Below are 112,796 nucleotides of genomic sequence, written 5' to 3' on the forward strand. Positions count from 1 at the left end.
ACCGGACAGCAGCAGCTTGTCCTTCACCGGGCGGCCATTGACGAAAAAGAACTGGTGCTGGGCATTGCCACGATGGTGTGTCGGCAGGCCTGCAAAGCCGGTGAGGCGGACCCCTTCCCGGCCGGCGTCGATTTCCATGGCATTGTCGACAAAGTCCTGGCCAAGGATTTGCGCAATCCGCGCCAGATGCGGTTCGCCGCCGCGCGCGGCAGGCCAGCTCTGGGACTGCCGGTCGGCACCGCCGAGGGAAAAGCCGATTTCCGGATAGGCAAGCGCGATCCGCTTGACGATTTCCGTGATGGCGGCCGCTTCGGCGCGGTCGGATTTCAGGAATTTCAATCGGGCGGGTGTCGCGAAGAAGAGATCGCGCACCTCGACCTGCGTACCTTTGGTACGGGCCGCCGGCACAAGCGGCTGTTCCCGCCCGCCTTCGACGGCGATGGCCCAGGCATGGTCCTCGTCCTTGTGGCGGGTCTGGATCGCCAGTCGGGCGACGGAGCCGATGGACGGCAGCGCTTCACCGCGAAACCCGAGCGTACGGATATCGAACAGGTCGTCATCGGAAATCTTGGAAGTGCAGTGACGACGGATGGCAAGCTGCAGATCTTCCCGGCGCATGCCGTCGCCGTCATCGGCGACACGCATGAGGGTCTTGCCACCGGCCGCCGTGACGATCTCCACCTGTTTCGCCCCGGCATCGACAGCGTTTTCAACCAACTCCTTGATGACGCTGGCGGGTCGTTCGATCACCTCGCCGGCTGCAATCTGGTTGATCACCTGTTCGCCAAGTTGCCTGACCTTCATGAAACTCCCTCTACTCGGTTTCGCACTGTGTCATGTTCCTATATGGTCCGCGCCGAGTTTGCGTCGATTCTTGAGCAAAGCTTATCAGACCTACCCAGATCCGAGTGACCCGCCATGACAGTTTCTGCACCGCTTCTTGTTGAGGGGCTCCGCACCCTCGCCCCGTCCTACAAGGGCATCCTGTGCGATGTCTGGGGCGTGCTGCACAATGGTGTATCGGCTTTTGAAGAAGCGCACAAAGCCCTGAGGGCCTTCCGCGAGGAAGCGGGCGGCAAGGTGGTGCTGATCACCAATGCGCCACGCCCGGCCAAACAGGTCGGCGAGATGCTGGCAGGCCTCGGCGTGCCGGACGGCACCTATGACGACATCGTCACCTCCGGCGACGTGACCCGGGACGTTCTGGTGGCTCAGGGAACGAAGACCCTTCTGCACATCGGCCCGAACCGGGACCAGCCGCTGTATCACGGACTTGAAGCCACCTTCACGATGAATGACGCGGAAGCGGAAGGCATCAGCTGCACCGGTCTGGAAAACGATGAGGTCGAAACCCCGGACGATTATCGCGAGCGTCTGCAGAAGCTGGCCGACCGTGGCCTGCCGATGATCTGCGCCAACCCCGACATCGTGGTGGAACGCGGCGATCGCCTGATCTGGTGCGCAGGTGCCCTCGCTCGCCTTTATGAAGATCTGGGTGGCGAAGTGTCGATTCTCGGCAAGCCGCATGCGCCGATCTACGATGCGGCGATGCAGCGTCTTGCAAAGCTTGCCGGTGAAGAGGTTGCCAAGGAAGATGTTCTGGCCATTGGCGACGGTCTGCCGACCGACATCCGTGGCGCAGTGTCACAGGATCTCGACGTGCTGTTCATCACCGCCGGCATTCATGCCTCCGACTTCGGCCCCAGCGATGCCCCGGACGAACACCTGATTCGTCGCCGCCTTGCTGAAGAAGGCCTGCGCGCACGCGCTGCCTTGCCGCGCCTCTGGTGGTGATCCGCCGACCATCTTCCCGGACTGGACACGCCTGACAGCCTGCAAGCATTCGGACGTTTTGGCCAATCGGGCCAAGAGCCAAGGTGAGCGCTCGGGTGAGCGAGAAACCGGGTAGGTGAGAAATCGCATGCCGCTCGGCACCAAACGAAAAGCGCTTCAGATAGCAAAAAGGCTCCCGAAACGGGAGCCTTTCAAAGCTTGAGCTGCGATGTCTGATCAGTCGAACAGCTTGTCGATATCCGCCTGGGCGCCGCCCAGCAGGGCATCGATGTCGTCCTGCGACACGCCTTCGCCGGAATGCTGCGGACCGTGAAGGATCAGTTCGCGCTTGCGACGCTCCGCCTCGGATTCGACCACGTTCGCATCCAGATCTTCCGGAATGCGCAGTTGCTCGATGAAGGAGGTGACGCGCTCGTCGATGTATCGCAGCGTTTCAACCACCTTGGAAATTCTCTGGCCGGTAATGTCCTGGAAGGTGCAGGCCTCGAAGATGCTGATCATCTTGTTGCTGACCAGTTCCTGGTAGGCATCGTGGTCGCTGGCATCAGCCCCCATGATGTCTTCAGCCGCTTCCATGATTGTGTTGGTGGCTTTTTCAGTCGCCTCCACAATGGCATCCAGTTCCCGTCCGGCGTCCGGGATCTTGCTGCCTGTCATGTCATTGGCACGCAATTGGGATATTTCATCCTTCATGCGCCTGATTTCTCTGGCAATCGTAGTCAGTTCCTCGGTGATGGCCGGTTGGACCGTCGACAGGAAATCATGCATCGAACCTGACATGACCTCTGCAAGATGCATTACGTCTGTCAGAGAAACTTCGCCTTCCCTGTTCTTGTTTTCCTCAAGGAAGTCTATGACTCGGGCAATGTTTTCTTGTTTCATGCTAGCCACTAGGTCGAGCCTTTCCAATTGGGAGCATCCTCCGAAGCGCAGAACCGAAGTACTAAGGAACCGCTATTACTTCTCGGGTGCGCCAGAACAAACCCGGCCTGCCTGCCCAGCAAGACCGCGCCGATCATGTGCATCCGTCCGGCACTGGCGGGGGAGCGCCCCAGGGCTTGTCCCCCGCCATGTGCAAGAAATTAGTCGGAGAAGACTGCCTCGATCTTGCCTTTCAATGTCTGAGCATTGAAGGGCTTCACGATGTAGTTGTTCACGCCGGCCTTTTTGGCGGCGATCACGTTTTCCGTCTTGGATTCAGCAGTCACCATGATGAACGGTGTTTTGCTGAGGCTGCCGTCGGCACGAACCTGCTTGAGCAGTTCGTAACCAGTCATCGGCTCCATATTCCAGTCGGAAATCACCAGGCCATAGCGGCGCTGTTTCATTTTTTCCAAAGCTTCGGTGCCGTCCGCAGCATCGTCGATGTCTTCGAAACCAAGTTGCTTGAGCAGGTTCCGAATGATGCGAATCATCGTTTTGTAGTCATCGACCACGAGGACCGGCATCTGAAGATCAAGGGCCATTGTCTACTCCATACTGTCAATTTGCGCGGCCCCTGGCCGTGGGCCGGTGGAAACGCGTTATGACTTCGAAGGAGAGCGACACATTATTGTGTCCTCACCTCCCCACACTCAACACAATCTACGGGCCGCCCCTGAAAAGACCGTTAATAGCGGACGTTTTTTTTCTTCGCCCAAAGCACAATTGCCAGAAAACCTTGCACCGCCTAGCGTCCGCCTACTCTCAATCAAGCAAAAAAAGGGCGGAAACCGTGATGTTGGAACTGCAAAAACTCTGCTTCGAAGATCTTTCGGTGGGTATGAGTGAACAACTTGTAAAGCACGTCAGTTCTTCGGACGTAGTGGGCTTTGCGGAAGTATCCGGCGACCGAAACCCTATTCATCTGTCCGAACATTTTGCGGCCCGTACGCCTTTCAAGACGAGAATCGCCCATGGCCTCTATACGGCCAGCCTGATTTCGGCCGTGCTCGGAACCCGGCTGCCCGGCCCCGGCGCGATCTATCTTTCGCAGACGCTCAACTTCAAGGCCCCGGTCAGGATCGGCGACGACGTCAAGGTGACGGTTACCGTCGAGGAACTGATGGAGCGAGGTAATCGGGCCCGGTTGTCGTGTATCTGCAGTGTCGAAGGCAACGTCGTCCTTGAGGGGGAAGCGCTGGTGAAGGTTCCAAGCCGTGACGAGGACCAATCAGGTCTTTAACGGACAGCGTCCACAAAGGCGTGGGTGTGAACCAATGAACGAAGGTTGACTGGTTTGAGGTGGATTGGTCGTCCTCAAGGGGGACGCACAGGAAATGCGACTCATTTTCAAGCTTTCGCACCCCTGAAGAGGGCCAATCCGGTCAACTCCGAAGGACATGGGAAATGCCATTTCGTCTTCATGCGAAGGTCAACTCCCAGGTCTTCAGCACATACCCATCTTGACCTTTGCTTTGCTTGACGGCAGGTTCCACGCCAAAGTCGGCAGGACCTTCTCCGGGGTTTGCTGGCATGTTCCTGCAAAACTGGCCGGCACCACGGTCCGTTCTGCCGTCATCCTTGCGCGAAAGTTTGCCGCATGAGCTCCAAAGATCCTTCCAGCTTTCCGATTATCGAAAATCTGGATGCCTTTCCGGCGGCCCTGAAAGGCGGCATCGTGGCCATTGGCAACTTCGATGGCGTTCACAGGGGGCACCGGGCTGTTCTGGAGGCCGCTCTCGGCCTCGGTCACGGGACACATCATCCTGTCTATGCCATGAGCTTCGAGCCGCACCCGCGGACGGTCTTCAATCCGTCCAAACCCGTCTTTCGTCTGACACCGCCGCAGCAGAAACTTGACTTGCTGCGCCTGTGCGGGCTCGACGGCGCGCTTATCCTGCCGTTCACCAAGGAATTTGCGGGCATCGAGGCCAACGCCTTCGTTCAGGATATCCTGATCGATACGCTCGGGATCTCCCATGCGGTCACCGGATATGACTTCCACTTCGGCCGAGCCCGACAGGGCACGCCTGACTATCTGCGCTCTGCCGGTGCCAATCACGGTTTCGGCGTGACAATCGTGCAGCAGCAGGACGACGAAGGCGCCGAGATCATTTCCTCCACCCGGATCCGCGAAAGCCTGTCGCGGGGGGATGTTGCGCAGGCGAACGGCCTTTTGGGCTACCGCTGGTTCTTCGACGCGGACGTGCGCCATGGGGACAAGCGGGGCCGCGACCTCGGCTACCCGACAGCCAATATGAGCCTGGTCGAGGATTGCCCGTTGAAACAGGGCATCTACGCGGTCAAGGTCCGTGTCGATGGCGCCTGGCATGACGGTGTTGCCAGTTACGGCCGCCGCCCGACCTTCGACAACGGCGCTGCTCTGTTTGAAGTGTTCCTGTTCGATTTTACCGGCGATCTCTACGGCAAGACGCTGCGTGTTCACCTGGTATCCTATCTGCGCGGCGAGGAAAAGTTCGATACGGTCGAGGCCTTGGTCGCCCAGATGGACAGGGACAGCGAAGAAGCCCGCGCCGCACTGGGATCGCTGCAGCCGCTGTCCGAACTCGACATGAAGCTGCTCGACCTTTCCGCCTGAACCGCCGCCAATTATTTTCTCGATTCTGACGGTTCAGCCTTTTCCCGGCTTGCCCCGAGCGGTGTTCGACTTCACAAGGAAGTCGGACCGGAGATTGATGCTGCGGCACTCAACACGAGGGTCCATACCCTTGGGTCTTTGTCCGGCCCTTTCCTTGTTGCCAGCCGATGTCCAATGCGGTCGTCTGATCGTCGGATAGGCGGCGATATCCCAGTTTGTGCGGTTTTCTTTGGTGAAGACGCTCCGGAGGTTGCAGCACGATGAAGCGTCAATCCAGTTCTTCACAGACAGAGGGCGTCGAGCAGAACCCGCTAACGGCGATTTTTCTGATGACGTCGGCCATGCTGCTGCTGCCGGTCATGGATATTACCGCCAAATATCTGTCAGCGGACCTGCCGCCGCTTGAAATCACCTTCGGCCGCTTCTTCTTCCAGTTTCTGTTCAGCCTCGCAATCGCACTGTTGACCGGCCAGCTCCTTCAGCTCAGGGGCAAACAGCCGGTGGTGAACTATTTGCGCGGTATCTTTCTGGGCACCGCGTCCCTGTGTTTCTTTACCGCCGTCAAATACATGTCGGTAGCGACCGCGATCTCAATCTTCTTCATCGAGCCGATGGTGCTCACCATCCTTGCGGCTGTGCTCTTGAAGGAACAGGTTGGCCCGCGCCGGATTGGCGCCATTCTCGTTGGTCTGTTGGGCGCCATCATCGTGCTGCGGCCGACACTGGCCGAAGTCGGTCTTTTCAGCCTGCTGCCGGTGGTGACCGCCGTTCTGTTTTCCTTCTACCTGCTGCTTAACAGGCTCTACCCCGTTCGCGACGATCTCTTGACCATCCAGTTCAGCGCCGGTCTGTCCGGCTCGGTGCTGCTCGGCATCGGGCTTCTGATCGGAAATCTGACGGGCATCGAAGGTACGGAATTCGTGATGCCGGATGTGCCCCAGTCCAGCCTGCTGGCGTTGATCGGTCTGATTTCCTTTGCCGGCCACGGCCTCGTCGTTTCCGCGTTTCAACGCGGCAACGCCAGCCTGCTGGCACCGCTGCAATATATCGAGATCGTCAGTGCGACCCTGTTAGGCTATCTGGTTTTTGCCAATTTCCCGGACGGGCCGACCTGGCTCGGGATTGCTCTCATCATCATGAGCGGGCTCTACATCACCCACCGGGAGCGAAAGCTGAGACAGATGGCGTCAAAGTGACTGGGCAACCGCACCTTTGGGTGCGCCTTGTTCGGCACCGGCGGCAACCGATTGCAGCCTGCGCAGGCCCAGCCAGACAAGAATTACCGGCAGGACGGGCGCAATCGGCAGGCCAAGCCAGATCGCAAACGGGCTGGTGGAAGCCGACAGGCCGATGACGATGAACAGCGCGATTTTCTCGTAGGGCAGAAAACCGTTTCTGAGCCCCTCGCGGATCAGGAAAGCGCAGGGAATGATGATCAGCGTCAGGTCATAGGAAAGGGCGAAGGGCGTTACCAGCAAGGTGCCGCCGACCAGGACCGGGGCCCGCACGGCCATAGCCTCCGTCCGGCGCCAGACGCGCCACACGCAGAGGGCAGCAGCAAGGGCAAAGGCGGCCTGAAGCATCATGGCCGGAAGGTGGGCAAGCCCGAGTACCCTGCCCGCGCCATAGACCGAAATCATCTTGACCCATTCCACGCCGCCCAGCTCCATCATGGCCGAGGCAACCGGTGCCTGCACCCAGAAGGCCTGCCAGACGCCAAAGCCAAGCACCGCGACGCTGAGAGCCGCAAACACCAGCGTTGTGACCGAGGCACTGAGGAACGTGCGCCAATTGAAACTGGCAACCAGGGCCAGCGGGATCAGGATGCCGAGTTGCGGCTTGATGGTCAGCAGCCCCAGCGCAACACCTGCCCAGAGCATCTGCCGCCGTTCGATCCCGACAAGAAAGAAACCGTAAAGCGCTGCTGTGAGAGCCGCGTTCTGCCCATGAAAGGCATTGTTGGCGCAGGCGGGAACGAGGATCAGACAGGCAGCCAGCAACCAGTTGCCCGCAATCAGGCGGCAAGCCAGGCACAGAAGCCCGGTGGTGATCCCGATAAAGGCCGCAAACGCAATCTTGTAGGGCAGAAGCGCGAGTGGCATCTGCAGCATCTGGAAAGTGGGCGGATAGAAGAAACCGAAGACGGTATCCGATCCGGTGAACTGCTGCTGGAGCGCGGAAAACGCGGCGGGACTGTAAGCCACCTCCGGCGTACCGTTGAGGGCCTGCCCCCCCGCGAGCCAGAAGCTCAGGTAATCCATCAGCAATGTGCCATTGGGCGCACCGAAACTGTTGGGCACGACCAGCATCCAAAGGAGACCGAGCGTAAAACCGATGGCCGAACACAGACAGGCAAAGCCGATCCTGTCCCAGCTCAGCCAGTCGCCGGTCACGACCCCGCGGGACCAGAGGCTCGCCTGTTCCACCGCTTCCGGCGATCCCATCGCCATCTGTTTCGCTTCATTGGCCATCTTGCCGGTCTGTCCGTCGCTCACCCGTCCCAATCCGGGCCTATCCATGCCGCAAAGACATTCATATTCGGTTACCTGAAGCCAATTTCAGACAGTCCTGCCGGTAGAGCGCAGACAAACAACACAGGATTTGCCGGAACATCTTTATTCATCGCCGAAGTGCTGCTATGTCCCTTGCCATGCAACACACGGCTCTCATAGTCGTCGCCAGACCGACGACCGCGATTACGCGAATTACTTGCCCGGCCTTCGGCTGACGCGGCAATGCGGCGCCAGGGACCGGGACTTCCTGATTTCATGTTGCTGCCCGAAAACGGGACGGCAATCATCCTGACAAATGACGCGGGCCCAGGGCCCGAACGACCGGATCGACGTGACGATGACCGAGACAGATAAACGCGACTATTCCGAAACGCTGAACCTGCCGCAGACCGAATTCCCGATGCGTGCAGGACTTCCCAAGAAGGAGCCGGAAATCCTGGCCCGCTGGGAACAGATGGACGTCTACAAAAAGCTGCGCGAACAGGGCAAGGGCCGCAAGAAGTTCGTGCTGCATGACGGGCCTCCCTATGCCAATGGCAACATCCACATCGGCCACGCGCTCAACAAGACGCTGAAAGACATCGTCACCCGGTCCATGCAGATGACCGGATACGAGAGCAACTACGTGCCGGGCTGGGACTGCCACGGCCTGCCGATCGAATGGAAGATCGAGGAACAGTACCGCGCCAAGGGCAAGAACAAGGACGAGGTGCCGATCAACGAATTCCGCCGTGAGTGCCGGGAATTCGCCGAGCACTGGATCGACGTGCAGCGCAAGGAATTCAAGCGCCTCGGCATCGAGGGCGACTGGGACAATCCTTACCTGACGATGCGCTTCGAGAGTGAAGCCATCATCGCACGGGAACTGATGAAGTTCGCCACGTCCGGCCAGCTTTATCGCGGTTCCAAACCGGTGATGTGGTCGGTTGTTGAAAAGACCGCACTTGCCGAAGCCGAGATTGAGTATCAGGACTACCAGTCCGACATGATCTGGGTGAAATTCCCGATTGAAAGCGCTGGTGGACGCGATGAGGCCGCTGTCGAGGAACTGCTCGACGCAGCCGTCGTCATCTGGACGACCACCCCCTGGACCATCCCGGGCAACCGCGCCATAAGCTATTCCTCCCGTATCGACTACAGCCTTTACGAGGTCACGCAGGACGGGCTGCCGGACGACAACTGGGTCCAGAAGGGCGACAAGCTGCTCCTGGCCGATGCGCTTGCCGGCGAAGTGTTCAAGAATGCCCGCATCACCGATTTCACACGGGTACGGGCCGTCAGCAATGACGAGCTGGAAACGCTGACCTGCGCCCATCCGCTGGCCGGTCTCGACCTCGGCGGATATGATTTCGACGTGCCGCTGCTGGACGGAGACCATGTCACCGACGATGCGGGTACGGGCTTTGTCCATACCGCTCCGGGCCACGGCACGGACGACTTTGAAATCTGGATGACCAAGCGGGCCGATCTGGAAGCGCGCGGCATCAACACCGCCATCCCGTTCACCGTTGCCGATGACGGCTTCTACACCAAGGAAGCCCCGGGCTTCGAAGGTTGCGAGGTCATCACGCACAAGGGCGAAAAGGGCAAGGCCAACAAGGCCGTTATCGAGAAGCTGAAGGAAAGCGGCAACCTGATCGGTCTCGGCCGGTTGAAGCATTCCTATCCGCATTCCTGGCGCTCCAAGAAACCGGTGATCTTCCGCAACACGCCGCAATGGTTCGTCTATATGGACAAGCAGCTTTCCGGCGAAGGCGACACGCTGCGCACGCGCGCGCTCACCGCCATCGACGAGACGCGCTTCGTGCCGGGTGCCGGTCAGAAGCGTCTGCGGTCGATGATCGAAAACCGGCCGGACTGGGTGCTCTCGCGCCAACGCGCCTGGGGTGTTCCGATCACCGTCTTCATCCACAAGGACAGCGCGGAAGTGCTGAAGGACGAAACCGTCAACAAACGCATCTACGATGCCTTTGTATCGGAAGGTGCCGACGCCTGGTTCGCGGACGACGCCAAGCAGCGTTTCCTGGGCAACGATTACAAGGCCGACGAGTGGGACATGGTCACGGACATTCTGGATGTCTGGTTCGACAGTGGTTCCACCCATGCCTTCGTGCTGGAACAGCGTGAAGACCTTGCGCCCAAGCGCAAGACCGATGGCGGCCAGGATTACGTCCTTTATCTGGAAGGCTCCGACCAGCATCGCGGCTGGTTTCATTCCTCGCTGCTGGAAAGCTGCGGCACACGCGGCCATGCGCCCTATGACGCCGTTCTGACCCACGGCTTCACCATGGCCGAAGACGGCCGCAAGATGTCGAAGTCCCTCGGCAACCAGGTGTTCCCGCAGGACGTCATCAAGCAGTATGGCGCCGACATCCTGCGCCTGTGGGTGGCTTCCACCGATTATTGGGAAGACCAGCGCCTGGGGCCGGAGATCATCAAGACCAGCGTCGACAGCTACCGCAAGCTGCGCAACACGCTGCGCTGGATGCTGGGGTCCCTTGCCCATGCCACCGGCGAAGAAGTTGCCGCGTCCGATATGCCGGAGCTGGAGCGGCTGATGCTGCACAGGCTGTACGAACTCGACAAGATGATCCGCGAAGCTTACTGGGAGTTCGACTACAAGAAGGTCTTCCACCAGTTGTTCACGTTCATGACGGTGGAACTTTCGGCCTTCTATTTCGACATCCGCAAGGATGCGCTTTATTGCGACGCGGCCTCCTCCGTGCGCCGCAAGGCCTCTCTCTTCGTGATCGACAAGCTGTTCGATTGCCTGGTCACCTGGCTGGCACCGATGATGCCTTTCACCATGGACGAGAGCTGGACGTCCCGGCACGGCGAGGACACTTGCGTTCACCTGCAGCAGTTTCCCGACATTCCGGCCGAGTGGCGCGACGATGCGTTGGCAGCCAAATGGGCGAAGATCAAGACGGTGCGCCGCGTGATCACCGGCGCGCTGGAAATCGAGCGCCGCGAGAAGCGGATCGGTTCGTCGCTGGAAGCTCACCCGGTCGTGCATGTAACCGACCCGGAGCTGATGGACGCGATCCAGGGCAAGGACATGGCAGACATCGCCATCACCAGCCAGTTGACGCTCAGCAGCGAGCCGGCACCGGAAGGCGCTTTCACGCTGAGCGACACCAAGGGTGTTGCCGTTGTGCCCGGTCTTGCCGATGGCACAAAATGCGCCCGTTCCTGGAAGGTGCTGCCGGAAGTCGGCTCCGATCCGGACTATCCGGACGTGACCCTGCGCGATGCAGCTGCCCTGCGTGAATGGGACGCCGCCCATGCCGCGGGCTGAGCAGCAGGGTTTCCGGTCACGATGACACCTCAGGAAACATCTTCCAAAGATACGAAACGGCCCCTCCTCTGGGGCCGTTTCAGCAGCTTCGTGCTGCTGATCGTGCTGATGGGCGTTGCCATCGACCAGATCAGCAAGCTCTGGCTTCTCTACGGCTTCGATCTTCGCCACAACGGACCGGTTGATCTTCTGCCGTTTCTGGAATTCGTGCTGGTCTGGAACCGCGGCATTTCCTATGGCCTGTTCCAGCAGAACACCGAACTGGGGCGCTGGCTTCTGGCCGGCTTGACGGTTGCGGTCACCATTGGACTGTGGATCTGGTCGGCGCGTTGCCAGTCGCGCCTGTTGGCGCTCGCTCTGGCGCTTGTCATCAGCGGAGCGATCGGCAACGGCATCGACAGACTGGCCTTTGGCGCCGTGGTCGATTTCGTCCATTTCCATGTTGGCACGTTCTCCTGGTACGTGTTCAACATGGCGGATGTGTGGATCGTTGCGGGCGTCGTCGCTCTCCTGTATGACAGTTTTCGAATTGGTCCTAATTCAGCCGTAAAATAGTGGTTTAGGCTGGGCTAAGACTGATCGCGGGCGGAGTGCTGCCGGCTGTTTTTTATGAGAAATCGAGGGGTCTGCGCAGTGCGGACGTTAGTTGGGTTTGTAAAGAATTCTGCAGTGCTGGTGCTTCTGGCCGGCTTGGCCGCGTGCCAGGCGGCAGATGGCACGAGCCAGGCACCGGATGTCGCCCTTGTCAATTCGGTCATGAAAGGCCTTGGCGCTGTCGATCCGAACGAAAAGCCGATCGAATACAAACCCCGTGCGCCCCTTGCCATGCCCGCGGAGCCGACAAGCCTGCCTGAGCCGGAGACCAATGTCGCCGGCGTGAACGATAAGAACTGGCCTGATCAGCGCGAGAACGAAGAGCTGACCAAGCTGAAGGAAATTTATGCCAGTTCCGGCAAGGCCGGTAGCATGAACAGCGATAAACTGACGCCGGAACAGGCGCGCGGGTTCAAGATTACCGGTGCGACCGGCCAGACCCGCGACCTGGAAGCAGAGCGGCGTTTCAACGAAGTTACCGAAGGTGGCAAGCTGACCCGTGCGGAGCAGAAAGCCGAATGGGAGCGCTTGCAGAAATTGCGGTCCCAGCAGGCCGGTATCGAACAGAACGGCCTGTCTTCGCGTCGCTATCTGACCGACCCGCCCACCGGCTACAGCACGCCGTCGCCAGATGCACCATTGCCCGAAGTCGTGAAGAAAAAGGGCAAGCCGACCAATTACGACGAATACAGTGCCAAGCCGCTCGATCCGCGTTGCCTGGAAGGCGATCAGGCTTTCTGTAAATGATCGATCGTTGAGCGGACCTTCGCTCACGCGTCAAATGACAAAAATGTAACGGGACCTCCGGACCACACCTCCTATATGGAGGTAGATCCGGAGGTCTTTTTTGTTGGCCACCTTGAAATTGTCCGGCCTTGCGCTTTTCCCTGCCCTTGTTGAAGCGCATGCTGACTGAAAGACAAAGAACGGGAGTTGCATGTGAACCCATCCCCCTCAAAACTCGCCGCGACCTCCCCCGTGCGGCGGTTGAAGCGTTCCATCGGCCTGGTGCTTATGCCTGCGCTCCTGCTTGCCGGTGGCACGGCTCTGGTTCCGGCAACCGCCTTTTCCGCCCCGGCAGCCACTGGAAATCTGACGATTGCCCCGAACCTTGAAAGCTTCACGCTGGCCAACGGCTTACAGGTGGTGGTTATCCCGGATCGCCGTGCACCGGTGGTCACCCACATGATCTGGTACAAGGCCGGCTCCGCCGATGAACCGGAAGGCCAGTCCGGCGTCGCGCATTTTCTCGAACATTTGATGTTCAAGGGCACGCATGACCATCCCGATGGCGAATTCTCCAAAATGGTTGCCGATCGCGGCGGCCAGGAAAACGCCTTCACCAGCACGGATTACACTGCCTATTTCCAGAAGGTTGCCAAGCAGCACCTGCCGCTGATGATGGCGCTGGAAGCGGACCGGATGGAAAACCTTGTGCTGACCGACGACGTGGTGACGCCGGAACGGGACGTGGTTCTGGAAGAACGGCGCATGCGGGTCGATAGCGAACCTGGTTCCCGTCTGCAGGAAGCCCTCAATTCCATCACGTTCGTCAACCACCCTTACGGTTCTCCCGTCATCGGCTGGCAGAGCGAAATCGAAGCGCTCAACAAGGAAGCTGCGATTGCCTTCTACAATCGCTTCTACACGCCCAACAACGCAGTGGTGGTGATCGCCGGCGATGTGGATGTGGATGCGGTTCACAAACTGGCTGAGGAAACCTACGGGAAGGTTGCCCGGCGCGCCGAACCTGGTGAACGCATTCGCCCGGCCGAACCGCCGCTTTCGGGCGAAAGACGCATAGCCGTTTCCGACCCGCGCGTGCGTCAGGAATCCCTGTCACAGACCTGGATTGTGCCGAGCCAGACCACCGGCGAAGGCCGTACTCCCGAGGCGCTCGACATCCTGTCGTATATTCTCGGCGAGGGTCCCTCCAGTCGTCTGCATAAAGCGCTGGTCCTCGATCAGGAAGCCGCCCTGAGCGCCGGGGCCTACTATCAGGGCAACAGCCTCGACAATGGCCGCTTCGGCGTCTACGCCGTGCCGCGTCCGGGCTACACGCTGGAGGACATGGAACGCCTCATCGAGGTCGAACTGAAAAAGCTGATTGAAACGGGCGTCACTGAAGATGAAGTCGCACGGGCCCGCAACAGTATGATCGCCAGCGCGATCTATGCCCAGGACAGCCAGTCCGGTCTGGCACGCCTGTTTGGCGGCGCCCTGACCACCGGGCAAACGCTCGAGGATGTTCAGACCTGGCCGTCTCAGGTGCAGGCCGTCACGCCTGAAGACGTTGTTGATGCGGCACGCACCTATCTCGCCAGCATGCCGGTGACCGGCGAATTGCGTATGGAACCGCCGGTCGTGCCTGACGCCGCCCTAACCGATGCGCCCCAGATGAAGGACAAGTCCTGATCATGGCACACTCTTTCCTCGCAATGCGCGGTCCCGTTTCCGCATTCGCCCTGTCGCTCGTAGCCCTGCTTGGCATGATGAAGCTGGCGGAGGCCGTCGAAATCCAGGAAGTCACCAGCCCGAAAGGCGTCACGGCCTGGCTGGTGGAAGACCACACCGTGCCCATTATTGCGCTCAACTTTTCATTTGATGGCGGCTCTGCACAGGACCCGGCCGGCAAGGAAGGCCTGACACGCCTGCTTGCCGCCACGCTTGACGAAGGTGCGGGCGACATGGATTCCGAGACCTTTCAGTCCAAACTGGAAGAGCTGGCCGTCAGCATCAGCTTCAACACCGGCAAAGACCGGTTCTACGGCAGCTTGCGCACTCTGACGCCTACCCTAGAAGAAGCAAGCGACCTTCTGGCGCTGGCCGTCAACCAGCCCCGTTTCGACGATACGCCGGTTGAACGAATGAAAGACCAGCTTTCGCAAAGCGCAAGACGCAATGAAAGCGATCCTAGCGCGATAGCCGGCAGGTCCCTCGCCGAAACGATGTTCGGCGATCATCCCTACGCCCGGCCGACACTCGGCACCGCCGAGACATTGGGCGGCCTGACTTCGGATGATCTTGAAAGCCAGCAGAACAAGCTTCTTGCCCGCAAGGGACTGATCATCGGCGTTGTCGGCGCAATCGATGCTGAAACCCTTTCCCGCGTTCTGGACAAGGTTTTCGCCCCACTGCCGGAGGAAGGTCAACTCACCGAGATTGCCGATATCGAACCGGAATTCGGGACAGAGGTGAACCAGCAACTGGCCGTTCCGCAAACCACGATCCTGCTCGGTCTGCCGGGTCTGACCCGAGACGATCCGGATTATCAGGCTGCCTATGTGATGAACCATATCCTGGGCGGCGGGACTTTCACCTCGTGGATGTACGAGGAAGTGCGTGAAAAACGCGGACTTTCCTACGGCGCGGGAACCTCACTCTCACCCTATGCGCACACGGGTCTTCTGATCGGCAACGCCGCAACCAAGGCGGACAGGGCGGATGAGACGGTGAAGATCATGCTGGAACAGATCCAGCGGATGGCCGACACCGGGCCCAGTGAAGACGAACTGCAGTCTGCCAAACAATATCTGACCGGCTCTTATCCCTTGCGCTTCGACAGCTCCGGAAAGATCGCCCGTCAGTTGGTCGCGCTGCAGGACGCCGGGCTGGGGATCGACTATTTCGACCGCCGCAACAGCGAGATCGACGCGGTAACGCTGGATGACGTCAAAAGGGTTGCCAAACGCCTTCTGGCGGACAAGTCCCCCACCGTGGTGACGGTTGGCCCCAAGCAGGGATAACACCGCGTCTCCTGCAACATGCTTCAATGACAAACGCCCCGGCTCAGACCGGGGCGTTTTCGGTTTCAAGGCTGCGGGTCGCAAATCGGGCACGAGATCCGTTGCCGGGCAAGGCCTGCGGCGGTGTTCACGGCATCAGGCACAATTCCGAGGGACCATTGCGATCCCCTATTCCAGAGGCAATACCGAACCCTGTGAGGATGGCGCGGAAAGGCTGACGGGAAAGCCCTGGGCAGCCTGCTCTTTTCCCTGAAGCGACTGCTCACGATAGAATGCAGCGGCCTCGGAGCGCAGGCGTTGTCATCTATTGGATAGGTTTGGGTTCAGCTAACGCGAGCCGCGAGTGGTTCAGCCAGCAGCGGACCGTCTCGGGCCGGGCGCTGGTGCGCCCTGGAGCACTTCAGCCCGCACCGGGCGCGGCGGTGAGAACAGGTTGCCCTGGGCAAGCTTGACGTCATAGTCCAGCAGTTCCAGCACCTGGGACTCTGTTTCAACGTGATCGGTGATCAACTGCATGCCATAGCGGTGCAAGAGGTCACCAAAGTCGGACGGATGGATGTGGCCATGCTTGGCCTCACGGCGGCCGATGAGATAGTCGGCGTGCAGCTTGCCGTATTTGAACCCGCGGCCGGCCAGCGAATTGAAATCCATCTTCATGTCGACAATCTGATCGACAGAGAAGCGGAACCCGGCTTCAAACAGCGAACTCAGGCTCTCCAGTTCCATTGCGCCCATCTGAGCGACATCGTTCTGGGAGAATTCGAACACCAGGACATCCGCCAGATCCTGATTGGCCTTCACGAATTCCAGGAAGCCCGGGAAGAAGGTTTCGTCGACAAGCGACTGCGACGAGATATTGCAGAACAGGATGGCGTTGCGATTACGCGAGGTCAGCCTGCGAACCACCTGTATGGAACGGAACAGCAGCAGATTGTCGATCCGCGCGATCTGGCCGGAGAGCACCGCTTCCGGAACAAAGGCTGAAGCTTCAATCAGATTGCCGCCATTGTCCCGCAAGCGGGTGAAGGCTTCATAGAATTTCACCTGGCGCTGCGGCAATGACACAATCGGCTGCAGGTGCAGTTCCACACGATTGGCGTTGAGCGCCGACGTGATCAGTTCGCGCATGGCCATGTTCGGCCTTGGCTTTTCTACCGGCGCGGTGCGCTCTGGAAGACGCTGTTCAGGTTGCTCGGGGGGATCGAACGAAAAATCCTGCTCGTGATGAACCGGCTGCTCATCGGCGTAAACATGACCAAGTTTGTCGCCAAGGCGCGGTGTTTGAACGCCATAGCGACGCTCGAAATCGTTCATGTCCCGCCCGGGCGCGGCACTAGAAGCATAAGGGTCCTGCATGCCCGCGTCAGGCGTCTGAGCATAGGATGGTGCCGCGGCCGGACCCGGAGCCCGCTGCTGGCGCTGCGGTGCAGGGGCCGGGGCCGGCTGCTGCACAGGCGGCCAGTTTTGCGGCCCCTGATAGGAAGAAGGCCGGCTTTCGTCCTGATAAGGTTGCTGTGGCTGCTGGTAGCGCGGCAGGCTGGGCATCTGTGGCGGCGGGGCGATGGCCTGCTGGTCCTCTACCCTCGCCTCCAGATCCGACATGGCCTCGGCCATTTGCTTGACCAGGGTTCCCAGAACCTCGACTTCGGCAAACAGCGGATCGATTTCGGCGCGGGTCCGGCGCGGCATGGTGTGCTCCATACCCGTGAGCCTGCCTTCGATATTGCCGACATCCTCGTCCAGATCCGCCATGCGTTCTTCAAGACGGTCCACCGCCTCGCTGACGGCGCCACGGTCGCGCGCGCGCCCGATCAGCAGATGGATCAGGATCATGGTGCACATGAGCGCAAGCGACAGGGAAACAGCTTCGCCGAACGGCCGTCCGAACTGGAAGATCAGGACTGTCGCAGAGGACAGCGCGATCACGGCCATGCAAATAGCTACAAATATGGTCCCTGTCCGCCCCATGGTATTCGAAAGTTCCAACGCGAATCAAAAGTTACTGGTTAATCATGCCTTAAGAAGCATACATGGCCGAATCTACAACCGCCTTGCGGTCTGGAATCGGTGACTTGTCCCCGACTATGGTTGATGCATCACGTAATTTTGGTGATTTCGGACCTGCCGCAGCGTTCGGTGTATCGGAGACGGCTTACAACCAACAGCCCTCTGCGGCAACGCTACTTTCACTCTTTGTCCTTTGCAATCAGGAACACTTCGTCTAACCTTACGTAAGGGCACTTTTCGCAACCGATCACCAATACGTCTTGCAGGGGGCTGATATGCATGCAGCCGAACAAACGGCATTCCGGGCACCGCGCGGTACTTCGCCGGATGCGAAGACCGACCAGCCTGCAAAGGAACACTCCGCGCCGGACGCGCCTCTTTCCGTTGCGACCGGAGAAGCCGCTGCCCGCACTGCTGCCCCGGTCCGGATTACGTGCGAAGAACAAATACAAGCTGCCCTCATCGACACCCTGAATAGCCCTGAATTCCAGTCAGCGCCCCAACTGCGGGCCTTCTTGGGCTTTGTCGTGCATGCCACGCTGAACAGGCAACAGGAAAAGATCAAGGGTTATACCATCGCGGTCGAAGCGCTTGGACGACCGGAAGACTTCAATCCGGTGACCGACCCGATTGTTCGTGTCGAGGCTGCCCGGCTGCGGCGCCGCCTTGAAAAATACTATGCCGGTTCCGGCGCCGACGTTGCTGTGCGCATAACCATTCCGAAAGGCAGCTACGCACCTGAGTTCCATTCGGCGAAAGGCCGAGAGCTGCCGGATTGTTCTGCAGACCTCGCCGCCAAAGACAAGGCTGATAGTGATCCTGCGGAAAGACACCCCGCTTTGGAAGCGATGGCTCAACAGCACCTTGCAACAGGTGACGCTCCAGGTGCCCGTGAGGGCTATTACGCCTCCCAGCCAACGGTGCCCCCTCTCCAGGCCGGAGCACATGCGCGAAACCGGATGTCCGCGTCGGAACTCTACCGCAAGCTGCAGGGTGGATTGGCCAATCCCGTTGCTCCACGGCTCGTGTTCGCCCTCTGTCTGGCGAGTTTTCTGGCAGGATACCTTGCAGGCAAGCTTTGATTTCTAAGGGATGAACGTTCTCCCGCCCTCGCAAACGACCACCTTCAGTGGATTATTTTACTGATTTCGGCCCTTTTCTGTGCCGAAGCCGAAGATCGACTGCAAATTGCACCATCTGACAACGCTTTGTTTACCCTGTTCGGAGAATTATCAAATTGACGAATCTTTCGATACTCGATTGACACGTATCCAGCGATGGGAGTTACCCAGCAATGGGGAGTAATGAGGGCAAAGAACTGCCTGTAGTAGTACGCGTACTTGACGCAACGGCCTCCGAGGCCGCCCGCACATCTGCGGTTTGCGCCAAGCTGTCTCATGCCTGTACGGACCCCATCCTGTACACGGAATCCTCTTCCTGTCTGCAAGACCTTGCAGACAAGACCACCGACATCCTGATCATCGATCTGGAAACCATCGGCGGTGACGAAGCTCTGGAAGCCTATGCGGTCCGCTGCCCCAAGGCAGTGATCATCGCGGTGTCGGCCAAGGGGTCGGTCTCCAGGGCCGTCAGTGCCATGCGCGCCGGTGCGCATGATTTCCTGACCAAGCCTTTCTCGCTTGATGCACTTGCCTCCAAGATCTCCTTCCAGTTGAAACAGCGCAGGCCCGTTCAGCCGGCTGCTCCCGCAGCGCCGCAGTCCGTGCAGCCTGCCGTTTCATTGGCAGAGTTTTCCGCGCCTCCGGCCCGGACAGCTCCTGCCAGACCGGAAACGTCCGGAACGAACCGGCTTGTGGGCGCCTCCTCCAAGATGCGCGACATTCACGATCAGATCGCGCGCATGGCGCCGTCCCAGGCCCCGGTTTTCATTACCGGTGAATCCGGGACCGGCAAGGAGCTGTGTGCCGCTGCAGTGCATGACCTGTCCGAACGGCGCTCAAACCGGTTCGTGACCTTGAACTGCGCCGCGATTCCGCGGGACCTCATCGAAAGTGAAATTTTCGGGTATGTACGCGGCGCCTTTACCGGAGCAACGGACAACCGCGAAGGTGCGGCCGAGCAGGCCCATGGCGGAACGCTGTTCCTGGACGAGATCGGCGAAATGGACCTTCTCCTGCAGAGCAAGCTGTTGCGCTTCCTGCAGACGGGAACTTTCCAGCGCCTTGGCGACACACACACCCGCAAGGTAGACGCGCGCATCATCTGCGCCACCAATCGTAACCCGGTTCAGGAGATTTCCGCCGGGCGTTTCCGAGAAGATCTCTACTACCGCCTGCACGTCCTGCCGATCCATCTGCCGCCTCTCAGGGAACGCCGCGACGATATCCTGCCACTCGCGGAAACGTTCCTGGAGCGCTATTCAGCCGAAGAACGGCGCGGTTTCAGAGGGTTCGACGCGGACGCGGAAGCGCGGATCGTCTCCTACCCCTGGCCAGGCAACGTGCGCCAGCTCGAGAACACGGTCCGGCAGATCGTGGTCATGAACGATGGAGCCGCGGTCACCTACGACATGCTGCCGATGGTCATTCGCGACCAGAGCAGCCGGCCGGGCACGCTGATAGACCTGTCCCGCGAACGTTCGCGCGCGGCGCCGCCGCCAGCCCGTCCCTTCGGAGCCATCGAGCCGCTGTGGGCACAGGAGAGGCGCATTATCGAAGACGCCCTCGACGCCTTCGACGGCAACATTGCGATGGCCGCCGCAGCCCTCGAAATCAGCCCTTCCACGATCTACCGCAAGCGCCAGTCCTGGACGGCGCGCAGCATGTAAGGCCCGGCATCGGCGAGGCCTTGACCGCAATCGGGTTTTCTTGTTTCGCGGATAACGTGTTGCGCGTCTTGAAATCCGGCGTTTACCGCGCCGCACACATTGCCTTGTTTAATCGGACAAGTCGGTTTATATCGGCAAAAATCGCTGAAAAGACAAGATTTAAAGGCGTGCGGGGAAACGGATGATGCTGGTGGGAAGTCGTGTTTTGAGGCGGATGCTGTCCGCTGCAGTGATCGCAACAGGCGTATCTGCGGGGCTGGTGTCCGCGCAGGCCCAGTCCCCCGCCCCCCCTTCAGAAGCTTTCAAGAATGCGCTGGCCGCCTACGACCAGGCATGGTCGGATGCCGATCTCGCTTTTATGGTCGCAGTTTTCTCTGACGGTCCGAGCAGCGGGTACGGACACTATACGCCACGCGGTGATGCCGTCTTTTCCGACGGAGACGCGCTTAACGTCTATGCGGAACCGGTGGGTTACGGCTTTCGGGAAACCGAAGGCGGATTTGCCTACGAGCTGACAGCTGACTACAGGCTTTTGACCAAAACCGGCCAGGTGCTTGCGGAACAGGAAAACTTCGCGACCTTCTCCGGTAGCGGCCGCTCCAAGCAGCGCGAACTCTCTGCCGCCCTCACATTCCAGTTCAGCGGCCTGCCGGCTGGCGACTACCAGCTCGAAACGCGTTTCACCGATGAAATCGGTGGGACGACGAGCGCCGTTACCCTCCCCTTCAGCGTTTCCGCTTCGAATTGAACGACGTTCAGGAAGCAACGCAGGTTTCGTCATAATTTCGCCGGGCATATCTGTTGAGTAGACCTCGGGCGCATCGAGACCGATTGCGATAAATTCTCGTCACAAAGCATTGACAATCTGACCTCAGCTACATAAATCCATGGCGCTGTTAGCACTCGCTGTTAAGGAGTGCTAATTGGTGGCGGGAGGCAACGTCCTTCCGTGCAACGCAACCCAATTGTTCATGTCTCGCGCGCTGCCTATTGCGTGGGGCGCGCTCATGAGAGGAAACAGTGTTATGGCATTTCGTCCACTGCACGACCGTGTCGTCGTACGCCGCGTAGATTCTGAAGAAAAGACTGCTGGCGGCATCATCATTCCGGACTCCGCCAAGGAAAAGCCGCAGGAAGGCGAAATCATCGCAGTCGGCTCCGGTGCCCGCAAGGACAACGGCGAAATCGTCGCTCTCGATGTCAAGGCAGGCGACCGCGTTCTCTTCGGCAAGTGGTCCGGCACCGAAGTCAAGATCGACGGTGAAGACCTCCTGATCATGAAGGAATCCGACATCATGGGCGTGATCGCGTAACCACTCGCGAACCGCTTCTGATCTCAATTCACATTCCAGAATAAGTGAGACGATCACATGTCTTCTAAAGAAGTAAAATTTGGTTCCGACGCTCGCGAACGCATGCTGCGCGGCGTGGACACACTCGCAAATGCCGTCAAGGTAACCCTCGGCCCGAAAGGCCGTAACGTCGTTCTCGACAAATCCTTCGGCGCACCACGCATCACCAAAGACGGTGTCTCGGTTGCCAAGGAAATCGAACTGGAAGACAAGTTCGAAAACATGGGCGCCCAGATGGTGCGTGAAGTGGCTTCCAAAACCAACGACATCGCTGGCGACGGTACCACCACGGCAACCGTTCTGGCTCAGTCCATCGTCAAGGAAGGCGCCAAGGCTGTTGCAGCCGGCATGAACCCGATGGACCTGAAGCGCGGCGTTGATCTCGCTGCTGCAGAAGCCGTCAAGGCTCTGACTGCCGCTTCCAAGCCGATCACCACCTCCAGCGAAGTTGCACAGGTCGGCACTATCTCCGCAAACGGCGACGAGCAGGTCGGCAAGGACATTGCCGAAGCCATGCAGAAAGTCGGCAACGAAGGCGTGATCACGGTCGAGGAAGCAAAGTCCCTCGAAACCGAACTCGAAGTCGTTGAAGGCATGCAGTTCGACCGCGGCTACCTGTCCCCGTACTTCGTCACCAATGCCGACAAGATGCTGGCTGACCTGGAAAAGCCGTACATCCTGCTGCACGAGAAGAAACTCTCCAACCTGCAGGCCATGCTGCCGATCCTGGAAGCTGTTGTTCAGTCTTCCCGTCCGCTGCTCATCATCGCTGAAGACGTCGAAGGCGAAGCTCTTGCTACGCTCGTCGTCAACAAGCTGCGTGGCGGCCTGAAAATCGCTGCTGTGAAGGCTCCGGGCTTCGGTGATCGCCGCAAGGCAATGCTCGAAGACATCGCGATCCTGACCGGTGGTACCGTGATCTCCGAAGATCTCGGCATCAAGCTTGAAAACGTTACGCTGGACATGCTCGGCACCGCCGAGAAGGTCTCCATCACCAAGGAAACCACCACCATCGTTGACGGTGCAGGTTCCAAGGACGACATCAGCGGCCGCGTTTCCCAGATCAAGGCTCAGATCGAAGAAACCACTTCCGATTACGACCGTGAGAAGCTCCAGGAGCGTCTTGCAAAGCTCGCAGGCGGCGTTGCCGTGATCCGCGTTGGCGGTGCGACCGAAATCGAAGTGAAGGAAAAGAAAGACCGCGTCGACGATGCGCTGAACGCAACCCGCGCTGCGGTTGAAGAAGGCATCGTTGCAGGTGGTGGTACCGCTCTGCTGCGCGCCAAGAAGGCTGTCGAAGGCCTTGCTTCCGACAACTCCGACATTATGGCCGGTATCAAGATCGTCCTGCGCGCTCTGGAAGCTCCGATCCGTCAGATCGCTGAAAACGCTGGTGTCGAAGGCTCCATCGTTGTTGGCAAGATCCAGGAAAACGACGATCCGACCTTCGGTTTCAACGCTCAGACCGAAAAGTTCGTCAACATGATCGAAGCTGGCATCATCGACCCGACCAAGGTTGTCCGTACTGCTCTGCAGGACGCAGCTTCCGTCGCTGGTCTGCTGATCACCACCGAAGCCATGGTTGCTGAACTGCCGAAGAAAGACTCTGCACCGGCAATGCCGGGCGGCGACATGGGCGGTATGGGCGGCATGGGCTTCTAAGAAGCCCAAAGCTCAAAAGCTTTACGAAAGGGCGGTCTCCGGACCGCCCTTTTTGTTTGCCGCCCATCATCTCGCGTTTGTGCCGCATTGCGGCACGGGGTACGGCATGGGCTTCCAAGAAGCCCAAAGCTCAACAGCTTTACGAGAGGGCGGTTTCGGGACCGCCCTTTTTTCTTGGCCGCACCTTCCGTCCGCGACCGCGTGTTACTCATTTCGGAACCTAAGCTCTCTCAGCCGGTTTTCCTTATGAACGGAAACACGGAGAGACCTATGGCACAGGATGCGAGACAGGCAGCTTCAGAACGTTTTGAAAACGTCGACGAGCTGAACAGGACAATCGCTCAGGAGGCTCAGACCGACCAGGACCTTGAGTCCCAGGTTCCGCCGCGTTCTAAATATGGCACGATCTGGCGGCTCTTAGCGGTCATCATTCTGCTAATTGCACTGCTGACATCGGTCTTCTTCCTGGGCTGACGCGTCACCACCGGTTCCCGGCGTCAGGAAGGAATGTCGACTGCCTTCTGGCTCGCCGGGCGTTTCATGCAAATGTCGACCCAGCGAACGACATTCTCAAAGGATGCGAAGTCCGTCACTTCGCCGGCCTCATAAAACCCATTGATGTTGCGCGCCCAGGGCCAGCAGGCCATGTCGGCGATCGTGTATTCGCTTCCTACAATGAACTCACGTCCCTCAAGCTGCCGGTTCAGGATGCCGAGCAGACGTTTTGTTTCGTCGCGGTACCGTTCGAACGGGCGGCGGTCCTCGTACTCACGGCCGGCGAACTTGTGAAAGAAGCCGAGTTGCCCCGCCATCGGTCCAAGACCGCCCATCTGCCACATCAGCCATTGAAGCGTTTCAGCGCGCCTTGCCGGATCCTGCGGCAGGAACTTGCCGGACTTTTCCGCCAGATAAATCAGGATCGCTCCGGATTCCCATAATGGAAGCGGCTTGCCGCCAGGGCCGATCGGATCGATGATAGCGGGGATCTTGTTGTTCGGATTGAGCGACAGAAACTCCGGGCTCAGCTGATCCTTGCTGCTGAAATCGACCAGATGCGGTTCATATGGCAGGCCCGTCTCTTCCAGCATGGCAGACACCTTGATGCCGTTGGGCGTCGGCAATGAATAGAGCTGAATGCGGTCAGCATGTTTTGCAGGCCATTTGCGGGAGATCTCGAAGTCGTTCAGGTCACTCATATAGCCCTCTTGAGTCATGTTCAGGTACCAGCCCTTTTCGGGAGTACGCCTCGATATAGGGCAGCTCCACCCGTTTAAAACAGACAGTCAACTGATGATGACAGTTGGTGTTTTGCCGTTACCGCAATATATCTGCCTCAACAGACACCGGGCGCGCGACAGAAGACTGGCTGCCCCAAAAAGACGCAGGAGACGCCCATGGCGGACGACAAGGAAGCCCGGATCGAGAAGCTTGAAATCGATCTCACCCATGCGCTCAATACCATCGATGAGCTCAACACCGTCGTCTTCGATCAGGGACGACAACTCGACCGTCTCAACCGGCTCGTCACCAATATGACGGATCAGGTCACGGAACTGATGGACAACGTTCTGCCCGGCCATCAGATCGAAAAGCCGCCTCATTACTGACCCCTACAGGCCCCCTCCCTGAAGAACTGACATTCGACGGCCCCTCCGGCAAGTCTAGCCGCGCGCGCATCCAGATTTGATCCAGGCCATGGCATCCCCCGACCCAGGCGGTAATGTGGCGGTAGATCCGCCAAGGGTGTGCCATGCGCTTTTTGAAACTATTGATATTCGTCCTGCTGATCGCAGGTATCGCCGCCGGTGCGTTTTGGTGGCTCAAGAAACCGGCTGAAGTCCACACGGTCATGCCGGCGACCGGACGGGCGGCGGAAGTGGTCTATGCCACAGCCGTCGTTGAGCCTGTGCGATGGGCGAAGGTCACCAGCATCATCCGGGAGCGCATCGTATCGCTGTGCGGCTGCGAGGGCGATCAGGTCAAGAAGGGCGACCAGCTAGCGGAACTCGACAGCGGCGACGCCCGTGCGACACTCGCCGAGCTGGAGGCACGCCAGGAGCTGGCGCAATCCGACAAGGAACGTGCCCTGCAACTGCTCGAGCGGCGGGTCGTCAGCCAGCAGGTTTACGACAAGGCCCAGAACGAGCTGATCCGCATCAACGCCACGACGGCAGCCCAGAAAGAGCGCCTGCGCGACTACGTCATCGTTGCCCCCATGGACGGCATGGTGCTGCGGGCCGACGGGTCGGTGGGAGAAGTTGCGGAGCCCGGTGAAATCCTGTTCTGGATCGGTCAGCCGTCTCCGCTTCAACTGGTGGCGGACGTCAACGAAGAGGACATTCCCAAAGTCGCCAAGGGTCACAAGGCGCTCATCCGCGCCGATGCCTTTCCCGACAAGGAACTGACAGCGGAAGTTGCCAGCATCACGCCAAAGGGCGATCCGGTGCTGAAGAATTACCGGGTCTATCTCGACCTGCCGGAAGATACACCGCTGCGCATCGGCATGACTGCCGAAATCAATATCATTACGACCGAAAAAGAAGATGCCCTGCTGCTGCCTGCTGCTGCCTTTGACGGCTCGAAACTGCTGACGCTGGACGTGGAAAACAAGGTTGTTCCGCTGACGGTCGAAACCGGGATCACGGGCACACGCGCCACGGAAGTGCTGAGTGGCGTCACGGCAGACACAAGGGTCGTTTTTCCCTATGACCCCGATCTGCTGGAAGGACAGAAGGTCAGACCGGTGCCCGGGGACGGTCAATAATGCTTCTCCTGCGCATCGCATCCACCCACATTCGAAACCGCTTGCGCCAAACCATCGTCTCGACGCTTGGTGTTGCCCTCGGCGTCGGATTTTCGGTGGCGATGGCCAGCCTCATGGAAGGGTCCCAGCGGGATTTCACGGCAACGCTGATCGATGCCATTCCCCATGTGGAGATCCTTGACGAGCAGCGCGCGCCTGCGCAGCAACCGGCCAGCGCCGTCTACGATGCCGTCGCCTATCATGGCCTCAGACCGAAGGAAGACCTTCGCGGCATCCGCAACCCGACCGAAGCGCTTGCCTCGCTGCGCGACTGGGTCAACGGCGCGATGGCGCAGCGCCTGAGCGGACAGGCGGTGCTGCGGTATGCCGGACAGGACATCGGCATGACGCTGATCGGCGTTGAACCCAGGCGCGAACTGACCGTCTCCAAAATCGGCGAAGACATGCGCGAGGGGGCCTTCGAGGATCTGGACACGACATCCAACGGGCTCGTTATCGGCGACAAGGCCGCTGAACGGCTGGGGGCGGAGCTGGGCGATACGGTGACGCTGACATCGGCCAACGGTGTCGCCAAGCGTTTCAAGATCGTCGGCCTGTTCCACAGCGGCATCACCACGAGCGACGAAGGCCTTGCCTATGCACCGTTGAAGGCGGTGCAGATCCTTCTGGAAAAGCCCGATGTCATCAATTCGATTGCCATTCATCTCAATGCCATCGGCGAAGCCAACGAGGTCGCCGCCCGGGCGGAACGGCAGCTCGGCTACAAGGCAGTTTCCTGGGAGGAGGCCAACGAGGGGCTGATGGAGGCCTTCTTCGTGCGCAATGTGATCATGTATACGGTCGTCGGGGCCATTCTGGTCGTTGCCGGCTTCGGAATTTTCAACATTGTTTCGACGATCGTGCACGAAAAGGCGCGCGACATCGCGATCCTGAAGTCGCTCGGATTTCCGGAGGGCGACATTCAGCAGATCTTCGTGCTCGAGGGGCTGGTGATCGGGATATTGGGCGCGCTCGCAGGTTCGGCGCTTGGGTTCGGCCTGTCGAGTTATCTGGCCTCGGTCAAGTTCGAGTTTTCCCAGGACGTGGAAATGACCCACCTGCCGATCTATTTCTCCGCCCTGCACTATGTCATCGCCTGCCTGCTGGCGCTGTTTTCTTCCGGGATCGCCGGATATATCCCCGCCCGGAAAGCCGCCCGGCTCAACCCTGTCGACATCATTCGCGGGGCGACATGACCCCTGCCCCGGAACAACTGGCGACTTCAGGCCGCGTTCTGCTGGAGGCCAGCAACCTCACCCGCATTTTGCCTGCCATCGTGCCGGTGACCCTGGTGCAGGATGTCAGCTTTCAGGTGGGGGAAGCGGAGTTTGTGGCGATAACCGGCCCGTCCGGGTCCGGCAAATCCTCGCTTTTATACCTGCTTGGCCTTCTGGACCGGCCCACTTCAGGCGAAGTCCGGATAGACGGCTTGCCCACCCATGCGCTGACGTCTGCCGAGATGGCGCATCTCCGCCTGGAAAAGCTTGGTTTTGTTTTCCAGTTTCACTTTCTGTTGCCCGAGTTCACCGCGCTGGAAAACGTGATGATCCCGATGCAGCGGCTCGGCAAACGCAGCCCGAGGGCACAGCTTGATCATGCAACGGAGCTTCTGGCGGCGCTTGGTCTGGCAGACTTTCTGCACCGCCGCCCGGAACAGCTTTCCGGTGGGCAGCGCCAGCGCGTGGCCGTTGCCCGTGCGCTTGCCAATTCGCCAGCACTGATCCTGGCGGATGAGCCGACCGGAAGTCTCGACAGCGCATCAACCGAACAGGTGTTTGAAAGCCTGCAGAACATCGTGAAGAGCGAACGGACAACCGTTGTTGCCGTCACCCACGACCTTGAGCTTGCAGACCGGATGGACCGGCGGATCCATCTCGTTGATGGCCGCGTCGATTACGACAGGCTTCGCCAGGGGTAAGCAACACCGGACAGAGACAGATGGACGGCTGAAGCCCTGCTGCGGGCGGCGCTCCAGAATCAGGCAGCCTGCGCCTCATGTGGCGGCTGAACGACCGCCAGCAGCATCAGCAGGGCAACGGGTATTGCGAGCGCCCAGAAACTCAGGATCGTCATCAGAAAGCTCGCCAGCAGACCTCCAACCGCAAAAGCGGACAGCACCAGCGTCTGATGACGGATCAGCGACCGGCTGCCGGAGCGGGTTTCGGGGTGCGTAAAATAGTCGGCAATGCCAAGCACCAGCTTGAGTGTGTTGCCGGTCATGACCGTTGTCGGAACATGCCTGTTGAGCAGCGTCAGCATAATCACGTTCTGCAGCGACATGGCCACGGTCGAAAAGCCGACTGCTGTCAGGGTAACGGCGGATAACGGACCGCTGGCGGCCGGATCACCAAGACCTGCGACAAGCATGAAGAGAGCGACGAGGATCGCTTCAAGAGCGAACAGATGCCGGACGGCGATCCTGTTTTTCTGAACAAGTCTTGTGACAGAAGCGAACCAGAAGAGGGTTGAGCCAAAGAAGACCACGAGCACGAACACTTTCAGCGCCGCGTTGTCTGCCTGATGAAACATCTCCGTACACAAAACGACAAGCGTGCCGGTGATGAAGGCCGTGAACGTGTGAAACAGTCCAAGAATGCAAACCACATCAATGAAGCAGGCGCAAAAGGCGAGCAGAACCGGCACTATCGGCCGGCTGTGATGCAAAATGGATCGGTCCAACGACCTGCTCCCGAGCTAGTCTTTCCAGGAAGATGTGCCATGCACTGACGGTCTTGCCAAGCCGGAATGGACGTGGCATAAGCCCGCCATCATCAAGAGAAGGGCTGGCGCCCTCGCCAACCTGCCGTCCGGGCAAGGTGGTTTCCGCAACAGGGATGCGGCCGGTCAGATCCTCAATAGAGGTATTCCGGCAACGAAGCGGTTAATTTGCATGCGCCAGTCCTCCTCGGGCAACCGATGGAGGATTTATTGTCTCAGGACCATTTTGCCGGACGAGCGGCAGATCTGATCGAGAACCATGTGGTGGCGAGTTCCAAACTCGCTGCAACGGATACCTGGTGCCAGGCCGCTGAAGATTGCGTGCTGGCGCGGATCAAATCCCTGCGCATTCTGGGCGGCCTGCCCAGGCACAAGGCGCCGCTAACGCCGACAGCCCGTACCGAGCGTCTGAAAACGCTGCTCCAGCTGTGGGCGAACGGCTGCACGCGTGCTGTCGACGAAGACCTTTTTGCCGATATCCTCAACCGGCACGGCATGGTCAGACACTGACGGGGCTGTCCCGTGTGGTGCACAATGTCTGCACTGTGCCTATTTCGTTGATACAGGTGTGCTGCAACAACTCGCCTCATCCTGAGGAAGGCCGAAGGCCTGTCTCGAAGGATGGGCCGCTTGCTCATCAGTATGCCGCCCATCCTTCGAGACAGCGCTGACGCGCTTCCTCAGGATGAGGTTTTTTGGAGAACCAGGCCGGGGGAGATCGCGACGCTCAGTCCCTCTTGGGGACCGGGCGCGGCTTGCCGTCGTCATCGACAGCCACCATGGTGAAAATCGCTTCGGTCACCTTTTCGCGGTGGCCGTAGCGCTGGCGCAGGGCCCAGGATTCCAGCTTGATTTCCATTGACGAATTGCCGACGTGAACAACCTGGGCATAGACGCACAGCACGTCGCCCACATGGACAGGCCGGATGAATTTCATCTTGTCGACCGCGATGGTCACGACGCGCCCTTCGGCCCGCTGACCGGCAGAAATACCGCCTGCCAGATCCATCTGCGACAACACCCAGCCCCCGAAGATATCTCCCGAGGCATTGGTATCGGCCGGCATTGCCATGGTACGTAATGTCAGATCGCCTGTCGGCTTGTCGTCGTCCACGCCTGAGCCCCTCTGTTGATTCCTACAAAAAGACTAGGTCATAGTTTGCAAGAATAGAAGTGTTTGAACAGCACCCTATCCTGTTGAACCAAGAAAAACGCCGGTTATCGCAGAACAAACATCAGGATTGCCATGATCCAGAGCGGCATGGGGGCCGCGACCCAGATCAGGAAAATCGGCAGGCCGCGCTGCAGCAGATTGGACGCATTCATTGCTGTAACTTTCTAGTTGAAGGCCTGGATTTCGATGACCGTCATCGCCGCAAGGGCGACGATGCCCGTGATGAAGGCCAGTTTCGCGCTGCCGATGAGTGTGCGCCCGGCGACATCCAGCTTCGGCAGAGGCATGGCGCGCGACTCCAGGTACATGGACACAAGCATCAGCAAGAAGACGGTGAACCAGACAACCACCAGCGCTTCCGCTATCAGGACAATCGCTACCAGCATGATCCGCTCCATTCAGAAGGTTGCGACGTCAGCTCGGCAGGCGGATTGCCTCCGGGGGTCGCGAAAGTCGCCAGCCACAGGCTCTGCGCAATGCGTTCGGCAATGGCGACAATCTCGTCCGCAAGGTCCGGCACGAACAATTCGCGGATCACGGGCCGGAAGACACTGAGCCATTCGCCATAGTCCGAACTGACCAGTTCTTTCTGCTTCAGGTGGGCCGGAACGGGCTTGCCCTTGTAGGCGCCGTTTTTCAGCAGGACGGATTGCCAGAAGGCTTCCATTTTCGGCAGATGCTCTTCCCAGCGGCCAGCCAGGCGGCGCTCGAAAATACCTCCCAATCGCGGATGCTGGCGAATGCAGCCATAGAAGGTGTGCACCATCACGTGGATAGCCTGTTCGTCGACCTGCTCATACCGTTGGAGGCGGTCGCCGTTGTTCGGCCGTTCGCGTCTCTTCAGCTTGTACCTGTTGGAACTGGTGTCAGGGGCTTCCATAGCCGCCTCCATAACATTCATTTTATATGCATCTTTCAAATGACACAGCAACACGCTAAAATCAACATCTAAGATGAATGTTTAAAGAGACCCAGTCATGCGCCTCAGTCAGGCCAGCGATTTTGCCTTGAGAATCCTGATGGCCACCGGCCAGTCGGAGGATCCGCAGACCGTCGACAAGCTTTCAAAGCAGCTTGGGCTCGCCAAATCGCACGTGATGAAAATCGTCGCCCATCTCGCCAAGGGCGGTTACCTGGAGACGACACGAGGACGTGGCGGCGGCATCCGGCTGGCCAAGTCGCCAGACACGATCCGGCTGGGGGACGTTGTGCGGCTGATCGAACCGGACCTGGGTGTCGTTGCCTGCCTGAAGCCCGAATCCACAATCTGCGCCTTCCTGCCGCGTTGTGCCCTGAAAGGTGCGATGGCACGGGCTTCGGAAGCCTTTCTCGCCAGCCTCAACACCGAGACGCTGGCCTCTATCCTTGCTGGAACGCAGATGGCACTGCCTGTAGACCCAGGCGCATGATTTCACCTGCACCGGGAAAGAGATCCCGCGCTCCCTCCCGCAAGGCACATATGGTTCAAGTGACAGCGTGAAGCGTCCTGAAGGCGGCACGGCCTTCAATCACTTGCCTCGGTAAGTCCTGTTCTGCCGAAGGCCGCGGCGCTTTACCTAAAGCGTCGAGGCTTTCTCCAGGAAGTCCATCTGTTCCAGGCAGTAGTAACCGGAAATCCGGCTGATGGTGCCAGCCCGCTTCCAGTCGTTGAGGACGCGGCTGACATTTTCACGCGCCGCACCTGCCATGTTGGCGATATCAGCCTGGCTGAGCTTGTAGTGGATCAGCAAACGGCCATCGTCGAGCGGCTTGCCGAAGGTTTCCGCCAATTGCAGCAGGGTCTGCGCGACCCGTCCCGGCAAGGGCAGGAACGACCGTGCGGCCAGCACGTCATTGGCATGGCGCAGCCGCTTTCCGACAATCGACAACATGTGCCGGTAGACGGCCGGGTTTTCGTCGGCAAAGCGCTGGAAGGCGGCCTTGTCGATAAAGGCGAGCTGAGCTTCTTTCAAAGCAATCACCGTGGCCGATCGCGGCCGCCCGTCAAGCAGGGCCAGTTCGCCGACAAGATCGCCCGGGCCGAGAACCGCAAGCAATTGCTCATCGCCCTCCACGGACAGAAGCGCCACCTTCAGCGACCCCTCCAGGACCGCATAACAGCCGTTTCCGGGATCGCCATTTTCGAAGAGAATGGTGCCAGCCGATATTTTCATCGGCCTTGCAAGGCGCGAAAGACCAACTGCCAATTCCGGATCAAGCCCTTCGAGTGAAAAGCTATTTTTTAAAAAATCCTTGATTTCCGCCACACCTTCCCCCTGCCAAACGCGCTGATGCCCGCGAATTTCCAAAATTTAATGTAAACCTGTGATGCCCATCACGTGCATTCCAGCAAAATAACCCTATATCTAAGGACATGGAAGCGGGGTCGCCCCTCCCCTCTTCCCGACCTCCACGAAAAACGGCCCTGTTCCCCGCAGGGCCGTTTTTTCGTTGCAGTTTTTTCCTGGCGTGCCCCAGCCAAACCAAATGTAACAAGCTTCGGCCGCCTGTGCCTGAGCAAACCTTCGATTTCAGTTCAGAAAAACATCTTTTTTCTCCAGCGTGTGAAAGAATCTCTGGCTGGACAGAACCTCATACTGACATTCGCGTATCGCAATCTTCCGGCGCGACTCGTCCCGCCGCAGACGGTCATCCGAGCGGCCCGGAATAGCTGCTACAAAGCTTAGATCGCTCATGCCGTCAAAGTGATTGTGCAAAAGAGTGTGCAGCTTTTCCTGGTCGTCTGTTTCCGGCAGGGGATCGGCCTTCGGCAGAAGCTTGAGCCCATGCGCCTTTGCAAGACGGGCCAACCGGATCGCCTTGAGGCCTGACTGCACCGGCGAAATCAACAAAGGCGGCTCGCCGTAACCTGCGTGCTCGATCGCCTTCACTACGATCCGCGCCAGGGACGTGCGTTCCAGAAGTCCCTCGCGCACCGCCACGAAATCCGGCGGGCGTTTCATCAACACGCTGTAACGGGCAAGCTGCGCCTGGGCTTCCTCCTGCAGAAGCTGGTCGGGCAGAAGTCGCAGCAAGGCGCGACGCTGCAGCTGCTCGCGGGTGAACATGCGGTCGCCGTAGATTTCCTGCATGCGGGCGCTGACGGGCGACACACGGTCGCCGCTGAAGGCCAGCGTCACGCCGAACAGGGCGCGCTTGCCAACCTTTTCGGCGGTTTCCTGAAGCGGACGGAATTCACGCGGCCACAATTCGGTGGCAACCATGGCCCCGAGTGCGCTGAGACGCCCGCGCTCCACAAGGTCACGCAAGGCGCGGTCGACCCCGAAGGCCAGGCCATAGTCCAACGCTCCAAGTGTAATTCGCTTCATGAAATTCCGCAGGCGGACCGGATACCGTGAATATTACGCCACATCCCTGCGGCATTCGGCCAAGCAAATCAAGTCGGTTGTTGAGTTGTGGCGGATCAATTGGTGTCAACAGGCTCGAACACCGGGCCGATACGGCCATCGACCTTGTAGACGACAAGCTTTTCCAGCGGCACGTCTTTGACCTTGCGCGTCAGCTCTCCGACTTCCTCGACGGTGGCGAAGGACTGTCGCAGATCGCTTTCCCGGTTGCGGCGTTTTTCAGCAACATACAGCCCCGGGCCATCGAACAGCGACATGTCAGGTTCGTCCTGCATGACATAGCGGATACGCTCGGTGAGCTGAAACACCGGCAGATCGTTCTTCAGCAGGAAGTCGAGCTGGCTGTTGAGGCCGTAGCTGGTGGTTACCACGAAACCGGCCCCTTCCCGTTCGGCCAAGGTCTTCACGTCCCTTCCGATCTCGGGCCAGCCGCGCAACTGGAAGGTCGGGTCCTTGCGGGCGAAAGCGCCTGTTATCGGCCAGACCGCATGCAGTTGAACCACCAGGGCAACGGCAAGCCCCAGGGCGACCCCGGCTTGCGCCAGACGCCGCCAGAAAGCCGAACCGGCAGGCCTGTTCGTGACGAACACAGCCGCCATCATGGCAAAGGCCGGGAACAGCGGTGCCGGCCAGTTGGCCTGCACCCGCGCATGCAGCGAATGATAGACGAGGTAGAAGAGGAACGGCAAAACGGTCAGGAGCAGGAGGGACGCGGCATTTTCCCGTGCCCGCAGCCCCTTGAATAGCCTGACGGAACCGGCGACCGCCAGGATGGCAATCAGCGGATTCATGAGGCCGATCAGGCCCCCCAGGAATTCCGGAACATATCTTGCCGTGTAGCCCCCGGTGCCAGCCCGGCCGAACTGCTTGTAGAAGCTGACCCACTCATGGGCATGGTTCCAGTAGAGCACGGGCGAAAAGCAGAGCAGCGCAAGCAGACCGCCGGCCCAGAGCTGCCAGCAACGCCACCAGCGCCGTGCATCGGGCACCCAGACCAGCCAGAGCACGATGCCCGCACCCAGAAAAAGAACCGAATATTTGGCAAGCAGCCCGCAGCCGGCCATCAGCCCGACCATGAACCACCAGTTGGCGTTTTTGGATGCCGACAGCTCCGTCAGTGCCCACAGGGTAAGTCCCCAGAACAGAACCGAAGGTGCGTCAGGCGTTGCCAGAATGCCGCCGATGCCAACCAGCAGGCTGGCGTTCAGGAACAGCACGGACCAGGCAGCAGCCGTGCGACCGAATAGCAGCGACGCCGTGCGCCACAATGCCAGGGATCCGATCACTCCGGATGCGATGACAAGTGCGCGCACTGCAAAGACGGAGTCGCCGAACAGCGCCTGACCGATGCCGATCCACCAGCCGATCATCGGCGGATGGTCATAGTAGCTCAGGGCCGGAGACAGCCCCCAAAGCCGGTAATAGGCTTCGTCCTCGACAAAATGGGAATTGGCGGCGGCAAAGATCTTCAGCGCCGTCAGCAGCCCGACGATCAGGATCAACCCTGCGGGACGCAGGTAAAAAGGCAGCGGTCCGGTCTGGGGTTCAGCGGTCAAGGCAGGCCCTTACGACTTGCGCCATGTCAGGGCGGAGCTTGCTGCGTAGTTCCAGACAGCGCCCATGATTGCCCCCGCCGTTCCGGCAAACCACCAGTAGGACGGATCGGCATACATCAGGTTGGCGACCCCCACGTTGGCGAGAACGCCGACCGAACAGACCGCGTAGAAGGTCAAAAGACCGATCAGAACCTTCATGCCGGTCAGGCGCCTGTCCCGATAGGTAAGCTGATTGTTGAGAAAGAAGTTCGATGTCATGGCGACAAATGAGGCTGCCGTCTGGGCAAGGTTGAATTCCACGTCGCTCAGCAGCAAAACGCGCAGCGCCGCCAGATGCACAAACAGGCCGCTGGCCCCCACGAGGCCGAACATCAGGAAGCGAACCGAGACGACATTGCCGAAATACTTGGCAAGCAGCAGCCCGAAATAGTCGAGCGTTACCAGCGTATCCAGCTTGCTTTCGCCGTGCTGGCGTTCGCGAAAGGTGAAAGGCATTTCCTTGATCTTCAAGGTGCCGCCTGCACTGGAAACCAGGTCGAGCAGGATCTTGAACCCCTGCGCCGAGAGCTTCGGCGCGAGCGCTTCAGCCTTGTCCCGGCGGATCATGAAGAACCCGCTCATCGGGTCTTTCAGGGTGACGTGCAAGAGCTTCTGCGCAAGCTCGTTGGCCAGGTTGGAGCCCCAGGCGCGAAAAGACGACAGGCCTTCGCCAATGGTACCGCCATCGACCTTGCGGCTTGCGACCACCAGGTCCGTGTCGTCGGCCTTCAGGGCGGCCAGCATCTTGGGCAGCATGGTCTCGTCGTGCTGCAGGTCTGCATCCATGACGGCCACAAAAGGGGCCGAAGACGCCAGAATACCCTCGATGCAGGCCCCGGACAGGCCCCGACGGCCAATGCGGCGGATGACTCGGACGCGGCCGTCGGTCAGCGCAATCTTGCGGGCAACCTCGGTGGTTCCATCAGGCGAATTGTCGTCGACGACGATGGCTTCCCAGGCGATTCCGGCAAGCGCCTCGTTCAGAAGGCCGATCAGGATGGGGATATTTTCAGCTTCGTTGAAACTCGGCAGGATGACACTGAGTTCGGCAGCCTTCAGCCCCTGTTCTGTCAGGGCCTCTGTTCCACCTTCGCCGGCATTTCCGTCCGCCATGCGCACCGCACTGTCCATACTGAACCCCGTCCGCCGCTCCCGCGCCTTCCTTTGGCACCGGGACGGCCCTTTTCACCCGATCCGCGCGGACCATAGCCCGGCGAAAATTAAATACAAGAAAAGACAATGAAACGACTGCACCTTCCGGCCGGTTTGCCGGAGCACTGTGCTTTACCGGCCATTCGCAACCGCACTTTCACTGTTCCTGAGGCGCCCTTTTACCGCGAACTGTGATGCAAACAAGGCACGGACTGAAGAATTGACAAAGTGTCCTTCGGTCCGCGAGGCGTTGACCTGCCGATGTTCGGCATCGACCACCTGCGTCCCGTCTATCGAACGAACCGGCAGAATGTTGCACCGCCTTGCCCTTGCGCCGTGTTTCGTCTACGACAGCCGCAACATCAGACAGCCGGATGCAAGGGGTTTCCTTGGGCGCGTCCGGCCGGGAACTCGCCAGGATTCAAGACCCTTATGGCCAAAAAACCGAACAAGTTGAAAGCCCGCCTGCCGCGCGGCTTCGTTGACCGCTCTGCCGAGGACATCCGCGCCACGGACGAGATGCTGGCGAAGATCCGCGCCGTTTATGAGCGTTACGGGTTCGATCCCATCGAAACCCCGGCCTTCGAATTCACCGACTGCCTCGGCAAGTTCCTGCCCGATACCGACCGGCCCAACGCCGGCGTCTTTTCCGTGCAGGACGAAGACGAGCAGTGGATGAGCCTGCGCTACGACCTGACCGCACCGCTTGCCCGCCACGTGTCGGAAAACATCAACGAGATCCAGCTGCCCTACCGCACCTACCGGGCCGGCTGGGTATTCCGCAACGAAAAGCCCGGGCCGGGCCGCTTCCGCCAGTTCATGCAGTTCGACGCCGATACGGTCGGCGCACCGGGTGTCCAGGCGGATGCCGAAATGTGCATGATGATGTCCGACACGATGGAAGCCCTCGGCATCCCGCGCGGTCAATATGTCATCCGGGTCAACAACCGCAAGGTTCTGGACGGCGTGCTGGAAAGCATCGGCCTTGGCGGTGAAGAGCACGAAGGGCGCCGGCTGACGGTTCTCAGAGCCATCGACAAGCTCGACAAGTTCGGAACGGAAGGTGTTCGGCTGCTGCTGGGCGACGGCCGCAAGGACGAGAGCGGCGACTTCACCAAGGGAGCGGAGCTCACCCCGGACGGCATCGACAGCATCATTGCCTTTGTCTCGGGAACCGGCACCCTGGACAATGAAGGCATTACAGAGCTCAACACCATGGCGGAGATCTTCTCGGCCTGTGGCTATGGCGAGGACCGTATCAAGATCGATCCGTCCGTCGTGCGCGGTCTGGAATATTACACCGGCACAGTGTTCGAAGCTGAGCTTCTCTTCGACGTGACCAACGAGAAGGGCGACGTCGTCCAGTTCGGTTCCGTCGGCGGTGGCGGTCGCTATGACGGGCTGGTCAAGCGCTTCACCGGTCGCGATGTGCCCGCAACGGGCTTTTCCATCGGCGTTTCGCGCTTGATGACGGCGCTTAAGAACCTTGGCAAGCTCGGCACGTCCGACGTGGTCGCGCCGGTGCTGGTCACCGTGATGGACGGCGATGTGGCGGCGCTCGGGCGTTATCAGAAGATGGTGCAGGACTTGCGCGAGGCCGGTATCCGCGCCGAAATGTACCAGGGCAACTGGAAGAAGTTCGGCAACCAGCTGAAATACGCCGACCGGCGCAACTGCCCGATCGCCATCATCCAGGGCTCGGACGAGCGCGAGGCGGGCGAAATCCAGGTCAAGGATCTGATCGAGGGCAAGCGCCTTTCCGAAGAGATCAGCGACAACATTACCTGGCGCGAAAGCCGCCCGGCACAGGTGACCGTCAAGGAAACGGCCCTCATCGAGACCGTGCGCAGTATCCTGGACGGACAGGCGGACGACCGCCGCCGTCAGAACGAGGGTTGAACATGAGCGGGGCGGCACAGGTGACCGGACTGGACCCGGAAAAGATCGAGACGGTACTCGGCCTGTTCAAGGCTGCGGGCCATGACGAAGTCAGCCCGCCGATCCTCCAGCCGGCGGACGTCTTTCTGGACCTGACCGGCGAGGACATCCGTCGCCGGCTCTATCTGACCAGCGGTACCGACGGGCTCGACCTGTGCCTGCGCCCCGACTTCACCATTCCGGTTTGCCGTCACCATCTGGCGCAGGACACCGTCAAGCTTCCGACCGCCTATTGTTACAACGGCCCGGTGTTCCGCCAGCGCCCGGACGGCCTGGGGGAAATCCCGCAGCTCGGCGCGGAAAGCCTCGGCCGCACGGACACAGCAGAAGCGGATGCAGACCTTCTTGCTCTCTCCGTCAAGGCTCTGGAAGAATTCGGCCTGTCGGACATCGTGATCCGCATTGGTGATGAAACCCTGTTTGCCGCCGTGCTGGAAGGTCTTGACCTGCCGACCGTCTGGCGCCGCCGCCTGCGCGATCTCTTCGGGGAGACAGACCGGCTGACCGCAGCCATCTCCCGGATGGCCGGAGGGTCTGCCTCCGACGACGACAGCCGCGATGTCCGTCTCGGCTTCCTGTCAGCGCTGGAAGGGGCTGACCCTGAAGCGGCTCATGCCGTGGTTGAGGATCTGCTGTCGATTGCCGGAATTTCAGCTGTCGGCGGACGTACCCCCAGCGAAATCGCCGACCGGTTTCTGGAACAGGCGGCCCTTGCGAGCGGTGCACGCGGCCACGACAAGGCAGCGGAAATACTGTCGGCCTATCTGGCCCTGAAGGCGGATGGCGCCAGCGCGGCCGATGTGCTGCGCGGTTTTTCCAGCGACTTCGGCCTTGGCCTGGACACACCGATTGCCGCCTTCGAACAACGCCTTACGGCGCTTGATGCCAAGGGCATTGATCCTGCGCGGCTCACTTTCGCGGCCGAGTTCGGCCGCCGCCTCGATTATTATTCCGGCTTTGTCTTCGAAATTCACGCGGTCAATCCGCCGGTGAGAGGTCCGCTGGTTGGCGGCGGGCGCTATGACAAGCTGGTGACGCTTCTGGGGGCTGAAGACGACGTACCGGCCATCGGCTTTTCCATGTGGCTGGACCGGATTGCAGCGAGTGTTAAGTCATGAGCAAACTGATTATCGCCATCCCCTCCAAGGGCCGTCTGCAGGAAAACACGCACGAGTTCTTTGGCCGCGCGGGCCTGAAGGTGGTGCAGCCCGGCGGCGCGCGGAACTATCGCGGCGCCATCAAGGGTCTGCCGAATGTGGAAATCGCGTTCCTGTCGGCTTCCGAAATCGCTCGCGAACTATCCGACGGCACGGTTCATTTCGGCATCACTGGCCTGGACCTGGTGCATGAGAACATTGCCAATCCGGACAGCACGGTTCACATCGTCACCCCGCTCGGCTTCGGCCCGGCGGATGTGGTGGTTGCCGTCCCGAAGGCGTGGATCGACGTTGAGACGATGGCGGATCTTTCCGATGTCGCTTCGGATTTCCGCAACCGTCATGGCCGTCGCCTGCGTGTTGCGACCAAATACGTCAATCTCACCCGCTCGTTCTTCGCCGGTCACGGCATTGCCGATTACCGCATTGTGGAAAGCGCAGGCGCGACCGAAGGCGCACCGGCAACGGGGTCCGCTGAACTGATTGTCGACATCACCACCACTGGCTCGACACTGCAGGCCAACAACCTGAAGATCCTGACCGATGGGGTGATGCTGAAAAGCCAGGCCAATCTCGTGGCATCGCTCAACGCGGACTGGTCCACTGAGGCTCTTGGCGCTGCGCGGGCAATCCTCGACCGTGTGGCTGCGGAAGATGCTGCGCGCAACGTCAAGCTGGTGAAAGCCGTCGTCGCCGACCGCACACAGGCGCTTCGGAGTGTCAGCAATGTGGGAGCTCAGCAGCGCTTTTCCGAGGTCGACGACCTGCATCATGTCAGCGTTCTGTGCCCCAAGGATGCCGTTGCCGATTGTGCCCAGCTGTTGATCGAGGAAGGCGCGGAGACGGTTACCGTCGAAACGCTCGACTACATCTTTTCCAAGGAGAACCGGCTGTTTTCTCCGTTGAAGGCAAAGGTGGGCGCGTAAGCACGCCGCAGCGTTTGCGAGCCGCGTGATTTCATTGCGGGCGTTGCTAGAGTCTGGAGTTTTTTCGGCTTCGCCGAATACCCCCTTCCCTAACCCTTCCCCACAGGGGGGAAGGGAACCCTGCGGCGCCAGTTCACAGCCCTGCGTCTCCTGCCGAGGGTCGCGAGTGTGTGGCCTCGTAAATGAAGACGAAATGGCAAGAATCACAGTCGGCTGAACCGCCTGAGCCCCTGCTTCTCACGGGAGAACGAACCGAAGCGTTCGTGGATAGGGGTTGGAAATTAGGCCTTTCAACTCTTCAAGACCTGAGGGCCTTCAGCGCGGTATCGGACGCTTGAACGCCGTGCGTGCCGCTTCGACGCTTTCCCGGCAGCAGCAGCCTTCCAGGTGGTCGTTGACCATGCCCATGGATTGCATGAAGGCATAAACAGTTGTCGGACCGACAAAACTCCAGCCACGTTTTTTCAGGTCCTTGGAAAGCGCCGTGCTTTCGGCTGTCTTGCCGAGGGTTTTGGCTGTAGCGAAATCCAGTTTTTGCGGACGATCCGCCGGTTTTGGTTCGAACGACCAGAAATAGGCTGCGAGAGACCCGAATTCCTGGCGCAGTTCCAGGGCCCGCTGCGCGTTGTTGATGGTGGATTCGATCTTGCGGCGATGGCGAACGATACCGCTGTCCTGCAGACAGCGTTCGACATCCGCCTCGGTAAACTCTGCCACCCGTTCAAACTCGAAATTGGCGAAAGCTGCCCGGAAGGCGTCGCGCTTGCGCAGGATGGTCAGCCAGGACAGGCCTGACTGGAACCCTTCCAGGCAGATTTTCTCAAAAAGACGCCTGTCCTCGTCAACCGGCCAGCCCCATTCCGTATCGTGATACTGCTGGTAGTCCGCCAGCCCGCCGTGCCACCAGCAACGGTTCCTGCCGTCCTCACCCAACAGCAGGCCTGTGACCGGGTCGCGTTCCGGTTTGGTCGTTTCTGCTGGTTTCCGATCTGCCATGCGCCACCTTGATATTCACCATTTGTTCCCATCTTGGTATCCTCCCCATTACCTTGAGGCAACCCGAAATGTGAGCTGTCCCTTGAAAAACAAAAACCCGGCCAGAGAGGCCGGGTTTCGTAACTGGAGGCAGGAGAATTGGGTCAGGCGAACAGGGCGTCGATATCGTCCTGCGTCGCCACATCGACATCGCTTTCGAGCGCCGGACCGTTGAGCAATGCAGCATCGCCCTCCTTCCGTTCCCGCTCTTCAACTTCAATATCCTTGAAGGTTTCGATGCCGCCCCAGATATCCATCATCTGCGTGATACGGTCTTCGACGAACCGCAGCGTCGAGACCACTTTGGTGATCCGCTGACCGGTCAGATCCTGGAAGTTACAGGCTTCGAAGATATGGATCACCTTGTCCCGGATATCGTTGGCAAGTTCGGAATCTTCCTTGCCGAGACGCGCCGACAACGTATTGGCCGTTTCATCGATAAATTCGGCAGACGAGAGAATTGTTTCGGTCGCCCCTTCCGTTCCGAGCACAACGGCATCAAGCTCGTTGGTGACCCGGGTCATCTCTTCACCTTTGGCACCGGTGGTTTGATGCAGGGTGGCAATCTCACGCTTCGTCTGCGCGATTGCCTCATAGATGGCGTCCAGCTCGACCTTCAGCTTGGCGGCCTCTGACAGCTCCTTGCGGAACTCGGCCATGAACTTCGCACTCATCTCTTCCGGATCAAGCTGCGCCGACGTGTCCGGGCCATTCCTCATCATGGATTTGAGGCTGGCTATTTCCGCGAGAACTTCCTGGTGACGACGTTCTTCTGCATAGGCGGGGTTTTCATTCGCCCCGGAATTCATGCGTATCAAGCTTTCCGCTCGAAAGGATCTTTTCACCGCGGCCATGCCTACTCCCGTTTCCCGCCCCTGCAGGCTTTCGTAAATCGCAATATCGTCCTTATAGCGCGGGAAGTTTAAAGAATTGTTTTTCCAAAGCTTGGCAGCCTTAATGACATCATTTGGTGTTTGGTAACGGTTTCTTGGCTTTCCTCACGGAGACGCTTTGGGTATCCTGCCCTCGTTAACAACGAACTGAGCGCGCATGAACAGGCATGACCCTCAGGCCAGTGTGGCTGCCAACGGTGCTTTGACCTAGATGAATTTCGTGCGCTTCCTCGTCATCTGTCTGCTGCTTCTTACAGGTCCCGTCACTTTCAGTTCCGCTTCGTCTGCGAACGATTCCTTTTCTACGGAAGAGCTTCTCGCGGGTTTTGAAAAGACGGTGTTCGGGCTTGAGTACCGTAGCTGGAGCTGGCGTCCCTATCTGGTCAAGAAATTCACCAAACCGGTCCTGTTCTATGTCCATAACCTGTCCGCCCGCGACAGGACGCAGACCGTTCACAGGTTCATCCGGGAAATCGGCAAGCGCGTCGGTGGTATCACCACAAAAGTCACCAACGATCCCGCGGCCGCGAATTTCGAGGTCTATGTGGTCGACCGGGCCCAGTATGAGCCTGTGGTGAAGAAGGACATATACAAGAACGATCGTGCCCGGGTTCCGGGCCGTTGCCTTGTGCGTGTCGTTTCCGGCCGCAACGGCATCAAGCGCTCGGCGGCCGTCATTGTTTCCGACGAAGGCGAGTTCCTGTTCAAGCGCTGTCTTGTCGAGGAACTTCTGCAGGGGCTGGGCCCGATGAACGACGACGAGCAGCTCACCCATTCGGTCTTTAACGATTCGTCGCGCCACAGCCGTTTTACCGTGTTCGACCAGATCATTTTGAACATGCTTTACGATCCGCGCATCAAGCCGGGCATGTCGATGCAGCAGACCCGGCCCATCCTGCCGCTGGTGGCACGCGATGCCCGGCGGCGCGTGCGTTAACCAAGGAATCGTGGAAAGCACTGTCTTTTCAAACGGCGTGCAAAGGCTGTTCCAGCGACGGCTGGCGCGGTTGTGTTTTCATTAAGCCTGTTCCTCAACCAACGACTAACCATAAGAAAAGATTACCTGATTTCCGTGCATCGGATTCATCTTTGCAATAGCCTGAGCTGCTTATCATCGTTGCCAATCCGTTAACCGGCGGCTGTAAAAGGCCGCTGAACGTGGTCGATAACAAGTTGATGAGTGCTGCCATGTTCCGCTTGCGCAATATGCTTCCCAAGGCTCTCGGTTTTGCCGGTGTCCTTGTTCTTTCAACCGGTCTTGCCGGTTTTTCCGGCTCTCCGGCAACCGCGGGTCAGGTCTCGCCGCCCCCGCTCGTGCTCAGCCCGAACCTGACCGAACCCTGGATGCTGCAGCTCCAGCCAAAGGTGCAGCGGCGCGCGACGACGCAGCGTTACCAGCAACGCGTTCAACAGCCACGGGTGCGCCGTGCCAACTGGTGGTCTCCCCGTCAGCAACCGGTGCGCCAGCAGCAGCAACGTCAGGCGAAAGCACCGCAGTCCCGCCAGATCGCGCCGCAGTTCCTGCCGACCATCGTTGACTACGACGGTCCGTACAAGGCCGGCACGATCGTGATCGACACCAATGCGAAGTACCTCTATCTGGTGCAGCGCGATGGCACCGCGCGGCGCTATGGCGTCGGCGTCGGCAAGCCCGGCTTCGAATGGGCGGGCACCCACAAGGTTTCGCGCAAGGCGGAATGGCCGGACTGGCGCCCGCCTGCGGAAATGCGCAAGCGCCGTCCCGACCTGCCCACATTCATGGCCGGCGGACCGCAAAACCCGCTTGGCGCCCGCGCCATGTATCTGGGATCCACCCTCTACCGTATCCACGGTTCCAACCAGCCCTGGACCATTGGCCACGCGGTCTCCTCCGGGTGCATCCGCATGCGCAACGAGGATGTCATGGATCTTTACGAACGGGTGAAGGTCGGCACAACGGTGCATGTCATCTGACGGCCTTGATCGCCCTCCGGTGAACGAAACACTGACGCGCGGCTTGCCGCGCGTTTTTGTTGCGAGTCGCGGCTTTTCTTTGCAGTGTGACGGCACGAAGGGTCGAATCGCCGGCCTGCCCCCCGTTTCTTCGAATTCTCCTTCAGGACCGCGGCATGAAAGACCCATTCTCCTCCTTTTCGGTTCGTTCGGATGCCGCCTATTTTGTGAAGGCCACCCTTGTCGGAATTCTGGTCGGCAGCCTGGCGACCGGATTTCATACCGGGCTAGACTTCCTCTTTGCCCACTATACGGCGCTTCGGAAGGCTCTTGGTCCGGGGTACCTGCCGTATGTCGTGTCCATGGCCATCTCGGCCGCCTGTGTCACGGGGGCCTATGTGCTGGTCAAGCGCATCGCCCCGGAAGCTGCCGGCAGCGGCATCCAGGAAATTGAAGGCGCAATGGAAGACAAGCGGCCGCTTCACTGGCCGCGCGTTCTCATTGCCAAGTTCTTTGGTGGCCTGCTGGCACTCGGAGCCGGGCTTGTGCTCGGGCGGGAGGGCCCGACCATCCACATGGGGGCGATGACCGCCGAGGCCCTGTCGCGCTCGCAGGACCTGTCGGGAGATGACCACAAGGGGCTGCTGGCCGCCGGTGCGGCAGCCGGACTTGCAGCCGCCTTCAACGCCCCGCTTGCGGCAATCCTGTTTATCGTCGAGGAAACCCGCCGCCAGTTTCCGTTCGGCTATCGCACGTATATGGCCGTAATCATCGCATCGATCCTGAGTGCGGCCATCACAGAACAACTGACCGGCATCGGCCCGACGCTGCAGGTGGATGTCGGTTTCGTGCCTGTCTGGAGCTTTGCGCTGCTGGCGGTTCTCGGCCTTCTCCTCGGGGCTCTCGGCGTGTTCTTCAACCGTGCGCTGATCACGGTCATGGATCTCTTCCTGAAGATCCCCTCCGGACTGCGCTGGGTGCCGGCCGTTCTCATCGGGGCGGCGACAGGCCTTCTGCTCAACGTTCTTCCGGCGGCAACAAAGGGCGGGGAGGAGCTGGTTCACGACCTCATTCTGACGAATTATGGAGTGGTGACGCTGCTGTTGCTGACACTGCTGCGCTTCGGCGGAGTTCTCTTTTCCTATGCATCCGGCGTTCCCGGCGGCATCTTTGCCCCGATGCTGTCGATCGCGACCTGTGCCGGTCTTGCTTTCGGCGTCTTGTCAGTCGAACTGTTGCCGGTGGAAGATGAGTTCCGCAGCGCATGCGCCGTCGCTGCCATGGGCGGCTTTTTCGCCGCCTCGGTGCGTGCTCCGATCGTCGGCGTGGTGCTGGTCATGGAGCTGACAGGCGCTTATTCGCTGATCATGCCGGTGCTGATCACCTGCACCACGGCGTCGCTTGCGGCCCACCACATGGGCGGACGTCCCATCTACGAAGAACTGCTGGAACGCACGCTCCGTCTGGCGGGTCAGCCTGTGGACGACCCGCCGGACGAAGACAAGACACCGCTTCAACTGGGTGCACGCGAGAAGTGACAGGCCACAGCTCCGCCCCGCAAGTTGCGGGGCGTCCTGCCCTGCCCCCTGAGCCTGGCTACTCCGCCGCCACGCGCTGCTGAAGCACCGGCGTCAGGCTCTCAGGCTGCGGGCCGCCATAAACCCAGTCGAGCAATTCGGCCGTGTGCAGGATCGGAATGTCGGTGCCAAGACCGATCTGCGTCATGCAGCCGATGTTGCCTGTTGCGATCACATCCGGCCGGGTCTTTTCGATGTTGGCGACCTTGCGGTCGCGCAAACGGTGGGCGATCTCCGGCTGGAGAATGTTGTAGGTGCCGGCCGACCCGCAGCAAAGATGGCCCTCGGGAACATCCTTGACGACAAAACCGGCCGCCTTCAGGAGATCCTTCGGCTGACGGGTGATCTTCTGGCCATGCTGCATGGAGCAGGCCGAGTGATAGGCAACCGTCAGGCCGGGCGTCATCGGCGGCTCGCCCAGGTCGACTTCTGCCAGAAACTCTGTGATGTCCTTCGCAAGAGCTGACACCCGGACCGCCTTTTCGGCATAGGCCGGGTCGTCCCTCAGCATGAAGCCGTAGTCCTTGATGGTGGTGCCGCAGCCCGAGGCGGTGATGAGAATGGCGTCCAGCCCCTCCCCGTCGGCTTCCTTCATCCAGACATCGACATTCTGGCGGGCGTTCTCCAGGGAGGCCTCTTCCTTGCCCATGTGATGAACAAGCGCGCCGCAGCAGATCTCGCCCTTCGGCAGCACAATCTCATATCCGGCGCGGCGCAACAGCCGGATGGCCGCGTCGTTGATACCGGGATTGAGCACAGGCTGGGCGCAGCCGCTGAGGAGCGCAACGCGCCCCTTGGGCCTGGGGCTTTCAGCCGTAAACACTCCGGGCCCTTCGAGCTGACCACGTCCTGGTGCTTTGGCAGGTGCCAGTTCCAGCATCGCGCCCATCTTGGCGAGCGGGCCGCCCATCTTCTTCAGGAGACCCGCGAAAGGCCGACCGAAATACGCGCCCATCAGAGCCAAACGGAACCTTTTGGGATGAGGCAGCACGAAGGCGAGCAACGACCGCATCAGGCGGTCGGCAAGCGGGCGCTTGTAGGTTTTCTCGATGTGGGTGCGCGCATGATCGACCAGATGCATGTAGTGCACGCCGGAGGGACAAGTGGTCATGCAGGCAAGGCACGACAGGCACCTGTCGATATGCTTGACGATGGTTTTGTCCGCCGGACGGTCGTTCTCCAGCATATCCTTGATCAGGTAGATCCGGCCTCTCGGGCTGTCGAGTTCGTCCCCCAGCAGTGTGAAGGTCGGGCACGTGGCAGTGCAGAAACCGCAGTGTACGCATTTGCGCAGGATTTTCTCCGACGCCGCGACGTGACTGTCTTTCAACTGTTCTGCGGTGAAATTTGTCTGCATTGCTCCCGTATCCCTCAATGGCCCGTCATACCGGGCCTCTCCTTCCGAGCGAGGCGGATCGTACGGTCAGAAGAAGAACCGCACAAGGCACCTTTGAGGCACAACGGTTTTGCCGCTGCGGACTTTCCGTCCCACCACTTTCGGCGGCCCCGGCACACCAGGCCCTGCAACATGAACCCAGAATAAATGGCGCGCTCAGGATCGGTTCAACCCCGGCTGCCTAAGGTGCAAGGCGTGGGCGATTGATATGCCAAACAAGGAATTGATTTGATGATTAAGACGATTTCAAAAACCGCCGTCCTGACCGCTGTTCTGGCCAGTGTTGCAACAGGTGCCATGGCCAAGGACTGGATCGAGAAAGTGGAAGTCAAGCGCGACGGCATCGACGTTATTCCCGTCGAAGTGAAGGCAAACTCCTACAATTACACCAAGATCAAGTCCGGCAATCACCGGTTCCTGCTGCGCCTTTCGGCCAAGGCCACGAGTGGCGAGAGGATTGTCGCCATGAAGGTCGGTTCTTTCAAGAACGTGCTGTATTTCGAAGGGGACGGCACCCTGTGGAGCAAGAGCTTCCAGTACCGCGATGTCGGCGCAGGCACCAAGCGCACGGTTTCCCTTTCCTACAAGCCGGTGATCCCGATGGCCAAGGTGAAGTGGCAGGGCTGGGATCCGGTTCAGGCGTGCTCGCTCAATCTGGACAAGGTGCTGAAGGGGGGCATGAAGAAGTCTGTCGCGCTCGGCAAGACCTGGACGGTGTCCGCCAAGGCCTATTTCGAGCTGGACGCCGTGGCGGCAAAGAAGAACAAGGCCAAAAAGAACAAGTGGTCCTGGAAAAACACCTCGAATCAGCGTGATGGCTACGCCTACAAGGTCACGGTGAAATGCCTGCCGGCGCAGTGATATTCGCCGCGGAGACCCTTTTCTGAAAGTTCGAGGCCCGTACCGCGCACCGCGGACGGGCCTTGTCCCATTCTCAGAACAACCAACTTTCCGGGTTCGGCACAGGCTCGTTGCGGCCTGCGAGCTGAAGCCCCTTGATGCAGCGAACGATCATCCAGATCAGCACGGCAATCAGCATCAGGAAGCCGATCAGCACCAGGGTCAGAAGACCGCTGACGATGCCATAGAGCAATCCGATCCAGAAAGTGCGGATCTGGTAGGTGTAGTGGCTGTCGACCCAGGCAGATCCCTTGCCTCGATTGATGTAAGCGAAGATGACACCGACAATGGCGGTGAAGGGAACAATGATATTTGCCAGATAAAGAATATAGACGAGCGTGGCGTTCTTGCCGCCGGGCTCCATGTAACCTGAAACTTCGGACTGTTGATCCATGAAGGCACCCCGTTTGAAATGCGCGTGAAATTATGCCTTCACACTACACGCCACTGACCATTTTTCCAGGATTTAGGATGCCTTTCGGGTCGAATTGCTCCTTCAGGCGGCGTGACAAGGCTGCCAGCGGAGCGGGCTGCGGATGAAACACCGAAGCATTCGAGCGCTGTGACGCATCGGCCCGCACAAGCGTTGCATGACCGCCGCCGACAGTGTCGATCGCTGCTCTGATATCTGCCTCGTGCAGGCTGCCGTCCAGACAGGACAGCCAGACGAGACCACCGCTCCAGTCGTAATAGGCCTGCAGTTCGAACGTTTCCTTCAAGCTGGCAACCAGTTGCGGCCCTGCCGTCGGCGCAACGGAAATCCGCCAGACAGGCGTTTGACCGCCGGCGTAGGGTTTGACATCCCGGATCGTCTGCCAGAGCGAGCCGGTCTCCACCGCCTCCAGCCGCGACGGAGCACCATAGCTTGCAAGCAGTGCCTGCAGGGTCTTGTAGCGGTAATCCACCGAAGTCGAGAAGCCTTCCAGGCGCAGCACAGTTGAGCTGCTGCCGCCATTCACACCCGCGGGCAGATGGGCCGCGCCCGAGATTTCCGCAGACGACCCCATGGCCTGGCACAACGCGTTGATGCCGTCGTCGTCATTGAGCCCGGAAAGCATGAATGTTGCCGATGTTTCCGGCTTGGGATTGACCTTCAGCGTGACAGTCGTTGCAACCGCAAGCGTGCCGTAAGCGCCACACAGGGCCCTCGGCAGGTCGTAACCGGTAACGTTCTTCACCACCTTGCCGCCGGAGTTGAACACTTCTCCACGCCCGGACACTGCTTCCATGCCAAGCACATGATCGCGAGCGGCACCGGCCTTGATCCGGCGGGGTCCGGAGAGGTTTGCCGCCAGCACACCGCCGATCGTGCCCTGCGCCGGAGCGCTCCCCAGAAGCGGCCCGAGATCCATCGGTTCGAAAGACAGTTCCTGGCCGTTGTCATCGACCAGCTTCTCGACCTCGGCAATCGGCGTGCCGGCCTTTACTGTCAGCACCAACTCCGCCGGTTCATAACTCTCGATACCGGTCAGTCCGGAAATATCCAGAACATGAGCGGCCTGGACAGGGCGTCCGAGCGCCCGCTTCGTGCCCTGACCGATGATTTCCAGAGGCTGATCTTCGGCGGCGGCCCAGGCCACCACCTTTTCCACGTCTTCGGTGGTTTGCGGTTTCAGTGTCGCGTCCATGCTCTGCCCTCAAAACCGCGGAATGTCTGGAAAGGGCAGCTGCCCCTTGTGAACGTGCATCTTGCCCAATTCCGCACAGCGGTGCAGCACCGGAAAGACCTTGCCCGGATTAAGGAGATGCTTCTGGTCGAAGGCGCATTTGACACGCTGCTGCTGCTTCAGATCCGCTTCGGTGAACATATCCGTCATCAGATCGCGCTTTTCGATGCCGACCCCATGCTCTCCGGTCAGAACGCCGCCGACCTCGACACACAGCCGCAGGATATCCGCTCCGAATGCCTCGGCTGCATCCAGTTCACCGGGTTTGTTGGCATCGTAAAGGATCAGGGGGTGCAGGTTGCCGTCACCGGCATGAAAGACATTGGCGACGGCAAGCCCGTGTTTTACGGACAGTTCGCGCATACGGGCGAGGACCTTCGGCAGTTCGCGGCGCGGTATGGTGCCGTCCATGCAAAGATAGTCCGGCGAAATGCGGCCCACCGCCGGGAACGCGGCCTTGCGGCCGGCCCAGAAGGTCATGCGCTCTTCCTCGCTCTGGGAAATGCGCACATGGCTGGCCCGATTGGCGTTGGCGATTTCTTCCACCCGTTCGATCAGGTAGTTCACCTCGCCTTCCGGACCGTCCAGTTCGACGATCAGCAAGGCCTCGACATCGCGCGGATAGCCCGCATTGACGAAATCTTCTGCCGCGTGAATGGCAGGCTTGTCCATCATTTCCATGCCGCCCGGGATGATGCCGGCGGCAATGATGTCGGCCACGCAGCGGCCACCATCCTCGCTGGTGGGAAAGCCGATCAGAAGCGCCCGTGCGGTCTCGGGCTTTTGCAGGATCCGGACAGTCACTTCGGTCACGACTCCGAGCAGACCTTCCGATCCTGTCATCAGGGCCAGGAGGTCATAGCCTTCGCTGTCCAGATGCTTGCCGCCGAGGCGGATGACCTCACCGGTGACAAGCACCATTTCAAGCCCAAGGACGTTGTTGGTGGTCAGGCCATATTTCAGGCAGTGCACGCCACCGGAGTTCTCCGCGATGTTGCCTCCGATGGAACAGGCGATCTGCGACGAGGGATCGGGCGCGTAGTAGAAGCCTTCGTGCTCGACCGCGCGCGTGATGCCCAGATTGGTAACGCCGGGCTGAACAACGACGGCCCGGTTCTGATAGTCGATATCAAGCACGCGGTTGAACTTCATCATCGACAGCAGAACACCGTCTTCCAGAGGAAGCGCACCGCCGGAGAGAGATGTGCCCGCGCCGCGCGGAACAACCTTCACATCATTATCGTGACAATATTTCAGGACCCTGGAGACCTGCTCGACCGTTTCCGGCAAAACCACAATCAGCGGCAATTGGCGGTAGGCCGTCAGCGCATCCGTCTCATAGGCGCGCATCTCGCGTTCGTCATGGATCACCCCTTCTCCGGGCACGATCGCCTGAAGCGCGCTCAGGATTTCCTGGCGGCGGGCCAAAACGGCTTGATCGGGCGCGGGCATCGCAATGGCGGTCACGAAATGAACTCCTTCTGCTTATTATACGCTGATCCAATCGATTTGGCCTTGCGTAACATGCGTTGGCAGTGAAATGCCCTTGCACAAGTCTGGCAAGGTTCGTGCCCTGGAAAAACGACCGGCAAATACTAATTGTGTTTCTGAGAGATTGAAAATGAGCAATCTGACCGACATGGAGATTTTCGCAAGGGTGGTGAGTGCCGGTAGCATGTCGGCAGCCGGCCGCGAAATGAGCCTGTCGCCCGCAGTCGTTTCCAAGCGCATCCGGCGTCTGGAGGAAAAACTCGGCACGAGGCTGCTGCAACGCACGACGCGCCAGATCGCCATGACGGAGGCCGGCCAAGGCTTTTACGAACGTGTGGTGGCCATTCTTGCCTCCGTGGAAGAAGCCGAATCATTCGTTTCACGCGGGTCGGCCAAGGCGCGTGGCAATTTGAAGGTGGCGGTGCCAACATCCTTCGGCCGCCTGCACATTGCCCCTCACCTCGGCAAATTCCTGGCGGAAAATACCGACCTTTCAGTCAACCTGGATCTATCCGACGACTTTGTCGACATCGTCGGCGACGGCTACGATCTTGCCATCCGCATTGCGGAACTCTCCGATTCCAGCCTTGTTGCCCGGCGCCTTGCACCGGTCCACCGTGTGCTGTGCGCGAGCCCGGCCTATCTGGAAAAATACGGCACGCCCGACAGCATCGAGGATCTCGTTGCCAATCATGTGACCATGGCCGCGACCAGTCAGGATCCGTGGCGGCTTGCAGGGCCGGACGGCATCGAGACGGTTCGCACGCAGGCCCCGATCAAGACCAATTCCAACGAGGTCGTGCGTGAATGCCTGTTGGCGGGCGTCGGTGTTGCGCTTCGCTCCACATGGGACGTCGGCCCGGAACTGCGGGAAGGCAAACTGCAGATCCTGCTGCCCGAATACCGGGCCTCGAAGGACGTCGGGCTTTACGCCGTCTATCCCAGCCGCCAGTTCCTGCCGGCAAAGGTGCGTGTTTTCATCGATTTTCTGGCCAGTCTCTATGGCTCTTCGCCCTATTGGGACGATGGGTTGGAGGACTGGTTGCGCCTGCCGAGCAGCGCTCGCGCAAGCTGACGCCGCAATCGGGCACGAGATACCCCTTCAGATTGATTGCATGTCGCCCTGGCTGGGGATGCGACGGTCCGTCACTTGCATCAACGCGCGACATCCTGTTCTGTTGCAGTGGGTTAAGAACACCCAAACTGAGGGAGATACACATGCAGCGACTGCTGATGATCGCCGGAACTGCGCTTCTGGCCCTGACCGTTCAGGCTAGCGCCGATGGCGACCCTGCCAAGGGTGAAAAAGTTTTCAAGAAATGCGCAGCGTGCCACGCTGTTGGTCCTGACGCCAAAAACAAGGTGGGTCCGGAACTGAACGGCATTGTTGGCCGGAAGTGGGGCGTGGTGGATGGCTACAAATATTCCGCCAACCTGCTTGAACTGGCCGATGGCAAGGTGTGGGACGTCGAAACGCTCGATGCTTACCTGACCAAGCCGAAGGCCATGATTCCGAAGGGCAAGATGGCGTTTGCCGGGCTCAAGAAGGAAAAAGACCGTGAAAACGTCATCGCTTACCTGAACCAGTACAACGAAGACGGTTCCACCAAGTAAGCATTTTTTGCTGAGCGACAACGAGGCCGGGGCGACCCGGCCTTTTTGCTGTCTGGCACTTTGATGATCAAGAATATCTCTGGCCGTCGCAGCGGACACAGCCGGACCATGAGAGACTGTCATAAGCGCAGTCTCGTTTAAGTGTCAGTGCCCGCCGTGTTGCTGGCGGATACGTTTGACCGTCCACCAGATCACCAGCACGACCAGCGGCACGGATATGCCGGTCATCACGTTTGGATCCGGCAGCGGCAGGCCGGTTTTCTTGGCGGCTTTCGCGAGATAGGAAATCAGACCGACCACATAGTAGCTCACCGCCGCGACAGACAGGCCCTCGACAGTCTGCTGCAGGCGTAGCTGAAGGTCTGCACGCCGGTCCATCGATTCCAGCAGCGAGCGGTTCTGTTCTTCCAGTTCCACATCCACCCGGGTGCGCAGAAGGGTGGTGGCTCGTGCCAGCTTGCGCGAAAGCATCGCCTGACGGTCTTCGATCGCCTGGCAGGTGCGCATGGCCGGCGCAAGACGGCGAACAAGGAAGGACGCCATGGACAGTTCACCTGGCGCCGCTTCTTCATGCAGGGTTTCCAGCCGTGCCCGCACGATCTGGTCATAAGCACGACTCGCCCCGAACCGGAACGTGCTGGCAGTCGCGCCAGCCTCCAGCGCCGCGGCAAGGCCAGACAGTTTGTCCAGGAGTTCCTGGTTGGCGCCCAGTGCGGAAGTCTCCTGCATCTGTCCGGTCAGTTCCGCGAGCTCGATTTCGAAACGCCGGATGTCCGGTTGCAGTTTCGTTGCCTCGAATAGGCCCAGCATCGCCAGTGTGCGGTAGGTCTCCACCTCCAGAAGCCGCTGGACAACCGCGCCGGACTGGACGTCGCTCAAGGTCCGGTTACAGACCAGAAGCCGTGTCAGGCCATCGCCATCCTGCCGGAAGTCGGTCGCCACCATGGCGGCGCCGTCTTCCAGATTGGAGACAGTCAGGCTGCCTTCATCGAACTGGGTTCGCCATTCCTTGCCCTCGTCGCCGCCACGCAGTTCCAGCCTGACGGCGACCAGCAGATCGCCAGGAGCGTGGAATGCGGCGCCAAAGGGGTGGTTGATCGGCACCTGCCCAAAAATCGTTTCTTCGTGGGCGGTGCCGTCCCAGGTGTAGGTCGTGAATTCCGCGTGCTGTTCCCAGCTCAGGGAACCGCCGCCGAAATTGACCGTGTGATGCCGGGCGCCAGGCGCGGGTCCGTGTCCGCCACGGGAAATGCAGAATTCCGAGAGCCAGGCATGATCGCGGGCAGCTTCGTCGGCATCAGTCAGGAAGGCGTAGTGAAGCACCGTTCGAGGACAGGGCAGCGCGCGAAACGGCCGCGCATGAACCTCTCCCAGGACCTTTTCCCTGAGTTGAGACGTGCGAAAGGATGGAAAGGCAGACCCGTTTTCTGATCCCTGATCCAAGGAGCAACCCCAACTTTGGCAGTGTTCTGTCTATCTAACTTTCCGCTAAGGGAGGGCGAAAACCAACCGGCATTTTTGACGCAGCCACCAAACGCGGAACAGGAGCGACATTTAGGCAACAAATAATTGGACAAAAAAATTGACCAATTCTGCAAGCGGCGCTAATTTTCGCGCCAGCAAAGGAGTGGCAGCGGCATGTTTCAGCCGGTCGATCATCAGAAAACAGCGAATGCCGTCGTGGAGCAGATCGAGGATCTGATCCTGAAGGGCGTTCTGCAATCCGGTGACAGACTACCCGCCGAGCGTGACCTTGCCGACCAGATGGACGTGTCCCGGCCTGTGCTGCGCGATGCGTTGAAAACGCTTGAAGACCGGGAGCTGATCTCCTCACGCCGGGGCGGCGGCACTTATGTTGCCGACCTCATCGGCCCAATCTTTTCCGAAGCGGTGATCCAGCTGATTGCCCGGCATCCGGACGCGGTGAACGATTATTTCGAGTTCCGACGTGGTATCGAAAGCCAGGCGGCGGCCCTTGCGGCTGATCGGGCGGCCCCTTCCGACCTTGCAAGGCTTCAGGACATTGTTCGCCAGATGCAGGAAGCGCACGACAGCGAGGACCTGCCTGCGGAGAGCCGGCTGGACGTTGCCTTCCATCACGCGGTTGGCGAAGCGGCCCACAATGTGGTGATGCTGCACACCCTCCGCTCCTGCTACCGGCTTCTGGAAAACGGCGTCTTCTACAACCGCGGCCGGCTTTATCACCACCCAACGGCGCGCATTGAGCTGCTGCAACAGCACAAAGCCATTGCCGGCGCCATTCAGACCGGGGATGCCGACCGCGCGCGGCAAGCCTCGGAAGACCATATCGACTATGTGCGCGGCACCCTTGCCGAAACGAAGGATCTGGACCGGCGCGAACAGCTTGCCGGCCTGAGACGGACCAGAAAACCGGCTCGCTCGTGAGCCTCAGGAGGAAATCGATGACTGTTGTGACCGATGTTGCCGATATGCAGGCCCTGGCCCGTCGCCGGGTGCCGAAGATGTTTTACGACTATGCGGATACGGGCTCCTGGACGCAAAGCACCTACCGGGAAAACGAAGCAGCGCTTCAACGTCAGAAGCTGCGGCAGCGCGTGGCTTGCAACATCGACAACCGCTCGCTCAAGACTACGATGGCCGGCCAAGATGTTACCATGCCGGTTGCCCTTGCGCCTGTGGGTCTGACCGGGATGCAGCACGCCGACGGTGAAATTCTCGCCGCGCAGGCCGCCGAGGAGTTTGGCGTGCCCTTCACGCTCTCCACCATGAGCGTCTGCTCCATCGAGGATGTTGCAGAGAACACCAAGAACCCGTTCTGGTTCCAGCTTTACGTGATGCGCGACCGGGGCTTTTCGGAAAACCTGATGCATCGTGCAACGGATGCCGGCTGTTCGGCACTCGTGCTCACGCTCGACCTTCAGGTGCTGGGCCAACGGCACAAGGACCTGAAAAACGGCCTGTCCACGCCGCCCAAGCCCAAGCCGCACGTGCTTCTGGACCTTGCCTTCAAGCCGCGCTGGTGCTGGAACATGATGCAGACCAAGCGCCGTCAGTTCGGCAACATCCATGGCCATGTGTCCGGTGTCGGCGACATGACCTCGCTTGCGGAATGGACCAACAGCCAGTTCGATCCGACCCTCGACTGGTCGTCGGTGGAATGGGTGAAGTCCCACTGGAAGCGCAAACTGATCCTCAAGGGCATCAACGATGTGGAGGATGCGAAGATCGCGGCCGACGTCGGCGCTGATGCAATCGTCGTCTCCAACCATGGCGGCCGTCAGCTCGACGGGGCTCTTGCATCCTATGAAGTGCTTCAGGACATCGTCGACGCGGTCGGTGACAAGATCGAAGTGCATTTCGACAGTGGTATCCGGTCTGGTCAGGACATCTTCAAGGCCATCGCGATGGGCGCGAAAAGCACCTACATCGGTCGTGCCTTCATCTATGGCCTCGGTGCCATGGGCAAGCAAGGTGTCACCAAGGTGCTGCAGATGATGCACAAGGAACTGGACGTCACCATGGGACTGTGCGGCGAAACCGACATCAAAAAGGTTGGCCGCCACAACCTGGTGCTCTGAGCGATCACCTGTTGCCCGGGCGCGCGATCTTCGAGGGGCTGATCCCCAGGCGCGTCCGGAAACTTTCCGTCATGTGGCTTTGCGACGAGAAGCCTGAGCTGAGGGCGATTTCGGAAAGCGGCATGCCGGTGGAAGCGATGAGCGCCCGGGCGAGCTGCAGCCGCCGGCTGACGATATAATCATAGGGCGACTGCCCGCAGTAAGCCGAGAAGGCCCGGCTCAGGAAACTGGCAGAAACGCCGATTTCCGCAGCCAGACCGGCAACGGTCAGGTTGGACCCGAGATCGGCCTCGATCTTCTCCGTCACCGTTCGGAAGCGATGGCTGGTCATCCATCTGGCCGCCTTGTTCGGGTGCTGCGGCCTTTGTACCGCCTCGGCCAGGCAGGCGATACATGCCTCGGTTTCGAGTTGGCCGGGTGTTGCATCCGACAACAGCCACATGCGCAATCTGCTCGCGGCCCTGAAGGCGGACTTCGACGGAATGTTGGTCCGATAGCAATCCCCCGCCAGGCCGAGACGGCCACCGCTGAGCAAGAGATATTCACCGCCACCGTCTGACCGGGAGCGGATATCACAGCCTGCGGGCGTGACAGCCAGAGTATTGGGCAAGCGCACGAAATCTTCCAGGCGGTCCGAGCCGACGGCGTGGCTGCCCCTTTGCACATCGAATGCGAAGCCGATGGTCTCCGCGTCGGCCACAAAGCCGACATCATAGGCAGCAGCCGGCAGCAGGCCAAGCCTGTACCCGGCCATCTCACGGCCGAGGGGCCCCGACCGCTGATGGGTATGAACGGTGTGCGGTTGCATGGTGGGCAAACCTGACCCAGGAACACTTGCCGCGCAAGCTTGAAAAGGTTCAGGATCCTGAAAGACAGGTCCGTCAGCGAAAGTATACTCACGGCAAACTCAAACGACGAACGGACCCGACCTGTCACATGCCTCTCTTTACCCTGGAAGACCTTGAAGCCGCTTTTCCGATCGTGCGCCAACTGGTGCCGGAAACACCAAGTTATGTCTGGCCGCTGCTGACAGAGCGTTTCGGGCTGGAGATCGCGGTAAAACACGAGAACCACACGCCCATCGGGGCCTTCAAGGCCAGAAGCTCCATCGTCTATATCCAGAAACATATCGAAGAGCATGGCCGCCCGAAGGGTGTGGTCACTGCGACCCGAGGAAACCATGGTCAGTCGATGGCGCTGGCCGCCCGCACGCTCGGCCTGCCAGCCACAATCGTGGTGCCGGAAGGCAATGCCCAGGGCAAGAACCGGGCGATGAAGGCCTTCGGTGCGGATCTCGTGGTCGATGGCCGGGATTTCGACATTTCCCGGCGGACCGCTGAACGGCTGGCCAGCGAAAGCGACTTCCTGATGGTGCCGAGCTTTCACAAGAACATTGTCCTGGGCGTTGCCACCTACGCGCTGGAATTCTTCCAGATGCATGGCAATCTCGATGTGGTCTATGTTCCCGTCGGCATGGGCTCGGGTGCTTGCGGGCTGATCACGGTGCGCGATCTGCTGGGTCTGAAAACCGAAATCGTGCCGGTCGTCACGGAAAAGGCCCCCGCCTACCGGCTTTCCATGGAGGCGGGAAAAATCGTCACCACGGAGACCGCGGCAACATTCGCTGACGGCATGGCCTGCCGGGAGCCCTTGCAAGCGGCGCTGGACATTCTGCAAAATGGAACCGACCGGGTAGCGACGGTCACGGATGACGAGATTGCCGCAGCCATCCGCATCCTGTTTGCCGACACGCATAATCTTGCTGAAGGCGCAGGCGCCGCCGCCCTCGCCGCGCTTATTCAGGATGCGCCAAAGCTGCAAGGCAAGAAGGCCGGCATCATTCTGTCGGGAGGCAACCTGGACGAAACGGCAATGCAGACGGTTCTGACCGGCGGAACGCCGATGGTGTGAAGATCATGCGCTCAGAGGCAACGCTGGCTTCTCGCAATGCGCCGAGGCGCGTTCGCAAGGCAACGAGGCCTGGCCGAAGACTGGATCCCGGTCTTGCCGCTTTGCGGCAAACCGGGATGACAACGTTCGGGGCCGCCCCGGCCTGGAAGCGCGGAAGGGCTCACAGCAACGATAGCCAGGCTTTCGAAATTGCGGCTCCCGTCTCGTCAGCCTGTGCTGCATGGCGGGCCGCTTCGGCGTCCAGACGGCCATGCCAGTCCGGCGTATGCGCGCGGATATCGTCGGCGAAGGTTTCAGACCAGTTGTGGACTTCCGGCAGGCCGGTTTCAAAGTGGAACTGGATTGCGTAGGTCAACTCGCCCATTCGAAAAGCCTGCACCGGCGTCATTGCGCTGCTTGCCAGAAGTACGGCACCGTCGGGCAATGTCACCGTGTCGGAATGCCAGTGGAACTGCGGTGACCCATCTTTGAGCTTGCCAACGACTGGATCTTCCAACCCTGCGTCCGTCGGCGTCACGTCGCGCCAGCCGAACTCCACCGGAAGGCCCAGAAGGTTTTCGCCGCCGAATGCGCGGGCGATCAACTGTGAGCCCAGGCAAATGCCCATAACGGGTTTGCGGGCATCGTCAAAGGCACGGATGAGATCGCAAACCTGTGGCAAATGCGGGTAGGCTTCATCGGCCAGCGCATCCTGTGCCCCGCCCAGCACCACCAATCCGGAAAACGCATCGACTGACGCGGGAAGCGGTTCACCCTCATGCGCCTTTACGGTCTTCCAGCTATGTCCTTCCTGTGCAGCTACACGGCCCAGAATGCCGAGTTCCGTCTGCTCATAGTTCTCAACGACGAGAAATTGCATGTTGTCCTCAAACGCGCCCGGGAGCCCCATCGCTCCCGCTTCGAACGGACTTTATCCATGCGCAACCTTGATGGGAACATCAAAAACAATCATTTGCATTGAAGTGTTGAGACCGCCAATCTGGGCGACAATCTCTCCACAAAGATCGGTTCCCACATGAGTGTTGCATCCCCCAGCCTCCGGCACGGTTCTGCCGGTTTCAGTGCGACAGACTATGGTCTTTACGCCGTAACTGTTATGGCCTGGGGCTTCAGCTGGATTGCGATGAAGGGCCAGGTGGTAACAGTTGCGCCTGAGGTCTCGGTGTTCTGGCGTTTTGTACTGGCGGCTTCGATCATGATGGCCTGGGCGCGCTTTCGTGGCCACCACCTGGCCTTCGGACTTCAGGATCACATGCGGTTCGCCGGTCTTGGCGTGCTGATGTTTTCCACCAACTTCACCCTGTTCTACTACGGTGCTGCTGCGTTGCCGTCCGGGCTGCTGGCGGTGATCTTTTCCACCGCCTCGATCTTCAACCTGTTTCTGGGGCTAATCCTGTTCGGTCAAAGACCAAGTCCGATAGCGCTTGCCGCCGGGGTGCTCGGCTTTGTCGGTATCGGTCTGATGTTCTGGCCGAAACTGGCCGGGGCCGAGTTCAACGAGAATGCCGCCATCGGCCTTGCCATGTGCATCGGCGGCACCTTTTCCTTCTGCCTTGGCAACATGCTGTCGGCGGACACCCAGCGACGCGGCATCGCCGTTACCCCGGCCACCGCGTGGGGCATGGTCTACGGCATGCTGTTCCTGGGACTGTTTTCAGCCCTGCGCGGCCAGAGCTTTTCGATGGAGTGGTCCGTCAACTATATCGGCAGCCTGATCTATCTGGCGGTCGTTTCATCGGTCATCGCCTTTGCCTCCTACCTGACGCTGCTCGGACGGATCGGCTCGGCACGGGCCGGCTATGCCACCGTGCTTTTTCCGGTGGTCGCTCTCACCTTGTCGACGATCTTCGAGGGATATCAGTGGACACCGGTAGCTGCCGTAGGCCTTGTCTGCGTCCTCGGCGGCAATCTCATGATGCTGCGCGCCCGGTAAGTCCAGGGTGTGAACCCCATGCCTTAAGATGGAAACAGTCCGGGTGGCGGAAGCTTATTCCGCCGCCAGTTGCGATGCGCCGCTGCCGACATTGCCGATGGCCGCCACGAGGTGGTTGCACAATGTGTCGTGCATGGCTTCGCGCGCTGTGTCCGAGCGCAGCAAGGCGATGTCGCAATAAGGCAACGTCGGAAACCCGTCCTTCTCGTCCAGAATGCGCATGCCATCGCGGATCGCGCTCTCCGGAAACACGGTCACGGCAAGCCCGGCCTGAACGGCGCCGACAAGAGCGGCCGCGCTGGAACTGGTGTAGGAAACCCGGTACGGACGTCCTGCCCGGTCGAGAGCATCCATCGATAGCCGCCGCCAACCGCAGGTGACCGGACCGAGTGCCAGACGGACGACGTCCTGTGTGTGCGCAGAATGCTGGTTGGCCGTCACCCAATACAGCGGCTCGCGGCGAATGATTTCACCGCGCACATCCATCGTGTCCTGGGATGTCGTAATGGCAACGTCGAGCGTTCCTTCACGGATCGCTTCCGTCAGCCGGTGGCTGGAAACACATTCCACCTGCACTTCGATGGAAGGATTGAGCCGATTGAAGGCGGCAAGCACCTGCGGCAACAACCGGTCGGCATAGTCGTCCGGCACACCCAGCTTCACATGGCCGACTTCCTTCTGACCGTTGAAAGCCGAAAGGGTCTCATCGTTCAGCATGATCATGCGGCGGGCATATTCAACCAGTCGCAAGCCGTTTTCTGTCAACCTGGACTGACGGCCGTCCTTGATGAAAATCGGTTGTTCGACACGCTCTTCAAGCCGGCGCATCTGCATGGAGACTGCCGACTGTGTCTTGTGCACGGCCTCGCCGGCCTTGGTGAAGCTCCCAAGTTCCGCGATCGCCAAGAACGTCCGAAGTTGGTCGATGTCCAGTGCGTGATGCATGCAAGGACCCTATGAAATGAGCCACAACCAGTGGTGAGATTTGAGATTCGAATTGATTGGCAGAAGATACATCAAAATTTCTTACAATTCAATGCATAATTGACCGGCAGCTGAAAAAATTACCTTAGGTAAGATCTTGAAACTATTTCGATAATTCCGATTATTTGCAACTATTCTGCGGCCAGCGGAACCGACAGGTTGTCGAGCGACGATACGATGTGCTCGACAAGCGCGTCCGTGACACGGGAATTGTTGTGCCAGGACCGCATGATGCCGATCTCGCAATCCGGCAATTTCGGAAAACCTTCGGCCTCCGTCAGCACCCGCATTCCGGACCGCAACGCAGATTCCGGCAGAACGGATATGGCAAGACCCGCCAGAACGGCGGCTCCGACAGCCGTCGAATTCCAACTCGAATAAAGCAACCGGTGCTCACGCATCTGGTCGCTGAGCGCATTGATCGCTGCCCGGCGCCAGTCGCAGGTTGCACGCCCCAGCGCCAATGGCAAAGGCGACTCGTTTTCCACCGCATGACGGGCCGAAACGACCCAGAGCAACGGCTCACGCCGGACGAGGTCGACGTTCTTGCGGCCGCGTTTCTGCACGTGGGTGATGATCGCAACATCAAGTTCGCCCTCGGCGATCATGTCGGCCAGATTGGGAGTCGGGGCGCAAACGACGCTGACTTCCGCTTTGGGATTGGATCTGGAAAAACGTGCGAGAATTTCCGGCAGAAACCGGTCGGCGTAATCGTCCGGTGTGCCCAGTCTGACGAGACCGGCCAACTCGGTGTCGTCGAAAGCCGAAAGTGTCTCATCGTTCAACTGCACAAGCCGGCGCGCGTAATGCAGAAGCCGCTCGCCATGTTCTGTCAGGCGCGATTGCCGGCCGACACGAACAAACAGCGGCTTGCCGATCCGCTCTTCCAGTCGGCGCATCTGCATGGAGACTGCCGACTGCGTCTTGTGCACATTTTCCGCTGCCCTTGTGAAGCTGCCGCTTTCGGCAATGGCCACAAAGGTATGGAGCTGATCCAGGTCGAGCATAAGCGCCTCACTGATAAACGGTGCTCATATTTAACACCACATCCATTCAATAGCGAAATGAATTCCCAAAAACGGCCCAGCCGGCTCTCCGGAAAGCATGGACTGTTCTGACTTCACAAAAATTGATTATTTCAATCAAAAACATTCGTTGGAATAATAGCACCAAACAGGGCATGTAAGGGATGTTCCACAACAAGCGACGCCAAATCTGGCTCGGAACAGGCCGCCGGAATTCCTCCGTCCGCCGATAGGAGAGTTATGCCATGTCACATACTGCAAGCACCCCCTTCTTCGCTCCCTTCGGGCAGATGGTTGCCCGTGCATGGCGCGTATTCAGCAACCGTCGTCAGTTCGCGAAACTGACTGACTGGTCTGATGAGCAGCTCAAGGATATCGGTTTGACCCGGAGCGACGTTCGACGCGCACTCGCCCTACCGTTCTATACCGACCCGACATCTCTGGTGAACGAATCTTCAGCGCTCCGCGAAACCGTTGGCTACAGCGCCGCCAATTCGGCGCAGGACAAGCCGGTGATGACCCTCGTGAGCGAAAGCAAGACCCGCCAGATAGCGGCCTGACCTTTCCGCTGTTACCCCCCCAATTTGCAGCCCCTGTCGGCAAGCCTTGCTGACGAAACTGACCCGCCTCAATGGCGGGTCTTTTTTTTTGCAAAAAGGGAAGTGTGGGCGCGGATAAAAGGACCGGCCTTAAGCGCCCCGGAAGTCCTTGGAAGCCTTTTCGAAGAAACTGTCGAAGGCCTTGAATTGGTTGGACTGGAAATCGCGCCCTGCCGACATCCAGCTGGACACCATTTCCTCAAACTCCGATGTATCGACATCAGGAGCTTCGGCTTCGAACGTATCCGGTTCGTCTTCCGGCGGCAGATCTTCTTCCTGCGGTTCGGGGTCGGACTCGGGCTCCGGGGATTTCGTGACAATGCTGGCCGGCTGCAAGAACGCTCCCCAGAACGACTGCATCGCTTCGGCATAACCCTGGAGATAATCGACGGGGGTCGGCTGCGGTTTCGGGCGGCCTCTGGCAAAGCCGCGCAGATAGGCGTCGAGCAGGTTACGGGCTTCGCCATGGACGAATGGTCTGGCGATCTGCCCCATGGCAAGCGTCGCCGCAACCGGCATCATTTCCTGAATGGCGTCGCGCTGTAGCCCTGTGAAGTTGGAAATCTGACTGGCAAGAGCCTTTTGAACAGCTTCGGGTCCGAAAAACGGCGTCAGGGCCGCATCGGACGGGCTCTGGAACAAGCCCGTATAACCCGCAAAAGGATTTTGCGTTGCAGACCCGAGAGGCGATGTCTGCCCGAGAAAATCGGAAAAGCCCGGCACCGTGCTGCCGAAGTAACGAAAGCCGTTCAGCGCGGCAGGCAACAGTTGCTCCATCACCCGGCTGAGGTCGTCATTGGACCAGCCGAAACGATTGCGCACATCTTCCGACAAGGAAAAGATGTCGAAGGGAGGGGCTCCCGTCTCGATGCCAGTCATTTGCGTCGCTCCGCTCACGCTGTTGCAAGGCCTTGAGAAAAAAGACCGATCACAGACAGAGTGACGCTTCGCGGGCCTCAGGTCAATTCACGCCTTTCGCGGATCGTGCCGGCCGCCCGCAACTCACTGCCACGAGCGGGCCTGGCTCAGTAGGCGTAGTCGCGGAAGACCTGGTTGATATCGCCCTTCCAGGAGCCGTGATACCGCTGCAGCAGGACGTCGGCGGGGCACATGCCGGACGCAAGGCCTTCCTCGATCGGAGCCAGGTGCACACGCTCGTCCAGATCGCCATCGCTCAGGCGTTTGCGGCGCTTGAGGCCTTCCTGAGACAGGGCAAGCACCTGTTTTGCAACGTCCAGAACCGTGCCGGAGCGGAATGGCGTCTGCAGCGCCGTTTCCGGAACACCGGCCCGGAGCGCCGCGCGTTCTTCCTGGGTCCAGTCCTTGACCAGTTCCCAAGCCTGATCGAGCACGCCCTTGTCGTAAAGCAGACCGACCCAGAGTGCCGGCAGAGCGCAGATACGCCGCCACGGGCCGCCGTCGGCACCGCGCATCTCGATATATTTTTTCAGCCGGACATCCGGGAAAAGCGTGGACAGGTGGTTGTTCCAGTCGCCAATGTTGGGCGTTGCATCCGGCACCTTGCCTTCCAGCCCACCGTTCATGAACTCACGGAAAGTGGTGCCGGTGACGTCGTAATAGGTCGAGCCGCGCTTGACGAAATACATCGGCACATCAATTGCCCATTCGACATAGCGTTCGAAGCCGAAGCCGTCCTCAAAAGCAAACGGCATGTCGCCGGTGCGGTCATGGTCGGTGTCGGTCCAGATCTGGGCGCGGAAGGACTTGAAGCCGTTGGGCTTGCCCTCGGTGAAAGGCGAATTGGCGAAAATGGCGGTCGCAATCGGCTGCAGAGCCAGACCGACGCGCATCTTCAGGGCCATATCCGCTTCGGAGGAGAAATCGAGATTCACCTGAATGGTGGAGGTCCGGTACATCATGTCGAGACCAAGCGAGCCGACCTTCGGCATGTAGTTGGTCATGATGTCGTAACGGGATTTCGGCATGCGCGGCATGTCGGCGCGCGCCCAGGTCGGTGCCATGCCGATGCCGAGGAAACCGATGCCGAGCGGTTCTGCAACGCGGCGCACATCGGCAAGATGCTGGTTGGCTTCCCGACAGGTCAGATGCAGGTTGTCGAGCGGCGCGCCCGAGAGTTCGAACTGACCACCCGGCTCAATGGAAATGGCCCCGCCGCCACGGTCGTCCGCAAGTCCGATGATCTTGCCTGCGTCCTCGATCCGTTCCCAGTGAATCAGCTTTTCCATGCCGGTGAGGATCGCTTCGACGCCCTTTTCGCCCTCATAGGGAATCGGCGAGAGTTCGTTCAGACAGAAGCCGAATTTTTCGTGCTCGGTGCCGATGAGAAACTTCTCTTCCGGCTTACAGCCCTCCTCGAGCGTCGCGGCAAGGTCCGCTACCGTTTCAATCGGGGTTGTGTCGACCGTATCGCGGGCCATGAAAGCGTCCTAAAAACTGCGCGGCCCGTCAGGCTGCCCCCTACAAACCGCAGTGATCCGGCGCGTTCCATCCGGAACGCTTTTGAGCCTCGGTGATTTAGGTTTCTTGAAACAATAATGCAAGCAAGGAAACGAGACAGAAGCACGCACGGACCTTGCGACGGTGGGTTTCAGGATCGCAAGCCGTTCCCCCAAAAAGGCAGCCCAAGCCGATTTGAGGGTGCACGATGCCCTTGGCAAAATGATTGCCCAACGGCGACCAATGACTAGGTCTTGCGCTTTTGGCTGTGGTGAAACGTATCCGCGGCATCGCCGGATCAGCCTGGGCATCGCACCCATCGAACGACAAGATACCTGCAGTCCAGGTTCTTCCCGTCACGCAATCCTGAAGACGGATAACGGTTCCGTGCGACCGCGCAAATGGATAGGGCTGCAGATGACAACCAGCAGCATGGAAACCACCCGCCCGAGAGCCACGCAGACCGGCAGACGGAAGCGCCTGTCCCTTTGCGCCGGCGAAGCCGAACTCTCCGCGTCTCCAACATCACGGACTGCTTCAACGTTGCCGGCTTCCGCATTCCGCTGTGCCAGGACGTCCTGCGGCATTCACCTATCTCCAGTCACCGACCGTTGCCTGAAGAACAGCCAGCGCCGCCACAGCAGCCGTGTCGGCGCGCAGGATACGCGGCCCCAGCGGAATTGGGGTGACGAAATCCAGACTGCGCAGGAGCGCCCGCTCCTCTTCGGAAAAGCCGCCTTCCGGGCCGATCAGAATGGCCAGCGGCGGCGGGCCGTTTTCCTTCATCTGCGCCAGGCTCAACAGCGGGTTGTTCGTCCCTTCCGCCTCGTCGCAGAAAAGCAACCGGCGCCCGGGCTGTGCTTCAGCCCAGACAGAAAGCACATCGGCCAGCGGCTGGGGAGCCAGCACTTCGGGCACCACCAGGACGCCGCACTGCTCGGCGGCCTCGATCACGTTTGCTTCCATGCGCTCCAGGTTGATCCGGCTGGCCTGGGTGTGCTGCGTCAGCACCGGCTTCAGGCTGCCGACGCCCATCTCCACGGCCTTCTGCACCATGTAGTCGAGCCGGGCGTGTTTGAGCGGAGCGAACATATACATCAGGTCATTTGCGGACGTTTGCTCGCGTGTGCGGTCCATAAGCTGCAAGGTGCAGTCGCGCCGCCCGTTGCTGATAATCTTCGCCAGCCATTCACCGTCGGTGCCATTGAAGGCGAGGACATAGTCGCCGTCCTTGAGGCGCAGAACATTCAGCAGATAATTCGCCTGGCTGCGGTCCGCTTCGATACGTGCACCGTCAGCGAGAATGTGTCGCAAAAACAGTCGTTGCATGTTGAACTCGTATTTGGCCATGGTGCTTAGGGTGTGGGCTCACAAATGAAGATGAAATGGTTTGAGGCGGATAGGTCTTCGTCGAGGCGCGGAAGCGCAGGAAACGTCACTCATTTTCAAGCTTTCGCAACGCTGAGGAAGACCAATACGGTCGAATCCGAAGAACATGAAAAGGGCGTCACCGCGTGTCGTCAGCCTGCCTGACCGGGCATGAAGCCCGCTCTGCGCGCACTTGCTAACGCAGGTCCCCCATTTCTCATGCCATTTCGTCTTCATTTATGAGTTCACGTCCTAGGTATGCGCTCGATTGTGTGGGTTTCAAGGCGGTCCCAACCGCTTCGGATGCGTCCACAGTCTATTTGATTCTCCTGCGCCAGCTTAGCGTGTGCTCATAAAATGAAGGGGAAATGGCATGAGAATTGGCAAAAGCAGCGGGTGAATCCGATCCGCACGTCCTTGACCCTTCCTGCCCGAACAGCCACTTTCGAGGCAGAAAAGGAATCATCTGCGTGAGCGAAGCCCAGTCCAACGTTGCCGAATTCTCCGTTTCCGAAATTTCTTTCTCCATCAAGCGGACGATGGAGGATACGTTCGGCTACGTGCGTGTGCGCGGTGAGCTGGGCCGGATCTCCCGGCCGGGGTCCGGTCATATCTATCTGGATCTGAAGGACGACCGCTCTGTCCTGTCCGGCGTGATCTGGCGCGGGTCCGCTTCCAAATTGAAGATCCAGCCAGAACAGGGGCTGGAGGTGATCGCCACCGGCAAGATCACCACCTTCCCGGGCCAGTCGAAGTACCAGATGGTGATCGACTCGCTTGAGCCGGCCGGTGCCGGCGCGCTGATGGCGCTTCTGGAAGAGCGCAAGAAGAAACTCGCCGCCGAAGGTCTCTTTGCCGAAGAACGCAAACAGCCGCTGCCGCCCCTGCCAAGGGTCATCGGCGTGGTCACCTCGCCGACCGGCGCCGTCATCCGCGATATTCTGCACCGGATCGCCGACCGTTTTCCGTTGCATGTGCTGGTCTGGCCTGTCCGTGTCCAGGGCGAAACCTCAGGTGCGGAGGTTGCCAACGGCATTCGCGGTTTCAACGCCCTCCAGCCAGGCGGCCCGATCCCGCGGCCGGATGTGCTGATCGTTGCCCGCGGCGGCGGCAGCATCGAGGACCTTTGGGGCTTCAACGAGGAAGCCGTCGTCCGCGCGGCCTCGGACAGCCAGATTCCACTGATTTCAGCCGTCGGACACGAGACCGACTGGACCCTGATCGATCTTGCCGCCGACCTGCGCGCTCCGACGCCGACAGGTGCTGCGGAATTTGCCGTGCCGGTGAAGGCCGAACTGATGGCCATGGTGGACGACCGGTCCCGCAGGCTCAATTCGGGTCTGGTGCGGTTCGTGACCACCCGTCGCACCGAACTGCGCGCCGCCAGCGCCGCCCTGCCCGCACCGCAGGATCTTCTGGCTCTGCCGCGCCAGAAATTCGATACGATGGCGAACAGCCTGGAACGGGCGCTGATCGTCAGCACCAGGACCCACCGGACCCAGTATCAGAATTTCGCCGGGCGCCTGTCTCCGCTGCTCCTGTCGCGCCTGACGACAAAGGCACGGCAGGATCTGATCCAGGCGAGCGAACGCAAGCAGCGCGCGCTTCAGGTGGCCGTCACGCAGAAGCGGAACGCCTTCGAGGCATTGGCCGTGCGACTGACACCAGCACGGTTGGCCCAGCAGACGACACTCGGCACTGAGCGCCTGTCCGGATTGGGTGACAGGCTCGACCGGGCCTATCTTGCCCGCCTGTCGCAGGAAAAGGCACGCCTCGACGGATTGCAGAAGCTGCTGAAGTCGCTTTCCTACAAGGATGTGCTTGCGCGCGGGTATGCCGTGGTACGCGACGACAGCGGCCAACCGGTGCGCTCGGCTGCGGCAGTTGCCTCTGGCGCGGCCCTCGCCATAGAACTGGCGGACGGCACGGTCGACGCGGTCGCGCTCAGCGACAGCGCAGGCCCGAAACCCGCCAAGGCGAAAAAGCAGCCGGCAAGCAAGGGTCCGGCAACCAACCAGGGCAGCCTGTTCTGATCGAACAAAAAACCCTCCGCAATTTCACCAAGATTTAACCACATCCCTTACCTCAATCTTAAGCTGGCTTGCGTAGCGTCACCTCCGTTCTGACAAGAAATTTCCTGGCGGGGGATACTGATGCCGGTGCAGCGCAAGCAATTTGGAAGACGTGGATTGAACCAGCAAGGCCCGACCCAGTGGGGTTCGAGCCAGAATGAGTATTCCGGCAACAATGCCTATGCCTCGACTGCCGGTGCTTATGCGCACGCTGGAGGGGCTGCGGCACTTCAGGTCGCCGGCGACAGCGGCGTTTCGGTCACCGACGCGGCGCTGCAGTTTCTCGGCTTCTTCTTCAGCTTCAAGGGCAGGATCGGCCGGCTCGGCTACTGGGCCATCAGCACGTTCAACAGCATCGTGTCGGTCGCCATCATCTTCGGTTTTTACGCATCGCTTGGTCTGAATTTCGAAAACGAGGCCGAAGCCAAACGGATTCTTGCCGATTCAAGTTTTTTCACAGTCTGGCTGACCGTGTTGCCCTTCTTCGTGTCGAATGTCTCCGTTCAGGTGCGCCGTTTTCATGACAGGGACGTCTCCGGCAAGTGGATGCTGTTGTGGTTCATTCCGATCATCGGCACGATTCTGAGCATCTGCCAGGGTTTTGCCAACATGTTCTTTGCGGGCACCCGGGGATCGAACCGTTTCGACACGCCGCAAAGCCAGGCTCACATCTTCGATTAACCCGAACCCGGGGCATTTCCCCGGTCTGCAACAAAAAACGCCGCCGGAAAGTCTTTCCGGCGGCGTTTTGTTTTCAAGTAGGTGGATGGCCCCGTCAGCCCATCATCGTAGGCAGGAGGGTGATAATTGACGGGAACGCCAGCAGACCCGCGATGGTCAGAACGTCTGCAATGAAGAACGGGACGCAGCCGCGGAAGACTTCCTGCACCGGAATATCAGGACGGACGCCCGAAACCACGAAGCAGTTCAGCCCGATGGGTGGCGTGATCAGACAGAGCTCCGCCATTTTCACCACGAGAATGCCGAACCAGATCGAGCAGGCCTCACCGGACATGCCGAAGGCACTGTCTGCCGCCGAAACACCTTCGCCGCCGTTCAGCGCCATCACGGCGGGATAGACCACCGGCAGCGTCAGAATGAGCATGCCGATCGCATCCATGAACATGCCAAGTACGGCATAGGCCAGCAGGATGCAGACCATCACCACCCAGGGAGAATAGTCCAGCGCGACGATGAAATCCCTGAAGGCGTCCGGCAGACCGGCAAAGCCCAGGAAACGCACGTAGACAAGCACGCCCCAGATCAACGTGAAGATCATCACCGTCAGTTTCGCGGTTTCGTGCAGGGCCTGGCCGAGCTGCTTTGTGCGCATGCCCTTCATGAAGGCAACGACCAGCACCACGAAGGCTCCGAGCGAACCGGCTTCGGTCGGAGTGGCCAGACCGAAGAAGAACGAGCAGAAGATGATCGCGACGACTGCGATGATCGGCAAGGTGCCGGGCACGCTTTCGAAGCGCTCTTTCCAGGTGAACCCACCAACAGGGGGCGCGTCTCCCCGCCAGGCGGAAACACCCACAATGATGCCGACATAGATCAGCGCGGAAAACACGCCCGGCAGGAAACCGGCGATCAAGAGCTTACCGACCGATTGCTCCACCAAAATGGCGTAGATCACCAGGATCGCGGACGGCGGAATGAGGGAGGCAAGCGTGCCGCCTGCGGCAACGACCGCCGCCGACAGGCGCTTGGAATAACCGGCTGCCAGCATTTCAGGAATGGCAACCCGCGCAAAGACCGCAGCTGTTGCGACCGATGCCCCCGAAACGGCCGCGAAGCCGGCGGTGGAGAACACGGTCCCAACGGCCATGCCGCCCGGCAGCCAGCCGAGCCAGCGTTTTGCCGCTTCGAACAGTTGCTTGGTAAAGCCTGCATAAAAGGCAAGAAAGCCGATGAGGATGAACGTCGGGAGCACCGACAGGGCGTAGGTAACCGACTTGGAATGGGGGATCGTGCCTGCCATCTGCAAGGCGACGAAAAATCCTTTCGAGAAGCCCATCTTCAACGAGAACAGCACGATCAGGCCAACCAGGCCGGTAAAGGCAGCGGCAAAGGCCACACGCACACCCAAGATGACGAGCACCAGCAGGACACCGGTCATCAGGAGGCCAACTTCAAACGGCGTCGTCATCGCGCGCCTCCTTCTTCAATGTCGTCGCCAAAGGCTTCTTCAATCTCGTGTTTGGCGTGTTCCTCAACATCCTCGATCATCGGCACGCAGAAGGCCTCCCGCGTCGGGTCAGCCACGAGGCGGGCGTAACCGTAGATCTGCATGCACAGGCGCAGGAGAAGAAGGCCAAGCGCAATCGGCACCATCAGTTTGGAAGGCCAGGTCGGCAGGCGAATGTCCATGGTGCTGTCGCCGATCGTCCAGGACCGGTCGAAATGATACAACGAACCCCAGATGAGAAGGGCGACCGTGAAGGCGATCAGGATGACACCCAGCATTTCGCAGATGTAAAGCGTCCGGCCGCTCAACTTGCCGAGCACGATTTCCATTCGGATGTGGCCGCCAACGCGTTGGCAATACGCGACACCGGCGAAGGCAAAGATGGCCATGGCCTGTTCGGTAATGTCGATGAAGCCTGGAACAGGCGTGTTGAAGAGCAGGCGACCGATAACCTGCACCACGGCCAGCAGCATCAACGACAGGATGGCACCGGCTGCGAACAGGTTGAAGGCATTCTCGACGTGAGCGAGCCAGCCATCAAAACGGATATAAGTGACCGGGCGCTCCGAGACGGAACGTTGTCCGGGATCGATTGTGTTCATGAGTTAAGCCCCGAGCTTTGACTTCCCGGCGCGGGCCGCGCCGGGAAGAGTGTGAAACAGTCCAGGCTGGCTGGGCTTATTCCGCGAGGGTCGACTTGACCGTGTCCAGGATATCCTGCGCCGGCAGTCCGTTGGCAGACTGCTCTTCAACCCAGGCTTCCTGGATCGGAATGGCTTTTTCGGCAAAGGCTGCCAGTTCGGCATCGGAGAACTCGATCTGGGTCACGCCACGGCTTTCCAGTTCCGGCCACCACTTTTCGTAGACCTTGTCATAGGTCTCCAGGTAATGCGCCAGCGCCGGCTCAACCGAGCTGTCGAGCGCTTCCTTGAAGTCGTCCGGCAGGGCGTTGTAGGCATCGATGTTCACGATCACCGGGCACTGGACGGTTCCCGGGTTCAGGTTCTTGGTCCACCAGTCGGCAACTTCCACCACCTTGAACGACAGATGGGCATGCGGTGCGAAGCTGGCAGCCGCCACCGTGCCGGAATCGATTGCCTGATAGGTTTCCGAAGCGGTCACGGACGTCGGCACGGCGCCGACGGCTTCCATCAACTGGCCAATACCACCCAGGGCACGTACACGCATGCCATTGAAATCGGAAATCGAGCTCGGCGCATCGCCCTTGCCGGCGAAGTTGTACTGCGGCATCGGCGAAGGCATCAGGGCCATGGCGTTCCAGCGAGCCAGGTCTTCCTTGACTGCAGGATGCTCATAAAGCTTCATCGAAACCTTGATTTCCTGATCAAGGTCCTTCACGCCCAGGAACGGCAGTTCCAGCACCGTTAGGCTCGGGTTCTTGTCCGGGTGATAGGATGCGCAGATCTGCGCCATTTCAAATGCGCCGAAGGAAATGCCGTCGAGGTTCTCGCGAGACTTCGACAGGGCTTCGCCGTATTGCAGCTTGAGCTCGAACTTGCCGTCCGTCTTCGCGGCCACTTCTTCAGCCAGCTTTTCGACATGCTCGGTAAACGCACGGCGCTTGCCCCAGAGCGACACGTTCCAGGTTACGTCAGCAGCAAAGGTTTCGGTGGCAAAGACCAGAGACAGCGCAGCCGCGGATACAGCAGTTGCGGATTTCAGTGAAAAGAGCATGCAATCCTCCCAAGATATTGCTCATTTTCTTGGCAGCTCAGCCTGTACGCCTCCACGCGCAAGCCCGTGCCAAGTCGATGATCAACTAGCATGACCCGTGCCAGTTCTTGCTGGCAACACTTTCCGGCAGGAAAAAGCCGTTTCTTTCCACGCCGCCCCTGATTTGCTGCGGTGCAGCTCGGCAAGATCTTGCCGATGCCCTGATCCGTTCGGCGGATTTTCGCCGGTTGGGTTGGCAAAGGAGCATGCTTGCCCCTCTGTCTTTGCCAAGCTTCGAACCACCGTCTCATTTCCCGATAACCTCATCCTGAAGAGGACCGCAGGTCCGTCTCGTAGGATGAGGCTGGATGTTGAGCATCGCTCGGGTGAATGCCTTAAGGAGTGCCTAGCCGTCCATACTCTCGGCTTGCGCCTGATCGCGGCTGAGACCGAGGCGGGTCATTTTTTCGTTGAGTGTGCGGCGCGGCAGGTTGAGTTCCTGCATGACGTCCGCCATCCGCCCGCCATGACGCCGGAGCGCCCCTTCGATCAGGTTGCGCTCATAAGCGTCCATCAGTTCTTTCAGCCCGCCACCGGCAGGAACCGGTCCCGTCTCGCGCTGGCCGGTCACCAGCTCTTCCAGCGGCTGCGGCGCGACCGGAGCATTGAGCACAAAACGCTCGGCGGCGTTGCGCAGCTCGCGAACGTTGCCCGGCCAGCCATAAGTCTGCAGGAAAGCCTCGTCGCGGGCACTTGTTGCCGGAGCATCCAGACCATACTGGGCGGCGAAACGATTCAGGAAGGTATCGAACAGCAACAACGCATCGCGGCCGCGCTCACGCAGTGGCGGTACGCGCAGTTCGATCGTGTTCAGCCGGAAGAGCAGGTCCTCGCGCAGCCGGCCGCTGCGGACCGCTTCCCTCGGATCAATGTTGGCGGCGCTGACCAGACGGATGTCGACATCGACAGGCCGTGTGCCGCCGATCCGGTCCACCTTTTTCTCCTGAAGCACGCGGAGCAGTTTCGGCTGCAGCGCCAGCGGCATGGAAACGATCTCGTCCAGAAACAGAACACCACCGCTTGCCGCCTCGATGCGGCCAATCCTTTGCCTGTCCGCCCCGGTGAAGGCCCCCGCCTCATGGCCGAACAGCTCTGCTTCCACCATGGCCTCCGGCAGGGCCGCGGCATTGATGGCCATGAAAGGGCCGTCCTTGCGCGGGCTGAAATCATGCAGGGCCTGCGCAATCACTTCCTTGCCGGTGCCGGTTTCGCCTGTGATGAGCACAGCGGCATCGGTCGCAGCAAAATGCAGGATCTGCTGGCGCAGAGCCTGCATGGCGGGGCTGGTGCCGATCAGGCGGCTTTCCAGCCCGGCGCTCTGATGAAGCTGCGTGCGCAGCGAACGGTTTTCCAGCACGAGTGCCCGCCGGTCGCAGGCCCTGCGGACCACATCTGCAATCAGATCCGGATCGAATGGTTTTTCGATGAAGTCGTACGCCCCCGCGCGCATTGCCTCAACGGCCATCGGGACATCGCCATGGCCGGTGATCAGCACTACCGGAAGGTCCGCATCGAGCGCCCCGATCTTGCGAAGCAGCGACACACCATCGCCCTCCTCCAGCATCACGTCGGAGACCACACAGCCGCGGAAATCGGCGGTCAATCCGGCGAGCGCCTGCGCCGCCGTAGCAACTTCCCGGGTTTCGAAACCGGCAAGCGTTATCCATTGCCGGAGCGCCGCGCGCATGGAGGGATCATCGTCGACGACAAGAACAGGGATTTTCTGGGACAGGTCGGTCATTCTGCAGCTTCCGATTCCCGTTCATTGCTGGGGCCGGCCGGGGTCTCACCGGTCTTTTCACCGGACAATGCGGGCAGACGCAATTCAAATATTGCCCCCTTCGGGGTGTTCGAGCGCACCGATAAACTGCCCCCCAGGTCTTCCGCAAGCCGCATGGATATGGCAAGGCCAAGGCCCATGCCACCGCTGCTGGACTTGGTGGAAAAGAATGGATCGAAGATCCGTTCCTTCAGGTCTTCCGGAACGCCGGGTCCATTGTCGGATATCTTGAGCACCAGTTCTGTCCCCTGCTGCTCCGCATGCAGCCGGACTTCGCCAGCGTCTTCGCCTGCGCTCGCATCGGCGCCATTGCGCAGGAGGTTGACCAGGATCTGCTCGATCCTGAGTGGAGCGGTTTCCGCTTCCAGTGGCCCCTGTGGAAGGTCCAGTTTCAGACTGCAGCCCGTTTCCTCGAAACGGGGACGAACGATCTTTTCGGCAGTCCGGATGCTTTCGGTCAGATCGATCTTCTCGATCCGGTTTTCACCGGGCCGGGCGAACCGCTTCAGTTCCTGCGTGAGACTGGCCATGCGCATCTGCAGGGAATCGATTTCGTTGAGGTTGTCCGACGCGGTTTCCGTGTCGCCTTTTTCCAGGAATTTTCGCGTCCCCGCCACGAACATGCGCAAGGCCGCCAGCGGCTGGCTGAGTTCGTGGACGACTGCCGCCGACATTTCGCCAACGGCTGCAAGTCGGCTGGAGCGGGCAAGGCCGCGCTGAGCTTCCAGAAGCTCTTTTTCAACCCGCCGCCGTTCCTGGATTTCCTCCACCAGGCGGGTGTTCAATTCCTTCAGGCTGGCCGATTCCTGCCGCAGCAAGACGGAGGCCTTGCGCAGACGCCGACCGCGCAAAACCAGGACAATAACCGCATAGACAAGACACAGCGTGATGGTTACGGCCCAGGCCGGCAGCACGCTTTTGCGGGTTTCTTCCACCGGCACCAGAAAATGCAGGGTCCAGCCCAGCAGGCCGACATCCGCCGAATTGTGCCGGTAGGCCTTGCCGCCGATGACCAGCTGCTTTTGTGCCTCATCCCGCCGGTCGCTGACCGGAAACAGCTCCTGGCCGGCATACTGACGGGTGTCCTCGATCATCTGGCGCACCTCTTTCGGCAGCGCCGTCAGCGTCCGATAGCGCCATTCCGGCTGGCTGGACAGAAAGATCACCCCATTGGCGTCAGTTGCAAAAACCGTCTCGCCGCCTTCTGCCCACGCTTCTTCCAGCGGGCCCATGTCCACCTTGACCACTGCCACACCCACCGGCTTGCCGCTGACCGGCGTCGGCCGTGCCAGAAACAGGCCCGGTTCGTGCGAGGTCGCACCGATTGCGAAGAACCGGCCTTCCTCGCCGTGCATGGCCGAACTGAAGTAAGGCCTGAAACCGTAATTCTGACCAACCAGCGAGAACTCGCCCTGCCAGTTGCTGGCTGCCAAGGTCGTGCCATCGGCGTTCATGACATAGAGCAGTTCGGCGCCGGAGTTTTCAGCCATTTCCTGCAGGAAGCGATTGGCGCTTTCCGACGGCTGGCCGAGCCCCAGCGCGGAGGTCGCTCTCGGATCGCGGGCAATCATATAGGGCAGATAACGGTATTTCTGATATTCGCCCAGGATCGTCTCACGATAGAGCGTCAGCCGCTCGGCGGCCTTCCTGTCAACACTGTCCTCGTCCAACTCCATGAAGAGCTGAACCAGCATGATAGCGGCCACCACGAGCAGCAAGGGAGGCAAGGCCAGATAGAACCAGCATTTCGACATGGCTCCATATTGCGCATTTTTTCCGTTCCCGCCACCCGGTGAACACAGGTGGCGTGTGTGGCGCCATTGATGCGCGTCAAGGACACACCACATTGACACCTATAGATTTTTGACGAATCTGGATCGCTGACATGATACCGGCCGCAGGAGTGATATATGCCTATCAAAGATATTTTGACCGTTCTGGATCTCGCAGATGACCAGCCGGCCGCCAAATACGCGCTCGAATTCGGTCGCAACTACGATGCCCACGTCACCGGACTGGCGGTGTCTTTCGAGCCGGTCGTTCCTGCATTTGCAGCAGCGCCGATGCCGGTAGACTATTTGCAGGCAGCGCACGAGCAGGCCGTCGGAGCGGCCACCGAGGCCAAGAAGGCGTTCGAGGAACTGGCCCGCGTGGCCGGTGTGAAGTACGAAAGCCGGCTTGCGGAAATCCTGACCGGCGGCCCGCTGGAAAACGTGCTGGTCCACTGCCGCCCGACCGACCTTGTGGTGATCGGCCAGGCCAATCCGGACAAGCCGGAGCCCATGCGTGAGCTCTTGATCGAGACGGTTCTTTTCGAAAGCGGCGTGCCGGTTCTGCTCGTTCCCTATATCGGCAGCAAAACCTTCCAGCCGCAGAACGTACTGGTCGGCTGGGACGGCAGCTCCACCGCGACGCGGGCCATCCATGCGGCTCTTCCCGTTCTGGAAAAAGCGGAGAAGATCACCGTTCTGGTTGTCGAGAAAAAGGCTACCAAGGCAACCGGCCAACCCGGTGCGGATGTCGCGAACTATCTGGCGCGCCACAACATGAATGTCACCATTGAGGTGGTCAACAACCCTGACGCAAGCATTGCCGATACGGTTCTCAACTATGTGTCCGACAACAGCAACGATCTGGTCGTGATGGGCGGTTACGGCCACAGCCGGATGCGTGAGTTCCTGTTCGGCGGAGCGACCCGGGAAATCCTGGCCGCCATGACCGTGCCGGTGCTGATGGCGCATTGACGCATAACCACTCCTGAAATCCTTGAGATTTTGCGATGCAAAAAGCCCGCGAACCTGACACACTACGGTTCGCGGGCTTTTTTGGCCGCGCTCAAGGCACAAGCAAGCAGGAATGGTGCGCACGTGGACAGGGCCAGGCAAAACGGCATGTGGCCGCTGGTTCAAATCACGGGCACGGAAGGCTCCTCATGTGCGGCTTTCCTGCTGTTCCTGGCTGCCTGTTCGTGGAATGTGCTGCCCGTGATCCAGGTTCGTTTCACACGCCCCGTTCCTCAAGCGCGACTTTCAAGGGATCGATCTCATGACCATTCGCAACCTCGACGGTTTCTTTGCGCCAGGATCGATAGCCTTTATCGGCCCCTGCCGGCACCCGGGCATCTTGATCGGCAAACTGATTTCCTGCCTGCACGATATCGAGGCCGGGCATCCGGTGACACTTGTCGGGATCGAAGAGGATGTTCCCTTCAAAGGCCATAAGGTCGCCCGGCTGGACGATCTGGAAAAGATGCCGGATCTGGCGATCTATCTCGCCAAGCCGGAGACACTGCCCGCGACGATCCGTACCCTTGGCGCGGGCGGAACCAAGGCTGTTCTCATCCCTTCTCCCGGATATGAAACCTGGCCGGAAAAATTGCTTCAGGACTGCCGGGAAGCAGCGCAGGCGACAAACCTGCGTCTTATCGGGCCAGGCACGCTCGGTCTTGCGGTGCCTGCAACCGGGCTCAATGCGCTCCTCAGCGCCGAGCGCCCCGAGAAGGGCGAAGTTGCGTTTTTCTCCCGTTCCGGGGCTGTTCTCAACGCGACACTTTCCTGGGCGAAAACCCATCGCACCGGATTTTCCGCCGTCGTATCGCTCGGCGCGCGGATGGATGTCGATATCAGCGACCTGATCGACTATTTCGCGCAGGACTACCATACCCGCGCCATCGTGCTTCATCTGGAAGGCATCGCCGTTCCGCGCAAGTTCATTTCAGCCGCAAGAGCGGCGGCGCGCAGCAAGCCGGTAATCGTCATCCGTTCCGGCAAGAGCCGGGACACGGGCGGCACGGGACGCACCCACGCCGGACGCCTTGCCCGCACGGACCGAGTTTACGAGACCGTCTTTCGCCGCACCGGGATGTTGCGCGTTCAGGACCTCGACGAAATGTTCGAGGCGCTGGAAACCCTCTCCCATATCCGCGTTCCCCAATGTAACAAGCTTGCCGTCATCGCAAACGGGCGCAGCCTTGCAAGCCTTGCCGTGGACAGGCTGGTGGACCTGGGCGGCACGTTCGCCGAGCTAGGCCCGGAAACACGGGCGGCCCTCGCGGACACCAGCCGCAGCTATGCCGACCTGTCGGTTACGCCCGCGGCGGGCGGCACGGTGATCCTGAAAGAGACCGTCACGCCGGAAGAGATCACCGAGGCGATCGTTGCGGTGCTGAAAGACCCGCAGGTGGATGGCGCGGTAGTGCTTCAGGCAGCCAGTGCCTTCCAGCCCTTGACCACAATCGCAAAGGCAATTGGCGATGCCGCGGCACTGGACCGGCGACGCACCGGACGGCGCAAGGCGCTGGTGGCCGGTCTGATCGGCGGCGACGGCACCACACGGGCTGCACTTTCCGATGCCCGGATCCCGAACTACGCCAGCCCGGCGGAAGCCGCCCGGAGCCTGATGCATCTGGCTCACGATGCACAGGCACGCGAATTCCTGATGGCGGCCCCTGCCAGCCTGCCAAGCACGTTCTCCCCCGATGTCGCACGGGCACGCGGCATCGTTGCTGCGGCCCTTCAGGAAGACCGTACCTGGCTCAATCCGCCGGAAGTGGTTGCGGTTCTGGAAGCTTACGATCTGCCAATCATGGCCACCGTCATGGCTTCAACGCCAGAAGAAGCGGCACAAGTGTCGGAACCGTTCTTCAAGACGGCGGCCCATTGTGTTGCCAAACTGATTTCGCCGGACCTGCCTTTCAAATCGCGGATCGATGGTGTCCGGCTTGGTCTGGAAAGTCCCGAAGCCGTACAAAAAGCTGCTCGGGAGCTGATCGAAAAGACCCGGCGGGACTATCCGGACGCACGGATTGACGGGATCTCCATCCATCCGATGCTGGAAGACCGGCACGGGCTGGAACTCTATCTGGGCGTTGCCGAAACACAGGATTTCGGACCGGTGCTGGTGTTTGGACATGGCGGCACGGCCATTGAGGAAAGCGAGGACGTCGCGCTGGAACTGCCGCCGCTGAATCTCAACCTGGCCGAGGCGCAGATCGCCCGAACCCGGATCGCCAGGCTTCTGGACGGCGGACCGGCGCGCCCGGCGCTCGACAAGGCAGCGCTTGCCGAGGCGCTTGTGAAACTGTCGCAGATCACCATCGATATTCCGGAAATACAGGAACTCGACATCAATCCGATGGTTGCCCTGCCGAGCGGCCTCATCGGCCTCGATGCCCGCATGACGTTGTGCCACCCGGAAAAACGGCCGGGCCGCACCGGCAGCTCCCGTCTTGCCATTGCCCCCTATCCGCAAGAGTGGGAACAGACCGTCCAACTGAAGGATGGGCGCGATATTTTCATCCGGCCGGTGCGCCCGGAAGACGAGGACCTGTTCAAGACATTTTTCGAGCAGCAGACACCTGAAGACCTGCGCCTGCGCTTCTTTGCCCCTGTGCGCGATTTCAGCCATCGGTTCCTGTCCCGGCTGACACAGCTCGATTATGCCCGCGCACTTGCCTTTGCTGCCATCGAGCCGGAAGACGGCAGCTTGCTTGGCGTCGTTCGGCTGCATGCCGACCCAGATCACCAGACCGGCGAATATGCGGTCATGGTGCGCTCGGACCTGAAAGGCCAGGGCCTTGGCTGGACCTTGATGAAGCTGATCATCCGCTATGCGAAAGAGGACGGTATCGAGGTAATCAAGGGCGAGGTTCTGAAGGAAAACACATCGATGATGTCCATGTGCCAGTCGCTCGGCTTTTCCGTTGGAACATCGCCGGACGATCCCGGCATCGCCCTGGTAACGCTGCCGCTCGCGGAGATCCCGGAGCAACTGTGACCCCGCTAGTTGGAGCACACTGCCGCTCATCCCGGTCGTCAGGTCCGGGTCCCTGCAGCGGTTTGCCTGAAACAAAAACGCTCCCCGCGTGGAGGAGCGCACTGTGCAATCAGGCCGACTGCTGGCAGAAGATCAATGCGTCGCGGCCATTCCGAAAGGCATTTGCTCGCGCGCGTTCCTGTACCATTCGATGATCTTCTTGCGCTCGCTGTCTTCCATGAAGGAGACGTTGGCAGGCGGCATGGCGTTGGTGACGCCGGCCTGCAGGTAAATCTGCCTGGCGGCACGCACCACATCCGCCTTGGTTTCCAGCAGCATGCCTTTGGGCGCCCAGTGAATCCCCTCGTAGAAAGGTTCGCGGGCGTGGCACATGCCGCAGCGGCCGGGGATGATGTTCATGACATCGTCAATGCCTTCCGCATTTGCGAACACCTGTTCCGTCGACGTCAGCGGGCGGGCATCCGAGGCTTCCCAGGTGTCCTGCTGGAGCGGTGCCATGGAAATCTGGATAATGGCGACGAACAGGATCGCGGTTGCCAGCCATGTCCAGGTCGGCGCCGGGGCACCCGTGTGCTTGGTGTTGAAATAGTGCCGGATGGTCACACCCATCAGGAACACGAGCGCAGCAATCAACCAGTTGTATTCCGAGGCGAAGGCAAGCGGATAATGGTTGCTCAGCATCAGGAACACGACCGGAAGCGTCAGGTAGTTGTTGTGGGTCGAGCGCAGCTTGGCGATCTTGCCGTATTTGGCGTCCGGGGTCCGTCCGGCCTTCAGGTCCGCCACCACGATCTTCTGGTTCGGAATGATGATGAAGAACACGTTCGCGGTCATGATCGTGGCGGTGAAGGCCCCCAGATGCAGCATGGTGGCGCGGCCGGTGAAAATCTCGTTGTAGCCGTAGCCCATGGCCACCAGCAGCGCGAACAGCAGCAGCATCAGCAGGGTCGGGCTTTCGCCGAGTTTCGACTTGCACAGCCGGTCATAAACCAGCCAGCCGATGGTCAGCGACCCGGCGGAAATCAGGATACCCTGCCACAGGGCGAGATCGGCCTTGGCCGGATCGATCAGGAAAAGCTCGCCGCCGACCCAGTAGACAACCATCAACAGGGCCGCACCGGACAGCCACGTGGAATAGCTTTCCCATTTGAACCAGACCAGGTGCTCGGGCATGTTTGCCGGAGCCACCAGAAACTTGCGGATGTGATAGAAGCCGCCGCCGTGGACCTGCCATTCCTCGCCATGGGCGCCTTTGGGCAGGTCCGGAGCTTTCTTCAGACCAAGGTCCAGCGCAACGAAATAAAACGACGAGCCGATCCAGGCCATCGCCGTTATCACGTGCAGCCAGCGAACCGCGAAGGCGATCCAGTCCCAAATGATGGCAATGTCCAGCATTGCTTCCCCTCCAAATTCGTTTGACCCAAGCTAGCCCAAGCGGCAATTTTCTGGTATCTCGGGATAATTCCGAGCAGTTTCAAAAAAAACGGAACAATAACCGGCCCGGCTGGACATCCTCATGGCGTATCTGGAAAACATCCGAACCTTTCTGCGCGTTTACGAGCTGGGAAACATGTCCGCTGCCGCGCGTGACCTCAGGATTTCATCTGCTGTCGCGTCGTCGCGGGTGTCCCAACTGGAAGAGCATCTGAATGTTCGCCTGTTCCAGCGAACCACCCGTGCCCTCAGCCCGACAGAGCATGGCAACTTGTTCTATCGCGGTGCAACAAAAATCATCGAGGCGGTGGAAGAAGCCGAAGCGGAGATCAGCAACGTCACCCGTTCGCCGCGCGGCACGCTGTTCGTTGCCGCGCCCATCGGCATGGGACAACGGCTGATTGCCCCGGCGATCCCGAAATTCAAGGAAGCCAACCCGCTGATCGACATTCGCCTGCGCCTGTCCGACCGCAAGGTCGACCTGACGGGCGAAGGTCTCGATGCCGCGTTCTTCCTGGGTCTGCCGGAAGACTCCAACCTGAAGATTCGCAAGATTGCCGATTGCAGCCGCGTCCTGTGTGCCTCGCCGTCCTATGTCGCCCGCAAGGGCAGCCCGAAAACATGCGAGGAGCTTGCCGCCGGTCGCCATGACTGCCTCAACATGCGCTATCCCGGCGCGCCGGAATTCCAGTGGCCGCTGCAAACGGAAAACGGCGTCAAGCGCGTCGCGGTGTCCGGCCCGTTCGAATCCGATCATGGCGATGTACTGACGGGCTGGGCAGTGGAAGGCCACGGTATCGTGCTGAAGCCGGTGTTCGAAGTTGCCGATTATCTGGCGTCCGGCTCGCTGGTGCCGGTGCTGGAAGCCGAACCGCCCATTCCGGTTCAGATGGCCTGCCTCTATACCCACCGCCGCCACCAAGACCCGAAGGTGCGCCTGTTCCTGGATTTCATGGTGGCCCATATCCAGAAGTCACTGGCTGACATGGCCAGCGCCCATTGAGGGTTCGCTCTTTCACCTCTTAACCAAGACCTCAAGGAAGATCGCGGAGACCGGCGGCTCTCTCCACGAGTGCCTTGATCTCGGCACGCAAAATCTCAGCAAAGCTTTCCACCAGCAGGGAAAGCGGCCGGTTGGCCGGGGTAAGCAGCGACATGTTGAGAAAGCACTCCGGCTTGAAAGGCCGGAAGACCAGGCTGTTCTGGGCGCCGAAACTTTCCTGGTGGCTGATCGCCGACAGTCCCTCGCAGATCGTGTAGCACAGACCTTCGGAAACCAGCTGCAGCGCGGGCAGGAACGTCCTGAGCTCGAAGCGCTTGTTGAGCCTTGCTCCCGCCTCATTGAAGGACTTGCGGGTCTGTTCGCTGATCGAGTGCTCGTCAAACAGCATTGCCATCGGCTTGCCGTCAAGATCTGCGGGTGTGATGACTTTCATGCGGGCAAGCGGATCGTCCTTCGGCACGGCGCAGACCCCCGGCAAGGCAAAGACCTCCGAGATAATGGTCCGCCGCGGCTCCGGTGTTTCGGCAAAGCCGATATCGTATTGTTGGGAGGCGATCCAGTCGGTGACGACGGGCGATGAGCGCATCATCAGCGAGGCTTCGATGTCGGGCTTGTCCCGCAGGAAGTTGGCCAGAACCCGGGGCATGAAGAAGCTGGAGGCGGCCGGGTTGCAGGCAATACGCAGCTTGCCCTTCTCCAGGTTGCCGATGTCCTGCAACGTGCGGGTGGAACGTGTCAGCCGTTCCAGCAGAAACTCCGCTTCCTCCAGAAAATAATGCGCTTCGGGCTTGGGCACGAGCCGGCCGCGTTCGCGCTCGAACAGCTGGAAGCCGACCTCCCGTTCCAACCCTGCGATCATGGCGCTGACGGCAGGCTGGGTTCGCCCCAGCGCACGCCCTGCTTCGGAGACGGATCCGGTGCGCATCACCTGCACGAAAGTCTGCAATTGGCGGAAGGAGAGGTTCATAACCAAACTATAAAGTCGCTCTATTAAAGTAGCAATATTTCGAATTTGCCTTTATGGATTAGCCAACTCCATACTCCCCCTCCAGACAGAGGGTGTTCGAGCGCCAAAAAAATAATGGCGCCAACAAAACGGGGGTGGTTTTGGAACGGTTCACGCAGTGCCTTTTGACGGCTCTGATCATGATCGTCGCGCTTGGCCAGTTTGTTCAGGTCGTCACGCGCTACGTGTTCCAGGTCCCGGTGATGGGGCTGGAAGAAACGATCATGTATCCGACGCTCTGGCTCTATATTTTCGGCGCGGTCAACGCCTCCCGGGAAAACAGCCACATCCGCGCCAACGTCCTTGAAATCTTCCTCAAGACAGACCGCCAGCACACCATTCTGGCCATTGTCGGCGAACTGATCAGCCTCGTTGTCGGCATCTGGCTGCTGACCTGGGCGTGGGACTATACCCGCTATGCCTGGCGGGTCTGGCGCGAGAGCCCGACCCTCTACATTCCGACCTTCTATGCAGATGTCGCGCTGGTCGTCGGGCTGGTGCTGATGATGGCCTACACGGTCACCTATTTGCTGATGCATGTCCGGAGCCTGCGGACGGCGGAAGGAGGCGCACGATGATCGAGATCGCGCTTCTGGCCATTCTTGTTCTGGTTATCACGCTGACCCTGGGCGTCCCGCTGCCCTGGTGCTTCGGCGCCGCACTGATGGTCATGTATTTCATCGGTGACGTTACCATGAAAGGCATGGTGCTCTGGGGCTTCCAGCAGCTTGGCAACCCGGCGCTGCTTGCCATTCCCCTGTTCGTTCTGGCCGGCACCATCATGTCGGAAAGCGGAATAGCGGCGGCCTTGCTGCGGTTCGTCAATTCCTTCGTCGGTCATGTCCGTGGCGGTCTGGGTGTCGTCGCGGCGGTCAGCTGCGCCATCATCGGTGCTATTTCCGGTTCGGGCCTCACCGGTATTTCCGCCATCGGCCCGCTGCTGATCCCGGAAATGGAAAAACGCGGTTATCCGCGGGAATATGCCACCGCGCTGATCGCAAACTCGTCGATCCTCGGTCTGCTGATCCCGCCGTCCCTGAGCATGATCCTGTTCGGCTGGGTAACGGACACGTCGATCGCTGCCTGCTTTCTGGCAACCCTCGGCCCAGGCCTCCTGATCATGTTCAACTTTTCGGCCGTGAACCTCTGGATGGCGCGCAAGTTCAACCTGGTTCTGGACGAAAAGCCGACTGCGCGAGAATTCACCGCCGATATCACGAAACGCGGCATATATGCCTTTCCGGCCCTGTTGATGCCGGTGATGATCCTTGGCGGCATCTACGGCGGCATCATGACACCGACCGAATCCGCCGCTCTTGCCGTCATCTACGCAATCCCGGTCGGCTTCCTGATTTACAAGGGCCTGCGTCTCGACAACTTCCTCTTTGCCGGCAAGGAAGCGGCGACGGCCGTTGGCGCGATCATGCTGATGATCCTGTTTTCCATGATCCTGGGGCAGATGTTCGTCTATGAGGGCGTGCCGCAGAAACTGGTCAGCGTCATCTTCGGCATCACCGAGAACAAGATCGTTCTCCTGATCCTGATCAACATAATGCTGTTCCTGATCGGCATGGTCGTCAACGATGCCACCGCAATCATCCTGGTGGCGCCGCTTCTGCTGCCGCTGATGCAGGCACTCGATATCAGCCCGGTCCAGTTCGCCGCGATCATGGGCGTCAACACCGCCATGGGCGGGGTCACACCACCTTATGCATCGATCCTCTATCTGGGCGCACGCATCGGCAAGGTGAAGGTCACCAAGGTCATTCCGCCGGCCATGCTCCTGGTGCTGACGGGATATGTGCCGGTGGTCTTCCTGACCTCCTTCTGGCCGGACCTTTCACTCTACCTGCCGCGTCTCTTTGGTTATTGAGCCGGCTCATAAACACAGAATCGAACCGACTTACTTGGGAGGACAAACATGAAAACCACGGGGAACACCAACATGAAGAAGTTTCTGACCGCGACCGCCGTCGCAACACTGATCGGTCTTTCCGGCGCTGCCCAGGCGGCCGATTTCAAGATGAGTCACGTCCGCCCGCAAGGCGCGACCATCGACGTTGAACTGAAGGCCTATGCCGAAGCCGTGAAGGAAGCCACCGGCGGCGACGTCAATATCGAGATCTACGCCGCCTCGGCACTGGGTGACTACACCACCGTGCAGGAACGTGTGTCCGTTGGCGCCATTGAAATGGCAACCCAGCCGGCAGCAACCGGTACGGACCGGCGGATGCAGATCGCTTCTGTGCCGTTCCTTGCCTCCAACTGGGAAGAGGCACGCAAGATCTATGGCCCCGGCGGTGTGCTGCACGAGACCATGGCCGAGCTGTTCTCCAAGCAGGACATCACCATGCTGGCGGCTTACCCGGTCTATTTTGGCGGCATTTCCCTGAACCGCGACGCGGTCACGCCCGGCACCACCGAGCCGAAAGGCATCAAGGTGCGCGTGCCCGCTATCAAGAGCTTCCAGCTCACCGGTGAAGCCCTCGGCTATATTCCGGCACCGATCCCCTTCTCCGAAGCCTTCACGGCGATCCAGGTAGGTGTGGTCGACGGTGTCATCGGCTCTGGTGCAGAGGGCTACTATGCGTCGTTCCGCGATGTCACCAAGTCCTACATTCCGGCCAACACCCATTTCGAGGTCTGGTTCATGATCATTTCCAACGAAGCTCTGTCGGGCCTTGATGAGGACGATCAGACAGCTTTGAAAAAGGCTGCTGAAGACTTCGAAGCCGCCCGCTGGGTCGTGGCCGAGGAAGACCAGGGCAAGTGGGAACAGCGTCTTTCAGATGAGCTCGGTGCGACGGTCGTTGAACTCACCGACGAACAGCTTGCCGGCATGGCCACCAAGGTGCGTGAAACGGTCTGGCCGGAGCTTCTCAATGACGTCGGTCAGGAGTGGGGCCAGTCGATCCTCGACAAGGCTTTGAACTGAATGCTGTGAACTGACCAAGGCTCTGCCGGGCGGACTGCGCCGCCCGGTTATCGATCAAATTCGGGAAATATCATGGAATCGGACTACGCCATCATCGGTGGAGGCGTCGTGGGGCTTTCCGTTGCCTGGGGTCTGCTCCAGCGCGGCAGGTCAGTCACCGTTCTTGACGGTGACGACGGCAGTTTTCGCGCCAGCCGCGGTAATTTCGGCCTTGTCTGGGTGCAATCTAAGGGCATGAAACAGCCCGCCTATGCCCGCTGGTCACAACGGTCTGCGGCTGCCTGGGCGGACTTCACCGCCACCTTGCAAGATGCTACCGGTTTTGACGCGGCGCTGGAACAGAACGGCGGTTACGACTTCCATTTCTCGGATGAGACACTTGCCGAGACCGTCGCCCAATATGAAATCCTGAGGGAAAAGCTGGGCGGTGATTACCCTTATGAAATTCTGGGGCACAACGAGCTGCGCCGGGAAGAACCCGAGATCGGACCGAAGGTGGCCGGGGCCATTCTTCATCATCAGGACGGGCACGCCAATCCGCTGAAGCTGCTGCGAGGCCTTGCCGCCGGTGTACGCGGCAAGGGCGGAACCGTGCTGAACGGCAAGACTGTGGACACGGTCACGCGGGACAGCTCTTTCAAGATCCGCTGCAGCGATGGCACCGTTGTCGAAGCGAACAAGCTGGTGCTGGCTGCCGGTCTCGGTTCGGCTGCACTCGGCCCGAAACTCGGCTTCAAGGCACCTATCCGGCCGCAGCGCGGTCAGGTTTTGATTACGGAAAAACTGCCCAAAATCCTCAACCGGCCATCCCTGATCGCACGCCAGGTCGATGACGGTGGCATACAGATCGGCGCGACAAACGAAGAAGTCGGCTTCAATGACAAGGTCACCGCCAAGGGGCTCGCCGGTCTCGCTGCCGAAGCGATCGCCGCCTATCCCATTCTGGCCAAGGCTCAACTGGTGCGCAGCTGGGGTGCCTTACGCGTTCTCTCGCCTGACGGCCTGCCGATTTATCAGGAAAGTCCGGAGATGCCGGGCGCTTTCCTCGTGACCTGCCACAGCGGCATTACCCTGGCCGCCGCACATGCATCCTTCCTGCCCGACTGGCTGGAAAAGACCGACACAGCGCCAGACCTGGAGGTGTTCAGTGAAGACCGCTTCGCCCTTTCGTGAACTGGAAACAGATGTTCCTCGCGTCCGCGTTCGCTTCGCCGGCAAGGACCTGATGTTGCGCGATGGCGGCAATCTGGCGGCCGAGCTTCTGGCGGCCGGCGTCCTGTCCTTCCGTCAGACGCCCGTATCCGGAGCAGAGCGCGGACCGTTCTGCATGATGGGCGCCTGCTTCGATTGCCTTGTCGAAATCGACGGTGTCACCCGTCAGGCCTGTATGAGCGAGGTGACCGCCGGCATGGATATCGGCATGCCGGGAACCGAAGGAGACGTCGATGCTTGAAGCAGACCTTCTTGTTCTCGGCGCGGGTCCGGCAGGAATGGCGGCAGCCAGAACAGCGGCAGACGCGGGACTTTCCGTTCTGCTTCTGGACGAGCAGGCCCGGCCCGGTGGACAGATCTACCGCGACGTCGGAAACGTGCCAGAAGACCGGGCACAAATTCTCGGCAGCGATTACACCAAGGGACGCGTGCTTGCAGAGGCGCTCGACCATCCGATGATCCGGCATCTGACAGGCACCACCATCTGGCAGATCGAAGCAGGTCCGCGCGTCTCCTTTACCCGTGACGGTGCTGCCTCCGCCGCGAAATCCAAACGCCTGCTGATAGCCACCGGTGCGCTGGAGCGGCCGATGCCAGTCCCGGGCTGGACCCTGCCGGGCGTCATGACCGCGGGTGCGGCACAGATCCTGTTGAAGCAATCCGGCCTCATGTGCGAACGGGCGGTTCTGGCCGGAAGTGGTCCCCTACTTTATCTGATCGCCGCCCAGATGTGCCGGGCAGGTACGCCACCACTGGCCCTGGTGGAAACACAGACAATCGCCGACAGGCAGGCCGCGCTTCGGCATTTGACCGGTGCGCTGCGCGGCTGGCGGCTGCTTGCCAAGGGGTTGGGTCTGCTAGCCGAAATCCGCAAGGCAGGCGTTCCCCGCTACACCGGCGCATCGGCAATTGCCATTGAAGGCAAGGTGCAGGCCGAAACGATAAGCTTCACATCGGGAGGCAAACGCCACAATCTGGAGTGTGCAACGGTGCTGCTGCATCATGGTGTGGTTCCCAACACCCAGGCTGCACGCTCCATTGATGTGCCGCATCACTGGAACGAAGTTCAGCAATGCTTCGTGCCAGAAAAGGACGGCTGGGGCCGCACGCAGCTTCCGGACGTCTTCATTGCCGGTGATGGCGCAGGTATTGGCGGTGCAACAGCTGCGCAGCTTCAGGGCAGGCTGGCCGCACTGGAAATTGCTTGCGATCTCGGCAAAACCACGCCGGCAGATCGTGACCGGAACGCCGCCCCACTGAATCGGCAACTGGAAACCGAACTGGCCGCCCGGCCATTCATAGACAAGGCCTATCCGGCATTCCGCGAAGCCTTGCTGCCTGCCGACGACACCATCGTCTGCCGCTGTGAAGAAGTCACGGCAGGCGATATTCGCCGCTATGCCGGTCTCGGCTGCCTTGGACCCAACCAGACCAAAGCTTTCGGACGGCCCGGCATGGGCCCGTGCCAGGGCCGCTATTGCGGCCTGACGGTCACGAACCTTCTTGCGGACGAAAGCGGCCGTTCACAGGACGACACCGGCTATTACCGCATCCGCCCCCCCCTGAAACCGGTCACACTCGGTGAACTGGCGGCCATGACAGACCTAGAAACCGACGAACAGGAACCCGTCACATGATAGATCGCATCGAAACCGGCCCCCGCATGAGCAAGATCGTCAAGCACAACGGCGTTGCCTATTTGTGCGGACAGGTGGGCGATGGCGTGAGCGTAACCGACCAGACCCGGGATTGCCTGTCGCGCATCGACGCTTTGCTGGAAAAGGCCGGGTCCTCACGCAAGAACATTCTGCAAGCCATCGTCTGGCTGTCGGACATGAGCGACTTCGCCGACATGAACTCCGTCTGGGACGCCTGGGTACCCGAAGGACATGCCCCTGCACGCGCTTGCGGAGAATCCAAACTTGCCCGGGAGGAGCTGAAGGTCGAAATCATTATCACCGCCGCCTGCGACTGATGGCGGTCTGACAGTCTTCGTCAAGTCTCTTTCGAGACATTATTCAGCAAGATCCCGGAACAAACTTACGCCGGCGCTACTCCCTCTGACGTCCCCCCGGGTGGGCAACGCAATACTCCGGGGGCTGCTCATTTCCAGATCATCGAAGTTGTTCTCAACACATCCTCTTCGACAGACTGTCCGGCCCGTCTGCAACTGAACTCCAAGGCCTGACCGGAAACGGTGAACGTACTCACAGCCCCATCACCCTCATTCCGAGGAAGCGCGCTGGGTGTTGCTCGCCAGACACCCCTTGATCAAAATCCGTCGCAAATTCAAGCCTATGTCTGGCGCAATCCCCTCGCTTTGCTTCAGGTGTCTTGCTCCTGTCACCGATCGCTGAGAGGAAGATCCCATGCCTGACTATTCTTCCTATATCCTGTGCACCTCTCCCAGAAGCGGCAGCACGCTCTTGTGCAAACTTCTGTCGGCAACGGGCATTGCCGGGCACCCGAAGTCCTATTTTCACGAGCCGTCTCTGAAAGCGTGGAGCAAAGGCCTTGGTGTTATGGCGGCTCAGGGCGAACCGGACACGGAGCTCCGGCACCGGATATTTGCTGCGGCACTCGAAAAAGGCACAGGCGACACCGGCCTCTTCGGAATGCGGCTGCAGCGGCACAGCTTCGATTTCTTCATGAAACAGCTTGGCTGCCTTTGTCCGAACGCCCCCAGCGATCTGGTGCGTCTTGAAGCTGTCTTCGGCAAAATGCTGTTCATTCACCTGACCCGGCCAGACAAAGTCGAACAGGCGGTCTCTTTCGTTCGGGCCGAGCAATCCGGCCTCTGGCACAGGGCCCCGGACGGCACCGAACTGGAGCGTTTGTCGGAACCGCGCGAAGCGCATTATGACGCTGCCGAGATCCGCGCCTGTTACGACCGCTTCACGCGGTTTGACAGTGACTGGCAGGCCTGGTTTGAAAGTCAGCGCATTTCGCCGCTGAAGATCACCTATGACGCCCTTTCGGCAGACCCGCAGGGCACCTTGCGCCATGTCCTCCAGCGCCTCGGCCTGGAAGAGAGCGCCGCAGATGGTATCGTGCCAGGTGTTGCCAAACTGGCAGATGCTACCAGTGCCGACTGGGTGTCGCGCTTCAGGTCGGAGCCAGGTGCTCAACACAAGCAAGCGCCGTCTGGGTGAACCGGCCGGGGCACGGCACCGTATTCTCTACTGAAGACAAGGGGTTTTTACACTCGCCTTGGCCACGTGCCGTTAATGCTGTTAAGCTCTTGATGCTTCAACTGGAAACAGACGGACGCCTTGGTTCATGGATCTCCAAAGTTTCATTGCTGAACTTCACTCCTGGGGCATGCTGGCGCTCAGCTATCTGACAGCCCCCTGGTTTGCCTATCAGCTTGCCATCATCGCGGTTCTGTTCGGACTGGCCAAGCTGCTGAGCCTTCGCGTCGAACCCAGGCTTGAAGCCCGCGCTCGCGAGATCAAGGGACATCCCGGCCTGCTGCGCGTGGTGGTGGCTTTGTTGCGGCGAACCGAGTGGGTGCTTTTCAGCTTGTTCCTGTTCATTGCCCTGACCGTGATGCGCGCCGTCACGTGGCCGAGCCGCAGCCATTTCATAGCTATTGCGCTCTCCCTGTCGCTCGCCTGGCTGTTTGTTGCCGTTCTTTCAAGGGTTATCCGCAACCGGCTGGTGGCCAGAACGCTCAGCTGGCTCGCCTGGATCTATGTTGCGCTGGTCATTCTGGGCTTTGACGACGAGGCCGGGAATTTTCTGGACAGCATGGCCCTGCCCCTCGGGGAAATGCGGCTGTCGCTGCTGCTGATCCTCAAGGCGGTGCTGCTTCTGATCGCGACCATCTGGGTCGCCGTCATTATCGGGCGCTATATCGATGAGCAGGTTCAAAAGTCGGACGAGCTGACACCGTCGATCCGCGTGCTGATCGGCAAGATCGCAAAGTTCGGGCTGATCCTGGTAGCCGGTACAATCGCTCTGTCGTCGGTCGGGATCGATCTGTCAGCCTTCACCGTCTTCACCGGAGCAGTTGGCCTGGGGCTCGGTTTCGGCCTGCAGAAGGTCATTTCCAACTTCATTTCCGGCATCATCATCCTGCTCGACAAGTCGATCAAACCGGGTGACACGATCTCGCTGGAAGGCACCTTCGGCTGGATCCGTGAACTGCGCGCCCGCTTCGTATCCGTTGTCACGCGGGACGGACGCGAATATCTGATCCCGAACGAAGATTTCATCACAAACAAGGTGGTCAACTGGTCCTTCAGCGACAAACTTGTCCGCCTCGATGTCGATTTCGGTGTTTCCTACGATGCCGACCCGCATCTCGTCTCGAAGCTGGCCATCGAGGCAACAATGTCGGTCGACCGGGTTGAGCGCACCCGGCAACCGGTCTGCTGGCTGACAGGCTTCGGCGACAGTTCCCTCGACTTCGTCCTGCGCTTCTGGATCCACGACCCGCAACAGGGCCTGACCAACGTGCGCGGCAAGGTGCTGCTGGCGCTTTGGGACACCTTCAAGGAAAACAACGTCAATATCCCGTATCCGCATCGGGAGATTATCATGAAGAAGCAGATGGGAGAGAGTGTTCCAGACTGACGCTCAATCAGATCTGGACCACTTTTCCAGCGGTTAACACGTTCGCAAACTCTGTCATCATAGGTTGTTGCTGTTTTTGCTGACAACTGAGAAGCGACGGGACCATGGGGCGTATTTTTTTGGTGTTTTTTCTTCTGCTAAGCGTTGCTGCTTGCCAGCATCAAAAGGCTGACGGACCGGCGTATCGGATCAACAGGGTTATCGTCTTACCCGGCAGAGACGCTTATGAGGCCGTGGCTGCTTCCCAGCTCAGGGTGAAGCTTCAGGCTGTGGCAAATGACATTAACCGGCAAATGAGCCCCAACATTCCGGGGCATGATCTTGTTGTTCGGCTTGAAACTATAAAATATGCAGCGCCCAACGGGCCCTTCCTGTTGGGCCGCAGCCGGATCAAAGGAACGATGCAAGCAGGAACCTGGCGGTACAGCTTTTCCGGATCAGACGACGGCGCTCCAGGCTTGAGCGAGAGTTTCAGCCTGAACACGTTCTACAGCCCTGAACGCAGTTTTGGGCGGATCGCACAGCGCGTCGCCAACAAGTTTTCGATCAATTACTCAAACAACTTCGGAACCAAAAGAACATCTTGGGACGCGCTGTCTCAAGCGACAGTCGCGCGCGTTCCGCAGTCCCGAGCCACAGTTCCAGGGAAGCCCGGGCTGGTGGCTCCGCCTCCGCTCGTGGTGATTGGAGGGTCCCGTTAGACCCCTCAACTTCCCCGATAGGTCGAATAGCTAAACGGCGAGACCAGCAGCGGCACGTGGTAGTGGGCCTCCTCGGACATGCCGAACCGCAGGGGCACCTCGTCGAGGAATTTCGGCTCCGGCAGATTGATTCCTGCGGTGTCGAAATAGGCACCGACATGGAACACCAGCTCGTAGGTTCCGGTCTTGAATTCGTCTTTCGGCAGGATCGGGCTATCGGTGCGGCCGTCGTCGTTGGTCTCCAGGCTACGGATCAAGGTCCGGCTGCCACCCTCGATTGCATAAAGATCAATCTTGATGCCTTTTCCAGGGCAGCCCTGGGCCGTATCGAGCACGTGGGTTGTCAGGTATCCGGCCATCTCGGCGTCCTCCAAATGTCAGTTTGCACGCATGATGCTGTGGGCCTTAATTGAAGGGCACCCATGGTTCACAGGAAGCACTTTCTAAAAAGACGAGAAAGTCATGTCCATTATTCTGTTTTATAAGAAGACAACATGCCAGCCCTTGAATAAGGCATAGTCTTTGCTTGGTTCAAAATCCGTTGGTATCACGAGGAGGTCCGTCTTGAATCGCTATTCCCGGAACATGCGTGGCTATGGTCAGAACCCGCCGGATCCAAAGTGGCCGGGCGGGGCCAGGGTCGCTGTCCAGTTCGTGTTGAATTACGAGGAAGGCGGCGAGAATTGCGTGTTGCATGGCGATGCGGCGTCCGAGGCGTTCCTGTCCGATATTACAGGTGCAGCCCAGTGGCAGGGCATGCGTCACTGGAACATGGAATCCATCTATGAATACGGCGCGCGCGCCGGTTTCTGGCGCCTGCACCGGCTGTTTACACGCGCCGGTATTCCACTGACCATCTATGGTGTCGCCTCTGCCTTGGCCCGCAGCCCGGAACAGGTCCAAGCGATGAAGGATGCCGGCTGGGAAATCGCCAGCCACGGCCTGAAGTGGGTCGAGCACAAGGATATGCCCGAGGCAGAAGAGCGCGCAGCGATAGCCGAGGCCATCCGCCTGCATACGGAAGTGGTCGGCAGCCGCCCGCTTGGCTGGTACACCGGCCGCTGCTCGGACAACACCGTGCGCCTCGTCGCCGAGGAAGGCGGTTTTGCCTATATTTCAGACACCTATGACGACGATCTGCCCTATTGGCTGGATGCCGACGGCCGCGATCAGCTGATCATTCCCTATACGCTGGAAGCCAACGACATGCGCTTCGCGACGTCGCCGGGATGGACCGATGGTGAGGATTTCTTCCTCTATCTGAAGAACGCGTTCGACACACTCTATGAGGAAGGCGCAACGGACACGCCAAAGATGATGTCCATCGGTCTGCATTGCCGTCTGGTCGGTCGTCCGGGCAAGATCATGGCGCTGAAGAAATTCATCGATCATATCCAGGCCCATGAAGGCGTCTGGTGTCCGCGCCGCATCGAGATCGCGGATCATTGGGCCAAGACCCACCCGCCGAAAAAGGGACTTCGCCCCAGCCGGATGGACAAGGCCGAATTTGTCGAAACCTTCGGCGGCATCTTCGAACATTCCCCCTGGATTGCCGAGCGCGCCTTCGACCTGGAGCTCGGCCCGGCGCACGATTGCGCGGCCGGTGTTCACAACGCGCTGTGCCGCATGTTCCGGTCCGCCAGCGAGGAAGAGCGTCTCGGCGTTCTGACCGCCCACCCGGACCTTGCCGGAAAGCTGGCCCAGGCCGGCCGCCTGACGGCGGAAAGCACCAACGAGCAGGCCAGTGCCGGTCTCGACATGCTGACGGACGAGGAACGCGAGAGCTTCACCCGGCTGAACAACACCTATGTCGAGAAGCACGGTTTCCCGTTCATCATCGCGGTGCGCGATCATGACAAGGCCTCTATCATGGCGGCTTTCCAGCGCCGGATCGACAATGATCGGGCGACGGAATTCGGAGAAGCCTGCCGCCAGGTGGAGCGGATTGCCCAGTTCCGGCTCAAGGATCTTTTCCAGTGAGCCGTGTTCTTGCCCCCTCGCCCCTGACCGCAGAGGCCTTTGCCCCCTACGGCGATGTCCTCGAAGTGGCGGGCGCGCCTGACAAGATCATCAATCAGGGCATGTGCGGCCGGCATCACGACCGGGCAAAGCTCGACTTCAGTACCGGCCGGGCAGGCATCAGCCTGTTCGATGCCAAGGCCCGGTCGTTTCCCCATGTCGTCGACATGGTCGAGCGCCACCCGGAAGGCAGTCAGGCTTTCATTCCACTGGACGGAGTGCCGATGCTGGTCATCGTCGCGGACGACGACAACGGCCAACCGGTCAACCTGAAGGCATTCATCAGCCAGCCGGGACAGGCGATCAACCTGTATCGCGGCACATGGCACGGCGTTTTGGCGCCACTTGGGCAAGCGGGCCGCTACGCGGTCGTGGACCGCATCGGGGACGGAACCAATCTGGAGGAACACTGGTTTCCCGACCCTTGGACAGTGGAGGCCGACAACAAGGAATAGGCCTCCCTTTCAGAATGATTCCTGCCCGATCAACGAGGCAGCGACGTTCGCACGACCTTCAGAGGAGCAGAAATGTCTAATTCGTCGATCGGATCTCCGGCGCAGCTCCGGGATCCCAATTACACGCCACCGCTCTACAAGGCGATCCCGCTCGGCATCCAGCATGTCCTGGCCATGTTCGTCTCCAACGTGACACCCGCCATCATCGTGGCCGGTGCAGCCGGCTTCGGCTTCGGGTCCAATTCACCCGACTTTCCCGAACTGCTTTATCTCATCCAGATGTCCATGGTCTTCGCCGGGGTCGCGACCCTATTGCAGACGATCACCCTCGGCCCGGTCGGTGCGGCGCTGCCCATCGTTCAGGGCACGTCCTTCGCCTTCCTGCCGATCATGATCCCGCTCGTTGCCGGCAAGGGTGTCGACGGTCTCGCGGCCCTGTTCGGCGGTGTGATCATCGGCGGCTTCTTCCATGCCTGCCTGGGGTTGATCATCGGCAAGATCCGCTTTGCCCTGCCCCCACTGGTCACCGGCCTTGTGGTGACCATGATCGGTCTGGCTCTGGTACAGGTCGGCATCCAGTATGCCGCAGGCGGTGTTCCGGCCATCGGCACACCGGAATACGGTTCGCTGCTGAACTGGTCCGCGGCCCTGCTGGTGATCGTGGTAACGCTCGGGCTGAAGTTCTTCGGCAAGGGCATGATGTCGGTCTCCGCGGTTCTGATCGGCCTGATCGCCGGTTACATCTTCGCGCTGGCCACCGGCATGCTGACGTTCGAAGCCGTCTCCACTTCCTGGGACCGTGCGGCCGTCTTTGCCCTGCCGCAGCCGTTCAAATACGGCTTTGAATTCTCGTTTGCAGCCGTGCTCGGCTTTTGTCTGATGGCCTTCGTCTCGGCGGTGGAAACCGTGGGCGACGTCTCCGGCATCACCAAGGGCGGAGCAGGACGTGAAGCCACCGACAAGGAAATCGCCGGCGCGACCTTCGCCGACGGTTTCGGCACGGCCATCGCCGGTTTCTTCGGCGGCTTCCCGAACACATCCTTCAGCCAGAACGTCGGGCTCATCGCCATGACCGGTGTCATGAGCCGTCATGTGGTCACCATCGGCGCGATCTTCCTGATCGTCTGTGGCCTGATCCCGAAGGTCGGCGCGGTCATTCGCACGGTTCCGATCGAGGTTCTCGGCGGCGGTGTCATCGTGATGTTCGGCATGGTTGTTGCCGCCGGCATCTCGATGCTGTCGGACGTCAACTGGAACCGGCGCAACATGGTGATCTTCGCCATCTCGCTGTCCATCGGTCTCGGCCTGCAACTGGAGCCAGGCGCTCTCCAGCACATGCCGGACACTGCGCGCATCCTTCTGACCAGCGGCCTGCTGCCGGCAGCCCTGATCGCCATCGTCCTCAACCTGGTGCTGCCGGAAGAACTCTCCGACGAATCCACCGAGGAGGTTTCCGGAGGTCTGTCCGGTCACGGCAAGGGATCCCTGCCGAAGGAAGAAGGCGCGTAAGGGCAAGTGTCTCTGCAAACGTTAGAGGGCCGCGCAAGCGGCCCTTTTTTATGACCTCTTGCACGTCATCCCGGACGCGGCGCAGTTGAAAGCCGAGGTCTGTCGATGAGCAACGTAAATATCCCAATCCTGTGGCTCCCCGATCCCGGCTCGCACTTCGTTTGGCCGGGATGACGATGGAGGGGGTTGCCGGGAAGAATTTCAGGCGCTTCAGCAATTAGAAATTTCCCCCTCAGTCATTCCGGACAAGGGAGGCGCAGCCGGATGCAGATCCGGAATCCAGACATATTTCGCGCTGAAAGCGCGTCAAATTCGTCTTCTGAGGTGTTCGCGACGCTCAGGCTGAGGCACTGATCCGGAACGACGGTCGAGGGAGAGTTGTTGGCCCTTCCGCGTCCTACCGCTCCGCCATCAGCCGTGCCATGTCGATCATGCGGGCGGAGAAGCCCCATTCGTTGTCGTACCAGCCGAAGATACGCACCTGGTGGTCATTGGCCTCGAGCGTTTCGGGCAGGTGAATGACGAGGGATTCCGGCCGCGCACGCATGTCCGTGGAAACCACATGGTCCTGAACGAAGCCGATTACCGGATTGCCGGAAAAGATCTCGAGCAGCTTGTCATTGAAGGGAGCCTTGACGGGCTGTGTCAACGTCACCGTCAGATCGACGGCGGACACGCTGATCGCGGGCACCCGGACGGCGGCACCGCTGATCTTGCCTTCAAGCTGCGGCAACACCTTGCCGACCAGCTTGGTAGCGCTGGTGGTGGTTGGTACCATGGAAACGCCACCTGCGCGGCTGCGCTCCAGTGGCCCGCGCGGGGCATCCACCATCGGCTGGCTGCCGGTGTAGCAGTGGATGGTGGTCATGTGCCCGCTCTTGATGCCTATGGCATCATCGAGGCCACGCAGCAAAGGCGCCAGCGCGTTGGTGGTGCAGGAGCCGTTGGAAACGATGCGGTGCTCGCCAAGCTGATCTTCGTTGGCGCCAAGCACCAGGGTGATGTCGGCGGCCTTGGAAGGCCCGGAAACCAGCACATTGGCCGCACCGGCCTTCAGGCCCCGTTCGGCGATCTCGCGCGTGTCGGCCTTGCCGGTGCATTCCAGCACAACGTCGACATTTGAAAGATCGAGGCGGGACAGATCGGGTTCGGCGGAGAAAGCGATCTCGCGCCCGTCCACGGTCAAGGAGCCCTCGCCCGCTGTCACGTCGCCCGGCCAGGGACCGAACACGCTGTCATACTTGAAGAGATAGGCACAGGTTTCCAGCGGTGCGATATCGTTGATCCCCACCACCTCGATCCGTTCCGTTTCCGGAAGTTTCAACACTTGACGCAAGAGGGTCCGACCGATCCGGCCGAACCCGTTGATCACAATCCGCATTGTCTACGGTCCGTCTAGAAATCCACTTTGATCGCGACGCCCTTCCGGATTGCCTGATCGACCGCGGCAGACGCCACGGCAAGGTCCTGAAGGCCGACGCCAGTCCCGTCGAAAAGCGTAATATCGCTCTGCGAGGTCCTGCCCGAATGATTACCATTAATGACCGCGCCGATCTCAATTATATTGTCCTCAGAGACAATTCCGCTTGCCACGGCATGCTGGCATTCGCCAATGGACGCCGACTGAGCGACTTCATCCGTGAAGAGTTTTGCCTTGGCAACAAGCGCAACATCGGCCTCCTGTTTGCCCTTGGTATCCGTCCCCATGCAGGCAATATGCGTGCCCGGCGTGACGTGCTCTTCCATCAGGATCGGATCGAAGCTGGAGGTGATCGAAATAATCACATCGGCTTCCGCACCCAACCTCGCCAGATCGACGGATTCGTAAGGCAGGCCAAGCTCGTTCGCGGTCTCCTCCAGGCGCACCAGCATCTCCGGATGCAGGTTCCAGCCGAGCACTTTTTCGAAGGTGCGCTGTTCGGCAGCGGCTCGCATCTGAAAAGCCGACTGATGGCCGGCCCCGATCATGCCGAGCACCTTGGCGTCCTTGCGTGCCAGATGCTTGATCGACACCGCGGACGCTGCCGCAGTGCGCAGGGCGGTCAGCAGATTGCCGCCGACAACAGCCTTTGCCTTGCCGGTGTCCGCATCGAACAGGAACACCGTCGACTGGTGATTGGTCAGGCCCTTTGCCATGTTGCCCGGCCAGTAGCCGCCGGACTTCAGGCCAAGTGCCAGCGACGATCTGTCGAAGCCGGATTTAAAGCCATAAAGCGCGTCGGCATGGCCAATGGCCTCACGGATAACCGGAAAATTATAAGCCGCTCCGCTCGCCATGGCGGCAAAGACGCTTTCGACAGCGTCAAAGGACTCCTGGCGGCCGATCAGGCCGGCGATTTCCTTTTCAGGAACGATGATCATGTGTGTCTCCAGCAAAACATCTTCTTCACCTCCGACCTCATCCTGAGGAGGTGCGAAGCGCCGTCTCGAAGGATGGGCGGCTCGCTCGGAGTATTTGGCCCATCCTTCGAGACGGACCTGCGGTCCTCCTCAGGATGAGGATGTGGTTGGCTCTAGGCGCTGCAAACGCCTCCCCTTCCATCGTCATCCCGGATGCAGCGTAGTGGAGATCCGGGACCGGGGAGCCGGGATGTATCAGGTTAATCCCGAAGACAATGAGGCTCTCCGATCCCGGCTCGCGCTGCGCCTGGCCGGGATGACGAAGGGGAAGCTCCGGATGGTGGTCCTCAATAAGCCTTGCCACGCGCCGAGACCGGCCAGACCGTCTCGACCTTGCCGTTCCGCACGCCGACATACCAGTCGTGGACGTTGGCCGTCGGGTCGCAGTGGCCCGGCACCAGCTTCAGCTTCTCGCCGACCTTCAGGACGCCCTTCGGGTCGGCGATGACGCCGTGTTCGTCCGAGCATTTGATATATTCGACATCATTGCGGCCGTAGATGAACGGCAGGCCGCTGTCGACGGACTGTGCCTTCAGACCCGCATCGCAGATCGCCTTGTCGGCTTTTGCATGGCTCATGACCTGGGTCAGGATGAAGAAGGCGTTTTCCCATTCGCCCTGGTCGATGCGCTTACCGTCCTTATCGAGAATACGGCCGTAGTCCGCATCCATGAAGGCGTAGGACCCGCATTGCAGCTCGTTGTAGACGCCGGAATTGGATTCAAAATAATAGGAACCCGTGCCGCCGCCGGAAACGAGCTCCGGCTCCAGGCCTTCCTTCTTCAGCGCCTCGACAGCGTCCTTGACCATGGCAATAGCAATGTCGAGCTTTTCCTTGCGGGCTTCAAAGCTGTCGATGTGCTGCATGGCGCCCTGATAGGCCTGGATACCGGTGAACTTCAGATTGCTTGCCGCATCAACGGCCTTGGCGATCTCGACGACGGCGTTGCTCGTGGTCACGCCGCAGCGCCCTGCGCCGCAATCAATCTCGATGAAGACTTCCAACGTCGTGCCGTGTTTGACGGCAGCTTCCGACAGGTCGGCAACGTTAGCCAGATCGTCGACACAGACGATGGTACGGCAGCCGAATTTCGGCAGCCGGGCCAACCGATCGATCTTGACCTTGTCGCGCACCTGGTTGGAGACAAGAATGTCCTTGATACCACCTCGGGCGAAGACCTCGGCTTCCGAAACCTTCTGACAACACACGCCAACGGCACCGCCGAGGCGTTCCTGCAACTTGGCGACATCCACCGACTTGTGCATCTTGCCATGCACCCGGTGGCGCATGCCGTGGGCCTTGGCGTAGTCGCCCATCTTCTTGATGTTGCGTTCCAGCGCATCGAGATCGAGCACCAGGCAAGGCGTCTGGATATCGGCTTCATCCATGCCCGGAAGGGCCGGAATGTCATAGCCGACTTCGAGTTTTTCAAATCCGGTTTGTGCGTTCATTTTGTACTTCTCCAAGTGGCTCAGACGTTCCAGATCAACCTGCTTTCGGATTTCATCCGAATGCTGAAAAATTGATCGTTTTTAAAGAGATGGAGCATCCTGGTTGCGGTTCTCAGAACGCAGGATGCTCCAGGGCAGCTTGCCGAGATCGACATTGCCACCGGTGATAATGACGCCGACGCGCTTGCCCGCGAAGACGTCCCTGTTCTTCAGGATGGTTGCCAGTGGCACGGCGGAAGAAGGTTCCATGACAATCTTCATCCGCGCCCAGATCAGGCGCATGGCATCGATGATTTCCTGTTCCGACGCCGTCAGGATGTCTGTGACGTGGTGGGAGACAAAGTGCCAGGTCAGCTCCTTGAGCGGCACCTTCAATCCGTCGGCGACCGTATTCGGTGCATCATCGGCAATGATGTGACCGGCCTTGAAGCTGCGGGCGGCATCATCCGCCTGCTCCGGTTCTGCGGCGTAGATCTTTACCTCGGGCGCCAGGTTCGACAGGGTCAGGCAGGTGCCGGAGACCATGCCACCGCCGCCAATCGGAGCTATAACCGCATCAAGGCCGTCCGTCTGCTCCAGCAATTCCTTGGAACAGGTGCCCTGCCCTGCGATGACACGCGGGTCATTGTAGGGGTGAACGAATTCCGCACCAGTGCGGGCTTCGACCTCCGCAAAGACCGCTTCGCGGCTGGAGGTGGAGGGGTCGCACTCGGTGATGATGCCACCATAACCGCGCACCGCATCCTTCTTGGCCTGCGGCGCCGTTCGCGGCATGACCACATGGCAGGGAATCCCCCGCCGGCCTGCCGCATAGGAGAGGCTAAGCGCATGATTGCCGGAGGAATGTGTCGCGACACCGGCCTTCGCGGTTTCAGGGTCCAGACCAAAGACGGCGTTGGATGCACCGCGCACCTTGAACGCGCCCGCCTTCTGGAAGTTCTCGCATTTGAAGAACAGCTCCACGCCGGTCAGCTCGTTCAGAAACGATGAGGTCAGAACCGGCGTGCGGTGGATGTACGGCTTGATGCGCTCATGAGCAACGAGCATGTCCTCGAGCGTCGGGATATACTGGGTCAGGGCGTCGGTTTTCATGCGGCTTCCTTTGAGGCAATGGCGCTGTCGCTGCGATAGACTTCCTGGGCTGCGGCAACACCAGAGCCGAGTTTGATGTTGAGGCCGAGATCGGCCATGGCCATTTCCGCGGTGGCGAGGCCCGACAGCATCATGACGTCGGTCAGGCTGCCCAGATGGCCGATGCGGAACACCTTGCCCGCAACCTCTCCAAGGCCGACACCGAAGGCGACGCCGTATTTCGCGGCGGCGTGGGTGACCAAGTCGTTGGCGTTGAAGCCCTCTGGTGTGCGGATCGCGCTGACAGAGTCCGAATAGACGTCCGGTGTCCGGGCACAAAGCTCAAGGCCCCAGGCCCTGACTGCGGCACGTACGCCTTCGGCAATGCGGTGATGGCGCGCAAAGACGTTCTCAAGCCCTTCTGCCAGCAGCATGTCGCAGCTCTGCTTCAGACCGTTCATCAGGCCGACGGCCGGCGTATAGGGATAGGCATTCGACGCGTAGGCCTTCATCATGTCGCGCACATCGAAGAAGGTCCGCGGTAGCCGGGCGCTTTCAACCGCGGCCTGCGCTTTGGGCGAAAGGGCGATGATGGCGAGGCCCGGCGGCAGCATGAAGCCTTTCTGGGAGCCGGTGACGGCAGCATCAACACCCCATTCGTCCATGCGAAAGTCCATCGATGCGATCGAGCTGACGCCGTCGACGAACAAAAGGGCCGGATGTTTTGCGGCATTCAGCGCGCGGCGCACCGCGGCAATGTCGGATTTGACGCCAGTTGCGGTTTCGTTGTGCGTTGCCAGAACCGCCTTTATCTCGTGGTTTGTGTCCGCCGTGAGGATTTCCTCGTAGCGGTCCGCAGGCAATCCCGTGCCCCAGGGTGCCTCGACCACCTCAACCTTCAGACCGTGGCGCTGGCACATGTCGATCCAGCGATGGCTGAACATGCCGTTGCGGGCGGCCAGGATCTTGTCGCCCCGGCTTAGTGTGTTGGTGATGGCGGTTTCCCAGCCGCCGGTGCCGGTTGACGGAAACAGGAAAACCTCGGCGAGTTCCGTCTTCAGCACCTTTTTGACGCCGGCAAGCGCAGGCTGCAGGATCTCACCGAACAGCGGTGAGCGGTGGTCCAAGGTCGGCATGTCGCAGGCTCTGCGGAGCGCCTCCGGCATGTTGGTGGGGCCGGGAATGAAAACAGGGTTTTGGAAGCTCATGGCCGTTTCCTCTTATGAATTTTGAGAAACGGTACCGCGCAGGGGCAAAGGCTCGCAATTTTTTTAAAATATTTTTTCAAAAATGGATTTTTTGGAAAGTATCATTATTGTCAGTATGTTATATTTTTCATATGATGAATTGATTTTTCAAATTATGAAAACATGAGCTGATGACAAACCAGAAATCCGACAGTTCCGCCACACGACGGGCCCGGGGGCGGCCACGGGCCTGGGACGACAAGACCGAGCAGAACACCATCAAGTCGCTCGACCGGGCCATGGCCGTGTTCGAGTATCTGAGCACCCAGTCCGGCGTTTCGCTGTCCGCCCTTTCGGAGCAGCTCGGCGAATCCACGGCAACGCTCTACCGCATCCTGTTCACGCTGGAGACGCGCGGTCTGGTGGAGTTCGACCAGGCGCAGCAGCTCTGGCACATCGGCCCGGGTGCCTTCATCATCGGCGCACGCTTTCTCAGACGCACCAGTCTGGTGGAGCGGGCCCGTCCGATCCTGCGGTCCCTGATGGAACATACGGGGGAAACGGCCAATCTGGGGGTGGCACAGGCAGACCAGGTGCTGTTCGTCAGCCAGGTGGAAACCCACGAAAGCATTCGCGCGTTCTTCCCGCCCGGCACATTATCTCCGCTGCATGCCTCCGGCATCGGCAAGGCGCTGCTGGCCTGCATGGACGAGGATCAATGCAAGCGCATCCTGAAGCAGACCGACCGGGAGCGTTTCACCGAGCACACGCTGTGCGATGCGGATCTTCTGGCTGCTGACCTGGAAGCGATCCGGGCGCGCGGGTTTTCGATCGATGGGGAGGAAAAGAACCTCGGCATGCGCTGCATCGCCGCGCCCGTGTTCAATCATTATGGAGAAGCTGTCGCCGGTCTTTCCGTCTCCGGCCCGACCAGCCGTGTCAGCCCGGACAGGATCACCCCCATTGCCGACGCGGTGAGGTCGGCAGCCGCCGCACTGACCACCGCCCTCGGCGGCGAAGTCCCTTCGGCGCAAAGGAAGACAGTCAAATGAGGCCTCTTCGCTACCTTAGACAGTAAGAAACGACGGCCGCTACCACCCACTCCCTCATCCTGAGGAGCTGCGACAGCAGCGTCTCGAAGGATGGGCCACTTGTTCCGGAGCGTGCCGCCCATGCTTCGAGACGGACCTGCGGTCCTCCTCAGCATGAGGGAGTGGAGAGGCAACGCTTTACCTCCCCTTGCGATGACGCCGCAGCGCCGCGGAATGTCAGCCGGGCGCCCGCCTAGAACCGGCCTGCCGGCTGCAGCTTCATGTGGCGGTTGACGTCCTTGTACAGCAGATAGCGGAACGGGCCCGGACCGCCGGCATAGCAGGCCTGCGGGCAGAAGGCGCGCAGCCACATGTAGTCGCCGGCCTCGACCTCGACCCAGTCCTGATTGAGACGATAGACCGCCTTGCCTTCCAGAACATAAAGCCCGTGTTCCATCACATGGGTTTCGGCAAAGGGAATGACCGCGCCCGGCTGGAAGGTGACGATGTTGACATGCATGTCGTGGCGCACGTCTTCCGGGTCGACAAAACGGGTCGTTGCCCATTTGCCGTCGGTACCGGGCATGGCGCGCGGTTCTATATCGTCTTCGTGGGTGACGAAAAGCGTCGGCCGCTCAAGGCCTTCCACGGGCTCGAACGCCTTGCGGACCCAGTGGAACCGTACTGGCTCACTGCTTGTGTTCTTCAGGCTCCAGTCGGTTTGAGGCGGCAGGAAAGCGTAGCTTCCGGCCCTCAGCTCGTACGGCTGGCCCTCGGCTGTCAGAATGGCCTCGCCCTCGACAACGAACAGGACACCCTCGGCTGACGGGTCGGTCTCCGGCCGGTCGGAGCCGCCGCCCGGCGACACTTCGACGATGTATTGCGAGAAGGTTTCAGCGAAGCCGGACAGGGGCCGCGACAGCACCCACAGGCGGGTCTTCTCCCAAAAGGGCAGACAGCTGGTGACGATGTCACGCATGGTGCCTTTCGGAATGACCGCATAGGCATCGGTAAAGACGGCCCGGTCCGTCAGGAGCGTTTCCTGACCGGGATGACCGCCGGTCGGCGCATAGTAGGTTCTCGGGGGCTTGGACTGGGGCACGGCCAACCTTCTTTTTCAACAAAACCAGTTGCCGCAAACTATGGCCTGCCTTGCGGAGCCGGACCACGGGGCATGTCCGAAGAGCACCTATCGAAAAAACAAGATAATCGTCGCTTGATTTTCTTAGTCTTCAAATCAATCCAGCGCAGAGCCAATGGCAGGGCGTGACAGTCCGTTGCCGCACAGGTGAAGGCGTGGCTGGTCTCGCTGATTTCCGTGAAATCCGCGCTCGGCCGAAGACTCGTCTGCCGTCCAGCAGGTTCCGGCCGTGTCCTGAGGTCACAGACCGGAACGACTGCTTGAGGCTGGATCTTTATTTGCCCTGCGCCGCGGCCCGGATCTGACTGAGGCTTGCAGCCGGGGTGATGGCTTCCGGATCGAGCTTCAGATGCAGGAGCGCAGGTGTGCCGGCTTTGCGGGCACGTTCGTATGCGGGCCCAAAAGCCTCGGTGCTTTCGACGGTCTCGCCGAAGGCGCCGTAGCTGCGGGCAAGCGCCGCGAAATCAGGATTGACCAGCCTAGTCGCGGACGGACGGCCCGGATAAGTGCGTTCCTGATGCATGCGGATGGTGCCGTACATGCCGTTGTCGATCACCAGAACGATGATGTTGGCGCCATCCTGACAGGCGGTGCCGAATTCCTGCATGGTCATCTGCAGGCAGCCGTCGCCGGCAAAACAGACGACTTCGCGCTCTGGAAAGGCAAGCTTGGCGGCAACGGCGGCGGGCAAGCCGTAGCCCATGGAACCGCTCGTCGGCGCTGCCTGGGTGGCGTAGCGGCGGAAGCGGTGGAAACGGTGCAGCCAGGTGGCGTAGTTGCCGGCCCCATTCGTGCAGACCGTGTCTTCCGGAAGATTGGCTTCCAGCCAGTCCATGACACCTGCCATCTGGAGGTTGCCGGGCACCTGCGGCCGGGCTCCGGACCAATCGAGATAGTCCTGATGGGCCTTGGCCGCTTCGCCGGCGCCTTTCAGCTCTGCCGGCGGCTGAAGGCCTTCGGCCGCCTTGCAGAAGGCTGTCGGGGTGGCATGAATGGCCTGTGCAGGCCGGTAGACCCGGCCGAGTTCTTCCGCATCGGGATGGATATGCACCAATTGCTGCGCGGGAGACGGAATATCGAGCAGCGAATAGGACTGGCTCGGCATTTCGGACAAACGGCCGCCGACCAGCAGGATCAGGTCCGAGGCTTTGACCCGGGCCAGCAATTTCGGATTGATGCCGATGCCGACATCGCCGGCGTAATTCGGATGCAAATTGTCGAACAGCATCTGACGGCGGAACGAGCAGGCAACCGGCAGGTCGAACCGTTCGGCAAAGCGGGTGAAGGCAGCGACAGCCTCTTCCGACCAGCGGCTGCCGCCCAGGATGGCAATCGGCCGCTCAGCCGCCCAAAGGCGCTTCTGCAACTCGGCCATCTGGGTGAGGCCGGGATGGGTTTCGATCTGGGTCCACGCAGGCGGCTGCACGGCAGCGGCCTTTTCAACCAGCATGTCTTCCGGCAGGGCCAGAACGACCGGGCCCGGACGGCCGGAAGTGGCAACGTGATAGGCCCGCGAAATGAACTCCGGCACGCGGTCCGCGTGATCGATCTCGGCCACCCATTTGGCGATGCCACCAAACATCTGGCGGTAGTCCACCTCCTGGAAGGCCTCACGCTCGCGCATGCCGCGTTCGATCTGGCCGATGAACAGGATCATCGGCGTTGAGTCCTGCGCGGCCACATGCACACCTGCCGACGCATTGGTGGCGCCTGGACCACGGGTCACCATGCAGATGCCCGGCTTGCCGGTCAGCTTGCCCCAGGCGTCGGCCATCATGGCGGCGCCACCTTCCTGGCGGCAGACCGTGACAGGGATCGAGGCATCGTAAAGCGCGTCGAGTACGGCCAGATAACTTTCGCCGGGCACACAGAACACACGCTCCGCGCCGTGACGCTCCAGCGCCTCCACCAACAATTCGCCGCCGGTCTTCTGGTCCATGTTCCGGGTCCTTACGAAAAAGAAGTTCTGTTCATTCTATAGCGTATGAAAATCTACCCCGTTAGAGGCGAAAATCAGATTAATTGGCAATGGGGTCATTCCGTTCTGGAAGGATGTCGCTTCCCCAATTTCCAGCGCCGTCATTCCGGACAAGCGAGGCACGGCCGGGAGCCGATCCGGAATGACGGCGGCAAGAAAAAGGGGCACCGTTTTCCCGGCGCCCCTGCCCCCATTCTTTTTTGTCACTTGATTATGGGAAGCTGATTTCAGACCGGCTGAACCGTCACCACCTGGAAGGTGTGCATCTCACCGTCCTCGTCCTTGATGGAAACATATTCGCCCGGGTTGAAGGCATGCGCACCGAAACGGTAGCCCGCCTCGTCGTCATCCTCGCCATCGATGTCGTAATGGAAAGCCCAGGATCCGCCCGGGCGATGGATGAGATGCCCGACTTCCTCTTCCTCGGTGCCCCAGAATCGCCGAACACGGCAATGATCGCGCTCCTTCTTCCAAAGTCCGGCGTCGATATGGCCGCTCTCGTCAAGCGGAGCGGTGAATTCGTAACCGTGGTTCGCCGAACCTTGCGGAAATTCCTGTGTTCTGGCCAGGTTCAACCTGATCCTTTTCAAAGACGGATAGTCGCTCATGGGGCCCTCCTTTACTGACATTCCGGTTTATTTGTGCCACATCCGGGTTACCTCACATTGAGAAGGATCAAACCCGGCGGGGTGCAAGTGGGGCATGTTTTGTGTGTCAGCAAAAGGGACGGAAGATGGATCAGGCCGAAACCCAGAATGAGGCGCTTGCCTACCTGAGCAGCCTACCATCCGACGATCCTCAACGGCCCGAGACAAAGCGGGTCGACACACATGCCAACATCATCTTTCTGGTAGGCGGCAAGGCCTACAAGGTCAAGCGGTCGGTCAAGTTCCCCTTCCTCGACTATTCGACGCTGGCCTTGCGGGAAGAGGCCTGCAAGGCGGAAATCACCTACAACCGGCCAAATGCGCCGCAGATCTACCGGCAGGCGCTCGCGATCACACGAGAGGCGGACGGCAGCCTGACATTTGACGGCAAAGGCGAAGTCATCGAATGGGTGGTTGAAATGAACCGATTCGAACGCCAGCACGAACTGGACATCATCGCCGAAAAAGGCCCGCTTCCCGACAGCCTGTCCGACCGGCTGGCCGACATGATGGTGAGCGCTCACGAGACCGCGCCCGCGCGTCAGGGCAGTGGCTTCTATTCGGAGCTTGCAAGTTACGTTGAGCAGAACGACGAAGCCTTTCGCGAGCATCCCGATCTGTTTGACGCAGAATCCGTCCGGCATCTGACCGAAACATCCCGCACTGTTCTGGCGGCGCTCCATGAGCTGATCCTGCAGCGCGGAGACCAGGAGCTCGTCCGCCGTTGCCATGGCGATGCGCATCTTCGCAATATCGTGCTGGTCGACGGCGAGCCCGTCCTTTTCGACGCGGTTGAATTTTCAGATGCAATTGCCACCGGCGACGTTCTCTACGATCTCGCCTTTCTGCTGATGGACCTGTGGGACCGCGGTCAACAGCGCGCGGCCAACCGTGTGTTCAACCGCTATCTGGACAAGAGCCGACTGGACGCCCACTCGGAAGGTCTGGCGGCCCTGCCCTTCTACCTGATGATGCGCGCTGCGATCCGGGCCAAGATCGCGGCCAGCGCCGCTCTCAACCAGTCGGACCCAACCCAGAAACAACTGGAGCGTGACCAGGCTCAAGGCTATTTCCGCCATGCGTTGGCTTTTCTGGATCCTTCACGGCCGCAACTGGTCGCGGTCGGTGGACTGTCCGGTACCGGCAAGACCACGCTTGCCTATGAAATTGCCCCTGACATTGGCCGCGCACCGGGCGCACGGGTGCTGCGCACGGATGTGATGCGCAAGCGTCTTCTGGGTATCGCGGAAACGGAAAAAGCACCAGCGGAAGCCTACACCCAGGAAGCCTCGCAAAAGGTCTACCACGCGCTGGACGACACCATTCAGTCCGTTCTTGCCGCCGGACATTCGGCGATTTTCGATGCGGTTTTTGCCGCCGAAAGCGAACGGACCCGCATAGAAAGCATCGCAGCCAGGGTCGAATGCGGGTTCTGTGGCCTGTGGCTTTCGGCACCGGAAGACGTTTTGAAATCCCGTGTTACCGGGCGAGAGGACGATGCCTCAGACGCAACGCCCACCGTTATCGACACCCAGCTTGGCTATGATCTCGGCAAGATGACCTGGACGGAGATCGATGCGGGAAGTGACCTTGAAGAAACGGCAGACCAGGTTCGGCGTGTCCTGGCCCGCTAGAGGCTTTATAGCCCGGCAGCCCTGAGGGCGGCAGCGGCGCCGGCAGCGCAAAAGACGGCGACATATTCCTTGCGCAATATCACCTGTGCCATGGAGGCAACGACAAGGCACAGCGCCACAGCCAGCCCACCCTTCAGCACAATCGGCAAGATGGTGGAAACGATGATCGCCCCCGGCAAGGCCTCCAGGCCCCGGCGCACCCGTGGTGTGATCGGCAACCTGCCCATTATCCAGTAGCCACCTGCCCGAAGCGTATAGGTAACAGCGGTCATGCCAAGCACCGCCAGAAGGAAGATCGGATCGGCGGTAAACGCTCCCTCAGTCATCCAGGTAGGCCCCCGCGAACGCACCGGCGATGGCACCGGTGAAAATGCTCCAGTAGCCACCGACCAGATACCAGGTCAGCGCGGCAACGCCCCCTGCAACCAACCAGCTGACCGTCTGACGCTTTCCTTTCCAGAGCGGAACCAGCAGCGCGGCAAAGAAAGCCGGCAGAACCACATCCAGACCGAAAACTTTCGGGTCCGACACCAGGCTGCCCGCGAAATACCCCGGAATGACGGACAGCGACCAGAGCGCCCAGGTGAGCAGGCCGCTGCCAAGATAGATACCCCAGTCACGCGTGCCCTTGTTGTATTCCGACAAGGCCAGCAACCAGTTGAGGTCCGTCAGCACAAACAGGGACGGGTATGTCTGCCAGGCCGGCACCTGGCCGAGCCAGGGCCGCAGGCTCGCGCCGATCAGCACCATGCGCATGTTGACCGCCGCCGTTACCCCGATCATCGCCACCACGAGCCCAAGGGTCAGCGGGTCGCCGTAGACCTCCATCGCGACGAACTGGCTGGCTCCGGCAAAAACCAGCGAGTTGATCAATATGGTCTCCAGAAAGGTCAGGCCCTTTTGCGCGGCCACCGTTCCGAAAACCATTCCAACCGCAATGATGCCCGGCATAACCGGAATGCAGATGGTGGCGCCCCGAACGCAGCCTTGCAGGCTGAGGGTCACATTTTTGTTCAACATGTCTGTCCAAGAGTTTCAGGCGGCGGGAAGACCCCGCGAAGAAAGGTCAGTATTGCTGATAAATCACCTGAAAACCAATGAAACCTCTCGGCGGCACTGACCAATCTTCAAAACAGGACACCGTAAATCATGCGCAGACCGGTGAACCCAAGGAACACTGCGAACACCAGCTTGAGCTTTGACGGGTCGATGGCATGGGCGATCTTGGCGCCGAGCGGCGCGGCCAGGGTGCTGGCCGGAATGATCAGGAAAAAGCCTATAAGGTTGACATACCCGAGCGAGAACGGCGGGCGGCCCGCCTCTCCCCAGCCGAAAAAGATCGACAGCAAGGTGCCGGGCACAGCGATGATGAGACCGATGGCGGCAGCGGTGCCAACGGCCTTGCGGATCGGATAATTGAACAGTGTCAGCGTCGGTACGCCGAGCGTGCCGCCGCCGATGCCCATCATCACGGAGATCCCGCCAATCAGGAAGCCCAGCACTTCCTTGATCGGCGATCCGGGCAGCTTGTCGGCCAGATGTGACTCAGCCTTGCGGAACAACATGTTGGCCGATACCGCCAGCGCAACGACCCCGAACACCAGTGTCAGTGCGCCGCCGGAAATGTTTCCTGCAAGCGTTCCCCCTGCCAGCACACCGAGGGCAATCGCCCACCACCAGCGTTTCAGGAGATCCATATCAACGCTGCCGCGTTTGTAATGAGCGCGTGCTGACGATGAGCCGGTCGCCAGAATGGTTGCAAGCGATGTTCCGACGGCCACATGCATGAGGACGGACGGGTCGATCTTCAGCGCGGTGAACATGTAATACAGCACCGGCACGATGACGATGCCGCCGCCGACACCCAGCAGACCGGCGATGATACCAGCCACAAGCCCGGTTCCAAGCAGCGCAACAGCCAGCATGCCAAGGGAGAAAAGGCTAAGATCTTCCACGCGATTATCCTCGTTGCCGGCGACCGCCCTGTGCCGGCCGCCAAAATCGTCTCTCAGCGCTTAGACCAGCTAGGCGAATTTTTCCAGTCGCATCCGTGGACTATCTGTCCAGCAACCACAGGAGGATCTTGCAGCTCGCACGATTTGCGGCCAATCTCGACCCGAATTCATTCGGTAGCGAGGAAGCATGAGTGGTCACTGGCTTGCGCTCTACACATTCGGCCAATTCCGCACGCGGGCCGAGCATCCGGTTGTGGAGCCCTTCCATCAGGCCGAACCGCTTGTTTGGGCAGCAATGGAACGGGCCGAAGGGTTTGTCGCTCGGTCCGGCTACGACGACGAGCCGGGGCCGGAGAGTTGGGGCGAGCAGGTGTTTCCCAAATACTGGCAGGACAATGGCGATGGCTGGGCGCCTTCCACCATATCGCTTTGGCAAGACCTGGAATCCGCGCTGGCGGCCGTCTATCGCGGGCCGCACGCTGAGATCCTGAAAAAGGGCCCCGACTTCATGCGTGAAGACCACGCCTACCCTGCCTACGCGCTGTGGTGGGTGCCGGAAGGCCACCAGCCGGATTGGGTGGAAGCGATCGAGCGTTTTGAACATCTGGGTGACACGGGCCCCTCACCGGCAGCCTTCACGTTCAAAACCGCGTTCGACCCTGCTGGAAAGCCGGTCACCGTGAACGGTGGCCGGTCGAAAATGATCGCGGAACGCAACCGCATTCGCGCTGAAGCGCCAAAGGCGGTTCAATAGGTCATTGTTCAAGAATCGATGACTAATTGTCCAATTTCGGCTGAATTGTAAAACTACCCTTCAATGCCAATCTAAAGCTCAACAGTGCACGGATCTCTTCGTGCCAGTCATTGAGAAAGGATTGAACCATGACCCAGATACTGCGTCCGTCGGATGCCAGGGGCGATGCCGATTTCGGCTGGCTGAAAAGCAAACACTCTTTCTCGTTCGGCTCGTACTTCGACCCGAAGCATCTCGGCTTCGGCGCCTTGCGGGTGATCAACGAGGACCGTGTCGCCCCCAGTGCCGGCTTCCCGACACACCCGCACCAGAACATGGAGATCATCTCCTACGTCGTTTCCGGTGGTCTGGAACACAAGGATTCGCTTGGCACCGGCTCGGTGATCCGGCCTGGTGAACTTCAGCGCATGAGCGCCGGCACCGGCGTCCGACATAGCGAGTACAATCACTCGGACACCGATGCGGTCCACTTCCTGCAGATCTGGATCGTGCCTGAAGCCGAAGGCCTTGCACCGAGCTACGAGCAGAAAGCCTTTCCGGAAGGCGGTCGCCGTGACGCCCTGCGCCTGATCGGCTCACGCGACGGGCGGGACGGGTCCGTCACCATCCACCAGGATGTCGACCTTTATGCATCGGTGCTGTCCGCCGACCGTAGCCTCGCCTTCGACATTCGCCCCGGCCGGAAGGTCTGGCTGCAACTGGTGAAGGGCAAGCTCAGCGTCAACGATCAGCCGCTCTCCGCCGGTGACGGTCTTGGCC

General features: G+C 60.1%; 105 protein-coding genes and 1 riboswitch (2 of these 106 only partly in view). Of the genes, 57 read left to right on the forward strand and 48 right to left on the reverse strand.

Features of this window, described 5'->3' with window-relative positions; all coding sequences use genetic code 11:
* Positions 1 to 804: the 5' end (the start) of a DNA mismatch repair endonuclease MutL gene (gene mutL, locus AC2A6O_RS19425; protein WP_498929542.1), read on the reverse strand. It extends 1,089 nt beyond the left edge of the window; 804 of the gene's 1,893 nt are visible here — the first part of the coding sequence; it begins with the start codon at positions 802 to 804; its stop codon lies beyond the left edge, outside the window.
* Positions 805 to 918: 114 nt separating this feature from the next.
* Here mutL and AC2A6O_RS19430 point away from each other — a divergent pair, with 114 nt between their 5' ends.
* Positions 919 to 1,794 carry a TIGR01459 family HAD-type hydrolase gene (locus tag AC2A6O_RS19430; protein WP_498929544.1) on the forward strand — a complete coding sequence of 292 codons (876 nt, stop codon included), beginning with the start codon at positions 919 to 921 and terminating at the stop codon, positions 1,792 to 1,794.
* A gap of 216 nt (positions 1,795 to 2,010) precedes the next feature.
* On the opposite strand, the gene AC2A6O_RS19435 is transcribed toward AC2A6O_RS19430, so the two are convergent.
* Positions 2,011 to 2,676 carry a protein phosphatase CheZ gene (locus tag AC2A6O_RS19435; RefSeq protein WP_148585249.1) on the reverse strand — a complete coding sequence of 222 codons (666 nt, stop codon included), beginning with the start codon at positions 2,674 to 2,676 and terminating at the stop codon, positions 2,011 to 2,013.
* A 200-nt stretch (positions 2,677 to 2,876) separates the two neighbouring features.
* A complete protein-coding gene (locus AC2A6O_RS19440; protein ID WP_006935666.1) occupies positions 2,877 to 3,260 on the reverse strand; it encodes a response regulator in 384 nt (127 codons plus the stop codon).
* A gap of 251 nt (positions 3,261 to 3,511) precedes the next feature.
* Here AC2A6O_RS19440 and AC2A6O_RS19445 point away from each other — a divergent pair, with 251 nt between their 5' ends.
* The 3 genes from AC2A6O_RS19445 (at position 3,512) to AC2A6O_RS19455 (ending at position 6,510) form a co-directional block, all read left to right on the forward strand.
* Entirely contained in the window at positions 3,512 to 3,958 is a 447-nt protein-coding gene (locus AC2A6O_RS19445) for a MaoC family dehydratase (protein ID WP_498929547.1), read from the forward strand.
* 357 nt (positions 3,959 to 4,315) lie between these two features.
* Complete coding sequence (locus AC2A6O_RS19450; protein WP_148585251.1) at positions 4,316 to 5,314, forward strand: bifunctional riboflavin kinase/FAD synthetase; 999 nt, start codon at positions 4,316 to 4,318, stop codon at positions 5,312 to 5,314.
* Positions 5,315 to 5,574: 260 nt separating this feature from the next.
* Complete coding sequence (locus AC2A6O_RS19455) at positions 5,575 to 6,510, forward strand: DMT family transporter (RefSeq protein WP_498929549.1); 936 nt, start codon at positions 5,575 to 5,577, stop codon at positions 6,508 to 6,510.
* Here AC2A6O_RS19455 and AC2A6O_RS19460 read toward each other — a convergent pair.
* On the reverse strand, positions 6,502 to 7,809 hold the full coding sequence (locus AC2A6O_RS19460) for a glycosyltransferase family 87 protein (protein WP_498929551.1): 1,308 nt from the start codon (positions 7,807 to 7,809) through the stop codon (positions 6,502 to 6,504). The genes AC2A6O_RS19455 and AC2A6O_RS19460 overlap by 9 nt on opposite strands.
* 355 nt (positions 7,810 to 8,164) lie before the next feature.
* Between AC2A6O_RS19460 and ileS the strand changes: the two genes are divergently transcribed.
* From ileS to AC2A6O_RS19485, 5 genes are all read left to right on the forward strand, one after another.
* Positions 8,165 to 11,125, forward strand: a complete 2,961-nt coding sequence (gene ileS, locus AC2A6O_RS19465) for an isoleucine--tRNA ligase (RefSeq protein WP_498929553.1) — start codon at positions 8,165 to 8,167, stop codon at positions 11,123 to 11,125.
* A 21-nt stretch (positions 11,126 to 11,146) separates the two neighbouring features.
* Positions 11,147 to 11,680: a signal peptidase II gene (lspA, locus tag AC2A6O_RS19470; RefSeq protein WP_148585254.1), complete on the forward strand. Its 534-nt coding sequence runs from the start codon at positions 11,147 to 11,149 to the stop codon at positions 11,678 to 11,680.
* Between the two features lie 78 nt (positions 11,681 to 11,758).
* Positions 11,759 to 12,466 carry a hypothetical protein gene (locus AC2A6O_RS19475; protein ID WP_148585255.1) on the forward strand — a complete coding sequence of 236 codons (708 nt, stop codon included), beginning with the start codon at positions 11,759 to 11,761 and terminating at the stop codon, positions 12,464 to 12,466.
* A gap of 267 nt (positions 12,467 to 12,733) precedes the next feature.
* Positions 12,734 to 14,134, forward strand: a complete 1,401-nt coding sequence (locus tag AC2A6O_RS19480) for a M16 family metallopeptidase (RefSeq protein ID WP_498930149.1) — start codon at positions 12,734 to 12,736, stop codon at positions 14,132 to 14,134.
* Between the two features lie 2 nt (positions 14,135 to 14,136).
* A complete protein-coding gene (locus AC2A6O_RS19485; RefSeq protein WP_498929556.1) occupies positions 14,137 to 15,465 on the forward strand; it encodes a M16 family metallopeptidase in 1,329 nt (442 codons plus the stop codon).
* A gap of 348 nt (positions 15,466 to 15,813) precedes the next feature.
* Here the strand turns inward: AC2A6O_RS19485 and AC2A6O_RS19490 are convergent, their stop codons facing one another.
* Positions 15,814 to 17,397: an EAL domain-containing protein gene (locus AC2A6O_RS19490; protein ID WP_498929558.1), complete on the reverse strand. Its 1,584-nt coding sequence runs from the start codon at positions 17,395 to 17,397 to the stop codon at positions 15,814 to 15,816.
* A 350-nt stretch (positions 17,398 to 17,747) separates the two neighbouring features.
* On the opposite strand from AC2A6O_RS19490, the gene AC2A6O_RS19495 reads away from it, so the two are divergent.
* The 6 genes from AC2A6O_RS19495 to AC2A6O_RS19520 all read left to right on the forward strand — a co-directional run bounded on the left by AC2A6O_RS19495 (position 17,748) and on the right by AC2A6O_RS19520 (position 23,748).
* On the forward strand, positions 17,748 to 18,554 hold the full coding sequence (locus AC2A6O_RS19495) for a hypothetical protein (protein ID WP_498929560.1): 807 nt from the start codon (positions 17,748 to 17,750) through the stop codon (positions 18,552 to 18,554).
* 212 nt (positions 18,555 to 18,766) lie between these two features.
* On the forward strand, positions 18,767 to 20,260 hold the full coding sequence (locus AC2A6O_RS19500; RefSeq protein ID WP_148585258.1) for a sigma-54-dependent transcriptional regulator: 1,494 nt from the start codon (positions 18,767 to 18,769) through the stop codon (positions 20,258 to 20,260).
* Positions 20,261 to 20,444: 184 nt separating this feature from the next.
* Positions 20,445 to 21,008, forward strand: coding sequence for a hypothetical protein (locus AC2A6O_RS19505; protein WP_498929562.1), 564 nt, complete (start codon positions 20,445 to 20,447; stop codon positions 21,006 to 21,008).
* A gap of 277 nt (positions 21,009 to 21,285) precedes the next feature.
* Positions 21,286 to 21,573 carry a co-chaperone GroES gene (groES, locus tag AC2A6O_RS19510; protein WP_148585260.1) on the forward strand — a complete coding sequence of 96 codons (288 nt, stop codon included), beginning with the start codon at positions 21,286 to 21,288 and terminating at the stop codon, positions 21,571 to 21,573.
* Between the two features lie 57 nt (positions 21,574 to 21,630).
* Positions 21,631 to 23,274, forward strand: coding sequence for a chaperonin GroEL (gene groL / locus AC2A6O_RS19515; RefSeq protein WP_148585261.1), 1,644 nt, complete (start codon positions 21,631 to 21,633; stop codon positions 23,272 to 23,274).
* A gap of 270 nt (positions 23,275 to 23,544) precedes the next feature.
* Entirely contained in the window at positions 23,545 to 23,748 is a 204-nt protein-coding gene (locus AC2A6O_RS19520; protein ID WP_498929565.1) for a hypothetical protein, read from the forward strand.
* Positions 23,749 to 23,771: 23 nt separating this feature from the next.
* Here the strand turns inward: AC2A6O_RS19520 and AC2A6O_RS19525 are convergent, their stop codons facing one another.
* On the reverse strand, positions 23,772 to 24,470 hold the full coding sequence (locus tag AC2A6O_RS19525) for a glutathione S-transferase N-terminal domain-containing protein (protein ID WP_498929567.1): 699 nt from the start codon (positions 24,468 to 24,470) through the stop codon (positions 23,772 to 23,774).
* Between the two features lie 198 nt (positions 24,471 to 24,668).
* Here AC2A6O_RS19525 and AC2A6O_RS19530 point away from each other — a divergent pair, with 198 nt between their 5' ends.
* The 4 genes from AC2A6O_RS19530 to AC2A6O_RS19545 all read left to right on the forward strand — a co-directional run bounded on the left by AC2A6O_RS19530 (position 24,669) and on the right by AC2A6O_RS19545 (position 27,995).
* Positions 24,669 to 24,881: a SlyX family protein gene (locus AC2A6O_RS19530; protein WP_148585264.1), complete on the forward strand. Its 213-nt coding sequence runs from the start codon at positions 24,669 to 24,671 to the stop codon at positions 24,879 to 24,881.
* Positions 24,882 to 25,024: 143 nt separating this feature from the next.
* A complete protein-coding gene (locus AC2A6O_RS19535; RefSeq protein WP_498929569.1) occupies positions 25,025 to 26,038 on the forward strand; it encodes an efflux RND transporter periplasmic adaptor subunit in 1,014 nt (337 codons plus the stop codon).
* Positions 26,035 to 27,273 carry an ABC transporter permease gene (locus AC2A6O_RS19540; protein WP_498930151.1) on the forward strand — a complete coding sequence of 413 codons (1,239 nt, stop codon included), beginning with the start codon at positions 26,035 to 26,037 and terminating at the stop codon, positions 27,271 to 27,273. Before AC2A6O_RS19535 ends, AC2A6O_RS19540 begins: the two co-directional genes overlap by 4 nt.
* Positions 27,270 to 27,995: an ABC transporter ATP-binding protein gene (locus AC2A6O_RS19545; protein WP_498929571.1), complete on the forward strand. Its 726-nt coding sequence runs from the start codon at positions 27,270 to 27,272 to the stop codon at positions 27,993 to 27,995. Before AC2A6O_RS19540 ends, AC2A6O_RS19545 begins: the two co-directional genes overlap by 4 nt.
* A gap of 59 nt (positions 27,996 to 28,054) precedes the next feature.
* On the opposite strand, the gene AC2A6O_RS19550 is transcribed toward AC2A6O_RS19545, so the two are convergent.
* Positions 28,055 to 28,756, reverse strand: a complete 702-nt coding sequence (locus AC2A6O_RS19550) for a YoaK family protein (protein WP_498929573.1) — start codon at positions 28,754 to 28,756, stop codon at positions 28,055 to 28,057.
* Positions 28,757 to 28,840: 84 nt separating this feature from the next.
* A riboswitch (SAM-I-IV-variant riboswitch) is annotated at positions 28,841 to 28,964 on the forward strand.
* A 41-nt stretch (positions 28,965 to 29,005) separates the two neighbouring features.
* On the opposite strand from AC2A6O_RS19550, the gene AC2A6O_RS19555 reads away from it, so the two are divergent.
* A complete protein-coding gene (locus tag AC2A6O_RS19555; RefSeq protein WP_148585269.1) occupies positions 29,006 to 29,305 on the forward strand; it encodes a hypothetical protein in 300 nt (99 codons plus the stop codon).
* A gap of 217 nt (positions 29,306 to 29,522) precedes the next feature.
* Here AC2A6O_RS19555 and yciA read toward each other — a convergent pair whose 3' ends face one another.
* The 3 genes from yciA to AC2A6O_RS19570 form a co-directional block, all read right to left on the reverse strand.
* A complete protein-coding gene (gene yciA, locus AC2A6O_RS19560) occupies positions 29,523 to 29,909 on the reverse strand; it encodes an acyl-CoA thioester hydrolase YciA (RefSeq protein WP_148585270.1) in 387 nt (128 codons plus the stop codon).
* Positions 29,910 to 30,133: 224 nt separating this feature from the next.
* Positions 30,134 to 30,355 carry a hypothetical protein gene (locus AC2A6O_RS19565; protein WP_498929576.1) on the reverse strand — a complete coding sequence of 74 codons (222 nt, stop codon included), beginning with the start codon at positions 30,353 to 30,355 and terminating at the stop codon, positions 30,134 to 30,136.
* Positions 30,346 to 30,849, reverse strand: a complete 504-nt coding sequence (locus tag AC2A6O_RS19570; RefSeq protein WP_498929578.1) for a group III truncated hemoglobin — start codon at positions 30,847 to 30,849, stop codon at positions 30,346 to 30,348. The genes AC2A6O_RS19565 and AC2A6O_RS19570 overlap by 10 nt, the downstream gene beginning before the upstream one ends.
* 97 nt (positions 30,850 to 30,946) lie before the next feature.
* Here AC2A6O_RS19570 and AC2A6O_RS19575 point away from each other — a divergent pair, with 97 nt between their 5' ends.
* On the forward strand, positions 30,947 to 31,378 hold the full coding sequence (locus AC2A6O_RS19575; RefSeq protein ID WP_498929580.1) for an RrF2 family transcriptional regulator: 432 nt from the start codon (positions 30,947 to 30,949) through the stop codon (positions 31,376 to 31,378).
* Between the two features lie 147 nt (positions 31,379 to 31,525).
* Here AC2A6O_RS19575 and AC2A6O_RS19580 read toward each other — a convergent pair whose 3' ends face one another.
* From AC2A6O_RS19580 to AC2A6O_RS19595, 4 genes are all read right to left on the reverse strand, one after another.
* Positions 31,526 to 32,122 (reverse strand): Crp/Fnr family transcriptional regulator, encoded by a 597-nt coding sequence (locus AC2A6O_RS19580; protein ID WP_209001155.1) that lies wholly within the window; start codon positions 32,120 to 32,122, stop codon positions 31,526 to 31,528.
* A gap of 357 nt (positions 32,123 to 32,479) precedes the next feature.
* Entirely contained in the window at positions 32,480 to 33,277 is a 798-nt protein-coding gene (locus AC2A6O_RS19585) for a ChbG/HpnK family deacetylase (RefSeq protein ID WP_162855044.1), read from the reverse strand.
* 95 nt (positions 33,278 to 33,372) lie between these two features.
* On the reverse strand, positions 33,373 to 34,872 hold the full coding sequence (locus tag AC2A6O_RS19590) for an ArnT family glycosyltransferase (RefSeq protein ID WP_498929583.1): 1,500 nt from the start codon (positions 34,870 to 34,872) through the stop codon (positions 33,373 to 33,375).
* A gap of 9 nt (positions 34,873 to 34,881) precedes the next feature.
* Positions 34,882 to 36,024, reverse strand: coding sequence for a glycosyltransferase (locus tag AC2A6O_RS19595; protein WP_498930153.1), 1,143 nt, complete (start codon positions 36,022 to 36,024; stop codon positions 34,882 to 34,884).
* 471 nt (positions 36,025 to 36,495) lie between these two features.
* On the opposite strand from AC2A6O_RS19595, the gene hisS reads away from it, so the two are divergent.
* From hisS to hisG, 3 genes are read left to right on the forward strand one after another with little or no spacing between them, the layout of a single operon-like run.
* Positions 36,496 to 37,962, forward strand: coding sequence for a histidine--tRNA ligase (gene hisS, locus AC2A6O_RS19600; RefSeq protein WP_498929585.1), 1,467 nt, complete (start codon positions 36,496 to 36,498; stop codon positions 37,960 to 37,962).
* Positions 37,963 to 37,964: 2 nt separating this feature from the next.
* On the forward strand, positions 37,965 to 39,119 hold the full coding sequence (locus AC2A6O_RS19605; protein ID WP_498929587.1) for an ATP phosphoribosyltransferase regulatory subunit: 1,155 nt from the start codon (positions 37,965 to 37,967) through the stop codon (positions 39,117 to 39,119).
* Positions 39,116 to 40,084 carry an ATP phosphoribosyltransferase gene (gene hisG, locus AC2A6O_RS19610; protein ID WP_148585276.1) on the forward strand — a complete coding sequence of 323 codons (969 nt, stop codon included), beginning with the start codon at positions 39,116 to 39,118 and terminating at the stop codon, positions 40,082 to 40,084. The genes AC2A6O_RS19605 and hisG overlap by 4 nt, the downstream gene beginning before the upstream one ends.
* A 315-nt stretch (positions 40,085 to 40,399) precedes the next feature.
* On the opposite strand, the gene AC2A6O_RS19615 is transcribed toward hisG, so the two are convergent.
* The gene (locus AC2A6O_RS19615) at positions 40,400 to 41,080 is read right to left on the reverse strand and encodes a DNA-3-methyladenine glycosylase I (protein WP_498929589.1); all 681 of its coding nucleotides are present in this window, start codon (positions 41,078 to 41,080) and stop codon (positions 40,400 to 40,402) included.
* Positions 41,081 to 41,223: 143 nt separating this feature from the next.
* The gene (locus tag AC2A6O_RS19620) at positions 41,224 to 41,928 is read right to left on the reverse strand and encodes a protein phosphatase CheZ (protein WP_209001212.1); all 705 of its coding nucleotides are present in this window, start codon (positions 41,926 to 41,928) and stop codon (positions 41,224 to 41,226) included.
* 295 nt (positions 41,929 to 42,223) lie between these two features.
* On the opposite strand from AC2A6O_RS19620, the gene AC2A6O_RS19625 reads away from it, so the two are divergent.
* The 3 genes from AC2A6O_RS19625 (at position 42,224) to clcA (ending at position 45,482) form a co-directional block, all read left to right on the forward strand.
* Complete coding sequence (locus tag AC2A6O_RS19625; protein ID WP_148585279.1) at positions 42,224 to 42,949, forward strand: DUF2927 domain-containing protein; 726 nt, start codon at positions 42,224 to 42,226, stop codon at positions 42,947 to 42,949.
* A gap of 251 nt (positions 42,950 to 43,200) precedes the next feature.
* Entirely contained in the window at positions 43,201 to 43,965 is a 765-nt protein-coding gene (locus tag AC2A6O_RS19630) for a L,D-transpeptidase (RefSeq protein ID WP_498930155.1), read from the forward strand.
* A gap of 155 nt (positions 43,966 to 44,120) precedes the next feature.
* Entirely contained in the window at positions 44,121 to 45,482 is a 1,362-nt protein-coding gene (gene clcA, locus AC2A6O_RS19635; RefSeq protein ID WP_148585280.1) for a H(+)/Cl(-) exchange transporter ClcA, read from the forward strand.
* Between the two features lie 58 nt (positions 45,483 to 45,540).
* On the opposite strand, the gene glcF is transcribed toward clcA, so the two are convergent.
* Positions 45,541 to 46,878, reverse strand: a complete 1,338-nt coding sequence (gene glcF, locus AC2A6O_RS19640; RefSeq protein ID WP_498929592.1) for a glycolate oxidase subunit GlcF — start codon at positions 46,876 to 46,878, stop codon at positions 45,541 to 45,543.
* Positions 46,879 to 47,148: 270 nt separating this feature from the next.
* On the opposite strand from glcF, the gene AC2A6O_RS19645 reads away from it, so the two are divergent.
* On the forward strand, positions 47,149 to 47,778 hold the full coding sequence (locus AC2A6O_RS19645) for a hypothetical protein (RefSeq protein WP_498929594.1): 630 nt from the start codon (positions 47,149 to 47,151) through the stop codon (positions 47,776 to 47,778).
* A gap of 73 nt (positions 47,779 to 47,851) precedes the next feature.
* Here the strand turns inward: AC2A6O_RS19645 and AC2A6O_RS19650 are convergent, their stop codons facing one another.
* The 3 genes from AC2A6O_RS19650 to AC2A6O_RS19660 are packed head-to-tail and all read right to left on the reverse strand — an operon-like array spanning position 47,852 to position 50,936.
* On the reverse strand, positions 47,852 to 48,211 hold the full coding sequence (locus tag AC2A6O_RS19650) for a DUF4870 family protein (RefSeq protein WP_148585283.1): 360 nt from the start codon (positions 48,209 to 48,211) through the stop codon (positions 47,852 to 47,854).
* A gap of 43 nt (positions 48,212 to 48,254) precedes the next feature.
* A complete protein-coding gene (gene glcE / locus AC2A6O_RS19655; protein ID WP_498929596.1) occupies positions 48,255 to 49,445 on the reverse strand; it encodes a glycolate oxidase subunit GlcE in 1,191 nt (396 codons plus the stop codon).
* A gap of 9 nt (positions 49,446 to 49,454) precedes the next feature.
* On the reverse strand, positions 49,455 to 50,936 hold the full coding sequence (locus AC2A6O_RS19660; RefSeq protein WP_498930157.1) for an FAD-linked oxidase C-terminal domain-containing protein: 1,482 nt from the start codon (positions 50,934 to 50,936) through the stop codon (positions 49,455 to 49,457).
* A gap of 169 nt (positions 50,937 to 51,105) precedes the next feature.
* On the opposite strand from AC2A6O_RS19660, the gene AC2A6O_RS19665 reads away from it, so the two are divergent.
* Both AC2A6O_RS19665 and AC2A6O_RS19670 read left to right on the forward strand, forming a co-directional pair.
* Complete coding sequence (locus AC2A6O_RS19665) at positions 51,106 to 52,050, forward strand: LysR family transcriptional regulator (RefSeq protein ID WP_498929598.1); 945 nt, start codon at positions 51,106 to 51,108, stop codon at positions 52,048 to 52,050.
* 143 nt (positions 52,051 to 52,193) lie between these two features.
* Positions 52,194 to 52,589, forward strand: coding sequence for a c-type cytochrome (locus AC2A6O_RS19670; protein ID WP_148585287.1), 396 nt, complete (start codon positions 52,194 to 52,196; stop codon positions 52,587 to 52,589).
* A gap of 144 nt (positions 52,590 to 52,733) precedes the next feature.
* Here the strand turns inward: AC2A6O_RS19670 and AC2A6O_RS19675 are convergent, their stop codons facing one another.
* Positions 52,734 to 54,032: a DUF3422 family protein gene (locus AC2A6O_RS19675; RefSeq protein ID WP_498929600.1), complete on the reverse strand. Its 1,299-nt coding sequence runs from the start codon at positions 54,030 to 54,032 to the stop codon at positions 52,734 to 52,736.
* 195 nt (positions 54,033 to 54,227) lie between these two features.
* Here AC2A6O_RS19675 and AC2A6O_RS19680 point away from each other — a divergent pair, with 195 nt between their 5' ends.
* Both AC2A6O_RS19680 and AC2A6O_RS19685 read left to right on the forward strand, forming a co-directional pair.
* Positions 54,228 to 54,995, forward strand: a complete 768-nt coding sequence (locus AC2A6O_RS19680; RefSeq protein ID WP_498929602.1) for a FadR/GntR family transcriptional regulator — start codon at positions 54,228 to 54,230, stop codon at positions 54,993 to 54,995.
* A gap of 17 nt (positions 54,996 to 55,012) precedes the next feature.
* Positions 55,013 to 56,149, forward strand: coding sequence for an alpha-hydroxy acid oxidase (locus AC2A6O_RS19685; protein WP_498929604.1), 1,137 nt, complete (start codon positions 55,013 to 55,015; stop codon positions 56,147 to 56,149).
* A gap of 4 nt (positions 56,150 to 56,153) precedes the next feature.
* Here the strand turns inward: AC2A6O_RS19685 and AC2A6O_RS19690 are convergent, their stop codons facing one another.
* On the reverse strand, positions 56,154 to 56,957 hold the full coding sequence (locus AC2A6O_RS19690; RefSeq protein WP_498929606.1) for a helix-turn-helix transcriptional regulator: 804 nt from the start codon (positions 56,955 to 56,957) through the stop codon (positions 56,154 to 56,156).
* 128 nt (positions 56,958 to 57,085) lie between these two features.
* Between AC2A6O_RS19690 and AC2A6O_RS19695 the strand changes: the two genes are divergently transcribed.
* The gene (locus tag AC2A6O_RS19695; protein ID WP_498929608.1) at positions 57,086 to 58,060 is read left to right on the forward strand and encodes a threonine dehydratase; all 975 of its coding nucleotides are present in this window, start codon (positions 57,086 to 57,088) and stop codon (positions 58,058 to 58,060) included.
* 160 nt (positions 58,061 to 58,220) lie between these two features.
* On the opposite strand, the gene AC2A6O_RS19700 is transcribed toward AC2A6O_RS19695, so the two are convergent.
* Positions 58,221 to 58,919 (reverse strand): type 1 glutamine amidotransferase, encoded by a 699-nt coding sequence (locus tag AC2A6O_RS19700; RefSeq protein WP_498929610.1) that lies wholly within the window; start codon positions 58,917 to 58,919, stop codon positions 58,221 to 58,223.
* 156 nt (positions 58,920 to 59,075) lie between these two features.
* On the opposite strand from AC2A6O_RS19700, the gene AC2A6O_RS19705 reads away from it, so the two are divergent.
* Positions 59,076 to 59,993: a DMT family transporter gene (locus AC2A6O_RS19705; protein ID WP_498929612.1), complete on the forward strand. Its 918-nt coding sequence runs from the start codon at positions 59,076 to 59,078 to the stop codon at positions 59,991 to 59,993.
* Between the two features lie 54 nt (positions 59,994 to 60,047).
* Here the strand turns inward: AC2A6O_RS19705 and AC2A6O_RS19710 are convergent, their stop codons facing one another.
* Together AC2A6O_RS19710 and AC2A6O_RS19715 are read right to left on the reverse strand one after the other, a co-directional pair.
* A complete protein-coding gene (locus AC2A6O_RS19710; protein WP_148585295.1) occupies positions 60,048 to 60,938 on the reverse strand; it encodes a LysR substrate-binding domain-containing protein in 891 nt (296 codons plus the stop codon).
* A gap of 170 nt (positions 60,939 to 61,108) precedes the next feature.
* On the reverse strand, positions 61,109 to 61,984 hold the full coding sequence (locus tag AC2A6O_RS19715; protein WP_148585296.1) for a LysR substrate-binding domain-containing protein: 876 nt from the start codon (positions 61,982 to 61,984) through the stop codon (positions 61,109 to 61,111).
* Between the two features lie 263 nt (positions 61,985 to 62,247).
* On the opposite strand from AC2A6O_RS19715, the gene AC2A6O_RS19720 reads away from it, so the two are divergent.
* Positions 62,248 to 62,562, forward strand: coding sequence for a DUF1127 domain-containing protein (locus tag AC2A6O_RS19720; RefSeq protein WP_148585297.1), 315 nt, complete (start codon positions 62,248 to 62,250; stop codon positions 62,560 to 62,562).
* A 129-nt stretch (positions 62,563 to 62,691) separates the two neighbouring features.
* Here AC2A6O_RS19720 and AC2A6O_RS19725 read toward each other — a convergent pair whose 3' ends face one another.
* From AC2A6O_RS19725 to AC2A6O_RS19740, 4 genes are all read right to left on the reverse strand, one after another.
* Positions 62,692 to 63,480 (reverse strand): DUF937 domain-containing protein, encoded by a 789-nt coding sequence (locus AC2A6O_RS19725; RefSeq protein WP_148585298.1) that lies wholly within the window; start codon positions 63,478 to 63,480, stop codon positions 62,692 to 62,694.
* A 146-nt stretch (positions 63,481 to 63,626) separates the two neighbouring features.
* Complete coding sequence (locus AC2A6O_RS19730; protein ID WP_148585299.1) at positions 63,627 to 65,000, reverse strand: glutamate--cysteine ligase; 1,374 nt, start codon at positions 64,998 to 65,000, stop codon at positions 63,627 to 63,629.
* Positions 65,001 to 65,375: 375 nt separating this feature from the next.
* Positions 65,376 to 65,606 (reverse strand): hypothetical protein, encoded by a 231-nt coding sequence (locus AC2A6O_RS19735; protein ID WP_498929616.1) that lies wholly within the window; start codon positions 65,604 to 65,606, stop codon positions 65,376 to 65,378.
* A 4-nt stretch (positions 65,607 to 65,610) separates the two neighbouring features.
* Entirely contained in the window at positions 65,611 to 66,369 is a 759-nt protein-coding gene (locus AC2A6O_RS19740; protein WP_498929618.1) for a 16S rRNA (uracil(1498)-N(3))-methyltransferase, read from the reverse strand.
* A gap of 488 nt (positions 66,370 to 66,857) precedes the next feature.
* Between AC2A6O_RS19740 and xseA the strand changes: the two genes are divergently transcribed.
* Entirely contained in the window at positions 66,858 to 68,420 is a 1,563-nt protein-coding gene (gene xseA, locus AC2A6O_RS19745; RefSeq protein WP_498929620.1) for an exodeoxyribonuclease VII large subunit, read from the forward strand.
* A 156-nt stretch (positions 68,421 to 68,576) separates the two neighbouring features.
* The gene (locus AC2A6O_RS19750) at positions 68,577 to 69,140 is read left to right on the forward strand and encodes a DUF805 domain-containing protein (RefSeq protein WP_498929622.1); all 564 of its coding nucleotides are present in this window, start codon (positions 68,577 to 68,579) and stop codon (positions 69,138 to 69,140) included.
* A gap of 94 nt (positions 69,141 to 69,234) precedes the next feature.
* Here AC2A6O_RS19750 and AC2A6O_RS19755 read toward each other — a convergent pair whose 3' ends face one another.
* The 5 genes from AC2A6O_RS19755 to AC2A6O_RS19775 all read right to left on the reverse strand — a co-directional run bounded on the left by AC2A6O_RS19755 (position 69,235) and on the right by AC2A6O_RS19775 (position 75,915).
* Entirely contained in the window at positions 69,235 to 70,608 is a 1,374-nt protein-coding gene (locus AC2A6O_RS19755) for a TRAP transporter large permease (RefSeq protein WP_148585303.1), read from the reverse strand.
* Entirely contained in the window at positions 70,605 to 71,249 is a 645-nt protein-coding gene (locus tag AC2A6O_RS19760; protein WP_148585304.1) for a TRAP transporter small permease subunit, read from the reverse strand. The genes AC2A6O_RS19755 and AC2A6O_RS19760 overlap by 4 nt, the downstream gene beginning before the upstream one ends.
* A gap of 76 nt (positions 71,250 to 71,325) precedes the next feature.
* Positions 71,326 to 72,342 carry a C4-dicarboxylate TRAP transporter substrate-binding protein gene (locus tag AC2A6O_RS19765; protein ID WP_148585305.1) on the reverse strand — a complete coding sequence of 339 codons (1,017 nt, stop codon included), beginning with the start codon at positions 72,340 to 72,342 and terminating at the stop codon, positions 71,326 to 71,328.
* Between the two features lie 385 nt (positions 72,343 to 72,727).
* Entirely contained in the window at positions 72,728 to 74,122 is a 1,395-nt protein-coding gene (locus AC2A6O_RS19770) for a sigma-54-dependent transcriptional regulator (protein WP_498929625.1), read from the reverse strand.
* Positions 74,119 to 75,915, reverse strand: coding sequence for a sensor histidine kinase (locus AC2A6O_RS19775; RefSeq protein ID WP_498929627.1), 1,797 nt, complete (start codon positions 75,913 to 75,915; stop codon positions 74,119 to 74,121). The genes AC2A6O_RS19770 and AC2A6O_RS19775 overlap by 4 nt, the downstream gene beginning before the upstream one ends.
* Before the next feature lie 156 nt (positions 75,916 to 76,071).
* On the opposite strand from AC2A6O_RS19775, the gene AC2A6O_RS19780 reads away from it, so the two are divergent.
* Both AC2A6O_RS19780 and AC2A6O_RS19785 read left to right on the forward strand, forming a co-directional pair.
* Positions 76,072 to 76,905: a universal stress protein gene (locus tag AC2A6O_RS19780; protein WP_148585308.1), complete on the forward strand. Its 834-nt coding sequence runs from the start codon at positions 76,072 to 76,074 to the stop codon at positions 76,903 to 76,905.
* A 301-nt stretch (positions 76,906 to 77,206) separates the two neighbouring features.
* A complete protein-coding gene (locus AC2A6O_RS19785) occupies positions 77,207 to 79,936 on the forward strand; it encodes a bifunctional acetate--CoA ligase family protein/GNAT family N-acetyltransferase (protein ID WP_498929629.1) in 2,730 nt (909 codons plus the stop codon).
* A 132-nt stretch (positions 79,937 to 80,068) separates the two neighbouring features.
* On the opposite strand, the gene AC2A6O_RS19790 is transcribed toward AC2A6O_RS19785, so the two are convergent.
* The gene (locus tag AC2A6O_RS19790) at positions 80,069 to 81,331 is read right to left on the reverse strand and encodes a urate hydroxylase PuuD (RefSeq protein WP_498929631.1); all 1,263 of its coding nucleotides are present in this window, start codon (positions 81,329 to 81,331) and stop codon (positions 80,069 to 80,071) included.
* Between the two features lie 121 nt (positions 81,332 to 81,452).
* Here AC2A6O_RS19790 and AC2A6O_RS19795 point away from each other — a divergent pair, with 121 nt between their 5' ends.
* Positions 81,453 to 82,373: a LysR family transcriptional regulator gene (locus tag AC2A6O_RS19795; protein ID WP_498929633.1), complete on the forward strand. Its 921-nt coding sequence runs from the start codon at positions 81,453 to 81,455 to the stop codon at positions 82,371 to 82,373.
* 31 nt (positions 82,374 to 82,404) lie between these two features.
* On the opposite strand, the gene AC2A6O_RS19800 is transcribed toward AC2A6O_RS19795, so the two are convergent.
* Positions 82,405 to 83,340 carry a LysR substrate-binding domain-containing protein gene (locus AC2A6O_RS19800; RefSeq protein ID WP_498929637.1) on the reverse strand — a complete coding sequence of 312 codons (936 nt, stop codon included), beginning with the start codon at positions 83,338 to 83,340 and terminating at the stop codon, positions 82,405 to 82,407.
* Between the two features lie 140 nt (positions 83,341 to 83,480).
* Here AC2A6O_RS19800 and AC2A6O_RS19805 point away from each other — a divergent pair, with 140 nt between their 5' ends.
* From AC2A6O_RS19805 to AC2A6O_RS19850, 10 genes are all read left to right on the forward strand, one after another.
* Positions 83,481 to 83,957 carry a TRAP transporter small permease gene (locus AC2A6O_RS19805; protein WP_148585313.1) on the forward strand — a complete coding sequence of 159 codons (477 nt, stop codon included), beginning with the start codon at positions 83,481 to 83,483 and terminating at the stop codon, positions 83,955 to 83,957.
* Complete coding sequence (locus tag AC2A6O_RS19810) at positions 83,954 to 85,252, forward strand: TRAP transporter large permease (protein ID WP_148585314.1); 1,299 nt, start codon at positions 83,954 to 83,956, stop codon at positions 85,250 to 85,252. The genes AC2A6O_RS19805 and AC2A6O_RS19810 overlap by 4 nt, the downstream gene beginning before the upstream one ends.
* Positions 85,253 to 85,300: 48 nt before the next feature.
* The gene (gene dctP / locus AC2A6O_RS19815; protein ID WP_209001156.1) at positions 85,301 to 86,314 is read left to right on the forward strand and encodes a TRAP transporter substrate-binding protein DctP; all 1,014 of its coding nucleotides are present in this window, start codon (positions 85,301 to 85,303) and stop codon (positions 86,312 to 86,314) included.
* 72 nt (positions 86,315 to 86,386) lie between these two features.
* Complete coding sequence (locus AC2A6O_RS19820; protein ID WP_498929640.1) at positions 86,387 to 87,487, forward strand: NAD(P)/FAD-dependent oxidoreductase; 1,101 nt, start codon at positions 86,387 to 86,389, stop codon at positions 87,485 to 87,487.
* Positions 87,462 to 87,767: a (2Fe-2S)-binding protein gene (locus AC2A6O_RS19825; RefSeq protein WP_353619224.1), complete on the forward strand. Its 306-nt coding sequence runs from the start codon at positions 87,462 to 87,464 to the stop codon at positions 87,765 to 87,767. Before AC2A6O_RS19820 ends, AC2A6O_RS19825 begins: the two co-directional genes overlap by 26 nt.
* Positions 87,760 to 89,163, forward strand: coding sequence for an FAD/NAD(P)-dependent oxidoreductase (locus tag AC2A6O_RS19830; protein ID WP_498929643.1), 1,404 nt, complete (start codon positions 87,760 to 87,762; stop codon positions 89,161 to 89,163). Before AC2A6O_RS19825 ends, AC2A6O_RS19830 begins: the two co-directional genes overlap by 8 nt.
* Positions 89,160 to 89,501, forward strand: coding sequence for a RidA family protein (locus tag AC2A6O_RS19835; protein WP_498929645.1), 342 nt, complete (start codon positions 89,160 to 89,162; stop codon positions 89,499 to 89,501). Before AC2A6O_RS19830 ends, AC2A6O_RS19835 begins: the two co-directional genes overlap by 4 nt.
* Positions 89,502 to 89,895: 394 nt before the next feature.
* The gene (locus tag AC2A6O_RS19840; protein WP_498929647.1) at positions 89,896 to 90,678 is read left to right on the forward strand and encodes a Stf0 family sulfotransferase; all 783 of its coding nucleotides are present in this window, start codon (positions 89,896 to 89,898) and stop codon (positions 90,676 to 90,678) included.
* A 127-nt stretch (positions 90,679 to 90,805) separates the two neighbouring features.
* The gene (locus tag AC2A6O_RS19845; protein ID WP_498929649.1) at positions 90,806 to 92,104 is read left to right on the forward strand and encodes a mechanosensitive ion channel family protein; all 1,299 of its coding nucleotides are present in this window, start codon (positions 90,806 to 90,808) and stop codon (positions 92,102 to 92,104) included.
* A gap of 104 nt (positions 92,105 to 92,208) precedes the next feature.
* Positions 92,209 to 92,805: a hypothetical protein gene (locus AC2A6O_RS19850; protein ID WP_498929651.1), complete on the forward strand. Its 597-nt coding sequence runs from the start codon at positions 92,209 to 92,211 to the stop codon at positions 92,803 to 92,805.
* A 5-nt stretch (positions 92,806 to 92,810) separates the two neighbouring features.
* Here AC2A6O_RS19850 and uraH read toward each other — a convergent pair whose 3' ends face one another.
* Positions 92,811 to 93,164: a hydroxyisourate hydrolase gene (gene uraH / locus AC2A6O_RS19855; protein WP_498929652.1), complete on the reverse strand. Its 354-nt coding sequence runs from the start codon at positions 93,162 to 93,164 to the stop codon at positions 92,811 to 92,813.
* Between the two features lie 226 nt (positions 93,165 to 93,390).
* On the opposite strand from uraH, the gene puuE reads away from it, so the two are divergent.
* The 3 genes from puuE (at position 93,391) to AC2A6O_RS19870 (ending at position 96,788) form a co-directional block, all read left to right on the forward strand.
* Complete coding sequence (puuE, locus tag AC2A6O_RS19860) at positions 93,391 to 94,785, forward strand: allantoinase PuuE (RefSeq protein WP_498930159.1); 1,395 nt, start codon at positions 93,391 to 93,393, stop codon at positions 94,783 to 94,785.
* Positions 94,782 to 95,279 (forward strand): ureidoglycolate lyase, encoded by a 498-nt coding sequence (locus AC2A6O_RS19865; RefSeq protein ID WP_498929654.1) that lies wholly within the window; start codon positions 94,782 to 94,784, stop codon positions 95,277 to 95,279. Before puuE ends, AC2A6O_RS19865 begins: the two co-directional genes overlap by 4 nt.
* 72 nt (positions 95,280 to 95,351) lie before the next feature.
* On the forward strand, positions 95,352 to 96,788 hold the full coding sequence (locus AC2A6O_RS19870) for a uracil-xanthine permease family protein (RefSeq protein ID WP_148585325.1): 1,437 nt from the start codon (positions 95,352 to 95,354) through the stop codon (positions 96,786 to 96,788).
* A 397-nt stretch (positions 96,789 to 97,185) separates the two neighbouring features.
* On the opposite strand, the gene AC2A6O_RS19875 is transcribed toward AC2A6O_RS19870, so the two are convergent.
* The 5 genes from AC2A6O_RS19875 to bhcA all read right to left on the reverse strand — a co-directional run bounded on the left by AC2A6O_RS19875 (position 97,186) and on the right by bhcA (position 102,918).
* Positions 97,186 to 98,169 (reverse strand): type I glyceraldehyde-3-phosphate dehydrogenase, encoded by a 984-nt coding sequence (locus tag AC2A6O_RS19875; protein WP_148585326.1) that lies wholly within the window; start codon positions 98,167 to 98,169, stop codon positions 97,186 to 97,188.
* 14 nt (positions 98,170 to 98,183) lie between these two features.
* The gene (bhcD, locus tag AC2A6O_RS19880) at positions 98,184 to 99,149 is read right to left on the reverse strand and encodes an iminosuccinate reductase BhcD (protein WP_498929657.1); all 966 of its coding nucleotides are present in this window, start codon (positions 99,147 to 99,149) and stop codon (positions 98,184 to 98,186) included.
* A gap of 326 nt (positions 99,150 to 99,475) precedes the next feature.
* The gene (bhcC, locus tag AC2A6O_RS19885; RefSeq protein WP_498929659.1) at positions 99,476 to 100,639 is read right to left on the reverse strand and encodes a 3-hydroxy-D-aspartate aldolase BhcC; all 1,164 of its coding nucleotides are present in this window, start codon (positions 100,637 to 100,639) and stop codon (positions 99,476 to 99,478) included.
* Between the two features lie 81 nt (positions 100,640 to 100,720).
* Positions 100,721 to 101,731 (reverse strand): beta-hydroxyaspartate dehydratase BhcB, encoded by a 1,011-nt coding sequence (gene bhcB / locus AC2A6O_RS19890; RefSeq protein ID WP_498929661.1) that lies wholly within the window; start codon positions 101,729 to 101,731, stop codon positions 100,721 to 100,723.
* Entirely contained in the window at positions 101,728 to 102,918 is a 1,191-nt protein-coding gene (gene bhcA, locus AC2A6O_RS19895) for an L-aspartate--glyoxylate aminotransferase BhcA (protein ID WP_498929663.1), read from the reverse strand. Before bhcA ends, bhcB begins: the two co-directional genes overlap by 4 nt.
* Positions 102,919 to 103,088: 170 nt before the next feature.
* On the opposite strand from bhcA, the gene bhcR reads away from it, so the two are divergent.
* Positions 103,089 to 103,949 carry an HTH-type transcriptional regulator BhcR gene (gene bhcR / locus AC2A6O_RS19900; protein WP_498929665.1) on the forward strand — a complete coding sequence of 287 codons (861 nt, stop codon included), beginning with the start codon at positions 103,089 to 103,091 and terminating at the stop codon, positions 103,947 to 103,949.
* Positions 103,950 to 104,181: 232 nt separating this feature from the next.
* Here the strand turns inward: bhcR and AC2A6O_RS19905 are convergent, their stop codons facing one another.
* The 3 genes from AC2A6O_RS19905 to AC2A6O_RS19915 all read right to left on the reverse strand — a co-directional run bounded on the left by AC2A6O_RS19905 (position 104,182) and on the right by AC2A6O_RS19915 (position 107,655).
* The gene (locus AC2A6O_RS19905; RefSeq protein ID WP_498929666.1) at positions 104,182 to 105,030 is read right to left on the reverse strand and encodes a bifunctional allantoicase/(S)-ureidoglycine aminohydrolase; all 849 of its coding nucleotides are present in this window, start codon (positions 105,028 to 105,030) and stop codon (positions 104,182 to 104,184) included.
* A gap of 313 nt (positions 105,031 to 105,343) precedes the next feature.
* Positions 105,344 to 107,008 (reverse strand): thiamine pyrophosphate-binding protein, encoded by a 1,665-nt coding sequence (locus tag AC2A6O_RS19910; RefSeq protein WP_498929668.1) that lies wholly within the window; start codon positions 107,006 to 107,008, stop codon positions 105,344 to 105,346.
* A 266-nt stretch (positions 107,009 to 107,274) separates the two neighbouring features.
* The gene (locus AC2A6O_RS19915) at positions 107,275 to 107,655 is read right to left on the reverse strand and encodes a hypothetical protein (RefSeq protein WP_148585333.1); all 381 of its coding nucleotides are present in this window, start codon (positions 107,653 to 107,655) and stop codon (positions 107,275 to 107,277) included.
* Positions 107,656 to 107,780: 125 nt separating this feature from the next.
* Between AC2A6O_RS19915 and AC2A6O_RS19920 the strand changes: the two genes are divergently transcribed.
* Positions 107,781 to 109,328: a bifunctional aminoglycoside phosphotransferase/ATP-binding protein gene (locus tag AC2A6O_RS19920; protein WP_498929670.1), complete on the forward strand. Its 1,548-nt coding sequence runs from the start codon at positions 107,781 to 107,783 to the stop codon at positions 109,326 to 109,328.
* 5 nt (positions 109,329 to 109,333) lie between these two features.
* Here the strand turns inward: AC2A6O_RS19920 and AC2A6O_RS19925 are convergent, their stop codons facing one another.
* The 3 genes from AC2A6O_RS19925 to AC2A6O_RS19935 all read right to left on the reverse strand — a co-directional run bounded on the left by AC2A6O_RS19925 (position 109,334) and on the right by AC2A6O_RS19935 (position 111,283).
* Positions 109,334 to 109,654 carry an AzlD family protein gene (locus AC2A6O_RS19925; protein WP_148585335.1) on the reverse strand — a complete coding sequence of 107 codons (321 nt, stop codon included), beginning with the start codon at positions 109,652 to 109,654 and terminating at the stop codon, positions 109,334 to 109,336.
* On the reverse strand, positions 109,647 to 110,348 hold the full coding sequence (locus tag AC2A6O_RS19930) for an AzlC family ABC transporter permease (protein WP_148585336.1): 702 nt from the start codon (positions 110,346 to 110,348) through the stop codon (positions 109,647 to 109,649). Before AC2A6O_RS19930 ends, AC2A6O_RS19925 begins: the two co-directional genes overlap by 8 nt.
* 107 nt (positions 110,349 to 110,455) lie before the next feature.
* The gene (locus tag AC2A6O_RS19935) at positions 110,456 to 111,283 is read right to left on the reverse strand and encodes a sulfite exporter TauE/SafE family protein (RefSeq protein ID WP_498929673.1); all 828 of its coding nucleotides are present in this window, start codon (positions 111,281 to 111,283) and stop codon (positions 110,456 to 110,458) included.
* Between the two features lie 187 nt (positions 111,284 to 111,470).
* Here AC2A6O_RS19935 and AC2A6O_RS19940 point away from each other — a divergent pair, with 187 nt between their 5' ends.
* Both AC2A6O_RS19940 and AC2A6O_RS19945 read left to right on the forward strand, forming a co-directional pair.
* Positions 111,471 to 112,037, forward strand: a complete 567-nt coding sequence (locus AC2A6O_RS19940; protein ID WP_498929675.1) for a DUF3291 domain-containing protein — start codon at positions 111,471 to 111,473, stop codon at positions 112,035 to 112,037.
* A 128-nt stretch (positions 112,038 to 112,165) separates the two neighbouring features.
* A protein-coding gene (locus AC2A6O_RS19945) for a pirin family protein (RefSeq protein WP_498929677.1) crosses the window boundary here: on the forward strand, positions 112,166 to 112,796 show its 5' portion. Its footprint extends 74 nt past the window's final position; the window shows 631 of its 705 coding nt (coding positions 1-631); it begins with the start codon at positions 112,166 to 112,168; its stop codon lies off the right edge, out of view.

This window comes from Labrenzia sp. ATLA3 (genome assembly GCF_057180185.1).

Bases quoted from the DNA above. Each gene is read 5' to 3' on its own strand.
- AC2A6O_RS19430 (WP_498929544.1), top strand. From the start codon at position 919: ATGACAGTTTCTGCACCGCTTCTTGTTGAGGGGCTCCGCACCCTCGCC.
- AC2A6O_RS19435 (WP_148585249.1), bottom strand. From the start codon at position 2,676: ATGAAACAAGAAAACATTGCCCGAGTCATAGACTTCCTTGAGGAAAAC.
- AC2A6O_RS19440 (WP_006935666.1), bottom strand. From the start codon at position 3,260: ATGGCCCTTGATCTTCAGATGCCGGTCCTCGTGGTCGATGACTACAAA.
- AC2A6O_RS19445 (WP_498929547.1), top strand. From the start codon at position 3,512: ATGTTGGAACTGCAAAAACTCTGCTTCGAAGATCTTTCGGTGGGTATG.
- AC2A6O_RS19450 (WP_148585251.1), top strand. From the start codon at position 4,316: ATGAGCTCCAAAGATCCTTCCAGCTTTCCGATTATCGAAAATCTGGAT.
- AC2A6O_RS19455 (WP_498929549.1), top strand. From the start codon at position 5,575: ATGAAGCGTCAATCCAGTTCTTCACAGACAGAGGGCGTCGAGCAGAAC.
- ileS (WP_498929553.1), top strand. From the start codon at position 8,165: ATGACCGAGACAGATAAACGCGACTATTCCGAAACGCTGAACCTGCCG.
- lspA (WP_148585254.1), top strand. From the start codon at position 11,147: ATGACACCTCAGGAAACATCTTCCAAAGATACGAAACGGCCCCTCCTC.
- AC2A6O_RS19480 (WP_498930149.1), top strand. From the start codon at position 12,734: ATGCCTGCGCTCCTGCTTGCCGGTGGCACGGCTCTGGTTCCGGCAACC.
- AC2A6O_RS19485 (WP_498929556.1), top strand. From the start codon at position 14,137: ATGGCACACTCTTTCCTCGCAATGCGCGGTCCCGTTTCCGCATTCGCC.
- AC2A6O_RS19490 (WP_498929558.1), bottom strand. From the start codon at position 17,397: ATGGCCGTGATCGCGCTGTCCTCTGCGACAGTCCTGATCTTCCAGTTC.
- AC2A6O_RS19495 (WP_498929560.1), top strand. From the start codon at position 17,748: ATGCATGCAGCCGAACAAACGGCATTCCGGGCACCGCGCGGTACTTCG.
- AC2A6O_RS19500 (WP_148585258.1), top strand. From the start codon at position 18,767: ATGGGGAGTAATGAGGGCAAAGAACTGCCTGTAGTAGTACGCGTACTT.
- AC2A6O_RS19505 (WP_498929562.1), top strand. From the start codon at position 20,445: ATGCTGGTGGGAAGTCGTGTTTTGAGGCGGATGCTGTCCGCTGCAGTG.
- groES (WP_148585260.1), top strand. From the start codon at position 21,286: ATGGCATTTCGTCCACTGCACGACCGTGTCGTCGTACGCCGCGTAGAT.
- groL (WP_148585261.1), top strand. From the start codon at position 21,631: ATGTCTTCTAAAGAAGTAAAATTTGGTTCCGACGCTCGCGAACGCATG.
- AC2A6O_RS19520 (WP_498929565.1), top strand. From the start codon at position 23,545: ATGGCACAGGATGCGAGACAGGCAGCTTCAGAACGTTTTGAAAACGTC.
- AC2A6O_RS19525 (WP_498929567.1), bottom strand. From the start codon at position 24,470: ATGAGTGACCTGAACGACTTCGAGATCTCCCGCAAATGGCCTGCAAAA.
- AC2A6O_RS19530 (WP_148585264.1), top strand. From the start codon at position 24,669: ATGGCGGACGACAAGGAAGCCCGGATCGAGAAGCTTGAAATCGATCTC.
- AC2A6O_RS19535 (WP_498929569.1), top strand. From the start codon at position 25,025: ATGCGCTTTTTGAAACTATTGATATTCGTCCTGCTGATCGCAGGTATC.
- AC2A6O_RS19545 (WP_498929571.1), top strand. From the start codon at position 27,270: ATGACCCCTGCCCCGGAACAACTGGCGACTTCAGGCCGCGTTCTGCTG.
- AC2A6O_RS19565 (WP_498929576.1), bottom strand. From the start codon at position 30,355: ATGCTGGTAGCGATTGTCCTGATAGCGGAAGCGCTGGTGGTTGTCTGG.
- AC2A6O_RS19570 (WP_498929578.1), bottom strand. From the start codon at position 30,849: ATGGAAGCCCCTGACACCAGTTCCAACAGGTACAAGCTGAAGAGACGC.
- AC2A6O_RS19575 (WP_498929580.1), top strand. From the start codon at position 30,947: ATGCGCCTCAGTCAGGCCAGCGATTTTGCCTTGAGAATCCTGATGGCC.
- AC2A6O_RS19580 (WP_209001155.1), bottom strand. From the start codon at position 32,122: ATGAAAATATCGGCTGGCACCATTCTCTTCGAAAATGGCGATCCCGGA.
- AC2A6O_RS19585 (WP_162855044.1), bottom strand. From the start codon at position 33,277: ATGAAGCGAATTACACTTGGAGCGTTGGACTATGGCCTGGCCTTCGGG.
- AC2A6O_RS19595 (WP_498930153.1), bottom strand. From the start codon at position 36,024: ATGGCGGACGGAAATGCCGGCGAAGGTGGAACAGAGGCCCTGACAGAA.
- hisS (WP_498929585.1), top strand. From the start codon at position 36,496: ATGGCCAAAAAACCGAACAAGTTGAAAGCCCGCCTGCCGCGCGGCTTC.
- AC2A6O_RS19605 (WP_498929587.1), top strand. From the start codon at position 37,965: ATGAGCGGGGCGGCACAGGTGACCGGACTGGACCCGGAAAAGATCGAG.
- hisG (WP_148585276.1), top strand. From the start codon at position 39,116: ATGAGCAAACTGATTATCGCCATCCCCTCCAAGGGCCGTCTGCAGGAA.
- AC2A6O_RS19615 (WP_498929589.1), bottom strand. From the start codon at position 41,080: ATGGCAGATCGGAAACCAGCAGAAACGACCAAACCGGAACGCGACCCG.
- AC2A6O_RS19620 (WP_209001212.1), bottom strand. From the start codon at position 41,928: ATGAATTCCGGGGCGAATGAAAACCCCGCCTATGCAGAAGAACGTCGT.
- AC2A6O_RS19625 (WP_148585279.1), top strand. From the start codon at position 42,224: ATGAATTTCGTGCGCTTCCTCGTCATCTGTCTGCTGCTTCTTACAGGT.
- AC2A6O_RS19630 (WP_498930155.1), top strand. From the start codon at position 43,201: ATGTTCCGCTTGCGCAATATGCTTCCCAAGGCTCTCGGTTTTGCCGGT.
- clcA (WP_148585280.1), top strand. From the start codon at position 44,121: ATGAAAGACCCATTCTCCTCCTTTTCGGTTCGTTCGGATGCCGCCTAT.
- glcF (WP_498929592.1), bottom strand. From the start codon at position 46,878: ATGCAGACAAATTTCACCGCAGAACAGTTGAAAGACAGTCACGTCGCG.
- AC2A6O_RS19645 (WP_498929594.1), top strand. From the start codon at position 47,149: ATGATTAAGACGATTTCAAAAACCGCCGTCCTGACCGCTGTTCTGGCC.
- AC2A6O_RS19650 (WP_148585283.1), bottom strand. From the start codon at position 48,211: ATGGATCAACAGTCCGAAGTTTCAGGTTACATGGAGCCCGGCGGCAAG.
- glcE (WP_498929596.1), bottom strand. From the start codon at position 49,445: ATGGACGCGACACTGAAACCGCAAACCACCGAAGACGTGGAAAAGGTG.
- AC2A6O_RS19660 (WP_498930157.1), bottom strand. From the start codon at position 50,936: ATGCCCGCGCCCGATCAAGCCGTTTTGGCCCGCCGCCAGGAAATCCTG.
- AC2A6O_RS19665 (WP_498929598.1), top strand. From the start codon at position 51,106: ATGAGCAATCTGACCGACATGGAGATTTTCGCAAGGGTGGTGAGTGCC.
- AC2A6O_RS19670 (WP_148585287.1), top strand. From the start codon at position 52,194: ATGCAGCGACTGCTGATGATCGCCGGAACTGCGCTTCTGGCCCTGACC.
- AC2A6O_RS19680 (WP_498929602.1), top strand. From the start codon at position 54,228: ATGTTTCAGCCGGTCGATCATCAGAAAACAGCGAATGCCGTCGTGGAG.
- AC2A6O_RS19685 (WP_498929604.1), top strand. From the start codon at position 55,013: ATGACTGTTGTGACCGATGTTGCCGATATGCAGGCCCTGGCCCGTCGC.
- AC2A6O_RS19690 (WP_498929606.1), bottom strand. From the start codon at position 56,957: ATGCAACCGCACACCGTTCATACCCATCAGCGGTCGGGGCCCCTCGGC.
- AC2A6O_RS19695 (WP_498929608.1), top strand. From the start codon at position 57,086: ATGCCTCTCTTTACCCTGGAAGACCTTGAAGCCGCTTTTCCGATCGTG.
- AC2A6O_RS19700 (WP_498929610.1), bottom strand. From the start codon at position 58,919: ATGCAATTTCTCGTCGTTGAGAACTATGAGCAGACGGAACTCGGCATT.
- AC2A6O_RS19705 (WP_498929612.1), top strand. From the start codon at position 59,076: ATGAGTGTTGCATCCCCCAGCCTCCGGCACGGTTCTGCCGGTTTCAGT.
- AC2A6O_RS19710 (WP_148585295.1), bottom strand. From the start codon at position 60,938: ATGCATCACGCACTGGACATCGACCAACTTCGGACGTTCTTGGCGATC.
- AC2A6O_RS19715 (WP_148585296.1), bottom strand. From the start codon at position 61,984: ATGCTCGACCTGGATCAGCTCCATACCTTTGTGGCCATTGCCGAAAGC.
- AC2A6O_RS19720 (WP_148585297.1), top strand. From the start codon at position 62,248: ATGTCACATACTGCAAGCACCCCCTTCTTCGCTCCCTTCGGGCAGATG.
- AC2A6O_RS19725 (WP_148585298.1), bottom strand. From the start codon at position 63,480: ATGACTGGCATCGAGACGGGAGCCCCTCCCTTCGACATCTTTTCCTTG.
- AC2A6O_RS19730 (WP_148585299.1), bottom strand. From the start codon at position 65,000: ATGGCCCGCGATACGGTCGACACAACCCCGATTGAAACGGTAGCGGAC.
- AC2A6O_RS19735 (WP_498929616.1), bottom strand. From the start codon at position 65,606: ATGCCGCAGGACGTCCTGGCACAGCGGAATGCGGAAGCCGGCAACGTT.
- AC2A6O_RS19740 (WP_498929618.1), bottom strand. From the start codon at position 66,369: ATGGCCAAATACGAGTTCAACATGCAACGACTGTTTTTGCGACACATT.
- AC2A6O_RS19755 (WP_148585303.1), bottom strand. From the start codon at position 70,608: ATGACGACGCCGTTTGAAGTTGGCCTCCTGATGACCGGTGTCCTGCTG.
- AC2A6O_RS19760 (WP_148585304.1), bottom strand. From the start codon at position 71,249: ATGAACACAATCGATCCCGGACAACGTTCCGTCTCGGAGCGCCCGGTC.
- AC2A6O_RS19765 (WP_148585305.1), bottom strand. From the start codon at position 72,342: ATGCTCTTTTCACTGAAATCCGCAACTGCTGTATCCGCGGCTGCGCTG.
- AC2A6O_RS19770 (WP_498929625.1), bottom strand. From the start codon at position 74,122: ATGACCGACCTGTCCCAGAAAATCCCTGTTCTTGTCGTCGACGATGAT.
- AC2A6O_RS19775 (WP_498929627.1), bottom strand. From the start codon at position 75,915: ATGTCGAAATGCTGGTTCTATCTGGCCTTGCCTCCCTTGCTGCTCGTG.
- AC2A6O_RS19780 (WP_148585308.1), top strand. From the start codon at position 76,072: ATGCCTATCAAAGATATTTTGACCGTTCTGGATCTCGCAGATGACCAG.
- AC2A6O_RS19785 (WP_498929629.1), top strand. From the start codon at position 77,207: ATGACCATTCGCAACCTCGACGGTTTCTTTGCGCCAGGATCGATAGCC.
- AC2A6O_RS19790 (WP_498929631.1), bottom strand. From the start codon at position 81,331: ATGCTGGACATTGCCATCATTTGGGACTGGATCGCCTTCGCGGTTCGC.
- AC2A6O_RS19795 (WP_498929633.1), top strand. From the start codon at position 81,453: ATGGCGTATCTGGAAAACATCCGAACCTTTCTGCGCGTTTACGAGCTG.
- AC2A6O_RS19800 (WP_498929637.1), bottom strand. From the start codon at position 83,340: ATGAACCTCTCCTTCCGCCAATTGCAGACTTTCGTGCAGGTGATGCGC.
- AC2A6O_RS19810 (WP_148585314.1), top strand. From the start codon at position 83,954: ATGATCGAGATCGCGCTTCTGGCCATTCTTGTTCTGGTTATCACGCTG.
- dctP (WP_209001156.1), top strand. From the start codon at position 85,301: ATGAAAACCACGGGGAACACCAACATGAAGAAGTTTCTGACCGCGACC.
- AC2A6O_RS19820 (WP_498929640.1), top strand. From the start codon at position 86,387: ATGGAATCGGACTACGCCATCATCGGTGGAGGCGTCGTGGGGCTTTCC.
- AC2A6O_RS19830 (WP_498929643.1), top strand. From the start codon at position 87,760: ATGCTTGAAGCAGACCTTCTTGTTCTCGGCGCGGGTCCGGCAGGAATG.
- AC2A6O_RS19835 (WP_498929645.1), top strand. From the start codon at position 89,160: ATGATAGATCGCATCGAAACCGGCCCCCGCATGAGCAAGATCGTCAAG.
- AC2A6O_RS19840 (WP_498929647.1), top strand. From the start codon at position 89,896: ATGCCTGACTATTCTTCCTATATCCTGTGCACCTCTCCCAGAAGCGGC.
- AC2A6O_RS19845 (WP_498929649.1), top strand. From the start codon at position 90,806: ATGGATCTCCAAAGTTTCATTGCTGAACTTCACTCCTGGGGCATGCTG.
- AC2A6O_RS19850 (WP_498929651.1), top strand. From the start codon at position 92,209: ATGGGGCGTATTTTTTTGGTGTTTTTTCTTCTGCTAAGCGTTGCTGCT.
- uraH (WP_498929652.1), bottom strand. From the start codon at position 93,164: ATGGCCGGATACCTGACAACCCACGTGCTCGATACGGCCCAGGGCTGC.
- puuE (WP_498930159.1), top strand. From the start codon at position 93,391: ATGCGTGGCTATGGTCAGAACCCGCCGGATCCAAAGTGGCCGGGCGGG.
- AC2A6O_RS19870 (WP_148585325.1), top strand. From the start codon at position 95,352: ATGTCTAATTCGTCGATCGGATCTCCGGCGCAGCTCCGGGATCCCAAT.
- AC2A6O_RS19875 (WP_148585326.1), bottom strand. From the start codon at position 98,169: ATGCGGATTGTGATCAACGGGTTCGGCCGGATCGGTCGGACCCTCTTG.
- bhcD (WP_498929657.1), bottom strand. From the start codon at position 99,149: ATGATCATCGTTCCTGAAAAGGAAATCGCCGGCCTGATCGGCCGCCAG.
- bhcC (WP_498929659.1), bottom strand. From the start codon at position 100,639: ATGAACGCACAAACCGGATTTGAAAAACTCGAAGTCGGCTATGACATT.
- bhcB (WP_498929661.1), bottom strand. From the start codon at position 101,731: ATGAAAACCGACGCCCTGACCCAGTATATCCCGACGCTCGAGGACATG.
- bhcA (WP_498929663.1), bottom strand. From the start codon at position 102,918: ATGAGCTTCCAAAACCCTGTTTTCATTCCCGGCCCCACCAACATGCCG.
- bhcR (WP_498929665.1), top strand. From the start codon at position 103,089: ATGACAAACCAGAAATCCGACAGTTCCGCCACACGACGGGCCCGGGGG.
- AC2A6O_RS19910 (WP_498929668.1), bottom strand. From the start codon at position 107,008: ATGGACCAGAAGACCGGCGGCGAATTGTTGGTGGAGGCGCTGGAGCGT.
- AC2A6O_RS19915 (WP_148585333.1), bottom strand. From the start codon at position 107,655: ATGAGCGACTATCCGTCTTTGAAAAGGATCAGGTTGAACCTGGCCAGA.
- AC2A6O_RS19920 (WP_498929670.1), top strand. From the start codon at position 107,781: ATGGATCAGGCCGAAACCCAGAATGAGGCGCTTGCCTACCTGAGCAGC.
- AC2A6O_RS19925 (WP_148585335.1), bottom strand. From the start codon at position 109,654: ATGACTGAGGGAGCGTTTACCGCCGATCCGATCTTCCTTCTGGCGGTG.
- AC2A6O_RS19930 (WP_148585336.1), bottom strand. From the start codon at position 110,348: ATGTTGAACAAAAATGTGACCCTCAGCCTGCAAGGCTGCGTTCGGGGC.
- AC2A6O_RS19940 (WP_498929675.1), top strand. From the start codon at position 111,471: ATGAGTGGTCACTGGCTTGCGCTCTACACATTCGGCCAATTCCGCACG.